The following is a 115,343-nucleotide window of genomic DNA, read 5'->3' on the forward strand; positions in this document are numbered from 1 at the left end:
AGCCGGGATCGGTCGTCGGCAGGCTGGCTCCGGGCGACAACGCCGAGCTGGACGTCGAGCTGATCACCCCGATCGCCATGGAAGAGAAGCTGCGCTTCGCCATCCGTGAAGGCGGCCGCACCGTCGGCGCCGGCGTCGTGGCCAAGATCGTCGAGTAATCCTCGAACGATCTAGCTTCGGCTGAGAAATGCGAAGGCCCCGGAGGAAACTCCGGGGCCTTTTGCTTTTTGAGCCATGCCTTCCGACGGGCTTGGCCGAGTCGCCCGAAGGGCTATGCTGACGACCATGATCAGGGTCGCGCCCGTCTATCTCGACCGCATATTTGACGCCGCCGAATACGATGGCCTGACCTGGCTCTCGTCGATGATCTGCGCGTCGGAGGTGTTTCCGGCCCCAGCACATGACTTACGGTCTTCCGCAACCGTTGTTTCTGCTGGTCGAGGGGCTCCTGTGGTTCGCCCAGAGCGGCCGCTCCGGTGTCCGCACATACTTCGAAGCCACGCCCGTCGACCGACAGCGGGCGATGCTGCAAGCCCTTGAGCACGTGGCCGCGCCGAAAGACGTCTTGGGCAATTACCAGTCGGGGATGGAGGCGTGGCGCGACCCGTTCCGAACGACGAACCTCGATCGCTGGATCGACCGAAGCGACGAGGCGATCACCCGCTATCTGTGGGGTCTGGCGAAGACACATCGACCCGAAATCGAAGCCCTCATCGCCTGAAAGCAGGCGATGGCGTGGTTCGAACAAGGGGCGCGAAGCCGGTTCCGCGCTAGTATTTCGTATCCCAGGCTTCCCTGAGGTTATTGATGACCTCGGTGGTCTCGTTTTGGCGCTTGATATTGTCCTGCAAGGACGTATCCGGATCCCGGCGGGCGCTGGTTCTTGCTTGCGCCCTCGCCGCGTCATCTTGGCGGAACACGGCGTCCAGCTGCGGCGAGGACCACCCTGAGCCCGTGCGGATGAAGTCGTAGGTGCGGCTGGCCCGCGTGACGTTGGTTCCCATGCTTTGCGAGAAGCCCACGGTCAGCAGACCCGCGAACGCCGCCAGGGAGTTGCCTTCGACCGGCAAGGTCTCGACGGTCGAGACATAGCTGCACCGATAGACACCCTTGGCTTTCCTGCGGCAGCTGACGTCGCTGACACCGCGCTGCATACGGAGGGTGTCGCCGAAGAACGGTATGCTGGAGACGATCTCGCCGGGGATGCTGGTCTGCCGCAGCCCGTCGCCCCGCGCCGCGAGCGCCGTCACCGTCCTCAGGATGCCCGCCGCGGTCGGGGCGCCGTTCGCGTCCACCAGAGCCTGGCCGCGGGCCGGCGTTGCTGACGCGGCGCGGGAAGGCGCCGCGGCCGTCGTGGCTCGGGCCGGAAGACTGGCCAGGCGGGCCGTTTCCTTATCCTCGGCGGCCAGGCGAACGAGCTCGGCATCGGCCTTCGCATAGCCGAGATCCTTGGCCTTTTGGAACCAGGTCCTGGCGCCTTCGCGATCGTGTAGCCGGGACTCAAGCAATACGCCGACATTGAACGCCGAGGTCACGTTTCCAGCCTTCGACGCCATCATGAAGTATTTTACCGCCACCCCATCGTTCTGGGTCGCGCCGCTGCTGCCTTGATAGGCCATGAGCGCCGTATCGAAGGCCGCGTCGCGGTGTCCGGCGTCGGCGGCTTCCTGGAGCAGCTGGCGGCCAAGCGCCAGGTCCTCGGATGTGGAGGGCTTGCCCAGTAGCAGCGTTCCGTAGAGGTATTTCCCCTCCCGATTGCCGGCGGCGGCTGATTTCGCCGCCCAGACCATCGCCTCGGCGGGGTCTTTGTCCAGGCCATAGCCATTGATGAGGCAGTTCGTATATTCCGCCATGGCCTTCGCATCGCCTTCGGCGGCCCCGCGTTGGAAGAATTCCGCCGCGCGCGAGGGATCGGCACTGCCGAGGTCGCCCCGCATCAGGATGTAGCCGGCCTTGGTGAAATACGCGGGAAGACCGCGTTCGCCCGCCTTCTCGTACAGCTCGATCGCCAGGTCCGGATCCTTGGCGACGCCCCCCGAGCCGGTCTCCACGAACCAGGCATAGCCGCCAAGTCCGTCCGGCACGTCGGCGTCGGCGGCCTGCTTGTAGAGCGCGGCCGAAGCTTCGTGGAAGCGTGGACCCTTGCCGAAATACAGCAGCCCGAGCGGGACCAGGGCGTAGAGGTTGCCCAGGTCCCGGGAGCGGACCAGCAGCGACTCGGCTTCGGCGGGGTTGGCCGTGACGCCGACGCCTTGGGCGAGGGCGAGGCCATAGTAGCTCAGGCCGCGAGGATTTCCTCCGGCGGCGGCCGTCTTGGCGTAGCCGGCGGCGAGACCCAGGGAGCCCGCATTGCCGAGGTCGAACGCCATCAGCGCGGCGGCGTCCGTGTCGCCGGCGTCGGCGTCGGCTTGCACGGTCCGCCAATGACGCGAGCGCTTGGCCTTCGCGATCAGGTCCTTTGACGGACGCTTAAGCCAGTCGTCCTGGGTCAGACCCCACCGGCTTTCTGACGCGGCGCTCGGGCGCCAGGCCTGGGAGACAAGTTGAGGCGCGACGTCCGCGCCGGTTCTCGCCTGGCCAGCCGTCGCCGTGAGGCTCAGCGCCCCGGCCACGCAGGCCACGAACAGGTATCGCATCGACCGCCCCCGCAGAAGTTGCATCCACTATCAGGCAAGACCCACTGCTACTCAATCCGAAACCCCCTTGAACCTTCGCCGTCCCCACTCTGTTGACCGCCGGCTTGACGGCTTGGGCCGAAAGGCCCAGCACCGACGGAGGGACGGGAGTCAGCGCTTGGATTTGCGACGCAGGATCAGGGGAAATCTCGTCGTCCGCTACGGCCTGGCCGTGGCCCTGGCGGCCGGCGCGGTGCTGCTGCGGTTCGCCCTGACGTCGGTGTTCCCGCCGGGGTTTCCCTATGTGACCTTCTTCCCGGCCATCCTGGTGGCGACCTATTACGGCGGGCTACGGGCCGGCGTGGTCTGCGCGGCGCTGTGTGGCGTGGCGGCCTGGTGGTTCTTCATCCCGCCGGTCCACACCTTCAAGTTCGACCTGTCGATGGCCGTGGCCCTGGCCTTCTACGTGCTCGTGGCCGGTGTGGAGATCTTCTTCATCGACGGCATGCGTACGGCGCTGGACGACCTGGAGGACGAGCGCGAGCGCTATCGTGATCTGGCCGAGAGCCGCGACCTGCTGTACCGCGAGCTGCACCATCGGGTGAGCAACAATCTGCAGGTCGCCGGCGCCCTGTTGCGCCTGCAGGGCCAAGGGGTCGTCGACGCCCGCGCCCGCCAAGCCCTGTCCCAGGCCGGCGAGCGGATCGAGGTCATCGCCCGCATCCAGCGCGAGCTGCACAACCGCACCGGCGAGCCCGTCCCGTTCCGCGCCTTCGCCGAGGCCCTGCTGGCCAGCGCCGCCGCGGCGGCCGGGGCGCGGGTGCGCCTGACCATCGAGGGCGGCGAGCAGCCCCTGCACCCCGACCAGGCCACCCCGGTGACCCTGGTCATGCTGGAGAGCTTCAACAACGCTCTGGAGCATGGCTTTGGCGAGGCCGGGGAGGGCGAGGTGCGGGTGACCCTGGATCAGTCGGGTCTGGCGCATGTGTTGACCGTCGGCAACGACGGCGCCGGCCCGCCGCCGGGCTTCGATCCGGCGACGTCCAAGAGCTTGGGCCTGCGCATCGTTCGCGCCATGGCCCAGCAGTTGGGCGGCAAGTTCGAGATGGCGCGGGAAGACGGCTGGACCGTGTGCCGGCTGAGCTACGCGCCGAAGCGGGATTAGGGGAGGATTTACAGCCTCAGCCGGTAGAACCGCGTGTCCACCGCCATGCGCGGGAACGCCGCCGGCAGGTCGTCGGCCTCGACCCTCGCGAAGCCGTTCTTCTCGTAGAACCGGTGGGCGGCCTGGAAGCGGTCGGTGGTGCCCAGCCACACCGTCTTCACGCCGCGATTTCGGGCATGGGCGAGGGCCGTGTCCAGCAGGGCCTGAGCCGCGCCGACCGGTCCGCGCGCGCTCGGCTTGACGAACATCTTGCGCAGGGCGACCGCCCCGCCGCCGATGTCCTTGAGGGCGATGGTGCCGACCGCCTCGCCCTCCAGCTCGGCCAGCCAGAATTGGCCGGCGCCGGTCTGGTACCAGGCGGGGATCGCCGCCAGGTCCGGCTGGTCGGCGGCGGTGATCGGAAAGCCGAACTCCTCGCGCTGGATCGGCAGGATCACCCCGACGACGGCGTCTTCGTCGCCGGGGTGGAAGGTCCTGACGATCACGGCCTGCGCCTAAAGCCGATCGGCCGGGATCGCCTCGCCCTGGGCCTCGCGCGGCGTGGTCATCCGGGCGAGCTTCGGGGCCAGCCAGCGCTCGATGTCGTCGACGATCTCATAGACCACCGGCACCAGCACCAGCGACAGCACCGTCGAGGTGATCAGGCCGCCGATCACCGCCACGGCCATCGGCTGGCGGAACTCCGAGCCGGTGCCGATGCCCAGCGCCGTGGGCAGCATGCCGGCCATCATCGCCAGGGTGGTCATGACGATCGGCCGGGCCCGTTCGTGGCAGGCGTCGACGATGGCCTCGCGCTGGCCCATGCCCGCGCGCTCCTGCTCGATGGCGTACTCGACCAGCAGGATCGAGTTCTTGGCGGCCAGGCCCATCAGCATCAGGAAGCCGATCAGCGACGGCATCGACAGGGACTGGCCGGTGATCAGCAGGGCGAAGAACGCGCCGCCGATCGCCAGGGGCAGGGCCGACAGGATGGTGATCGGCTTGAAGAAGCTGCGGAACAGCAGGATCAGCACGCCGAACACGAGGCCCACGGCCGACAGCAGGGCCACGGCGAAGCCGGTGAACAGCTCGACGAACGCCTCCTGGTCGCCGGCCGTGGCCGGACCGACGCCGGCGGGCAGCTTCTTCATGGTGGGCAGGTTGCCGACGTCGGTCATCGCCTGGCCCAGCTGGGCCCCGTTGTTGAGATCGGCCTCGATGGTCACCTGCCGCTTGCGGGCGAAGCGGTCGATCTTGGCCGGGCCAGCCTGGAACGACAGGTCGGCCACACTATCCAATCGCGTTGTACCGCCGCTGGCGGTGGGTACGCGCAGGGCGCCCAGGGCCTCGAGGTCTCGGCGGCTGTCGGCCGGCAGGCGCACGCGGATCGGGATCCGCCGCTCACCCTGGGTCATCTTGGCGACGTTGGCGTCGATGTCGCCCACCGTGGCGACGCGGGCGATGGCGGCGATGTCGGCCGAGTTGACGCCCAGCCGGGCGGCCTCGTCGGCCTTGGGCCGGATCAGGATCTCCGGACCGCTGGGCGGCGAGGAAGGGCGCGGGTCGGCGACGGTGTCGAGCTTCTGCATTTCGCGCTCGATCTGGGCGGCCGTGCGCTCCAGCAGCGGGCCGTCCTCGGAGATCAGGATGGTCTGGACCTCGGAGGTGCCCCAGTCGCCCAGCAGGTTGACGCGGGCGTCGGGGATGTCGTGCAGGCCGTTGCGGACCGCCTGCTTGATCTCGGTGACGGTCTGGTCGCGGTCGCCGTTCAGCACGATGGTGATGGTGGCGTCGCGGATGTCGGCTCCGCTCTGGCCGCCCCAGCCGCTGCCGATGTTCGAACCGACCTGGGCGAAGACGTGGGCCACTTCCGGGCGCTTGCGGAACATGGTGGTCACCGACTGGACCGTGCGTTCCATGTCGGCCGTGGTCGCGCCGGGCGGGCCCTGGACCTTCAGATAGTAGTAGTTGTTGTTGGCCGCCGGCTGGAACGCGGTGGGCAGGAAGCCGGCCAGCATGATCGAGCCGACGAAGATCAGGCCGCCGATGATGCAGGCCAGGATCCGGTGGTCCAGCGACCAGTCCAGGACATTGCGGTAGAAGCCCTTGAAGTCCTTGCGCGGATGCGGGTTCTTGGCCGGCTTGAGGAAATAGGCGGCCAGCAGCGGCGTCAGAAGGCGGGCGACCACCAGCGAGAACAGCACCGCCACGGCGACCGTCAGGCCGAATTCCTTGAAGAACTGGCCGGGCGTGCCGGGCATGTAGGACACCGGCACGAACACCGCGACGATGGTGAAGGTGGTGGCCACGACGGCCAGGCCGATGGCGTCGGCCCCCTCGATCGCCGCCTGGAAGGGCCTCTGGCCCCGGGCGACGCGCTTTTCGATGTTCTCGATCTCGACCACGGCGTCGTCGACCAGGATGCCGATGACCAGGGTCAGGGCCAGCAGGGTCACGACGTTCAGCGAGAAGCCCATGATCGCCATGAAGGCGAAGGTGGGCACCAGCGACACCGGCATGGCGATGGCGGTGATCAGGGTGGCGCGCCACTCGCGCAGGAACAGGAACACCACCAGCGAGGCCAGCAGCATGCCTTCCAGCAGGGTGTGCTCGGTGGCCGCGAAGCTGGCGCGGGTCTCGTCGACGGTCGAGAAGATCTTCACGAAGGTGACGCCGCCCTGCTTCTCGGCCAGCTTGTCGACGGCGGCCTTGACGCGGTCTTCGACGGCGACATCGCTGGAATCGCGGGTCTTCATCACCTGGAAGGCGACCACGGGCTTGCCGTCGAGACGGGCGAAGCCGCGCTGCTCCTCGGCGCCCTGGCCGACCTGGGCCACGTCGGTCAGCTTGACGTAGCGGCCGCCGGCCACCGGGATGGTGATCTGGCGCAGCTGCTCGACCGTGGTGGCCGCGCCCAGCACGCGCAGGGTCTGCTCGCGGCCGCCGACATTGGCGCGGCCGCCGGGGGCGTCGACGCTGAAGCTGGCCAGGGCCGTGTTCAGCTGCGGGGCGGTGACGCCGAACGAGGCCATGCGGTCCGGGTCGATGATGACGTTGATCTCGCGATCGACGCCGCCCACGCGCGCCACCTGGGCCACGCCCTTCTCGCCCTGCAGGGCGCGGGTGACGCTGTCGTCGATGAACCACGACAACTCGGTCGAGCTCATGTTCGGGGCCGAGACGGCGTAGGTGATGATCGGCGCGCTGGTGATCTCCAGCCGCTGGACGATCGGCTCGTCCACCTCGCGCGGCAGCAGCGAACGGGTCTGGTCGACCTTGGAGCGGACCTCGTCGGTGACCTTCTGCAGGTCCTCGCCGAGGTTGAACTCGATCGTCGTGGTCGAGGCGCCCTGGACCACCGACGAGCGGATGGTCTTGACGTTGGAGATGCTGGCGACCGCGTCCTCGATCGGGCGGGTGACCTGGGTCTCCATCTCGCCGGGCGCGGCCCCGCTCTGGGTGACCGTCACGGTGACGGCGGGGAACTCGACGTTCGGGAACTGCTTGATCGGCAGGGCCATGTAGCAGCCGATGCCCGCGATCATCAGGGCGATGAACAGCACCGCGACCGGGATCGGGTTGCGGATCGCCCAGGCCGAGACTTTCAGCTCGGCGGTCTTGTGGCCGTCAGGCTTCTGTTCGCTAATCATCAGCGGGCGGCCTGTTGCTGGGCCGGGCGAATGACGTCGCCGTCGGTGATGAACGATGCGCCGCCCAGGACGATGCGCGTCCCGGCGGGCGGGCCCTGGATCAGCTGAGCCCAGCCGCCGCCCTTCTGGCCGATCTTCACGGCGGCCTGGTGGGCGCGATTATTGCTGTCGACCGTCATCACATAAAGGCCATCGGCCTCGTAGCGGATGGCCGATTCCGGGATGGCGGTCACCGGCGCGGTGGACGCGCCGAAATTGGCGCGGCCAAAGCCGCCGGGGCGCAGGTCGGGACGCACGGGCAGGCGCACGCGCACCTTGCCCAGGCGGTTGGCGCTGTCGACGCGCGGGCTGACCAGGCGCACCACGCCGGAGATCGACTGGCCGCCGGGCAGGGACACCTGGGCCGGTTGGCCGGCGCGGATCCCGGCCAGGTCGGCCTCGTTGACCTCGGCGTCCAGCTCGACCAGGCCATCGCGGGCGATGGTGAACCACGGGGTCGTACCGCCGCCGGCGATCTGGCCGGGCTGGACGCCGCGCTGGAGCACCCGGCCGCTGACCGGCGAGGTGATGGTCATCCGCGAGACGCGGGTGCGTAGCTCCTTCAGCGCGGCTTCCTGAGCCTTGGCCTGGTAGCGGCGGGTCTCGATCTGCTCTTGGCTGAGGATGCCCTGGCCGTCGAGGCCGGAGACGCGGGCGGCCTCGGCCTGGGCCTGAGCGGTGACGGCCGCCTGCTGGTCGACCTGGGCGCGCAGCAGGGTGTCGTCCAGCTGGGCCAGAGGCTGGCCGGCGCGCACCCAGTCGCCTTCGTCGGCATAGAGGCGGGCGACGCGATAGCCCGTCAGCTCCGAGCCGACGGCGGCCTCCTCGCGCGAGACCAGAAGGCCCGAGGCCTCGATCCCGCCGCCCAGCGGGCGGGTCTCGACGCTGCCGACGCTGACCGTGCGGGCCTGGGCGGCCGCGCTGGCCGGCTTCTTGGCGGTCTCGTCGGGCTTCTTGCCGCAAGCGGTGAGCCCGATAGCGGAGCAGACCAGGGCGGTGGCGATCATGGAACGGGTCGTCATCGGGGCGGGTCTCATTGGGCGGAAGCCTTGCCAGAAGAGGCTTGGGGGGGGACGGCTTGCGGCGACCAGCCGCCGCCGAGGGCCTTGTAGGTCTGGACGGCGCGTTGCAGCGCCTGGGTCTGGGCCCCGGTCAGGGCGGCGCGGGCCGAGCGCCAGGACTGTTCGGCCTGCAGGGCCGTGGTCAGGTCGGTCAGGCCCATGGCGTAGCCCTTGCGGCTGGCCTCGTAGGCGACGGCGGCGCGGCGCTCGCCGGCGGTCAGCAAGGTGACGCGGCGTTCGTCGGCGTCCTGCTGGACCAGCGCGCCCTCGACCTCGCCGAACGCCGTCTGGACGGTCTTCTCATAAGTGACGGCGGCCTGCTCGACCCGCGCGTTGTCGGCCTTGATGTCGGACATCAGCTTGGGGATGTTCAGCACCGGGATCGACAGGTTCGCCCCCAGGGTCCAGGCCGAGCTGGTCGTCGAGGCCGTGGAGCCGGGGCTGAGGAAGCTGGGGGTGATCGACTTGGAGATCCCGACGCCCGGCGTCAGGGTCAGGGTCGGAAACAGGGCCAGTTCGCTGATGTTCAGGCTGCCCGAGGCCGAGGCCAGGCGGGCGGCGGCCTCGCGGACGTCGGGACGGCGCGCCAGCAGCTCGGCGGGGGCGGCGGCCGGGACCGGCGGGGCCTTGGCCAGGACCGGCTCGACCGGCAGGCTGGCCAGCGGGTCCACGCCCTTGCCGACCAGGATCAGCAGGCTGCGGCGCGAGGCCTGCAGCTGGCCTTCCAGGGCGGCGACCTGCGCCTCGGCCTGGGCGAGGTCGGCGGCGGTGCGGTCGCCCTCGGACGTCGCCGACAGGCCGCGGCGGCCCTTCTCGGCCGAGACATCGTACAGCGACTTGGCGATGCGGGCGTTTTCGCGGGCGTCCTGCAGCTGGACGGCGTAGCCGCGCGCCTCGAAATACGACTGGGCGACATTGGCGGCCAGGGCCGCGCGGGCGCCTTCATAGGCGAAGCGGGCGGCGGCCAGGTCATTGTCGACCACCCGGCGGGCGGCGCCCCGGCGGCCGATCAGATCGAGCTCCCAGGAGACGTCGAAATTGGCCGAATAGGTCTTGCTGACCCCGCCCTGGGTGAAGCCGCCGGTGCCGCTCTGGTCGATGATGTCGGTGTCGGTGCGCTTGGCCGAGCCCACGAGCGGCGTCTGCGGGATGTAGATCTGGCGGATCTGGCCCTGGCGCACCGCGCGGGCCTCCTCCAGCCGGGCGGCCGCCAGGCGGGCGTCGGGGGCCTGGGCCAGGGCGGTCGTGACCAGGTCATTCAGGACCGGATCGTTGAAGGCGGCCCACCATTGGTCCAGGGCCTGGGACGGCAGCGGCGTCCCACGCGGCGCCTCGTAGGCGGCAGGCAGACGCGCATCAACCTGGCGCGCTGGGGTGGTGCAGGCCGACAGGCCCGCGCCGGTCAGCACGGCGGCCGAGACGAGCAGGACGCGGGACGAGCCAACGGGCCGGCCTGGACGCGGGGGAGCGCCGGTCTTGGCGAGACGCATGAAGTTTCTAACCCAGTTATTGTTGGCCCGCTGGCGGGGCTTGGCGACCAATGTTTTCCCACTTAGGCGCGCATAGGCCGAAGGAAAACCCCCCAGCCGACGCTTTAGCGAAGCTTATGTTGCGGCGCCCGAGTCCTCCGGCGTCGCGGGAACCATACCTTTCCATGGTGCGGCGGGATGACGCGGGGCGTGTTGCTCTTTCCTTGCGGCAGTTGACGGCGCTGTAAAACATACCGCATCATCGAAACAGATGTTCGACTTCATTGATCGGCATCCGCTCTGGTTGCGAAACCAGAGGAGTATGCGTGGCTTTTCAAGCATCCGGCCCAAGGGGACCACGGCTTGTCGGCTCTAGACGGCGCATCACCAAGTTTCGAAAACGAACGCTCCTCGCGGCGTGCCGGCTTAGCCGCGCGCGTCCGAGGCCGCGCGCCGTTCGGGAGACCGCCGCCAAGTTGAACGTCCTCTGGCCTCGCGAAGACGAGCGGCCAGTCAAAGAATAATCGAGGGAGGGAAAACCATGACACGAACCAGCTTCCTGCGCGGAGGCTCGCGCCTCGCGCTGGCCATCGCGCTCGGCGGAGGACTAGCGGGCGCGACCGCCGCCCAGGCGCAGCAGAAATCCAACAACGACGCCCCGGTCGAGGTCGAGGAAGTCGTCGTCACCGGCTCGTTCATCAAGGGTACGCCCGAGGACGCCGCCCTGCCGGTCGACGTGATCGGCGCCGAGGAGCTGCAAAAGCGCGGCTCGCCTTCCACCGTCGAACTGCTGAAGGCGCTGTCGGTGTCCAGCGGCGTGCTGGGCGACACCAACCAGTTCGATAGCCGCGCCCAGGGCTCGGAAGGCTCGGGCTCGGTCAACCTGCGCGGCCTGGGTTCGCAGCGCACCCTGGTGCTGCTGAACGGCCGCCGCATGGCGATCAACCCGTTCGGCCAGGCCGGCGCGGGCATCGTCGACACCAACATCATTCCCGCCGCCGCCATCGGCCGGCTTGAGGTGCTGAAGGACGGCGCCGCGGCGACCTATGGCTCGGACGCCATCGCCGGCGTGGTCAACTTCATCACCAAGAAGAACTTCCAGGGCCTGGAGGCGGCCGCCGACTACCGGATCGTCGATGGGTCGAAGGGCGACTACGGCCTCAGCCTCACGGCGGGCAAGGTGTGGGACAACGGCAACGTCCTGGCCAGCATCGGCTGGCAGCATCGCTCCAAGCTGTCGGTCGCCGACCGTGACTGGGCCAACAAGCCCTATCTGAGCAATCCGGAAGCCGGCTGGTCGGCGGCTGGCAACCCCTCGACCTTCATCCCGCTGGCCAGCACCACCAGCGGCATGCGCGATCCGGCTTGCGCGGGCCTGGGCGGCTTCCCCGGCTTCAGCGGTCTGACCCCGGTCTGCTACTGGCACTACACCCCGTTCGACAACCTGGTCGAAAAGTCGAACGCCGTGCAGGCCTATGCCGAGGCCAACGCGGATCTGTCCGCCAAGACCAAGTTCCACGCCGAGCTGCTGTACTCGCACACCGACGTGCCCGACTGGAACACCTCGCCGTCCTACGCCGCCCTGGCGGTGCCGACCGCGGAAGCCTCGCCCATCGCAGGGCGCTACATCGTGCCGTCCACCAACCCCGGCCTGATCGCCTTCATGGCGGCCAATCCGACGGTGCAACTGACCAGCCTGGTCACCGGCGCCACCTCGACCGTACCCAGCTCGATCTTCGCCTTCGGCGCCATCAACGCCGCCAACCGGCCGTTCGCCCTCGGCGGCAATCCGAAGTTCGGCTACGGCCCCTCGATCGGCTCGCGCTCGTTCGACGCCTTCCGCGTCTCGGCTGACCTATCCGGTGAATTCGAGAATGGCATCGGCTGGGACGTCGCCCTGACCTATTCGCAGGAAGTGGGCGTGCGCACCGGCTACGACACCCTGGTCAACCGCTTCGCCCTGGCGCTGCAGGGCCTGGGCGGACCGCTGTGCGACAGCAACCCGACCACCCCTGGTGTCCAGGGCACGCCGGGTGTCGGGCAGTGCATGTATTACAACCCCTTCGCCAGCGCGATCCCCAGCAACGCGATCACTGGCGTGGCCAACCCGGCCTACAACTCGGCCCTGGCCAACAACAAGGACCTGGTCGACTGGTTCTTCAAGAAGCTGTCGACCAAGCAGTCCTCGCGCCTGTTCGTCGGCGAGGCGGTGCTGAACGGCAAGACCAGCATCACCCTGCCGGGCGGCGACGTGGCCTGGGCCGCGGGCGTCCAGTATCGCCGCACCTATTTCAAGGCCGACTACAACGACATCAGCAACGCCGCGATCAATCCGTGCGTGAACACTCCGGACTTCGGCGTGACCACCTGCACCGGCTCGCAACGCAACGGCCCGTTCATGTTCCTGGGAGTCGGCAACGAGGCCGATAACCAGAGCGACGTGATGGCCGGGTTCGGCGAGCTGTCAGTGCCGATCACCGAGGACTTCCAGGCCCAGCTCGCCGCCCGCTACGAGAAGTACGGCGGCGCGGTCGGTTCGACCTTCAACCCCAAGGCCTCGTTGCGCTGGCAAGCGACCAAGTGGATGGCGGTCCGCGCGTCGGCCGGTTCGACCTTCCGCGGGCCGCCTGATCCGCTGACCACAACGACCTCGATCACCTCGCTGCAAGGCATCCTGGGCGTGTTCCGGGCCGTGGACATCTTTGGCAACCCGAACCTGAAGCCGGAAAAGGCCAAGACCTATAATTTCGGCCTGCTGTTCAACGCCGGCGACTTCAAGGCCAGCGTCGACTACTTCGCCTTCGACTTCAAAAACCCAATCGTGGCCGAGCCGGTGGCCGGCATGGTCTCGGCGCTCTATCCGAATGGGGCGGCCGGTTCCAACAACTGCGCCGATCCGGCCTATGCGGGCCTGGTCGCGCGCTTCACCTTCAACGGCGCCTGCGGGACGCCGACGACCAGTATCGCCCGCCTGCGCACCAACTACATCAACGGCGCGCCGGTGAAGAACTCGGGCCTCGACTTCTCGGCCGATTACCGGTTCAGGAACGTGCTGGGCGGCGACGTCGCCATCGGCGGCAACGCCACCTACATCCGCAAATACAGCGTCGGCGCCACCCAGGTGGAAGGGATCACGGTCGAGAAGCCATTCGACGCCGTGGGTCTGCTGAACTACCAGACCACGGTCGTGCCGATCCCCAAGTGGAAGGGCGACGTCTTCGTCGAGTGGAACATGGGGCCGCATAACCTGCGGGTCTCGGTCAACTACATCGGGTCCTACACCGACCAGCGCACCGCCCCGTTCGCGGCCAACGCCTACAAGGACACCACGGGCGCGGGTGTGACGGTCGCCGCCGGCAAGAAGATCGACGCGCAGATCCTGACCAACCTGGCCTATCGCGTCTTCCTGCCCTGGGACACCACCGCGACCCTGGCGATCACCAACGTGTTCGACAAGGACCCGTCCTACGCCCGCCTCGACCTGGGCTACGACCCGTTCACCGGCGATCCGCTGGGCCGCACCTACAAGTTCGGCCTGCGCAAGAAGTTCTAGTTCGTTCCTCGAAACGTGTGGGAACTCACGGCGCGTCCTCCCCCAGGACGCGCCGTCTTCTTGTGTGGTCGCTCAACTCACCAATGCGCGCCCGGCATGTGTCGATACGGCCTTAGCATTGGTTTGAAATCGAACCTGGCGCCTAGTCTTCACTAATAAAACAACTGGCCTGGACCAGATAAAAAGCGGGAGTGAGACTATGGATCGCAGAAGATTTCTGTCGGCCACCGGTCTGGGCGCGGTCGCATTGGGCGCGGGATCGGGCGCGGCGTCGACCGTGGCGGACGCGGCGCCGAAGCCAAAGGCCGCCGGCGCCAGGGGCGGACCCGCCAAGTTCAAGCTGGGCTGCCAGAGCCCGCCGGCCACCGACGAGCACTTCGCCTTCTTCGCCCGCTACGGCGTCCGCAACTGCAGCAGCAGCGCCAAGATCGCCGATCCGAGCCGGATCTATCCGACCGTCGACGAGCTGAAGGCCCTGAAGGACATGGGCGACCGGCACGGCGTCAGCGTCGACATGGTCGATAGCGTGCTGCTGACCTCGTCGCACATCGATCGCGAGAAGAACCCGGCGATCATGCTGGCCCAGGACCCGCAGCGCGACCGCGACATCGAGGCCTTCCAGACCTTGATCCGCAACTGCGCCGCCGCCGGCATCCCGGCCGTGAAGTACAATATGAGCATCCTGGGCGTGCTGCGCAGCGGCAAGGTCAAGGGACGCGGCGACTCCGAATACGCGGCCTGGAACCTGGCCGAGGCCAAGCCCGCCACCCCGCTGACCCGGGCCGGGGTGGTCGACGCCGACCGGTTCTGGGAGCGGATCACCTATTTCCTCGAGCGGGTCGCGCCGGTCGCCCAGGAGTACAAGGTCCGCATCGCCTGCCACCCGCAGGACCCGGGCGTGCCGCCCAGCGGCTACCAGGGGATCGACCGCGTATTGGGCACGGTCGACGGCCTCAAGCGGTTCATCACCATCAAGGAAAACCCGTATCACGGGCTCAACTTCTGCCAGGGCACGGTGTCGGAAGACCTGCGTGATCCCGGCAAGGAGATCTTCGACGTGATCCGCTACTTCGGGAACAGGAAGAAGATCTTCAACGTCCACTTCCGCAACATCAGGGGCCATCGCGACAACTTCGCCGAGGTGTTCCCGGACGAGGGCGACGTCGACTTCGTCGAGGCCATCAAGGTCTACAAGGAAGTCGGTTACGACGGCATGCTGATGCCCGACCACGTGCCGGAAGTTCCCGGCCACCCCGAGGCGCGCGGCGAGAGCTTCGCCTTCGCATACGGCTATATCCGCGGCCTGATCCAGGCCGCCGACCGACTAGCTTGACGCTCTAGCGGCCGCCGGTCGGGCCGCAAGTACCTGAAGTAGCTCCTGTTTAACCGTCCAGGCCGTCTCGGCTCGGAACGGACGAACTCCTGCGGCCGGTCCGCCGGCGCCCTTCGAGGGACATCCCGATGTCACGACTGATCAAACGCGCCTGCGCATCGTCCGCGCTCGCCCTCGGCACGGTGTGGAGCCTCGCGGCCGCCGCCCAAACCGCCCCGGCCGCCCAGCCCGCCGCTGTCCAGGCCGCCGCTCCCGCCAGCGACATCGTCGAGGAGGTGGTGGTCACCGGCTCGCGGGTCGCCCGGGCCGGCTTCACGGCCCCGACGCCGGTCACCGTGCTGGGCGGCGAGCAGCTGACCAACAGCAGCCCGACCACCCTGGGCGAGTCGCTGAAGCAGATCCCGGCCCTCAACAACTCGGTCGGACCGCGCGGGGCGCAGACCTCGTCAGGGCAGGGCGGGGCGTATCTGGACCTGCGCGGACTTGGCCCCAGCCGCACCCTGACCCTGCTGGACGGCCGGCGCTTCGTGCCCGGCGACGGCAGCGGCCTCGTGGACACCAACCTGTTCCCTCAGGCCTTGGTCGATCGGGTGGAGGTGGTGACGGGCGGCGCCTCGGCGGCCTACGGCTCCGACGCCGTCGGCGGGGTGGTCAACTTCATCCTCAACAAGAAGTTCGAGGGCTTCAAGGGCGAGGTCCAGGGCGGGATCTCGAACTACGACGACGACCAGGAGCAGAAGTACAACTTCGCCTATGGCAAGCGCTTCGCCGACGGGCGCGGCCACGTGATCGGCAGCCTGGAATATTTCAAGAGCAACGGCGTCGACCAGCGGCTGGACCGCCCGGTGGCCCAGAAGAGCTGCCAGGTGATCGCCCTGCCGGCCGGCTCGGCCACCTTGCGCGATTTCGCCTGCGGGGTGCGGGTCTCCAACGCCAATTTCGGCGGGCTGATCACCAACACCGCCCTGGCCGGCACGACCTTCACCGCCGACGGCGCCCCGATCCCGTTCAACTACGGAACCCTGCGCACCGGCTCGACCATGGTCGGCGGCGACGGGGTGATCCCGCAGTTCGCGCCGCTGACCTCGGCGATCGACAAGCGCATCGCCTTCCTGCGCGGCAGCTGGGACCTGACGCCGAAGACCAACGTCTATCTGGAGGCCAGCTACGGCAAGGTGGCCCTGGGCTATCAGGTCGGCTCGTACCACAACCAGCTGGGCAACACGGCCCTGACCATCCGCCGCGACAACGCCTTCCTGCCGACCTCGCTGCGTGACCGGATGACGACGCTGAACCTGCAGACCTTCAGCCTGGGCCGCTACGACAACGACATCCCGCAGAGCAAGGTCACCACCGACAACACCACCTACCGGCTGGTCGGCGGCGTCAACGGCGAGATCGGCGGCTGGAAGTGGGACGGCTATTTCGAGCGCGGCGACAACAAGCGGAAACTGCAGATCGGCAACGACCTGCTGCAGGCCCGCTATGTCGAGGCCGCCGACGCGGTGGTCAGTCCGACGACCGGCGCGATCGTCTGCCGCTCCAGCCTGACCATGCCCGGCAACGGTTGCGTGCCGATCAACGTGTTCGGCTATCATCCGCCCAGCGAAAGCGCCTTCCGTTACATCACCGCCACCAACGCCGCGATCCAGAAGTCGTACGAGCACCTGGTGGCCTTCAACCTGTCGGGCGAGCCGATCTCGACCTGGGCTGGGCCGGTGTCGCTGGCCCTGGGCGCCGAGTATCGCGAGCAGGGCTTCGACCAGAAGGTCGACGCGCTGTCCGAGACCTTCAACCCGGTGACCAACAGCCCCGGCCCGTTCCGGGTCGGCAACCCCAAGGCCCAGTCGGGCAGCTACAACATCAAGGAAGGCTACGTCGAAACCGTGGTTCCGCTGGCCAAGGATCTGCCCTGGGCCAAGGAGCTGGAGCTGAACGCGGCGGCCCGCTACACCGACTACAGCACCAGCGGCGGGGTCACGACCTGGAAGATCGGCCTGTCCTACGCGCCGATCGAGGGGGTGCGGTTCCGGGCCACGCGGTCCAAGGATATCCGGGCCCCGAACCTCTACGAGCTCTACCAGAAGGGCCAGTCCAACTACATCGTGTCGATCTTCGACCGGGTGCGCGGCGTGACGGCGACCAACGTCAAGCAGCTGCAGCTGGGCAATCCGAACCTGGTGCCGGAAGTGGCCGAGACTACGACGTTCGGCGTCGTCTATCAGCCCTCGTTCGCGCCGGGCCTGGGGCTGTCGGTCGACTACTATGACATCGACATCAAGGACGCGATCGCCACCCCGACGCCCCAGCAACTGATCGACGACTGCGCGGCCGGCGTGCAGGCGCGCTGCGCGTTCCTGTATCGCGACGCCGCCGGCGGGCTGATCGGGGTGGACTTGGTCAACCTCAACCTGTCGGCCTTCAAGACCCGCGGCGTCGACATCGAGGCCAGCTACGGCTTCGACCTCGCCACGATCCGTGACGGATTGCCAGGGCGACTGAGCACGCGGGTGATCGGCAGCTATGTCGACACCTTCACCAGCATCGTGCCCGGCGCGCCGGTCGTGAATCGGGCGGGGGAGGCGGCCAATCCGAAATGGCGCTGGAACGCCCAGGCGACCTACGACGCCGAGCCGTGGTCGCTGTTCCTGCAGGCGCGCCACACCGGCGAGGTGTCCTACGATCTGAGCACGGCGCCGACCGACCTGCCGCAGCTGAAGATCAAGCCCGAAACGCTGGTCGACACCCGGGTCTCGTACAAACTGCCCACCCGTAGCGGCGACTGGACGGCCTATTTCAGCGTCAACAACGTCTTCAACAACCTGCCGCCGGAATTCGCGCCGACGGCGGGGTCGTATGACCCGATCGGGCGGTTTTACCGGGCGGGGGTGAAGTTCGTGTACTGAGGTCGAAGCCCTCCAACCCGTGTCATCCCGGAAGCCTCGCAGAGGCTATCCGGGACCGCCGGAAGCGCTGAGCTTCCCGCGGTCCCGGCTCTCCGCTCCGCTACGGCCGGGATGACAGAAAGAGAGTTTTGTCATTTCTTATACGACATAAGAATTCACTGATAAAATATCCGCTTGTCAAAGCCACTCCGGAGTGATCACTGGTTCGCGGGCGTCGGCCGGCATTCCAGCAGCTCCGCCCCAACGTGATGTCGGCCGTCCGGGCCGGCGCTGATCAGGGGAGTTCGACATGACCCGCTTGACCCGTCGGCAGGTCGCCGCCGGCGCCGCCGCGAGCGCGGTGGCCGTCTCGACCCGAGTTCAGGCCAAGGGCGGAACCCGTGGCAAGCACGAGCTGTGGTACGCACAGCCCGCCGCCCAATGGGTCGAGGCTCTGCCGATCGGCAACGGCCGGCTGGGGGCCATGGTGTTCGGCGACGTCTCGGCCGAGCGGCTGCAGCTGAACGAACACACCCTGTGGAGCGGCGGCCCCTACGACCCGGTCAATCCGCGCGCCCAGCAAGGCCTCGGGCCGGTCCGCGCCTTGATCGCCGAAGGCCGCTTCGCCGACGCGGAAAAGCTCGCCAACGAGGCCCTGGTCGCCACCCCGCCGCGCGAGATGGCCTATCAGCCGTTCGGCGACCTCGGCATCCGCTTCGTGGGCAAGCAGGGGACCGTCAGCGGCTATCGCCGCTCGCTGGACCTCGACGACGCCATCGCCGAGACCACGTTCGAGATCGACGGCGTCCGCTATCACAGGCGGGTCCTGGCCTCGCCGGTCGATCAGGTGATCGCGCTGGAGATCACCGCCAGTAAGCCCGGAGCGCTGAACTTCGACCTGACCCTGACCCCGGCCCAGACGGTCAACCAGGTCGTCCACGAAGGCCGCGACACGCTGAAGGTCTCGGGCCGCAACAACGACGGCGAGGCCGGCATTCCTGGGGCCCTGACCTTCTGCGGTCGGGCCAAGGTGATGGCCAAGGGCGGCGCGGTCAGCGGCGAAGGCGGCCAGCTGTCGGTGCGCGGCGCCGACCGGGCGACGATCCTGGTCGCCTTGGCCACCAGCTACCGGCGGTTCGACGACGTGAGCGGCGACCCCGACGCGACCACCCGCGGTCAGATCGACCGCGCAGCCCGGAAGTCCTTTGAGCGTCTCGCCCGCGACGCCTCGGCCGCGCACCGCTTGCTGTTCGACCGGGTCAGCCTGGACCTCGGCGGCAGGACCGATCCGGCCGTTCCCACCGACCTGCGCCTGGCCCGCAACGAGACGACCGACGATCCGGCCTTGGCGGAGCTCTATTTCCAATACGCCCGCTACCTGCTGATCGCCTGCTCGCGCCCCGGCGGCCAGACCGCCAACCTGCAGGGCCTGTGGAACGACCAGGTCAAGCCGCCTTGGGGCTCGAACTACACGATCAACATCAACACCCAGATGAACTACTGGCCCGCCGAGGCCGGCGGTCTGGCCGAGTGCGCCGAGCCGCTGTTCGACCTGATCAAGGATATCTCCGAGCGCGGCGCGGTGACCGCCCGCCAGATGTACGGCGCAAGGGGCTGGGTGGCCCACCACAACACCGACCTGTGGCGCGGGACCGCGCCGTTCGACCACGCCAAGGCCGGGTTGTGGCCGACCGGCGGCGCCTGGCTGTGCCTGCACCTGTGGGATCGCTACGATTACGGCCGCGACAAGCGGTTCCTGGCCCGCGCCTATCCGCTGATGCGCGGCGCGTGCCTGTTCTTCCTCGACACGTTGCAGGCCGACGCGGCCACCGGCTGGCTGGTCACCAGCCCCTCGGTGTCGCCGGAAAACCGCCACGGCTTCGGCTCGACCCTGTGCGCGGGTCCGACCATGGATATGCAGATCCTGCGCGACCTGTTCGACCACACTCGCGAAGCGGCGCGGATCCTGGACCTCGATCCCGACCTGCGCGCGGAGCTCGCCAAGACCCGCGAGCGCCTGGCCCCTACCCGGATCGGCGCGCAAGGCCAGATCATGGAGTGGAAGGACGACTGGGACGCCGTCGCGGTCGATCCCAAGCACCGCCACGTCTCGCACCTCTACGGCCTGTTCCCCAGCTGGCAGATGGATCCCGCCGTCCATCCGGACCTGGCGGCGGCGGCGCGGCGCACGCTGGAGACACGCGGCGACAAGACCACCGGCTGGGCCATCGCCTGGCGGATCAACTTGTGGGCCCGGCTGAAGGACGGGAACCACGCCCACGATGTGCTGCGGCTGCTGCTGGCCCGTGAGCGGACCTATCCCAATCTGTTCGACGCCCACCCGCCGTTCCAGATCGACGGCAATTTCGGCGGCGCGGCGGCGATCCTGGAGATGCTGGTCCAGAGCAAGGGCGAGATCGTCGACCTGCTGCCCGCCTTGCCCAGCGCCTGGCCCACCGGGTCGCTGCGCGGCGTCAGGGTTCGCAACGCCGGCGAACTGGACCTGACCTGGCGCGACGGGAAGCTGGAAAGCGTGACGCTGCGCTGCGCCACCTCGGACTATCGGACCCTCAAATGCGGCGAGGTCAGCCGTCGGATCTTCGTGCGCGCCGGCGAGCGCGTCGTTCTGGCGGGACCGTCTCTGCAGGGATCGGCAAGGGCCTCGTGAAGTCTGTTCAGTTTCGTTTGACGTGTGGATTTCACTTTCATATAAGAAATGAAAGATCACGAATAAAACGATCGGGAGGAAGTGACATGCGGAAGCTGACGATGGGGGTGATGGCGCTGGCGCTAGCCTCGAGCGCGCCCGCCTGGGCCCAGGACTCGGTCGGCGCCCCGCCGGAACAGACCCACTTCAAGGTCTCGACCTACAAGCCCGCCGTCCACGACGCCGCGACGGCCAAAGCGCTGAAGCAGTTCAACCACGATCGCTATTCGATGTTCATCCACTGGGGGATCTACGCCCAGGCCGGCGGCGTCATTCGCGGCAAGCGCTATTACGGCGCGTCCGAATGGCTGATGAGCAACAGCAAGACGCCCAGCGCCGAATATCTGAAGCTGGCGGAAGACTTCAATCCGGTCGACTTCGACGCCCGCGCCTGGATGAAGACCATGAAGGCGGCCGGCTTCCGCTACATGGTGATCACCGCCAAGCACCACGACGGCTTCGCGATGTTCAAGTCGGCCGCTTCGCCGCACAATATCGTCGACGGCACCAAGTTCGGCCGCGACCCGCTGAAGGAACTGGCCGAGGCCGCCAAGGCCGAAGGCATCGGCCTGGGCTTCTACTACTCGCAGTACCAGGACTGGACCGAGCCGAACGGCGGCGGCAACACCTGGGAGTTCGACCCCAAGAAGGCCGACTTCGCCGAGTACTTCAACCGCAAGGTCGTGCCGCAGGTCACCGAGCTACTGACCAAGTACGGCCCGGTGCGCGAGATCTGGTTCGACACCCCCGGCCCGATGCCCGCGGAATATTCCAAGCGCCTGCGCGAGCTGGTCAAGAAACTGCAGCCTGAGTGCCTGCTGAACAGCCGCATCGGCAACGACCTGGGCGACTACACCTCGCCGTCGGACTCCGAGATCCCGCCGGCCAGCCTGGTGCAGGGCGGCGACTGGGAGTCGGTGTTCACCCACAACCGCAGCTGGGGCTATTCGGCGTTCGACAACGACTTCAAGTCGACCAACACCCTGATCCGTCTGCTCTCCACCTCGGCCAGCCGGGGCGGCAATTTCATGCTCAACATGGGCCCCGACGGCCGCGGCCGTTTCCCCGAGGGCGCGCAGAAGCGCCTGCTGGCGGTGGGCGCGTGGCTGAAGGTCAATGGCGACAGCATTTACGGCACGACCCGCTCGCCCCTGCCGCAGACCCCGTGGGGCGTGGCGACCCAGAAGGGGACCAAGCTGTACCTGCACGTGCTGGATCGCCCGGCCGACGGCGTGGTCCGCGTGCCTGGCCTGAGCGAGCCGGTCACCAAGGTCAGCCTGCTGGCCGGCGGCGCGGCCCTGCGCTTCAAGCAGGCGGCGCCTGGAACTGAAGGCGGCCTGTCGGTCGACCTGCCGGCCGGCGCACCGCCCACCGACGACCTGGTCGTCGTGGTTGAGACGAAGACGCCGGTGGCCGCGCGCCGCGACCAGGGCATCGTGCTCTCGCCGGCCTATGGCCGCCAGCCGCTGGACGTCGCCGACGCGATCCTGAGCCCCGGCGTCACGCTGGACGCGATCAAGACCCAGCTGTCGGTCGACGACACCCGCAAGTTCTACACCCCGGTCGGGCTGGATCCGTCCAAGTCGATCGCCTGGACGGTGCAGGTCGAGCGGGCCGGCGACTACCACATCGACCTGCAGTACTCGGCGACCAAGGAACAGGCCGGCCGCGAAGGCGTGATCGAACTGGGCGACCAGAAGCGCAGCTTCGGCGTCGTCGAGACCGGGACGATCGAGCGTCGCAAGCCGGCCTTCCTGGCGTTCCAGCCGGTCGGCATCCTGCACTTCGACAAGCCGGGCCGCTACCAGGTGACCCTGCGCCCGCAGACCGCCGGCCAGGAGCTGTTCACCCTGCGCACCCTGTACCTCACCCCCGCCAACTAAGCCTTACCCAAGGGCGGGGTATCTGGCCGGACGGCGCTTTGAGGGCGCCGCCCGGCCTTCTTTTTAGCGGGAGTCCAGCACCCGCCCATCCACCTCTCGCGCCGCCCTGACGCCAGCCAGGGCCAGGGTGGTGCGCATCTCGGCGGTCATCATGTCGAGCAGCCGCCCGACCCCCGGACCGCCGGCGGCGGCCAGGGCGTAGACCCAGGCCCGGCCCAACAGCACGCCCTTGGCGCCCAGGGCCAGCATCCGCACCACGTCCATGCCCGACCGGATCCCGGAATCGGCCAGGACCGTCAGGTCGCCGCCGACGGCCTGGGCGATGCTGGGCAGGGCGCGGGCGGTGGACAGGGCGCCGTCCAACTGGCGGCCGCCGTGGTTCGACACCACCAGGCCGTCGGCCCCCAGGCGCACGGCGTCGCGGGCGTCGTCGGGGTCCAGCACGCCCTTGATGATCAGCGGACCGTCCCAGGCCTCGCGGATCCATTCCAGGTCGCGCCACTGGATCGACGGATCGAAATTGGCGCCCAGCCAGCCCATGAAGTCCTCGAGGCCGCTGGCCTCGCCCAGCACCGGGGCGACATTGCCCAGCAGGTGAGGGCGGCCGCGCACCCCGACGTCCCAGGCCCAGTCCGGCTTGCCGCAGATCTGGGCGTAGCGCCGGAAGGCGGCCAGGGGGCCCGACAGGCCGCTATGGGCGTCGCGCCGCCGGGCGCCGGGCACAGGCATGTCGACGGTGAACACCAGGGCGCCGGCGCCCTCCGCCTTGGCCCGAGCGATCAGGTCGCGCATGAAGCCCCGGTCGCGGATGACATAAAGCTGGAACCAGATCGGGGCCGGGCTGGCGGCCGCCACTTCGTCCAGGGCGCAGACCGAGACGGTCGACAGGCAGAAGGGCAGGCCGCGCTCGGCCGCCGCCCGCGCCGCCTGGACCTCGCCGCGTCGCGCGTACATTCCGCTCAGCCCCACGGGTCCCAGGATGATCGGCGCGGCCAGGGTCTGGCCGAACAGCGCGGTGGTCAGATCGACGCCGCTGACGTCCTTCAGCACCCGTTGGCGCAGGGCCAGCCCGGCCAGGTCGCCGACATTGCCGCGCAAAGTCCGTTCGTCCCCCGCGCCGCCATCGATATAGTCGAACAGGAAGCGCGGCAGCCGCTTGCGGGCGGCGCGCCTGAAGTCCTCGGTCGAGGTGGCGATCATCGGGGTCTCCAGGGATTCGTCGGCTTGTATTTCTTATATGAATGTGTATTTCACATTTGGCGAAAACACTATGCGTAGCCTAAGCGGAGGGGACAAACCCGGCATGATCTCGGAAGCCCAGTCCTCCCTCGCCCAGCGCCCTTTGCCCAAGCGGGCGATCCGTCGCACCGGCCTTTCGCTCAGCGTGCTGGGCCTGGGCGCGGCGTCGGTCGGCAATCTCTATCATCCGGTCAGCGACGACGACGCGCGCGCCACCCTGGCGGCGGCGCTGGACGCGGGCCTGACCTATGTCGACACCGCGCCCCGCTACGGCCACGGGCTCAGCGAGCGCCGGGTCGGCGACGTGGCGCGCGGCCGCGACGACGTGGTGCTGTCGACCAAGGTTGGCCGCCTGCTCACCCCAGACCCGCGCCTGAAGGGTGACGCCGAGCGCTACGGCTTCCGCTCGCCCCTGCCGTTCGAGCAGGTCTACGACTACAGCCACGACGGCATCCTGCGCTCGTACGAGGACAGCCTGCAGCGGCTGGGCCTGGCCCGGATCGACATCCTGTACGTCCACGACATCGGCCCGATGACCCATGGCGACGACGACGCGCGGACCTTCGCCCAGCTGACGGCCGGCGGCGGCTTCCGGGCGCTGGAGCGGCTGCGCGACAGCGGCGCGATCGACAGCTTCGGCCTGGGCGTCAACGAGTGGCAGGTGTGCCTGCGGGCCATGGAGCATGTCGATCTCGACGTGGTCCTGCTGGCCGGGCGCTACACCCTGCTGGAGCAGACGGCGCTGGAAAGCTTCCTGCCGACCGCCCTGGCGCGCCAGCTGTCGGTGGTGATCGGCGGGGCCTACAATTCCGGGATCCTGGCGACGGGGGTCAAGGGCGCGGGGCCGCACTATTACGACTACGGCGAGGCGCCGGCCCAGATCGTCGAGCGGGTCCGCCGCCTGGAGGCGCTGAGCGACCGCCACGGGATCCCGCTGGCCGCCGCCGCCCTGCAATTCTGCCTGGCCCATCCGGCCGTGGTCAGCGTCATTCCGGGCCTCGGCTCGGTCGCGCGGGTGCGCCAGACCCTCGCGCTGTACGGCGCCGCCATCCCCGCCGCGTTCTGGCGCGAACTGCGGGCGGAAAACCTCGTCGATCCGCAAGCGCCGCTGCCCGGCGAAGACCTCTAGGACCCTACCGATGAACGACACACGACAAGCAGCGGCCGGACGGCTGGCCGGCAAGACCGCGCTGATCACGGCGGCGGGACAGGGCATCGGCCGCGCCACGGCCGAGGCCTTCCTGCGCGAAGGGGCGGCGGTCATCGCCACCGACCTCAACATCGACGCCGTGGCGACGATCGACGGCGCGACGCCGCGGGCGCTGGACGTCACCAACCTCGAGGCGGTCCGCGCTATCGCCGCCGAGTTCCCGCAGGTCGACGTGCTCTACAACTGCGCCGGCTTCGTCCACGCCGGCACGATCCTGGACTGCGACGAGGACGCCTGGGCGTTCTCCAACAGCCTGAACGTCACGGCCCAATACCGGATGATCCGCGCCATCCTGCCGGGCATGATCGCCAAGGGCGGCGGCTCGATCATCAACATGTCGTCGATCGCCTCGTCGATCAAAGGTGTGCCCAATCGCTTCGCCTACTGCGCCACCAAGGCCGCGGTCATCGGCCTGACCAAGGCGGTGGCCGCCGACTTCGTCGCCCAGGGCGTTCGCTGCAACGCCATCTGCCCCGGCACGGTCGAGACTCCGTCCTTGCTGCAGCGCCTGCGCGACACCGGCGACTTCGAGGGCGCCTATCGCGACTTCACGGCCCGCCAGGCCATGGGCCGTTTCGGCCGCCCGTCCGAGCTGGCCGCCCTGGCGGTCTATCTGGCGTCGGACGAGTCCGCCTTCACCACCGGCCAGACGCACGTTGTCGACGGCGGCTGGGTGATGTGATCCTCACGACCTTCGGAGACCTTCGATGAAGCTGCTGCGCTTTGGACCCCCCGGCCAGGAACGGCCGGGGCTGCTGGACGCCGCCGGCGTGATCCGCGACCTGGGCGCGGTGATCGGCGACCTGGATCCCTCCACCCTGACCCTTGACGGCCTCGCCGCCCTGCGGGCTTTGGACCCGGCGAGCCTGCCCGCCGCGCCGGCCGACGCGCGCCTGGGGCCCTGCGTGGCCAAGCCAGGCAAGTTCGTCTGCATCGGCCTGAACTACGCCGACCACGCCGCCGAGTCGGGCTTGCCGATCCCCGAAGAGCCGGTCGTGTTCATGAAGGCCACCAGCGCGCTGTCGGGCCCCAACGACCCGATCATCAAGCCGCGCGGCTCGACCCAGCTGGACTGGGAGGTCGAGCTGGCCTTCGTGGTCGGCGCGCACGTCTCGTACGCCTCGGAGGAAGAGGCCGCCCGGGCGATCGCCGGCTATTGCGTCTGCAACGACGTCTCCGAGCGCGCCTTCCAGATGCAGTCGTCGCAATGGGACAAGGGCAAGGGCTGCGACAGCTTCGGCCCGCTCGGCCCCTGGCTGGTGACGCCGGACGAGATCCCGGACGCGCACGACCTGTCGATGTGGCTGGAGGTCAACGGCAAACGGTTCCAGGACGGTTCGACCAAGACCATGATCTTCCGCCCGGCCTTCGTGCTGTCCTACCTCAGCCGCTTCATGAGCCTGCAGCCCGGCGACGTGGTCACCACCGGCACCCCGCCGGGCGTGGGCCTCGGCCAGAAGCCGCAGGTCTGGCTGAACGTCGGCGATCGCGTGGCGCTGGGCATCCAGGGGCTGGGCGAGCAGCGACAGGTGGTGGTGGGGGCTTAAGGCGGCGAGAAGGCGCGCCTAGAACCAACCGGCCGCCTTCAGCGTCGGCGCATGGGTCCGGCTCACCGGCGCGACAAGGCCGCCGGCGAGGCGCATCTCGCCCGCGCCTCGCCGCCAGCGCACGGCCTCCACCGCGTCGGCCGCCACCCACCATGAGCGGTGAACGCGCCAGCCGTGGGCGCGCGCCAGCTCGTCCAGCGCATCGGCGAAGCGCAGGGTGATCAACTCCTCGCCGGCGTCGGTGTGGACTTTCAGGTAGTGGTCGTGCGCCTCGACCGCGATCAGCCGCGCCCCGCGCCGTTTTGCCGAAAGCCTTCGCCGGAAGTTGGCCTCGACCTCGGGCAGCGGCGGGGCGATGACCGTCAGCGTCTCGACCCGCACGGGCGAGCGCCGCCAGGCCAGAGCCCGGACCACCATCACCGCCAGGGAGATGGGCCACACTTGCCAGAGCAGCCGCTGGTAGCCCGTCCAGTCGAACGGGCCGCCCATCAGGAGGTGCTCGGTGGTCAACACCAGCAGCGACACCGGCGGCGTCATCAGCACCGAGACCACGGCCGCCCGCCGCCAGATCGCGGCGATGCGTCGGCGCAGCAGGCCGTCCGTCAGGACGCCGATCAGCCCACCGCCGACCATGCAGATCATCCAGTAGACATAGCGCCCCACGACAGGCGCGCGCTCCGAGGCGAACGGACTCAAGAAGCCCATGAGCAGACCGATGGCGACCAGGATCGCGAGGTCGATCGCCCACCGCCGCGCGATCGCCGCCCCGCCTGGTCCGCTCGCCTCGCCGTCCATGTCGTCCCCGTTCGCGCAACCCTGGCGCCGCTCGCGAAGCAAGGCCTAGCGAGCCGCCGCCCGATCGGCAACGGCGTTCGGTGAAACGACGACGAGGACTTCGCTTGACCGCCTCCATCCCCACGCTCCCGACCAAGGCCACGTCCTGGCCCGTTCGCATCGCCTGGATGCTCGCGGCCTTCCTCTGCCTGGCCATCGCCGGCTATTCGGCGCGTTATCTGCTGCATCCGCCGCGGACGAGCGCGGACGCGCTGTCAAATCCGTTCGGCGTGCCGTGGCTCTTCATCCACGTGGCAGGCGCGGTGACCGCGTTGGTGCTGGGCTCGCTGCAGTTTCTGCCCGCCCTCCGTCGGGGGGCTGGCCCGCCGCACCGCTGGATCGGTCGGACCTATGTCGTGGGGTGCCTGGTCGGCGGGACGGCGGGCCTGATCCTCGCGCCCGGCTCTTCCGCGGGCCCGATCGCCTCGGCGGGCTTCGGCGGCCTGGCCGTGATCTGGATCGCCGTGAACCTCTTGGGCTGGCGCGCGGCCGTGCAAGGCCGTTTCGTCGAGCACCGTCGCTGGATGATCCGCTCGTGGGCGCTGACCCTGGCCGCCGTCACGCTGCGGCTCTACCTGCCGCTGGTCATGGCCTTGGACCTGCCGTTCCTGCCCTGGTACCGCGCCATCTCGTTCCTGGCCTGGGTCCCGAACCTGGTCGCGGCCGAGCTTTGGCTGCGAGCCAGGACGCCCAGCGGCCTCTAGACCCGCACGTCCGACGAGGCCAGTTCCGCCGAGATGCGGCGGGCGGCTTCGCGGACCAGCTGCAGGGCGTGGCCTTGCTCGACCTTCAGCGGGACCTTGCGGACGAACGGCATGGTCAGGGCGGCGGCGGCGATCTCGCCGCGCAGCACCGGGGCGGCCAGGTCGACGATGCCCGGGACGATGTCGCTGGAGTGCTCGTCATAGCCGTTGGCCTGGGCGCGATCGGCGCGGGCGCGGAAGGCGGCCAGCTTGTCGGCCGAGGGGCGGGGTTCGAACGCCTCCTCCCAGCGCAGCCGCGTGGCCGGGGTCTGGAAGGCGTAAAGCACCGTGCCCGAGCCGGTCAGGATCAAGGGCTGGCGATAGCCGATGCGGACCGAGAAGCCGATCAGGCTGGCCGACTCCATCCGCGCGGCCACGACGATGTCGCCGTCGGCGCGCAGGGCCAGGTGGCAGCTCTGTTCGGCGTCCTCGGCCAGCTCGCGCATGACCGGCAGGGCCACTTCCAGGATCGACTTGACCGGCGCCTGCTGCATGCCCAGGGCGAACAGCCGCGCGGTCGGCAGGTAGCCGTTGCCGACCTGCTCGATGAAGCCGCGGTACTCCAGCACCTGGATCATCCGGAACAGCTCGCCGGTCGAGCGGTCCAGCGCCTGGGTGATCATGCCGATCGACATCGGCTCGTTGGCCTTCGAGATCAGCTCCAGGATGTCCAGGCCCTTCTCGAGCGCCGGCGCGCGGTAGCGCTGTTCCTCGCTATCCGTCGCCGTCTTGCTGGATGCGCCCACTGTCCGCCCCTCTAATTTCATAGGCGAAAAGATAGCCGATGATCGAGGGCGGACGGAAGTGGTCTTGATCAGGGCTCCAATCTTAGGTCGAAGACGTGCACCGGCTTGTCGGCGCCCTCCAGGGTCAGCGACAGGTCGGCCAGGTCGCCGGCGGTCAAAGGCAGCAGGCCCAGGTCGACCTCGCGCAGGTCCTTCTCACCGTTGGTAGCGACCAAGGGCGCGGTCAGGGTCGTGGCGCCGTAGCGCACGACGGCGCGGCCCGGCGGGGTCTTGTCAGGCGTGCTGTAGCGCAGGCGGACCCGGACCGGCGCGGCCTGGGTCGCGCGCACCGACCAGACCAGGCGATTGCCCGGCCGCTCCAGCCCATCGACATAGAACCGCGCGGTCTTGCCGTCGCCATAGCTGAAGCCGTCTCCCTCGGCCTTGGCGTCGAAGGCCAGCAGCTGGTTGGAGCCGTAACGCGTTTCGAGCAGGCGTCCGGCCTCCCCGCGAACCGGGCCGTCGGTCTCGACGACGATGACGCTGTCGGCGGCGTCGGGGGCCTGAGCGGGCAGGGTGAGGTCGTAGTCGGCGCCCCCGACATGGCGCACCGCCACAGGCGCCTTGGTGGCCAGCACATAGGCGCGCTTGGGCGGGCTCAGCAGGCCGCCGACACGCAGGCTCCCGTCCTTTGGCCAATCGAACACGTGCAGGTACAGCCGGTCGCCCTTGACCGTGCTGTCGCCCCAGGCCTGGCGGTCCAGCGGCGTGCGGGTCGTGCCGCGGATGCTCTCGCCGTTGACGCTCATCCAGCGGCCGACCCCGGCCAAGATCGTCGCGTCAGGCGCGTCGATGACGCCGTCGCCGCGCGGCCCGACATTCAGCAGGATGTTGCCGCCCTTGGCCGAGGCCTTGGCGATCAGCCGGACGAAGTGCTCGACGCTCTTATGGCTGTGGTCGAGGGCGTTGTAGCCGTAGGACTCGTTGGTGGTCGGGATCGCCTCCCAGTCGCCGGCCGTGGGCCGCAGCTCGGCGGGGCGGTCGGCGGTGTCCAGATAGTCGCCCAGGTTCAGGTCCTTGGACCGCGCGGCGCGGCCGTTGATCACCACGTTCGGATCGGCCTTGCGCACCGCCTCGACGATCCGGGCCTGCTGGAAGAACGGCAGCTTGCCGGGGGTGTCGAACCACAGGATGTCGGGGTGGTAGCGGCTGATCAGCTCGTTCAGCTGCGGGATGACCTTGCGGTCGATATAGCGGTCGGTGTTGGTCAGGAACTGCGGATAGGTGTTCCACCAGTCGGCGCCGCCGTGCAGCTTCTTGTCGCCGGCGGGATTGTCGTAGTCCCAGTCGTTGCCCGGCGCGTCGGGGTCTTCCCAGTCGAACGCGTGCGAATAGTAGAAGCCGACCTTCAGTCCGTCGGCGCGGGCGGCTGTGACGAGCTCGGCCAGCGGGTCGCGCTTGAAGCCGGACACCTGGGCGATGTTGTAGTCGCTGGCCTTCGAAGGCCATAGGGCGAAGCCGTCGTGGTGCTTGGCGGTCAGGATGACATAGCCGGCCCCTGCCTCTTTCATCATCCGGGTCCAGGCGCGGGCGTCGTAGGCGTCGGGCCTGAACTTGGCGGCGACCTCGTCCTTGTAGGTCTGCCGGGGAATGCGGGCCACGCGCATGATGTGCTCGGAATAGCCGGGATTGGGCTGGCCCTTCCACTGGCCGCCCAGCACCGAATAGGCCCCCCAGTGGACGAAGATCCCGAACCGCGCCTGCCGGAACCAGGCCAGGCGCTGGTCACGGGTCGGGCCAGCGTCGCGCCACCAGCCGTTCAGCGCCCGGTCGGCCGCCTCGGCGTCGCGCGCCGCCGGCGCGCCGATGCCGGTCGGCTCGTTGGCCTCGGTCCCGCGACGCTGCTGGGCGGTGGGGCCATCGGCTTGGGCCATGGCCAGGGTCGGGGCGGCCAGCAGGCTGATGGCCAGGATCCGAAGGCTCTTCATCGGGCGAGTCCTGAAAGGGAGGAGGGCGGTCCGGCCCTGGTCGAGCCGAGCGCCACGCCGCTCAAACTGACGGTCATCGTCCCGTCCGCGCAACTAGAATTTTATAAGTGGAGTACAATTTCATCCAAATGGGCTGGAAAGGTAGCGCTACCACCAAGTTTATATAGATTCCCGACAGATGATCGATTGACAACATTTCAAATGTGAACAAAAAAATCAGATACAAAAACGATTACGAAAAAGGGGAGGATCGATCGATGTCGCACAAGAAAGGCCTGCTGGCCGGCGGAGCGTCTCTGCTGGCCTTGGCTCTGATTCCGAGCTTCGGATACGCGCAGGCCGCCGCGCCGGCTCCGGTGACGCCGGCCCAAGACGCCGCCACGGTGGACGAGGTGATTGTCACCGGCTTCCGCCAGAGCCTGGCGCAGGCGGCCACCATCAAGCGCACCGCCTCGGTGATCAGCGACGTCATCTCGGCCGAGGACATCGGCAAATTCCCCGACCAGAACCTGGCCGACTCGCTGCAGCGCATCACTGGCGTGCAGATCACCCGCACCAACGGCGAGGGCTCCAAGATCAGCGTCCGCGGCCTCAGCCCGGACTTCACCCAGACGCTCTATAACGGACGCGTGCTGACCACGCCGAGCGGTGGTCGCAGCTTCGAGTTTTCCACCCTGGCCTCCGACTTCGTCAGCGCCGTCGAGGTCTACAAGACCCCGACCGCCGACCAGCTGAGCGGCGGCCTGGCCGCGACGGTCAATATCAACACCGCCAAGCCGCTGGATCTCGGCCGCGATCGCATCGCGATGAGCGCCGAGGGCCTGTACGAGGTGAAGTCGAAGAAGGTCCGGCCGCAGTTGGCCGTGCTGGTCAACCACCTGTTCTCCGACAAGTTCGGGGTCAATGTCGGCGTCAACTACCAGCGCCGCGAATTCCGGTCCGACACCTTCCGGGGCTTCGGCTTCGAGAACGGCGTCGAGGCGACCCGCACGCCCAAGCTCGACTACAATCGCGACGGCGACTTCAGCGACACCATCCGCTTCAACCACGAGGCGGGCACGCGGATCATCCTGGGCAAGACCAAGCGCGTCACCGCGATCGGCGGCTTCCAGTTCGAGCCGACCGACAACATCGAGATCTACGGCGACGTGCTCTATTCGAAGTACGAGACCAAGCTGACCCAGCCGATCAACACGCTGCGGTTCACCAGCATCATCTGCCCGACCGCCCAGCAGGGCGTGGCGCCGGGCGGCTGCATCCGCGACAGCGCATTCGACGCCGCGGGGCACGCCATCTATCTCGACGCCGACGGCGTGGACTATCGCAACACCAACACCGTCTCCAACACCTACAACACGCTGAAATCGGGCGCGACGGGCTTCAAGCTCGAGTTCGGCCGGCTGAAGGTGAACGGCGAGGGCTCGTACTCGAAGGCCGAGCAGCTGTTCGACAGCTGGGTGCCGACCGTGCTGGGCCGCGCCAGCGCCTCGTACGACTTCCGCCAGGACCCGTCGAACCTGCCGCAGATCAGCTTCAACCGCGGCTACAACCCGCTGGATCCGACCAACTTCAGGGGCATCGGCCTGTCGGGCGACTACCACCGGCCGATCGACGACCGCAACTGGGACACCAAGCTGGACCTGACCTTCGACGCCGGCCAGGGCTTCCTGCGCAGCATCAAGGGCGGGGCGCGCTATTCGGACCGCAAGCAGGTGTTCGGCACCAACCAGATCAAGGTCACCGCCGCGCAGCTGGCGGGCCTGCTGGGCCTGCCGGTCGTCAACTCGGTCGACGGGCCGTCGTTCGACGCGTCCAGCCTGATGCGGCGCTATACGTTCGACCACTTCCTCAACAGCTATGACGGCCCGGTCAAATATCCGAACACCTTCCTGTCGGCCGACGCCGACCTGCTGTTCGCCAAGGCCCCGCTGGACGCCATCCTCAAGGTCGCGCCGCCGGTTCGCGCCTTGGCCAACGAGTATGGCGTTGGTGAAAAGGAAGCCTCGGCCTATCTGCGCGCCGACTTCTCGACCTCCGACGACGCCCTGACCGGCAATGTCGGCCTGCGCTACGTCCATACCGACCAGGAGTCGTCGGGCTACGCGCCGGACCTGACCCAGATCCGCTTCTCGCTGGGCTCGTCGACCACGACCCTGCCCAGCGTCACGCCCGTGCTGATCAAGCGGAAGTATCACGACTGGCTGCCCAGTCTGAACCTGCGCTACCAGCTGAGCGACGACATCGTCGTGCGCGCCGCCGCCGCCCGGGTGATGTCGCGGCCGACCCTGTCGACCCTGTCGCCCTCGACGACGGTCAACGCCAACACCAGCTTCATCACCATCAACAACCCGATGGTCGACCCCTATCGCGCCAAGCAGCTGGACGTGTCGGTCGAGTACTATTTCGGCCACGGCGGCCTGCTCAGCGCCGCGCTGTTCTACAAGGACGTCCAGAACTTCGTCGTCTCGACCAGCCGCAGCGAGAACATCAACGTCATCCTGACCGAGACCGGGGCGACCGTGCCGCGCAGCTTCACCATCTCGCAGCCCGACAACGGCGCGGGCGGCAAGCTGAAGGGCGCCGAGCTGGGCTTGCAGGCGCCGCTGACCTTCCTGCCGGGGCCGTTCGACGACTTCGGGGTGATCGCCAACTTCACCTATATCAGCGCCGACGACGTCGCTACGGTGCAGGGCGGGCCGGCCCTGGCCCTGCCGGGCGTCTCGAAATACAGCTACAATCTGGTCGGCTACTACGAGAACGGCCGTCTGAGCGCGCGCCTGGCCTATAACTTCCGCAGTAAGTTCGTGAACGCCACCGCCTCGACCTTCGGCGACGGCAGCTACGCCCACTCGTACGGGCAGGTGGATTTCTCGGCCGGCTACGACCTGACCAAGAGCATCAGCCTGACGCTGGATGGCCAGAACCTGACCGACAGCGCCCGCATCGACCAGAACGTCTACGGCTATGCCCGCGGCTACGAGAACGTCGGCCGTCGGTTTACGGCCGGGGTGCGCGCCAAGTTCTAGCCTCCTCCGGCTTGGCGCCTGCGCATGGGGCCGGAGGCCTTCCCCTCCGGCCCCACCTTTTGTGCACAAGTGAAATGTAACTTCAAATATGCTTGCCTCGGCGCGAGGTGCGTGCGAGTTAGCGCTACCTTTTTTCGGGGATCACGCCCCCTTGGCCAGCCCCCTTGGAGAGTAAGATCTTGACCTGCGTCCCCTTCCAGAAGCGAGATCCCCGCTGATGACCCGGATCACTGGCTTGCGGACGATCGACGTAAGGTTCCCCACCAGCCGCTCGCTGGACGGATCGGACGCGATGAATCCCGATCCCGACTATTCGGCCGCCTATGTCGTGCTCGAGACCGACACGCCCGGCCTGCAGGGCCACGGCCTGACCTTCACCATCGGGCGCGGCAACGAGCTGTGCGTGGCGGCCATCGAGGTCATGCGCCACCTGGTGGTCGGGCTGGAGCTGGACCGGGTCAAGGAAGACCCCGCCGGCTTCTGGCGGCGGCTGACCGGCGACAGCCAGCTGCGCTGGGTAGGCCCCGACAAGGGCGTCATGCACCTGGCGACCGGCGCGGTGGTCAACGCCGTCTGGGACCTGTGGGCCCGCGCCGAGGGCAAGCCGGTCTGGGCCCTGGTGGCCGACATGTCGCCCGCCGAACTGGTCCGGGCCATCGACTTCCGCTACCTGACCGACTGCATCACCCCGGACGAGGCCCTGGCCCTGCTGGAGGCCCGCGCCGAGGGCAAGGCCCAGCGGCGCGAGACGCTGCTGGCCGAGGGCTATCCTTGCTACACCACCTCGGCCGGCTGGCTGGGCTATGACGACGCCAAGCTGCGCCGCCTGGCCCAGGAGGCCGTCGACGCGGGCTTCCGCCACATCAAGCTGAAGGTCGGCGCCGACCTGGAGGACGACATCCGCCGCGTCCGCGTGGCGCGCGAGGTGCTGGGTCCCGACCGCACCCTGATGATCGACGCCAACCAGGTCTGGGACGTCGACCAGGCGATCGACTGGGTCAACGCCCTGGCCTTCGCCAAGCCCTGGTTCATCGAGGAGCCGACCAGCCCCGACGACGTCTACGGCCACGCCAAGATCCGGGCCGGCATCGGCGAGGTCAAGGTGGCGACGGGCGAGATGTGCCAGAACCGCATCCTGTTCAAGCAGTTCATCATGAACCAGGCGATCGACGTCGTGCAGATCGACGCCTGCCGCCTGGGCGGGGTCAACGAAGTGCTGGCCGTGCTGCTGATGGCCGCCAAGTACGAGCTGCCGGTCTGCCCGCACGCGGGCGGCGTCGGCCTGTGCGAATACGTCCAGCACCTGTCGATGATCGACTATCTGTGCTTCGCCGGCACGCACGAGGGCCGGGTGATCGAATATGTCGATCACCTGCACGAGCACTTCGTCGAGCCCTGCGTGATCCGCGACGCGGCCTATATGCCGCCGCTGGCCCCGGGCTTCTCGATCGAGATGAAGGCCGCCTCGCTGGCCCAGTACGAGCACGCGCCGAAGGCGGCGACCGAACCGGCCCGGCTGGCCTACAGGTAGTCGAGCAGGCTGGGCGGCCCGGCCAGCGAGCCGTCGGCGTTGAACATTTCGGCGAGCTTGTCGCGCGAGGCCTGCAGCGCGACCATCTTGTCATAGACCGCCGGGGTCCAGCCGGCGGCTTCGCGCTCCTCGGCGGTCATGCCGGCATAGCGGGTGATCATCGCCTTGCCGAAGCCGCCCTCGTCGTCGTCGGTCGATTGAAAGCTGGCCTTGATCGCGGTGCTGTCACGAGACCGGATCTCGGCCTTGGCCTGGCTGATCTCGTGGGCCGAAAACTGCTCGTCCTTGTTCAGGGCGATGGCCGACAGCGAACGGTCGTCGAAGCGGCGGAAGTCGATCTCGCCGCTGTCGGGGTCCTTGGCCGCCTCGGGCGCGAAGGCCAGAGAATACTGCTTGTCCAGGGCCGTGCGGACATCGCTCGCCACCTTGCCGAAGTCGCGGGTCTTGGCTCCGGCCACGGCGCTGCCGGTCTCGGTCATGTAGGCCGCGACGGTGTCATCCTCGATACCAGCGGGCGCTAGACCCGGGCGGGCGATGGCCTGCTTGCGGCCTTCGACCAGGGCGTCGTGCTCCTGGCTCCAGGCGGCGGAGGCCTTCTCCTCGGGACCGGCGGCCTCGGACTGGTCGAGAGCGGCCTGGTAGAGGCTGGCATAGTCGCCGGTCAGCCGCGCCTGGGCGGCGGGGCCGGCCAAGGCCGCGTCGTGCTGGCTCTTCAGGGCCAGGGCCGCCACGACCTGCTGGTCCAGCGGGAACTGGCCACCCTTGTTGCTGGCCACCGCGTGGAGGGTCCGGCGGTCGAGGCCGGAGAGGTCGATGGTCGCGTCGCCGTCCTTGAGCGCGCTGGACGCCTTGGCCGCCTTCAGTTGCGCGCCGATCTGGGCGCGGGCCTCGGCGACGACGGTCTCGATCGTGCGGGAGTCGGTCTGGGCCTTCAGCGCCGCCTGCGCGGCGGCCGACAGGGTGACGTTAACCGCCGGGGTGTTGATCGTCGGGCTCTGGTCGCGCGGCTGGCCGTAGCCGGTCGCCTGGTTGGCGCGCTGCGTCGCCGTCTGCCCGGCGGTCAGGCCGGGGGCGTAGGTCGACGAATACGGGTTGATCGTCGTCATGACGCGGGGAACTCAAGCGAATCAGACGCTTGAAGATACCAGCGGTCGGCGGGGCGGGGCCAGCCTATGGTTAATAGGTCGCAACCTTTACCCCAAAACCCCCGTCAGCAGCGGCCGGGCGAACAGCTCGGCCGCCTCGTCGCGCTCGAGCCCCGGCACCCAGGCGCCCAGCGACGCCGCCGCGTTCAGCATCGAGTTGATCATGTGGGCGGCGATGCTGGGGTCGATCGGGCGGATCGAGCCGTCGGCGATCCCGTCCGAGATGATCGAGGCGAAGCGCTGCCAGCCGCGCGCGTAGCCATCGGCCATGTCGTGGCGCAGGGTGTCGGGCAGGGCCCCCATCGACGAGGCCCGCAGCAGCGGCCCGTGCTCGGACAGCTGGTAGCTGGCCAAGCCCGCGGCGGTCGAGGCCAACTGCGTCCAGCTGTCGGCGGCGAGGCCGCGAGCGTCCAGCTGCGAGCGGCGGGTGACGGTGAAGGTGCGCTCGAAGCACTCGGCGACCAAGGCGTCCTTGTCCTCGTGGTGGTGGTAGAACGAGCCCTTGGTCACGTTCAGCGCCGCCGAGATGTCCTCGACCGAGGCCCCGCGATAGCCCCGCTGGTTGATCAGGCGAGTGGCGGCGACCAGGAAGGTCTCGCGCCACTCCAGCCCCTCGGGCGACAGCGGAGTCGGGTCGGGCAGGGGCAGGGGCGACCAGGTCCGGCCGCCGGCGGGCAGGCCGTTCAGCAGGATGTCGCCAAGCCGGTCGCGCACTCGGCCATAGTCCTCGATGTCATAGCGGCGCAGCCAGGTGCCCGACCAGAACACCTGCTCCATCAGCAGATGCGTGCGAGCGTTGCGCTGGCGCTTGTCCAAGTGGGCCAGGGACGGGTCGTCGAAGAAGCTCCGCACCCGGCGGAACAGATCGTTGAAGGCGCCGACGACGGAACCGCGCAGGGGCTCCTTCAGGGCCTTGATCTCGGTGAAGCTGGTCAGCGGCGTGGCCTCGCCCAGGCGGACGCGGCGGTTCAGGTCGAGATAGAGGTCCAGGAACTTCAGGATCCGGGCGGCGGGACCGGCCTCGGCGGCGGCCTCCTCGACCATGGCCTCGAAGCGCTCCAGGCCGCGCATGAAGCAGGCGGCGGCCAAGTCGTCCTTCTTGCGGTAGTAGTAGGTGACGCTGGTGGTGTTCAGCCCGACCTTGGCGGCGACGTCGGCCAGGGTCATGCCGCGCACGCCCTGGCGGTTCAGGATCGCCGTGGCCGCGGCCAGGATCGTTTCCTTCTTGCGGGCGTAGCGCGCCGTCGCCGCCCCCGCGATCCGACCGTCATCCATCGCAATTCCATCCCCAAGTCCCGTCGCCTATCGGCGGTTGCGCCAGTAACTGGACTATCGAGACCAATTTAGGCGCGGGGAGAGCCAATTAAAGGGCGGCTCCCTCCGTCGAGAGACAATATGCGGGCCTGTAGCGACAGGGGATGTCAGGATTGTTTCAGCGCGCCCCGGTTCAAGGCGCGTTCGCGAGCCATCTCGGCCTCGACCAGGTCCAGGAACTTCCGACCGACCGCGCCGCCGGTCTGGCTCTCGACCTGTTCCAACACCACCACGTCGGCGGCCATCAGATCCCGCAGCACGATGTCGGGCGTGGCGGTCAGCGGATAGGCCACGCCGTCACGATATTCCACCGGCGCCAGGGTCAGGTAGCCGTAGTTGCGCGCCCGGCCGACCACCTTGGCCTGGCTCAGGAACAGGGCCAGCGGATCGAAGAAGCTGTCATTGACCGCGGTCATGGTCAGCCTGCCCGGTCCGAGGGGACGGGCAGTCACCGCCGGGGCCTTCCAGCCCTTGGGCGGATGGCGCAGGTTCAGAAGGCTGGAAAGGTCACGATCCAGGCCCGACTCGTCGGACGCCTCGGCGAGGTCCCAGGCCAGCGGTGGCGTCGGAAGACCCTGACGATTCAGCTCGGTGTTGAAGGCCTGGGCGGCCAAGGCCACGCCCAGTTGGTTCCAATGGATGCCGTTGCGGGGGAAGAACTCGTAGCCGAGCTTGCCCCGCTGGGTCTCCAGCGTGGCGCGGCCGTCCACCCAGTGGATCCCCGCCATGGCCAGGGCCTGGCGGGCGACAGGATAGACGCTGTCGCGCCTCGGCGGCGCGCACGGATAGCTGGGCGGTATTTTGTCGAGGAACCAGGTCGTCTTGATCGGGGCCAGGACATAGACGAACCGCTGGCCGCGCGCCTCGAACCAATCCTGAGCGCGGCGCAGGCGTTGAGCGTAGGCGGGCATGGCCGCGAGATCGACCTTCAACCGCAGGCCGCAGTGGGCCTCGACATAGCTCTCCTCGAACAGCGCGCCCTTCCGGCCTCGGATGATCGAGCCCGAGGCCATCGAGGACGTGCCGAAGGTGTCCCATTGCCATTGATTGTAGGCCCGCACGACCTTGGGACGCAGCGGCAGGGCGGCGGCGGCGCGGGCTTCGGCGGCCGTCTGGTATTCGCCGGTCCACAGTGTCTTCAGCGTCAGCGGGGCCTTGTCCGGCGGAAGCTGCATGCCGACGAGGCTGGTGTCGGCCGGGCGCGGGCGCAGGGCCGCGGCGCCGCTCACGCCGAGGCCAGCCAGCACGGCCAGGGCCAGGATCCGAGGTGTCCAGGTGAGAAGGGTCTTCATCGCCGCGCCCTAGAACCGGAAATAAAGGAACGGGTTGAACGTCGTCGTCAGGGCCTTGGCTATGGCCAGGACGCCCAGGGCGACGATGATCAGCGACGCGGCGGCGCGGGCGGAGGGGATCGTCGCCGCCTTTTCGGTCAAGCTCCGGACCTGGGGTGTGGCGGCGATCAGGGCGCCTAGCAGGCCGATGGCCATGGCGGCGGCCTCGTGGCTGCGCACGGCCAGGAACTGACCCTCGAGGCCGGGTCGCGCCATGGCCGACAGCACGTCGCCCAGTTGGGTCAGGCCATGGCTGCGGAAGATCGCCCAGCCGATCGCCACCAGCGCCAGGACGCCGGCGACACGCAGAGGCGAGGGCAGCCTCTCGGTCCACTTCAACCAGCTCTGGCGGTCCAGCACCATGAAGGTCCCGTGCCAGACGCCCCACAGCACGAAGGTCCAGGCCGCGCCGTGCCAGAGGCCCGAGAGCAGGAAGCAGAGCCACAGGTTCAGGTAGGTTCGCGCCGGCCCCCGCCGATTGCCGCCCAGCGGGATGTAGAGATAGCTGCGGATCCAGGTGGTCAGCGAGATGTGCCAGCGCTTCCAGAACTCGGTGAAGCTCACCGCGCCGTACGGATGGGAGAAGTTCTCGCGCAGCCGGAAGCCGAAGATCCGCGCCAGACCCAGCGCCATGTCGGAATAGCCGGCGAAGTCGAAATAGATCTGGACCGTGAAGGCCAGCACCCCGATCCAGGCGCCGGCGAATCCCATCGGGGCGTTGGCCGGATCGAAGGCGCGGTCGGCGACCTGGCCGCAGACGTCGGCGATCAGCACCTTCCGGGCCAGGCCCCACAGGAAGCGCAGGCCGCCCCAGGCGCGGTCGTCCCAGTCGACGCGGCGCTCGCGCAGGGCGTCGTCGATCTCGTGATACTTGATGATCGGCCCGGCCAGGACCTTGGGAAAGAAGAACACGAACAGCAGGTAGTCGCGCAACGACCTCGCCCGCTGGCTCTCGCCCCGTCGCAGATCCACCAGATAGGTGATCTTCTCGAAGACGATGAACGACACCCCCAGCGGCAGGGCCAGCTTGAGGTGCGGCAGCGGCCCTGTCAGCGGCTGGACCGTGTCGAGCGCGAAGTCGGCGTACTTGTAGACAAACAGCAGCAGGATGTTGGCGGCCACCCCCAGGGCCAGCCAGCGTCCGCCCTCGGGGCCAGGTGTGGTCACGCGGGGGGCCACGACGTAGTCCAGCAGCGCCGAGGCCAGCACCACGAAGACCGCGACCGGCTCGCCCCAGGCGTAGAACAACAGGCTGGCGACCAGCAGTGCGGCGTTCTTCAGGCCCTTGGGCGCGGCGAAATACAGCAGCAGCGCCGGCGGCAGGACGAAGAACAGGAACAGCGGTGACGAAAAGAGCATGGTCCCCCTGGGGCGCTGTCGCGGGCGCGCGCCCGAACTCAACCTCGGGCGGAGGGTTAACCGCGCGACCGCGCTTTGAACAGGGGCAGGGCGTTCGTCCTAAGACGCCTTTCGAGTTCCCGGCCGTTCGCTGGTCAGCGCCGTGGCGATGGCCTGGGCCAGGGCCGTGGGAGAGAGCGGCTTGGCGATGGCCCCGTCCATGCCGGCTGCCAGGTAGGCGGCCTGCTGGTGGGCCATGGCGTTGGCGGTCATGGCCAGGATCGGGACGGCGCCGGCCGGACCCTTGAAGGCGCGGATGCGGTGGGTGGCTTCGACCCCGTCCATGCCGGGCATCTGGATGTCCATCAGGATCAGGTCGAAGCCCGCGCGCGCCGCCGCCACGCCCTGGACACCGTCCTCGGCGGTGGTGATGTGCGCGCCCAAGGCTTCCAGCATGCGGCCAGCGATCAGGCGGTTGGTGGCGTTGTCCTCGACCAGCAGCACCCGAAGACCGGCGAACAGCGCGGTGTCGGCCTCATCGGCGTGGGCCTCCGGCTCGACGCAGGCGTCGGCCTCGATCTCGAGCCAGAAGGTCGAGCCCCGGTCCAGCTTGCTCTCGAAGCCGACCTCGCCGCCCATCAGCTCGGCCAGGCGCCGGCAGATGGCCAGGCCCAGGCCCGAGCCGCCGAACCGGCGTGTCGTCGAGCCGTCGCCCTGGCGGAAGCGCTCGAACAGCTGCTTGCCGGCCTCCTCGCCGATGCCGACGCCGGTGTCGTCGATCTCGAACCGCAGCCTGACGCGATCACCGTCGCGCCGGCCAGAGAGCCGCGCGACCACGCCGCCCTCCAGGGTGAACTTGACGGCGTTGCCCAGCAGGTTGAACAGGGCCTGGCGCAGCCGCAGCGGATCGGTGGCGGCCCAACCCAGGTCCGGTGACGCCTCGACGCGCAGGTACAGGCCCTTGGCCTCAGCCTGAGGACGCAGCATGTCGACGACGCCGCGCATCAACTCGACCGGGTCGACCGGCTCGGGCATCAGCTCCAGCTTGCCGGCCTCGATCTTCGAGAAGTCGATGATGTCGTTCAGCAGCTCCGACAGCATCTCGCCGCACCCCAGGGCTTCGTTCAGCAGGCGGCGGCCGTCGTCGGTCAGGTTCTCGTTCTTCAGCAGGTGCAGGACGCCCAGCACCCCGTTCATCGGCGTGCGGATCTCGTGGCTCATATTGGCCAGGAACTGGCTCTTGGCCTCGGCCGCGCCCAAGGCTGCGTCACGGGCCGCGACCAGCTCGGTGACGTCCTGGCTGATGCCGATCACGTCCCAGGCGTCGGGGCTGGAGCCGCGCACGCCGCGCCAGGCCGCGTGCATGTGGCTCCAGGCGTCGGTTGCCGGGTCGAGATAGCGATAATCGATCATCGCGTGCTCGCCGGTGCGCAGGGTGTGGCAGAAGGCCTCCCACACTCGCGCGCGGTCCTCGGCGTGGACCGACATGGTCATCTCGGACATGGTCATGGTCCGCACCCCGCCCTGCGGCGCGCTGGGGGTGGGGATGTCCTGGTCGAAGACGTAGACGCCCTTGCGCGGATTGAACCGCCAGACATAAACCCCGGCCGCGCTGCGCAGCAGCTCGTTGGAGCGTTCGGCCTGCTGGCGAGCGATCTCGCGGGTGCGATCCTCGCTGAAGTCCTGGAAGACGATCAGCAGGCCGTCGTCTCCGTCGGTTCCGGGGAGCACCTTGGTCTGGGAGCGCACCCACAGCCAGCCGCCGCCCTTGCGGGCCAGCCGATGCTGCGAGCGCGCCTGGCCGACGCTGCGCAGCGAATCGGAGATCGCGTGGATCACGTCGGTGTCGTGCAGGTGGAAGAAGTCGCGGATCGGGCGGCCCAGGGTGTCCTCGGGCGTCCAGCCGGTGAGGTCGGTCCAGGCTGGATTGACCCGGATGATCACGTCGTTCCGCAACAGGACGAACATGTCGAGGCTGCTCTGGAAGAACCAGTCGGCGGCGGCGGCTTCGATTCTGGAGGCAGCCTCGGAATCCAAGTGCTTGCCCATCCCGTCTCCCTCGTTTTCAATCGATATGCGCAGGATCGGGTAAAGTTTACGTTGCGGCAAAAAGCCTCGGCGGGGATTTCGATCCCTGGGTATGCAAGCACGGCCGCAAAAGGTCGCAAGGGGAGGTCAGGACTTTGAGCACGCCGGAAGCCGTCGGACTGTCGAGCGATCGACTGAAGCGCATCGAGAGCTTCATCAAGGCCAAGTATATCGACACCGGAAAACTGCCCTGCGCGCTCACCCAAGTCTGGCGGCGCGGCCAGCTGGCCTACACGTCCGTGCTCGGCAGCGCCGATGTCGAGCGGGGCAAGCCGCTGGCGGCCGACAGCCTGTTCCGCATCTATTCGATGACCAAGCCGATCACCAGCGTGGCCTTCATGATGCTGGTCGAGGACGGGCTCGTGGCCCTCGACGATCCGGTCCATCGCTTCGTCCCGGCCTGGCGCGATCTTGGCGTGTTCGCCGGCGGCGTGGCCGGGGCGTTCCAGACCAAGCGCGCGGCCGAGCCGATGCGGGTCCTCGATCTGCTGCGCCACACCTCGGGTCTCACCTACGGCTTCCAGCAGCGCACCAATGTCGACGCCGCCTATCGCAAGCTGAAGCTGGATGGGGTCGACAGCGAGGGCGGGTTGCGAGGCTTCGTCGACAGCCTGGGAACCGTGCCGCTGGAGTTCTCGCCGGGCGAGGCCTGGAACTATTCGGTGTCGACCGACGTGCTGGGCTATCTGGTCGAGCTCATTTCGGGGATGCCGTTCGACGTCTTCCTGAAGACCCGGATCTTCGACCCTCTGAAGATGGTCGACACCGGCTTCTTCGTTCCTGAGGACCAGCGCGAGCGCTTCACCGCCTGCTACGCCCTGACCCCGTCGGGCAAGGTGGTGCTGCAGGACGATCCCGAGAAGAGCCACTTTCTGACGGATCCCTCGGTGAAGTCCGGCGGTGGCGGCCTGGTCTCGACGGCCGACGACTACATGCGCTTCTGCCGGATGCTGCTGAACGGCGGTGAGCTGGACGGCGCGCGGCTGCTCAGCCCCAAGACCATCAAGCTGATGACCATGAACCACCTGCCCGGCGGCAAAGAGCTGGTGCAGTCGTCCCGCTCGCTGTTCAGCGAGGCGGTGTTCGAGGGCCTGGGCTTCGGCCTCGGCTTCGCCATGACCATCGACCAGGCCCGGACCAAGAATCTGGGCTCGCTGGGCGAATACTTCTGGGGCGGCATGGCCTCGACGGCGTTCTGGGTCGATCCGGTCGAGGACCTGGCCGTGGTGTTCCTGACCCAGCTGATGCCATCGAGTTCGTACCCGATCCGGCGCGAGCTGCGGACGCTGGTCTATTCGAGCTTCACGGAGGCGGCGGGGTAGGGAGCCCATACCCTAAGCCAGCATGTACCTCGGCAGCCCCGCCGCCAGCGCATCGATCGCCGCCCGCACCCGCAGCGGCAGGTGTGGGGCGCGGGGCCAGATCAGGTGGGTGTCGAAGACCAGCCCGGGGCGATCCTTCAGGACCCGCTCCAGCCGCCCGGCCGCCACGTGGTCGTTGACCAGCCAGCATGGCAGCCAGGCCAGGCCCAGGCCCGCGACGGCCGCGTCGGTCAGGGCCTCCAGGTCGTCGAAGCGCACGCGACTGGCGGGGAACAGCTCGAGATCCGGCCCGCCGTCCACAGGAAAGCGCCAGCTGCGCCGACGGTCGCTGCGGCCGTAGACGAGGCACGCTTGGCCGGCGATGTCGTCCAGGGTCCCGGGTCGGCCCGCGCGATCCAGATAGGCCGGCGCCGCGCAGACGGTCATCCGCTGACCCGCCACGCGACGGCCCTTCAGGCCGCTGTTGTCCGGCAGGGCGCCGTTGCGGACGGCCAGGTCGAAGCCGTCCTCGATCAGGTCGGCCGGGCGGTCGCTGAAGGCCATCTCCAGCTCCAGGCCCGAATGGGCGCGGACCAGCTCCAGCAGGATCGGCGCGACGCAGCGGCGGCCGAAGATCACTGGCGCGGTAACCCTCAGCTTGCCTGACGGCTCGGCGCGTCCCGATTCCAGCGCCGCCTCGCCGGCCTCAAGCTCGGCCAGGGCGCGGACGCAGCGCTCGTAGAACAGCTGGCCGTCGTTGGTCAGGCTCTGGCTGCGCGTCGAGCGGTGGAACAGGCGAACGCCCAGCCGCGCCTCCAGCCGGGCGATGGTCTTGCCGACGGTCGAGCGCGACTGGCCCAGCCGGGCCGCCGCCGCCGCGAAGCCGCCGGCCTCCACCGCCTCGACGAAAGCGGCCACGCCCGCCAGCCGTTCGCTCATGATCGCCTCCTATTGGCGACACCATGTCTACAATGATCGGAAAACATAGCGCTACTGAAGAAATATCACGCGTCTATGGTCCCGCCAACCGGCCCTGAGCGGCCACGGCAAGGAAGACAGACCATGAGCGAGCGGATGAAGATCTGGACCATCGACCGGCTGGGCGCCGACCGCCTGACCCTCGGCGAGGCCCCGATCCCGACGCCGGGACCGGGCGAGGTGCTGGTCCGGACCCGGGCGATCTCGCTGAACTATCGCGACAAGCTGGTGCTGGAGAACGGCATGGGCATGCAGCTGAAGTTTCCCTTCACGCCCGTCTCCGACCTGGCGGGCGAGGTCGCGGCGACCGGCGAGGGCGTCACGCGCTTTTCCGTCGGCGACCGGGTGATCTCGACCTTCATCCCGCACTGGATCGACGGCCAGCCGTCCGGCAGCGCCGCCGCGCCCGGCTATCCGACCCTGGGCGGCAAGTATCCGGGCGTCGCGGCCGAGTATGTGGTCCTTTCCGAGCAGGCCCTGACCGCCGCTCCGACCACCATGACCGACGCGGAGGCCAGCACCGTGCCGGTGGCCGGCGTCACCGCCTGGTTCGCCCTGGTCGAGGAGGGTCATTTGGCGCCCGGCCAGACGGTGCTGTTGCAAGGCACCGGCGGAGTCTCCCTGTACGGCGTGCAGATCGCCAAGGCGGCGGGGGCGCGCGCCATGATCACCTCGAGCGACCCGGCCAAGCTGGAACGGGCCAAGGCTCTGGGCGCGGACCATGGAATCGACCGGCGGGCCGGCGACTGGGCCCAGGCCGCCATCGACCTGACCGGCGGCCGCGGCGTCGACCACGTGCTGGAGGTGGCCGGCGGGGCCAGCTTCGGCCAGTCCCTGACGGCGGTGGCCGTGCGCGGCCGGATCGCCGTCATCGGCCTGCTGGACTCCGAGACCCTGACCGGATCGGTCTATCCCCTACTGCTCAAGCAGGTCGGCGTGCGCGGCATCGTGGTCGGCCATCGCCGGGCCCAGGAGGACTTCGTCCGCTTCGCCGACGCCCACGCGCTGAAGCCGGTGATCGACCAGGTCTACGACTTCGCGGCGCTGCCGGCGGCCCTGGCGCACCTGGATCGCGGCCCGTTCGGCAAGATCGTGCTGACGGTCTGAGGACAAGAAAGCGGCGCGGGATGCCCTCCCGCGCCGAGTTGCGCTTTACCTAAGTCCGACGCATTGCGAGCAATACGCCACGCCCGCGAAATTCATCGACTTCGAAACGTCAGGACGCGTGCAAGTCGCGTCCAAAGCCCATGACTTCCCGCGAACGCCCTCCCCAGCACGGATCATTCTTTCTGGATTTCAGGCAAATGCGGCCTCCCGCGGTCTGCGGCGCCGCATCCGCCCCCACGGATGATCTCGGCTGAAACTCTGTTTTCGAACTTGTAGTATGCTGCTCGAGCCGTCAACCGCCGGCGCCTTGGAAACAGCGCGCCCCCACGGAGGTCTGGACATATTCGCCGGACCATGCAGGCTGCTTCAAACAATCGTTCAAACCAAGAGCAGGGGTGGAACCGCCATGGCCGCGATCAACGCCGTCACCGATCTTTCCGTCGAAGGCGACATCGGCGTCGTCACGCTGAACTCGCCGCCGGTCAACGCGCTGTCGGCCGCCGTGCGCGAGGGGCTGAAGGGCGCCTTCGAGGCCGCCATCGCCGATCCGGCGGTCCAGGCCATTGTGCTGATCTGCGAGGGCAAGACCTTCATCGCCGGCGCCGACATCACCGAGTTCGGCAGGGCGATGACCGGCCCCACCCTGCAGGACGTCCAGAACGTCATCGAGAACTCGCCCAAACCGGTAGTCGCGGCGATCCACGGCACGGTGCTGGGCGGCGGGCTGGAAGTGGCCCTGGTCGCCCACTACCGCGTCGCCGTGCCGTCGGCCAAGGCGGGCCTGCCGGAAGTGAACATCGGCCTGCTGCCGGGAGCCGGCGGCACCCAGCGCCTGCCGCGCATCGTCGGCGTCGAGAAGGCGCTGGAGATGGTCACCACCGGCCAGCACGTGCCGGCCAAGGCGGCGCTGGCCATGGGCCTGTTCGACTCGATCGTCGAGGAAGGCGCCCTGCGCGACGGGGCCATCGCCTTCGCCCGCGTGGTGCTGGCCGAGGGCCGGCCGCTGAACAAGGTCCGCGAGCTGAACGACAAGGTCGAGGCCGCGCGCGGCAAGCCCGAGATCTTCGCCGACTTCCGCAAGGCCAACGCCAAGAAGTTCCGCGGCTTCCACGCGCCCGAGGCCAACATCAAGTGCATCGAGGCGGCGGTGAACCTGCCCTTCGACGAAGGCCTGAAGGAAGAGCGCCGGCTGTTCATGGAGCTGATGACCGGCAGCCAGTCGGCCGCCCAGCGCTATGTGTTCTTCGCCGAGCGCCAGGCCGCCAAGATCCCGGATGTGCCGGACGACACGCCGGTCATCTCGGTCAAGAAGGTCGGCGTGATCGGGGCCGGCACCATGGGCGGCGGCATCTCGATGAACTTCCTCAACGCCGGCGTGCCGGTGACGATCATCGAGGCCAAACAAGAGAACCTGGAACGCGGCGTCGGCGTCATCCGCAAGAACTACGAGAACACCGCCAAAAAGGGCCGTCTCACCCAGGATGACGTCGAAAAGCGCATGGGTCTGCTGACGCCCTCGATGAACCTCGAGGATCTGGCCGACTGCGACCTGATCATCGAGGCCGTGTTCGAGCTGATGGAGATCAAGCAGGAGGTGTTTGGCAAGCTGGACAAGATCGCCAAGCCCGGCGCGATCCTGGCGTCCAACACCTCGTATCTCGACATCGACGTGATCGCCGCCGCGACCAGCCGGCCGGAAAGCGTGATCGGCCTGCACTTCTTCTCGCCGGCCAACGTCATGCGGCTGCTGGAGATCGTGCGCGGCGAGAAGACCAGCAAAGAGGTGATCGCCACCGCGATGCAGATCGGCAAGAAGATTGGCAAGGTCGCGGTGCTGGTCGGCAACTGCCATGGCTTCGTCGGCAACCGCATGCTGGCCCAGCGCCAGCGCGAGGCCCAGAAGCTGATCCTGGAAGGCGCCATGCCCTGGGACGTCGACCGGGTGCTGTACGACTTCGGCCTGCCGATGGGGCCGTTCGCGATGAGCGACCTGGCCGGCCTCGACATCGGCTGGGACCCGGCCAAGACCAGCTCCTCGACCGTGCGTGAAGTGCTCTGCGAGATGGACCGGCGCGGCCAGAAGAACGGCGCGGGCTTCTACGACTATGACGAGAACCGCAACGCCAAGCCTTCGCCGGTGGTCGAGCAACTGATCCTGGACTTCGCCGAGAAGCGCCAGATCCAGCGCCGGGCGATCAGCGACCAGGAGATCCTGGAGCGCTGCCTATATCCGATGGTCAACGAGGGCGCGAAGATCCTGGAGGAAGGCAAGGCCATCCGGGCGTCGGACATCGATATCGTCTGGATCAACGGTTACGGCTGGCCGGTCTATCGTGGCGGCCCGATGTTCTGGGGCGAGCTGGTCGGCCTCGACAAAATCCTGGCCAAGATGAAGGAATTCCACGCCGCCCACGGCGACGACTTCAAGCCGTCGGCCCTGCTGGAACGATTGGCGGCCGAGGGCAAGGGGTTCAAGGAGGCTTAGCGGCGCCGCCGCCCCCTCCGTCGGCTTCGCCGACACCTCCCCCACAAAGGGGGAGGAGAGCCGCGCCCTTCCTCCCCCTTCATGGGGGAGGTGGCCCGAAGGGTCGGAGGGGGCCGCACGGACGCAATACCGGAGCAAACCATGACCACCATCGCCGCCATGATGTCCGCCGACTATGGAACCCTGGGCGACATCCTGCGGATCCGGGCCCAGGAAGGCCCCAACCATCCGGCCGTGATCATGGAGACCGGCGAGGCGGTCACCTACGCCCAGTTCGACGCCCTGGCCGACCGGGTCGCCGCCGCCCTGCAACGGGACGGGATCGCGCCGGGCGAGGCGGTGGCCGTCTGCGCCCTGTCGTCGATTGGCTATGCGGCGGTGTTCCTGGGGAGCTTGCGGGCCGGCGTCGCCGTGGCCCCGATCGCACCGTCCTCCACGCCCGAGGCCATCGCCGGCATGGTCGCCGACTGCGGGGCGAGGTTGTTCTTCCTCGATGCGGGCGTGGCCGAAGCGCAAACACCGGCGCCGATCCCGGTCCGCCAGATCGCGCTCGACGGCTCCTCGGCGGGCGAGGCGTTCGAGGCCTGGCTGGCCCGCGTCGACGCGCGGCCGACGCCGGTGGCGATCGATCCGGAGCAGCCGTTCAACATCATCTATTCCAGCGGCACGACCGGCACGCCCAAGGGCATCGTCCAGTCGCATGGCATGCGCTGGAAGCACGTGTTCCGAGGCGACGCGGTCGGCTATGGGCCCGAGGCTGTCACCCTGCTGTCGACGCCGCTCTATTCGAACACCACCCTGGTCTGCTTCTTCCCCACGCTGGCCGGCGGCGGGACCGTGGTGCTGATGAGGAAGTTCGACGCCGGCAAGTATCTGGAGCTCGCCCAGAAACATCGCATGACCCACACCATGCTGGTGCCGGTGCAATACCGCCGCCTGATGGAACGGCCCGACTTCGACAGCTACGACCTGTCCTCGACCCACCTGAAGTTCTGCACCAGCGCCCCGTTCGCGGCCGAACTGAAGGGAGAGGTGCTGAAGCGCTGGCCCGGCGGCCTGGTCGAGTATTTCGGCATGACCGAGGGCGGCGGCACCTGCATCCTGATGGCCCACGAGCATCCGGACAAGCTGCACACGGTCGGCCGCCCGGCTCCCGGCCACGACATCCGCCTGATCGACGAGGACGGCGTCCAGGTCGGTCCCGGCGTGGTCGGCGAGATCGTCGGCCGCTCGGCCGGCATGATGAACGGCTATCACGGCCGCCCGGACAAGACCGCCGAGGCGACCTGGATCTCGCCCGAGGGCTGGACCTTCATCCGCACCGGCGACGTCGGCCGCTTCGACGAGGACGGCTTTCTCACCCTGATGGACCGCAAGAAGGACATGATCATCAGCGGCGGCTTCAACATCTATCCGTCCGACTTGGAGGCGGTGCTGGTCCAGCATCCAGCCGTGCTGGAGGCGGCGGTGGTGGGCGTGCCCTCCGACGCCTGGGGCGAGACGCCGGTGGCCTTCGTGGCGCTGAAGCCTGGCGCGCCCGCCGAGCCCGAGACGATCAAGACCTTCGTCAACGGCCAGGTCGGCAAGACCCAGCGGCTGGCGGACGTTCGTGTCGTCGACAGCCTGCCGCGCAGCCACATCGGCAAGGTCCTGAAGCGGGAACTGCGCGACGGGTGGCAAAACTCGCCTAGCACCTAGACTTTTTTGCCGCGACGGCGCGCCGCATTAGGCCAGATGGAATCGATGAATACGGTTGCTTAACCATATGGTGCGGCCCTTGGGTCGCCCGGTTCGTCGAGAAACGCGTCTCAAAGCCATGCTCCCGAAGCCCGCCGCCGCTCCGATCGCCTCCCCTGCAGGGAAGACCCGTCTTCGCGCCCCGGGCGTCCCGATCGATTTCGACGCGGTCGCCAAGGCGCTCGGCGCGGCCGGTCACGCCTCGGATCTCGACCAGCGCCTGGCGGGCCGCTTCGCGCGTCCCGTCGCCGCCCGCGCCTTCGCCGACCGCGTCGAGGCCACCGCCGCGGCGCTGAAGGCCCTGGGCGTGCGGCCCGGCGGCGTCTGCGTCGTCTCGGCCCTGGCCGATCCCGAAACCCTGGCCGGCGTCGCCGCCGCGGGCCTGAAGGCCTGGCTGGTCGACGTCGATCCGTTCAGCGCCATGTTCGACACCGGTCACCTGCGCGCCCGCCTGCCCGAGGCCCCCGGTCCGCTGGAAGCCATCGTGCCCGCCGCCGCCCACGGCCGCGCCCCCGACATGCGCGCCTGGGCCGCCTTCCGCGCCGAGACGGGCTTGCCGATCCTGGTCGACGCCGCCGGGGCCTTCGACGTGGTCATCGAGGCGCCTGTTCCTGTTTTGGTTGGTCTGCCCGCTGGGCAGGGTGTGTTCGTCGCCTGCGAGGACGCCACCCCGATCAACGCCATCGAAGCCGCGCCGTTCGTCGGCGACGACGGCCTGGCCACGTGGCCGGGCCTGCGCCAGCGCCTCTGCGGCACGGCCCAGCAACTGCGCGTCCTGCTGCTGGACAGCGGCGTCGGCTTCCAGCCGGGCTGGGGCATGAGCTGGATCTCGCCGACCTGCGCCCTGAGCCTGCCCACCGACGACGCCGGGGCCGTGGCCTGGAAGCTCCAGGCGGCGGGCGTTCCGGCGAGCTGCGCCGTCCGCGACCATGCGCTGGACACCGACGGCACCCCCGTCGCCGACCACCTGGCGGCCTCGACCGTGGTGCTGACCCTGGATCCGAACCTCGACATCGAGGCGCTGGACCGGCTGTGCGATGCGCTCAGGGATGCGGTGGCTTAAGAGCCCGCTCCCTCTCCCATAGGGAGAGGGCAGGGTGAGGGGTTTCACCGCCAGCCGGCGTGCCGGCGCATCGTCAAATCTCGTAACCTCTCACCCTCCCACCGCTTCGCGGCGGGCCCCTCCCTCTCTCTATGAGAGAGGGTTTTCGTGGGCGTACTTCTCCACCCCCGCCACCCGCTGCGCCTTCTCGGCCTCGCTGAGGAACGAACCCGTGAAGCTGTTCTTGGCCAGGGTCACGACCTCGTCGCGGGTCAGGCCCACCGCGTCGGCGGTCGCCAGGTAGTTCTCCAGCAGGTAACCGCCGAAATAGGCGGGGTCGTCGGAGTTCACCGTCGCCTTCAGGCCCAGGGCCAGCATCTTCTTCAGCGGATGGACGTCCAGGCTGGGCACGCCGCACAGCTTCAGGTTCGACAGCGGGCAGACCGTCAGGGTGGTGCCGTCCTTGACCAGACGGGCGGTCAAAGCCTCGTCCTCCAGCGCCCGGTTGCCGTGGTCGATGCGGTCGACCTTCACCAGGTCGATGGCTTCCCAGACGTATTCGGGTGGGCCTTCCTCGCCGGCATGGGCCACGACCTTGAGGCCGAGGTCGCGGGCCGCCTGCATCACGCGGGCGAACTTGGCCGGCGGGTGGCCGACCTCCGAGCTGTCCAGGCCCACGCCCGCCAGCTTGTTCAGCCACGGCTTGGCCAGCTCCAGGGTCTCGAAGGCGCTGTCTTCCGACAGGTGGCGCAGGAAGCAGAGGATCAGCTTTGACGTGACCCCCAGCGTTTTCTCGGCCTCGTCCATGCCCGCCAGCAGGCCCTCCATCACGACGCCGAAGGCGATGCCGCGATCGGTGTGGGTCTGGGGGTCGAAGAAGATCTCGGCGTGGGTGCCGCCGTCGGCCGCCAGGCGCTTGAAATAGGCCAGGGCCAGGTCCTTGAAATCCTCGGCCGTCTGCAGGACGCCCGCCCCCTGGTAATAGATGTCCAGGAAGTCCTGCAGGTTCGAGAAGGCGTAGGCCGCGCGGATCTCGTCGACGGAGACGTAGGGCAGGGTGATCCCGTTGCGCTGGGCCAGCGCGAACATCAGCTCGGGCTCGAGGCTGCCCTCGATGTGCATGTGCAGCTCGGCCTTGGGCAGGCCGCGGACGAATTGGGCGAAGGCGGTGTCGGTCATGGGGCTGTTATGACCGGGCCTGTCTCCATCTTTCAACCGTCATTGCAACGGCGCGGTGAGATTGGGTCTGGCGCCAAATCCCCTGTCATCCCGGCCGTAGCGAAGCGAAAACCCGGAATCGCCACAGGCTCTGAGCTTCCGGCGGTCCCGGCTCGGCGCGCTATGCGCTTGGCCGGGATGACAGGATTGATTGCCCTTGGCTTGTCGCCGGCCTTCCGCCCCTCACGACATCGGCGGGGCGGGTGGCGGCGGGCCTTCGGGCAGGGGGATGAACTCGTCGTGGTCCAGGTCGGGCAGCTTCATGCGGCCGGCCCGCCAGTCGGCCTTGGCCTGCTCGATGCGGTCCTTGGACGAGGAGACGAAATTCCACTCGATGAAGCGCGGTCCGATCGGCTCGCCGCCCAGCAGCATGACGGTCGAGCGCTCGATCGCCTTGAAGACGATGGTGTCGCCGGGGGCGAACACGGCCATCTGGGCGGTGGTCAGCTCGCGGCCATCGACCTCGACCCGGCCGGCGGCGACATAGGCGGCGCGCTCGGCATACTCGGCCGGCAGGGCCGCGACCGTGCCCGGCTCCAGCTCCCAGTGCACGTAGAACAGCGGCGAATAGACCGGAACATTGGCCTTGGCGCCGAATGCCTCGCCGGCGATCAGCCGCGCCTTCAGGCCGCCGCTCTCATAGTAGGGCAGATCAGCCGGGCCCTCGTGGTGCGTGAAGCTGGGATCGACCTCTTCGAATTCCTTGGGCAGAGCCACCCAGGCCTGCATGCCGTCCATGCGGCCTCCGTGCTCGCGCAGGCCCTCGAAGCGTTCGGAGTGGGTGATGCCACTGCCGGCGGTCATCCAGTTGACCTCGTGCGGCTTGATCACCGCCAGCGAGCCGACGCTGTCGCGGTGGGTGATCTCGCCCGCGAACAGGTAGCTCAGGGTCGACAGGCCGATGTGCGGATGTGGGCGCACGTCGGCGTTCTTGGCGAAGCCGGGCAGGAAGTCGGCCGGGCCCATGTGGTCGAGGAAGGTGAACGGTCCGACCATACGGTGGGCGTGGAACGGCAGGACCCGCCCGACCTCGAAGTTTCCGAGGTCCTTGCGACGGGCTTCGAAGACGAGGTCGATCATGGGAGGCTCCACTAGAGTCGGGCGAGCTTAGCGTCCGCCGCGCGAAAAGTCAGAGCTCGTCCGCCGCCCGTTTCAGGGGCAGCAGGGCCAGCAAACTCACCAGGCCCGCGGCTCCCAGATACAGCCCGACCAAGCTCAGTCCCCCGCGATTGGCCAGGGCTTGGGCGATGACCGGGGCCAGGCCGCCGCCGATGATGCCGCCCAGATTGAAGGCGATCGAGGCGCCGGTGTAGCGCACGCGGGCCGGGAACAGGCTGGGCAGCCAGGCGCCCAACGGGCCGTAGACGAAGCCCATGACCAGCAGGGCCAGCGACAGGAAGCCGCCCACCAGCCACAGCGAACCGCCGCCCAACATCGGGGCCAGCAGGGCGCCGACGCCGATCGTCAGGCCGCAGCCGGCCATCAGCACCAGGCGCGGGCTCTTGGCGTCGGCCCAATAGCCGGCCGCGACGATGCCGACGGCCAGGAACAGGATGGCGACCAGCAGCACGCTCAGGAAGGTCTGGCGATCGTAGCCCAGGGTGGTGACGCCATAGCCCAGCGCGAAGGCGGTCGAGAGATAGAAGAGGGCGAAGCAGGCGACGACGGCGAAGATCCCGCTGACCACCTCGCGCGGATAGTTCCGGACCAGCTCGACCAGCGGCACATGGGCCGGCGGGGCTTCCTGGGCGGCGGCGGCGAAGGCGGGGGTCTCGGTCAGCTTCAGGCGGATCCACAGGCCGACCCCGACCAGCAGGATGCTGCCCACGAACGGCAAACGCCAGCCCCAGGCCTGGAATTGTTCCGGCGTCAGCAGAGCGCCCAGCAGCAGGAACAGGCCGTTGGCGGCGATGAAGCCGACCGGGGCGCCCAGCTGCGGGAACATGCCGAACCGCGCGCGCCAGCCAGGCGGGGCGTTCTCGACCGCCAGCAGCGCCGCGCCGCCCCACTCGCCGCCCAGGCCGAAGCCTTGGCCGAAGCGCAGCAGGCACAGCATGAACGGCGCGATCCAGCCGGCCATGGCGTAGGTCGGCAGGAAGGCGATGGCCAGGGTCGAGCCGCCCATGATCAGCAGCGACGCCACCAGGGTCGACTTGCGGCCGATGCGGTCGCCGAAGTGGCCGAACACGATCGAGCCCAGCGGCCGGGCCACGAAGGCGACGCTGAAGCTGGCATAGGAGGCCAAGAGCTGCACGGCGGGCGAGGTGGCCGGGAAGAACAGCGGCCCGAACACCAGCGAGGCGGCGGTGGCGTAGATGTAGAAATCGTAGAACTCGACCGCCGTGCCGATCAGGCTGGCGGCCAGAACACGTCGCGTCGACGCCCCGGTCGGACCGGAAGCCGATGTGGCCATGACGGCCTCCCCTCGATGTCAGGTGGGTTGGAGCGCGGTCCCCCGACCGCGCTCCTGGGATAGGCTAGCCCAGCGGGCTCACATACGGACTGATCAGGCCCAGCGGCACGGCCGTCGAGTTCTTGACGCCGCGGATCACGATGCGGCTCTCGATATTGCTGACCAGGCCCAGCGACAGCAGCTTGTCGCGCAGGAATTCGTCGAAGGCGCGCATGTCGCGGGTGACGATGCGCATCTCGTAGTCGGCCGCGCCGGTCACGGTGGCGCATTGCACGACCTCGGCCCACTTGCCGACCGCCTGTTCGAACGTGTCCAGGTTTTCCTTGGTCGGAAGGGACAGCTTGACGGTGCAGTAGACTTCGAAGCCCAAACCGAGCTTCTCACGATCCAGGATCGTGACGCGGCGCTGGATGACTCCGGCGTCTTCCAGGCGCTTGATCCGGCGCCAGCAGGGGCTGGACGACAGGCCGACACGCTCGGCGATCTCCGCGACGGACAGTCCGGCGTCGTGTTGGATGAGATCCAGGATCTTGGCATCCACGGCGTCGAGTTGTTCGGACAAGAAATTCCTCCCCCAAGTGGGCGTTGACGCTCCAATTTTGCGCAAAACGGCCACGAGTCGGGCACGCCTTGGGCAAACAATTTCCGGGCTTCTATAAGATATTGCGTAGCGGGCGGGAAGACCCAGGAGGAAAATTTTTGCCATGCGGCACTCGGAAGTCACGCTAGACGACAAATATGTGCTCGAAGATGGCCGCGCCTTCATCACTGGCGTGCAAGCTTTGCTCCGGGTTTTGCTGGATCGAAAGCGCCTGGATCGCCTCGCGGGGCTGAACACCGGCGGCTACCTCTCCGGCTATCGCGGCTCGCCGCTGGGCGGCCTCGACCAGCAGGCCGCGCGCATCAAGAAATTGCTGACCGCGCACGACGTGGTCTTCCAGGAAGGCCTCAACGAGGACCTCGCCGCCACCGCCGTGTGGGGCAGCCAGCAGGCGAATCTTTTCCCCGGCGCGCTTTATGATGGCGTGTTCGGCATGTGGTACGGCAAGGCGCCGGGCGTCGACCGCACCGGCGACGTCTTCAAACACGCCAACTTCGCCGGGACCTTCCCGACCGGCGGCGTGCTGGCGGTGGCCGGCGACGACCACGGCTGCAAGAGCTCGACCCTGCCGTCGCAATCGGAGTTCGCCTTTCAGGACTTCGAGATGCCGGTGCTGTCGCCGGCCGACGTCCAGGAGGTCCTGGACTACGGCATTCTCGGCATCGCCCTGTCGCGGTTCTCGGGACTGTGGACGGGCATGATCGCCCTGGCCGACACCATGGACTCCGGCGTGACGATCGACGTCTCGCTGAACCGCCACAAGGCGGTGATCCCCGACTTCGCCTTTCCGCCCGGCGGCCTTGGCATCCGGCTGAAGGACCAGCCGATGGAGAAGGAACGGCGGATGCGGCTGCACAAGCTGCCCGCCGCCCTGGCCTTCGCCCGCGCCAACCAGATCGACCGCGTGGTGCTGGGCGCCTCGCACGTGCGGGTGGGCAAGGCCCGCCTGGGCATCGTCTGCCAGGGCCAGGCCTATAAGGACGTGCTGGAGGCCTTCACGGCCATGGGCATGACCTTGCAGGAAGCGGCCGACCTGGGGGTTTCGATCTACAAAGTCGGCATGCCCTGGCCGCTGGAGCCGCTAGGCCTGCGCGCCTTCGCCGCCGGCCTCGAGACGCTGATGGTCATCGAGCACAAGCGCGCCTTGATCGAGCCCCAGGCCCGGGCCGCCCTCTATGACCTGCCCGCCCAGGCTCGCCCGCGCGTGATCGGCAAGACCGACGAGAAGGGCGGGCCGCTGCTGTCGGAGCTCGGCTCGCTGTCGGTGGCCGAAATCGCCCTGGCCATCTACGACCGCCTGCCCGACGGGCCGCACATGGAGCGGGCCCGCGCCTATCTGAACCGCGTCTCGGCCGCCGGCGTCGCCGCCGTCAGCCTGGCCGCCGACCAGGCCCGCAAGCCGTTCTTCTGCTCGGGCTGCCCGCACAATACCTCGACCAAGCTGCCCGAAGGCTCGCGCGCCCTGGCCGGCATCGGCTGCCACTACATGGCCGGCTTCAACGACCCGATGACCGACCTCAACACCCACATGGGCGGCGAGGGCCTGACCTGGGTCGGGGCGGCGCCGTTCACCAGCGAGAAGCACGTCTTCCAGAACCTGGGCGACGGCACTTACAACCACTCCGGCTCGCTGGCGATCCGCGGCGCGATCGCGGCCAAGGCCAACATCACCTACAAGCTGCTCTATAACGACGCCGTCGCCATGACCGGCGGCCAGCGCGCCGAGAGCGGCTTCACTCCGGCCCAGATCACCCGCCAGCTGGCGTCCGAGGGCGTGACCAGGACGGTCATCGTCGTCGACGAGCTGGAGCGCTACGAGGGCGTCAAGGATCTGGCCCCCGGGGTCGAGATCTTCCCGCGCTCGGACCTGATGCGCGTGCAGGAGATGCTGCGCGACACGCGCGGCGTGACGGTGCTGCTCTATGACCAGACCTGCGCCACGGAAAAGCGCCGCCGCCGCAAGCGGGGCGCGATGGCCAAGGCGACGAAGCGCGTCTTCATCAACCCGCTGGTCTGCGAGGGCTGCGGCGACTGCTCGGTGAAGTCCAACTGCGTCTCGGTCGAGCCCCTGGCCACCGAGTTCGGCCGCAAGCGCAAGATCAACCAATCCAGCTGCAATCAGGACTACAGCTGCGTCGAGGGCTACTGCCCGTCGTTCATCACCCTGGAAGGGGCCGAGAACGCCCAGTCCAAGACCATGCCGGCGGCCCTGACCGCCGAGTCCACGCCGCTGCCCGAGTTCGAGCCGCTGACTGGCGTGCGCAAGATCCTGTTCACCGGCGTCGGCGGCACCGGCGTCACCACCGTGGCCTCGATCCTGGCCATGGCCGCCCATATCGACGGCCGGGCCGGCAGCGTGGTCGACATGACCGGCCTGGCCCAGAAGGGCGGCTCGGTGTTCAGCCACGTCAAGATCGGCGAGACGGAAGAGACCATCGTCGGCGGCCGGGTGCCCGCCGCCAGCGCCGACGTGCTGATCGCCTGCGACCTGCTGGTCGCCGCTTCGCCGGAGGGCCTGTCGCTCTATGCCAAGGACCGCACCCGCGCGTTCGGCAACAACGACTTCGCGCCTACGGCCGACTTCGTCACCAGCCGCGACGTCAAGTTCGACAGCGGCGCCATGGCCCGCCGGGTCAAGGGCGCGACCAAGACCTTCGACGCCTGCCCGGCCCAGCGCCTGGCCGAGACCCAGTTCGGCGACGCCATCTACGCCAACATGATCATGGTCGGCTTCGCCTGGCAGCGTGGGGTGATCCCGGTCTCCAGCCGCGCCCTCTACCGCGCCATCAAGCTGAACGGCGTCGACGCCGAGGCCAATCTGCAAGCCTTTGAGCTGGGCCGCCGCGTCGCCCACGACCCGGACTCGGTGGAGGTCAAGGAAGACAAGGTCGCCACGCCCGAAATCATGCCGCTGGACGAGCTGATCGCCCACCGGACCCGCGAGCTGACCGCCTATCAGAACGCCGCCTACGCCCAGCGCTATGCCGACAAGGTGGCCAAGGTGCGCGCGGCGGAAATCGCCGTCAGCGGGCCCGACGGCGCCCTGCCGCTGACTCGTGCGGCGGCGGTGAACCTCTACAAGTTGATGGCCTACAAGGACGAGTACGAGGTTGCGCGGCTCTATACCGACGGCCGGTTCGCGGCCGAGCTGGCCGGGACCTTCAAGGGCGGCAAGGCCAAGGTCTGGCTGTCGCCGCCGCTGCTGGCTCCCAAGGGGCCGGACGGCAAGCCCAAGAAGATCGCGTTCGGCGGTTGGATGCTGGACCTGGCCTTCCCGGTCATGGCGAAGATGAAGGGCCTGCGCGGCGGCGCCCTCGACCTCTTCGGCCACACCGAGGAGCGCAAGATGGAGCGCGGCCTGATGACCAGCTACGAGGTCGGTCTCGACCGCCTGGCCGCCGGCCTGTCCCCCGAGAGCCTGCCGCTGGCCGTCAAGATCGCCGAGATCCCGCAGCAGATCCGCGGCTACGGCCACGTGAAGGACGCCTCGGTGGTCACCGCCAAGGCGGCGGAGGCGAAGCTGTGGGATCAGTGGTGCGGGGCGGGGGCTTAGCGCCCCCTTCCGTGTCATCCCGGCCGGAGCGAAGCGGAGAGCCGGGACCGCGGCAAGCTCAGCGCTTCCGGCGGTCCCGGATAGCCTCTGCGAGGCTTCCGGGATGACAACGGATGTTGGTCAGGTCTGAGCGGCGACCGCCTTCACGAACGGCACCTTCACCGTTCCATACGTCGCCGCCCGCCACAGCCATTCCAGCGGGCCGTAGTGGAAGCGCTGGAACCACAGGGTCGCGATCACCGCCTGCACGACCAGGAATCCGGCGGCCAGTCCAAGCGCCGTCCCCTGCGGCAGGGTGGCCCAGGCGCTCAGGCCGAAGCCGTAGAATATCGGGACCCAGACCAGCGACTGGACGACGTAGAAGGTCAGGGTCATGCGGCCCATCGGCGCCAGGCGCTCCAGCAGCTTGCGCGCCGGACCCAGGTAGAGCTCGACGATCACCAGCACGTAGACGCCCATCAGCGAGACGTCGAACCAGTTGCCGATCGCGGCGGCGGCCAGCTTGCGCGCCATCGGGGCGCGGGTCGCGTCGGGCAGCAGGCTAGCCAGCGGCTCGGCCCCGAAGTGAGCGGCGATGGCGACCAGGGCCAAGATCGCCAGGGCGATGCGGCGCGGGGTCTTGAACCGCTCGGGCGTGTCGAAGAACCCGATCCGGCCCAGCATCAGCCCGACCAGGAACAGGCCCAGGATCGAGAAGATCCGGCCGGTCTCGAGGAAGAACAGCCATTTGAAGGTCTGCCCTTCGCCGACGTTCCAGACAAGGGTCTCGGCCAGGCCGGAGGTGCGGTAGAAGGCCGGACCCGTGTCGGCCCAGTGCTGGAACGGCTGGTTGGCCCAGGCCGCCCCGGCGGCGGCGTTCGCGGTCTCGAACCACAGCCACGGCTGGGCCAGCAGGACGGCCGCGACGGTGAGCACGGCCTTGCCGCTGACCCGGTAGAACGGGATCAGCAGCAGGCCCAGCGGGGCCAGAACCATCAGGATGTCGCCGCGATAGACCAGGCTGTGGGCCAGGCCGATCAGGGCCAGCACCGCCATCCGCCAGGCGAACCGGCCCGAAAAGTTGGTCCCGCGCCGGGCCGCCCGGTCCATCAGGATGAAGAAGCTGAGGCCGAAGCACAGGGTCAGCAGGCTGAACGCCTTGCCCATCAGGAAGGTGGTGAAGATGGTGTGGGTCAGGTTCTGGTTCGGCGCGGCCCAATAGATCTCGAACTGCTCGAACATGTGGACCAGGAACACGCCGATCAGGGCGAAGGCTCGCAGGGTGTCGATCAGCGCGTTGCGCGCGGGCGCGGCCAGCGTCGTGTCCGTCATGCGTTTCCCCCGAAACCAAAGCGCGAGCTTGTCAGATATGCTCGTCGCGAGGTCTGACCATGCCAAAACTGTTAGCGCTGTCAATGTGGGGCCGGTGGCATGGCCGGAGGTTCGTGCTAGGCTTTCCGCCATGACCAAGCCGACCAGCCCCGTGACCGTCCGCCTCAATGCCGAGGACGCCGCCGACCTCCAGGCGCGGGTCGAGCGCGGCGAGTTCGCGTCGCTGGACGAGGGCGTCGCGGCCGAGCTGGCCGAGCTGAACTACCGCCGGGCGGCCGAGATCGTCGGCGGCTCCGACAAGCTCGAGGCGCTGCTGGACGATCTCGAGGCGGACGCCGTCGACCTGACCCGGCAGACCGGCGGCGGCGACTTGCTGACGGAGCTGCTGGCCAGGGGCAAGGCGCGTTGAGAGCGACTGGCGCGGTGCGCGACCTTGGCTAAGGCGCCCTCATGAGCGAATTCGATTTCGACGCCGTCGTGGTCGGCGCCGGCGCGGTGGGCCTGGCCTGCGGCTACGCCCTGTCCAGGCGCGGCCTGATCGTCGCCGTGCTGGAGGAGCAGGCCCACATCGGCCAGGGCGTGTCGTCGCGCAATTCCGAGGTGATCCACGGCGGGCTCTACTATCCGACCGGCTCGCTGAAGGCCAAGCTGTGCGTTGAAGGGCGGCGGCTGCTCTATGCGTTCCTCGACGTCCACGGGATCGCCTACAAGCGCTGCGGCAAGCTGGTGGTGGCGACCAGCGAGGACGAGATCCCCCGCCTTGACGCGATCTGGGACCAGGCCTTGGCGAACGATGTCGAAGGCATGGAGCGGCTGACCAGCCAGCAGGCGCGGGCGATGGAGCCGGGCCTCAACGCTCACGCGGCGCTGCTGTCGCCGCAGAGCGGCGTGTTCGCCAGCCACGACTACATGTTGGCCCTGCAGGGTGAGATCGAGGCCGCCGGCGGGGCGGTGGTGTTGTCGACGCCGTTCGAGGGGGCGCAGGCTCTGTCGGGCGGCGGCTTTACGGTGCGGGCGGGCGGGGCCGATCCGACCAGCCTGACCTGCCGCCTGCTGGTCACCGCGCCGGGACTGTCGTCGCAGGAGGTCGCCGGCCGCATCGAAGGCTATCCGGCCGACCACATCCCCAAGGCCCACTACGGCAAGGGCGTCTATTTCCGCCTGATGGGCAAGGCGCCGTTCCAGCGGCTGATCTATCCGCCGCCGATCCACGGGGCGCTGGGCACCCACTACCGCAACGACCTGGGCGGCCAGGCGGTGTTCGGACCGGACCTGGAATATGTGCCGGCGCCCGACTACGCGGTCGATCCGGCTAGGGCCGAGGCGTTCGCCGCCTATATCCGCAAGTTCTGGCCGGGCCTGCCCGACGGCGCCCTGACCCCCGACTATGCTGGCGTGCGCCCCAAGCTGCATGGCCCGGATGAACCCCAGCCCGACTTCCAGCTACGCGGCGCCGAGGACCACGGCTTCGAAGGCCTGATGGCCCTGTTCGGCATCGAGAGCCCGGGCCTGACCAGCTCGCTGGCCATCGGCGAGGCGGTGGCGGGGCGGTTGTTGGAATAGGTCCAGTCCCTTCCGACCTCCCCGGCGAAAGCCGGGGTCCAGATCGAGCCCAGGGTCTTGCCGGTCCAAGCTCGGCCAAGGGCGCGACAACCCCGATCTCTCCGGATGAATCTGGATCCCGGCTTTCGCCGGGAACGTCGGGTGAGGAGAGGGCAAGCATGACAAATGCTTAATCTCCGACCCGACGCATCCCCATGCTAGCAATTCCGAGTTCGGAACATCGGGTTGAGGGGCGTTGATGGGGTTCGGGTTCAAGGCGCTGCTGGGCGCCGTGTCGGCGGTCGCGCTGAGCGCGGCGATGTCTTCCGCCAGCCTGGCGGCCGAGGGGCTGCCGTCGTTCGCCGAGCCGGCGCTGTCGCCGGACGGGAGCGAGATCGCCTTCGCTTCGGGCGGCGACCTGTGGACCGTGCCCGCCGCCGGCGGTCAGGCCCGCCTGCTGGTCACCGACGAGGCCACCGAGTCGCGGCCGCTCTACTCGCCCGACGGCAAGTCGCTGGCCTTCGTCTCGACCCGCTCGGGCGTGGCCAACCTCTACCTGCTGACCCTGGCCACCGGCGAGGTGCGCCGCCTGACCTATGGCGACAGCGCCGAGAGCCTGGACGGTTGGTCACGCGACGGAAAATGGATCTACTTCACCTCGGGCGTGAACGACGTTTCGCGCCTGGGCGACATCTTCCGCGTCGCGGCCACCGGCGGCACGCCGTTGGAAGTCAGCCGAGAGCGCTATCTGAACGAGTTCCAGGCCGCGCCGTCGCCGGACGGCCGGTCGATCGCCCTGATGGCCAAGGGCGGTTCGAACACCCAGTGGTGGCGCAACGGCCATTCGCACCTGGACGAGACCGAGCTGTGGCTGAAGCCGCTCCAAGGCAATGGCGACGGCGCGGGGTATCAGCGGCTGCTTCCAGAGGGCGCCAAGCACGCGTGGCCGATGTGGACTCCCGACGGCAAGGCGCTCTGGTACATGAGCGACGAGGGCGGGACCGAGAACCTGTGGCGGCTGCCGCTCGACGGGAGCGCGCAGCAGGTGACCCGGTTTACCGACGGCCGCGTCCTCTGGCCGACCATCGGCTATGACGGCAGGACGATCGTGTTCGAGCGCGACTTCGCCGTCTGGTCGCTGGACACCGCCAGCGGCCAAGCGACCAAGCTGTCGATCGCTCTGCACGGCGCGCCCGCGGCGGCCGGCGAGGAGCACAAGAACGAGACCAGCTTCGACAGCCTGGCCCTGTCGCCCGACGGCAAGAAGGCGGCGATCGTCGCCCATGGCGAGCTGTTCGCGGTCTCCACCAAGGACGGCGGCGCGGCCCAGCGCGTGACCCGCACGCCGATCCTGGAGCGCGACCCGGTCTGGTCGCCCGACAGCAAGCGGCTGATCTATGTCTCCGAGCGGGACCGGGCGGCCAATCTCTACGCCTACGATTTCGCCACCGGCCAGGAGACGGCCCTGACCACCGGCGCGGCGCGCAACACCGTTCCGGTCTGGTCGCCGGACGGCAAGGCCCTGGCCTATGTGCGGAGCGGGGCCGAGATCCGGGTGATGACCTTCGACGCGGCCGGCAAGGTCGCCAGCGACCGGGTGCTGTTCAGCGGTCCCCTGGGCGGTTTCGACGAGCAGCCCCTGAGCTGGGCGCCCGACAGCCGCTGGCTGGCCTTCACGGTCACCGACCGCAAGGCGTTCGACAACGTCAACGTCGTGTCGCTGGACGGTGGGCCGGCGCGGCCGGTGACCTTCCTGGCCAACGGCCAGGTCGGCAAGGTCGCCTGGTCGCCCGACGGCAAGTTCCTGCTGGTGGCCATGGGCCAGCGCAGCGAGGACGCCAAGATGCTGCGTGTCGATCTGTTGCCCAACGTACCCAAGTACCGCGAGGACGCCTTCCGCGACCTGTTCAAGCCGGCCGACACGCCCGACAAGCCGACGCCGGGGCCGGACTCCAAGGCCGAGCCGGCCAAGACCGACACGCCGGCCAAGCCGGTGTCCGACGCCAAGGCCGCCACGCCGAAGAAGAAGGCCGACCCGGTCCGCATCGTCTTCGAGGGCCTGCGCGAGCGGGCCAGCTTCCTGCCGCTGAACGGGATGGACGTCGGCGAGCCGCTGATCAGCCCCGACGGCAAGACCCTGGTGTTCCGCGCCCGCCAGGCCGGCCAGACCAACTTCTACAGCTACAGCCTGGACGAGCTGGCCCGTGAGCCCGCCGTGCCGGTGCAGCTGACCTCGACCCGCAAGCCCAAGGGTGACATCGCTTTCTCGCCCGACAGCAAGGAGGTCTGGTTCCTGGAAGGCGGGGCGATCGTCTCGACCCCGATCGACCAGCCCAAGCCCAAGCCGTTGGCGGTCAGCGCCGAGCTGGATATCGACTTCGACGTCGAGAAGACGGTGGTGTTCGAGCAGGCCTGGGGCATTCTGGATCGCGGCTTCTACGATCCGAAGTTCCACGGCGCCGACTGGGGCAAGCTGCGCGAGCGCTGGGCGCCCTATATCGCCGGCGCGCGGACCGGCGACGAGCTGCGCCGGAACATCAACCTGATGATCGGCGAGCTGAACGCCTCGCACTCGGGCATCAACAAGCCGACGGATCCGGCCGTCCAGATCGTGCGCGCCGCCAATCTGGGTCTGCGCTTCGAGCGCGACGCCTACGAGGCTGGCCAGGGGCTGGTGATCCGCGAGGTCATCGCCCTGGGTCCGGCGGCGCTGGAAGGCTCGATCAAGCCGGGCGAGACCCTGGCCGCCGTCAATGGCGAGCGGCTCAGCCCCGGCGTCAATCTGGATCGCCTGCTGCGCGGCCTGGCCGGCAAGCGCACGGTGCTGACCGTGAACGACGCGGCGGGCAAGGCGCGCGAGGCGGTGGTGCGGCCGGTCCCGACCACCACGGCGACTGGCCTGCTGTACCGCCAGTGGGTCAATGACCGCCGCGCCTATGTCGACAAGGTCAGCGGTGGCAAGCTGGGCTATGTCCACATCGCCGACATGTCGGATGGCTCGCTGAACCAGCTCTATATCGACCTCGACGCCCAGAACCAGGGCAGGCAGGGCGTGGTCATCGACCTGCGCAACAACAACGGCGGCTACGTGAACGGTCACGTGATCGACGTGTTCGCGCGCCGCAACTACCTGATGATGACCGCCCGCGACCGCTTCCCGGTGCCCTCGCGCCAGAACCTTGGCCAACGGGCCCTGGGCCTGCCGACCGTGCTGGTCACCAACGAGTCGTCGCTGTCGGACGCCGAGGACTTCACCGAGGGCTATCGCGCCCTGGGCCTGGGCAAGGTGGTTGGCAAGCCGACGTCCGGCTGGATCATCTTCACCACCGGCCGCCAGCTGATCGACGGCTCGACCGTGCGCCTGCCGTTCATCCGCATCGACGACCTGCGCGGCCAGAACATGGAGCTGAACCCGCGCCCGGTGGACGTGGATGTGGACCGGCCGCTGGGCGAGACGCTGAGCGGGGGCGACGCGCAGTTGGATGCGGCGGTGAAGGTGCTGCTGGGGAGGTAGCCTCGGCGGGGCTCCCCCACCTGATCGCTTCGCGATCGTCCGCCGCCAAAGGCGAGCGGAAGGTGCGCGATCCTTCTTTCCCCTCCCGGGGGAGGAGCGCCGAAGGCGCAGAGGGGGCAAAGCGGAGCATCTATCCGCCCCGCTCCCGCGTTGACACCACGACCGCGTCCCCCGATGGTCGCCGGCCGCAACGCCTCCCCCGGAGCCCGCCTTGACCAACATCCTGCACGCCATGCTGGGCAAGGGTCTGGGCGGTCTGGAGCAGGTGTTTCTCGACTATCAGCCGATCCTGGAAGCCTGGGCCGCCAAGCGCGGCGGGCGCTGCGTCGGCGTGGTGCGCGCGGGCGGCAAGATGGCGGCGGCGCAAGCCGGCCGGACGCCGCCGCTGGCGACCGTGCCGGCCTTCACCGACTGGGACCCGATCACCGTCGGCGCGGCTCGCGTCCTGGTGCGGACAACCAAGCCCCAGCTGATCCTCAGCCATGGCCAGCGCCCGGCGCGGGTGTTCGCCAAGGCCGCGCCGAAGGATGTGGTCCAGGCCGTCTGCCTGCACAAGCCGTCGTTCGACGTGGCGCCGGGGGTTCACTATCTGTGCGTCGGCCAGCATCTGGCCAAGCTGGCGATCGAGCGCGGCGCGCTCGCCGATCACGTCCACTTCATCCCCAACGCCGTGACGCCGCCCCGGTCCCACGCCGCGCCGTTCACCCACGCCGAAAGCCAGCCGATCAAGATCGTCGCCGCCGGCCGCCTGCATACCAAGAAGGGCTTCGACGTGCTGATCCGCGCGGTCGGCAAGCTGCGCGCCTGGGACTATGATGTCACCTGCGAGATCGCCGGCGAGGGGGACGAGCGCGGCGACCTTGAGGCCCTGATCCAGGAGCTGGACCTGGATCCCTGCGTGAAGCTGGTCGGCTGGACCGACGACGTCGCCGGCTTCCTGGCCACGGGCGACCTGTTCGCCTTTCCCTCGCATCAGGAGGGTTTTCCCCTGACCCTGCTGGAGGCCATGGCCGTGGGCCTGCCGGTGGTGGCGTCCGAGATCGACGGGCCGGTCGAGATCCTGAAAGAGGGCGTCACCGGCCGCCTGGTCCCCGACGACGATCCCGATCGGCTAGGCGAAGCCCTGGGCGAACTGATCAGCGACCGCGACACGGCCCGCCGCCTGGGCGCGGCGGCGCGGGATCTGGTGCTGAGCGAATACGGTCCCGGCGAGCTGGCGCGGCGCTTGGAAGCGGCTTTGGACGGAATGCTATCCAAGACTTGATGCGGGGGCCGCTCGGAGGTATGACCCGCGTCCGTCCTGGCGATGGCTGGGTAGCTCAGATGGTTAGAGCGGTGGATTCATAACCCACAGGTCGGCGGTTCGATCCCGCCCCCCGCCACCAGGACGGACTATTTTTCTCTACATTTCAGAAGCTTGCAGGCTAGGCGCCGACCGCCTTCTTGAGGATTTCGTTCGCCCGGCTCTGCCAGCCGGGACCGGTCGCGCGCAGTCTTTCGAGCACGTCCTGATCGAGCCGCAGGGTGACCTGTTGCTTGGGGCGCTCGGATTTCGGACGGCCTGGCCGTGTCAGCGTGCCGTTGGCGGGCCTGATGATCTTGCCGCCGATGCTGAATTCGGCGCGCTCGAACTGCTCGTCGGTCCACTCCGGAGCGTCATCCGGATCGATCCACTCGGCTTTCGAATTTTCTTTGTTCTCGGTCATTGCACTTCCTCATCGAGATGATGCGTCGTGCTTCTCCGCGCGGCGTCCAAACGACCATGACCAGGCGTTCGCCCAAAAGGCCGATTGTCTGAAACCGTTCTTCTCCATAGTCCTCGCGATCATCGAGGGAGGTGAATGTCGGCCCTTCAAACAGGGATGCTGCATCGGCGAAGTCTAGGCCTCGATGCTCTAGTGTTTGCTGGCGCTTTTCGTCATCGAACTCGATGCCCATTTTCGGAAATGTCCTTCTCGCCGGCGAGGGCCGCTAACGCGGTTAATCGCGAACATGGTTTCGTCTCCGGGTTGAGGCGTTGGCGGACGCCGAGTGCGATTTTTGTAGCTACAGAAACTGTGACGGTCAATATTTTTTGTAGTGCCAGAAATTAGAACGGCAACGGTAGTTCGGCGTCGCCCGTTCTCGCCCCATGGCGCGCCAACCCAAGGTCTTCACGTGGTCGGACGGCTTTCACCGCTACACGGTGGCGGCGACGTCGCGCGTCAAGGCGCTGGAGGCCTGGGAGACCGACCGCGATTTGTTCAAGGAAGGCGTGGCCGTCGAGGCGCCCGACGCGCCCGACGCCAAGGCCGCTCTGGCCGCGCCCGGAGCGGTGATCCGCCGGGCCGAGGGCGGGTTGAAGTCGGCGATCGACAAGCTGCCCAAGCCAAAGGTCAGGACGGTCGACGCCGCCGCCGAGGCGAAGCGGAAGAAGGCGCTGGCCGACGCGGAGGCCGAGCTCGAAGCGGCGGAGGCCGAGCAGCGCGACGCCGAGGCCGACCTGGAACGCCGTCGCCGGACGCTGGACGCCGAGGCCGCCGCGCTCAGCGACTCCTGGACGAGCCGCCGCTCGAAGCTGGAGGCGGCGATCCGGCGTCTGCGACCGCGATAGAGGCCCGGCCGCGCAGGCCCCGGCGCTCCAGATAGTCCAGCAAAACAGCCGGATGGTCGGTCTGGACGATGCTGACGCCCTGGTCGATCAGCCGGCCCCAGGCCTGGTGCGGATCGCGCAGAGCGCGGCGGTCGCCGGACTGGTCCAGCATCCCCCTCAGCCCCTTCTCGGCCAGGGTGTTGGTCCAGACGCGGATGCGGGCGGCGCGGGCGGCGTCGCGGACGGCCACGAACCCCTGGCGCCTCAAGGCGACCATCTCCACGGCCGGGATCTGGTGGTCGCCCGAGGCCTGCAGGGCGGTGATCTGACCCAGGCCTCGCGCGCGGCGGGCCGCCGTGCCCGCCACCATCGGCATGAAGGCCAGGTCGCGATAGAGCGGCTGGTCGGCGATCGGCGGCGCGCCCAGCCCGGCCTTGGCCTTGAACAGCACCCAGTCCGTGGCGTCGACGCGGTGAGCGACCGCGGCGGCCTCGGCGGCGTAGGGACCCTTGAGATCGATATTGACCAGGATGCGCCCACGCGCGGCCCTCAGCAGGGCCTCCAGGGTCGGCGGCGGCTCGTCGCCGTCGTTCAGCCTCAGGGCCTGGATCTGCGTCAAGGTGAGGTCGGAGATCCGCCCCTTGCCGTCCGTGGTTCGGTCGACCTTGGCGTCGTGGATAACGACGAGCACGCCGTCGCGGGTGCGGCGCACGTCGATCTCCACCAGGTCGACGCCCAGCGCCACGCAGCGCTCGAGGGCGGCGAGGGAGTTCTCGGGAACCGCGGTCTCGAAGCCACGCGTCGGCGCGGGCCGGTGGCAGGCGCGATGGGCGACGACCAGGACGCCGTCGGCCGGATCGTACAGGCGGTCGCGCAGCGCGCCGGCGTGGGCCGGCACGGCCATGATCGCGAGAGCCAGAATGATCGGGAACGCGACAAACCGCATGGTCGAAGGCCTCCGGGCCTCCGCGCCACATGACTGATTCACGCGACAAGCATACGGCGGTTTGGTCCTATTCAGATGACGGCGCCGATTAACCTTCACCGTAAGAAGCGGCGAACTACCCCCTCCGGAACCCCCGCAGCACGTTGGCCTCGGTGCTGAGCTGCAGCTTGGCGTAGTCGATGCGCGGCGTGTCCGAGAACAGCAGGTAGTAGTATTTCATCTGCTCGGACCACCAGTAGCCGGGGCAGTTGTCGCCCTGGGTCATCGGCTTGGTCGTGATGTCCTTCAGGGCCGTGTAACCGTAGGCCGCGCGGCTGGTGGCCTTCATCTGGCGATAGTGGATCGCGGCCAGCTGGCGATAGCGTTCGTCGCGGTCCAGCAGCCACAGGTTCAGGCAGGCGTCGGCATATTCCGGGCGCAGGCCGGTCGTCTTGCGGCGCGGTTGGCGGGTGGCGACGTCGATCGACTCCGGGATCACGCCGAACGTCGCCTGCAGCTCGGTGAACGATGCCAGATAGTCGTCGCCCTCTTTCTTATGGCCGACTTGGCCCAGCAGGCCGGCATAGTAGGCGGCCAGCTCGCTCTGGGCGGTGTTCAGCACCGCGCCGGTCTCGAAATCGACCATCGGGAACCACAGGCGGCCGTCGTAGCGTTTGGCCTGGTGGGCTAGTTGGGCGGCCGTGCACTCCTGCGCCCAGCGCTTGCAGTCCTCGTCGCCGAACAGCTCCCAGGCGTCCCACAGATATTCGTAGAAACTGTCGGCATAGACGTCGATGCTGGCCGAGCGGCTGGTGAATTCGCCGGTGCGCGCGTCGATGTTGGCGGCCATCAGGCCGATTTTCGAGCGGCGGTCCAGGGCGTGCTTCATGGCCCGCTTGGCGATCTTGAAGTAGCGGTCGTCGCCGGTCAGCTGGCTCAGCACGCCGAACTCGGTGATGTAGGTGCCGATCTCGGCCAGGTTGGTCTCGGGATCACGGACCGCGCCGGTCTTCAGGTTGACGTAACGCCAGGGCAGGCCGTGCGGCGAAGCGTCGAAGGCCTTCAGCAGCCGGTCGGCCAGGTCCTTGGCCTTGGCCAGCAGCACGGGATCGCCGCAGGCCAGGTGGGCCGAGATCAGGCCGCCGACCAGACGGATATTGGTCTCGAAAACCTGGGCCTCGCCGTTCACGTCGAAAGACAGGTTCTGTTTTACCCAGTCGACCCCGGCCTGGAATTCGGCGTCCAGGCCCATGATCCACAAGGTGTCGAGCGCCTCGACCAGGGACAGGCCTAGGTCGTGGCCCTCAACGAAGAACGACTGCGACGTGCCGCTGACGGGATTGATCTCGTCCTTGCCCCAGGCTTTGGCGACATAGCCCTGCCAAGCCCATTGGAACTCGCTCCGCACGTCGGCGGCCAGGGCCTTCCAGTCCGCTTTCGGCGCGGCGGCGGCCCATTCGGGCGCGAGGCCGGCGGCGGCCAAGGAGACGAGGGTGGAGCGGCGCGTGAGTCGAGCGAACGTCATGCCGTCAGCCTACCGGCGGTCGAGCGTACCGGCGAGAAAAAGGGAGGGCGAGAGGTGAGCAAGAGGCGAGGGCGCCGGAAAGTGGCCGGGCGGGATTCACGACATCCCGCCCGGCGAAGTCGCCCGGCGGGTGGGATACGCCGGGGATCTCTTGCAAGGGATAGGACGCCACAACCTTGACTAAACCGCCATAGGCTAGCCGATCAATTTTCCTGTCAGGCCGGCGGCAAGGCCGAATTGTCCTCGGGAATCTCAGGTAGGCGCGCGCGCAGCAGGCAGTTCAGGCCCTCGGGGCGGTAGTCCATGGCCGCCGATCCCTTCAGCTCGCCGCGCAGGCTGCGCTCGATCAGGCGCGAGCCGAAGCCCTTGCGCGTGGGTTCGGCCACCACGGGACCACCGGTCTCGATCCAGGCGACGTCGAGGGCGCGGGTGTCGGGCGAGTAGGCCCAGGACACAGCCACGCGCCCTTCGGCATTGGCCAGGGCGCCGTATTTCAGGGCGTTGGTGGCCAGTTCGTGGAAGATCAACGCCATGGTCAGGGCGCCGCCGGGCTGCAGTCGCACCGGCGGGCCGTGGACATGGACCCGAACGCCGGCCTCGTCGAACGGACGCAGGGCGCGCTGAGCCACCTCGTGCAGCCCGGCGCCATGCCAGCTCTCGCGGGTCAGGATGTCGTGCACGCCGGACAGGCCCATCAGCCGCGCCTCGAACTTCTCGAAGGCGATGATCGGGTCCGGCTCGTTGCGCAGGGTCTGGGCGGCCATCGACTGGACGGTCGCCAGCGTGTTCTTCACGCGGTGGTTCAGTTCGTTGATCAGCAGGCGCAGCTGGCTCTGATGCTGCTGCTGGGCGTTCTCGGCATGTTTGCGCAGGCCGATGTCGGAGAGGATCACCACCATGTACGGCGGCTCGTCGCCTGGCCGCACCAGCGAGACGGTCACATGCGCCCACAGCACCTCGTCCGGCGTCGCGCCGACGAAGCGGCGGTCGGCCGAATAGGTCTCGATCTCGCCGGCCAGCAGGGCCTGGCCCTGGGACAGCGCCATCTCCAGGTCGTCGGGATGGACCATGACCGTGATCCGCTGGCCCAGCAGCGTATCGCGCTCGCGCCGCAGGATGGCGCAGAAGCTGTCGTTGGCCTCCAGGATCGCCCCGTCCGGCGCCAGCCGCGCCACGCCCATGGCCGCCTGGTTGAAGACGGCGCGATAGCGGGTCTCGGCGGCTTCCAGCTGGCGTCGGGCCTGGACGCTGGCGGTGACCACCTCGGTATAGAGCACCAGTCCGCCGATCTCGCCGCCATCCGTACGCCAGGGCGCCATCGACCAGCGGATCCACTCGGTGCGGCCCTCGCGGTCGATATAGGGGTCGCCCTCGTGGCGCAGCTCGACGCCCTCGGCGATGACGCGGGCGTGCAGATCGCGCCACTTTTCCGGGACCTCGGGAAAGACGTCGTAGTGGCGCCGGCCGATCAACGGCAGGTCGGCGGGCAGGCGCTGATCGGTCAGGTACTGCCGCGAGGCCGCCAGGTAGCGCATCTGGCTGTCGAAAATGGCGATGCCCAGCGGCGCGTGCTTGAGCGCGGTCGTGACGCTTGGGGACGCAGCCATTGGGGCGCTCGATTGGGGTGGCGCTTCGTCGATCATTGTCTCTGTATCGTATCGGCCCAAGGCAAGGCTTCGACTGACTTTCGCGTGAGCTGTTTCCACGGCGCTTTCTGCCACAGATTTCAGTGTTTTGCCGTGCGTCATCCCGCCACTGGAAACACGCGTGTCTGCTTGACCACGCCATAGGCGAAACTGGTGTCAATCGAGGCGATCCCGGGGATGGCGTGCAGCTTGCGCCGCATGAAATCCTCATACGATTCCAGGCTATCGACGATCACCCGCAGCAGGTAGTCGTCGCCGCCCGCCAATAGGAAACAGTCCAGGATCTGATCGATCCGCGCGACCTGCTCCTCGAAGCCCTTGATCAGGTCCTGGCCGTGGCGATCCAGCCGTACGCGGACGAAGACGGTGATCGGCAGGCCGTAGGCCTTCTGGTCCACCAGCGCGGTGTAGCCGGTGATCACGCCCTCGGCTTCAAGGTTGCGGACGCGGCGCAGGCAGGGCGAGGGCGAGAGGTTCACCCGCTCGGCCAGGTCCTGGTTGGTCAGGCGGCCGTCCTTCTGCAGCTCACGGATGATCTGGCGGTCCTTGGCGTCCATGGGCGGCCCTCTGAGCAGAATCTGCTAAAATCAAAGCCCATCCTGGCAGAGTTCGCAATCCATCGCGCCGAACCACACGCCATTCTCGCGCCGATAGGGAGTGAGACATGCGTAACGACAAGACCGGTTTTTCGACGCGGGCGATCCATGCGGGCTACGATCCCGCCGACGAGCACGGGGCGCTGACGCCGCCGGTGCACCTGACCTCGACCTTCGCCTTCGAGAGCGCCGAGGCCGGCGGCGAGATGTTCGCCGGGACCCGGGAAGGGCACTTCTATTCGCGGATCTCCAACCCGACGACCGACCTGCTGGAGCGCCGCCTGGCCAGCCTGGAGGGCGCCGAGGCCGCCGTGGCCACCGCCTCGGGCATGGGCGCGATCACCGCCGTCCTGTGGAGCTTCCTGCGGTCCGGGGACGAGGTGATAACCGACCAGACCCTGTACGGCTGCACCTTCGCTTTCCTGCGCGACGGCCTGACCCGGTTCGGCGTCACGGTGCGCCAAGTGGACATGACCCGGCCCGAGGCGCTGGCGGCGGCGATCTCGGAACGGACCCGGATCGTCTATTTCGAGACCCCGGCCAATCCGAACATGCGGCTGGTGGACATCGCCGCGATCAGCCGCGTCGCCCACGAGGCCGGGGCCAAGGTGGTGGTCGACAACACCTATGCGACGCCCTTGCTGACCCGGCCCCTGACCCTGGGGGCGGATGTCGTCGTCCACTCGGCCACCAAGTACCTGGGCGGCCATGGCGACTTGGTCGGCGGCATCGCGGCCGGCGGCGTCGAGGACATGACCCGCGTGCGCCTGGTCGGGGTCAAGGACATGACCGGGGCGGTGATGTCGCCGTTCACCGCCTTTCTGGTGCTGCGCGGCCTGAAGACCCTGGCCCTGCGCATGGCGCGCCACGGCCAGAGCGCGCAGGCCGTCGCCGGCTGGCTGGAGGCGCATCCGGCCGTGGCGCGCGTGTTCTATCCGGGCCTGCCGAGCTTTCCGCAGCGCGACCTCGCCGCGCGTCAGATGGCCGGCGGCGGCGGCATGATCGCGTTCGAATTGAAGGGCGGCCATGCGGCCGGCGTGGCGACGATGAACCGCCTGACCATGATCCGCCGGGCCGTGTCGCTGGGCGACGCCGAGACCCTGATCCAGCACCCGGCCAGCATGACCCACTCGCCCTACACCTCGGAGGAGCGCGCGGCGGCGGGGATCGGCGAGGGCCTGGTGCGGCTGTCGGTGGGCCTGGAGGATTTGGCCGACATCCTGGGGGATCTCGAGCTGGCGCTGGAGCCGGAAAGGATCGCGGCGTTGGTTTAGGGGCCGTTTGAGTTGCTCTCCTCCCCCTCTGGGGGAGGGGGACCGGCGAACGCCGGTGGAGGGGCCCTGTGAGGTGGTCGGCGCAATACCGCTTCGCGGACCCCCTCCGTCTCGATGCGTATTCGCATCGATCCACCTCCCCCTAATGGGGAGGAGAGCCTCAGCAATCCAGGAACTTCACCTCTTCGGCCGAGTACGTCATGTCGCTGGCGTTGAAGAGGCCCGACAGGCCCAGCAGGGTGCAGCGGCCGACGGTCAGATAGACCGGGATGTCCTTCAGGTAGTCGCTCATCCGGCCCTTGTCGGCGAAGCGTCGGGCGAAGGCGGCGTGGTCCAGCAGGCCGTCGACGCGCTCCATCAGCGGACTGTTGATATAGACCCCGCCGCGAGCGGCGAACATCAGGGCCAGGTCGCCGACGAAGGCGCCCAGCAGGGCGCTGAAGATCGACAGGGCTTCGCGGGCCCGCGCGTCGCCGTCGCGCACCCGCGACAGGATCAGGTCGTCGCCGCCCCCTTCGCTGCCGTCTTGCCCGCCCAAGGCGGCGTGGATGTCGATCAGCCCGGCCTGGGACAGGAAGTGTTCGGCCGAGACCCGGCCGTACTTGGCCTGCAGCGCCGCGAATACCGGGACCTCGCGCGGCTCGCCGGGGGTGAAATCGATATGGCCGCCCTCGCTGACCACGGGGACCCAGCCGTCGTTCCTGTGTGGCGACAGCCCGGCGACGCCGAGGCCAAGATTGGGACCGATCACGGCGATCGGCGCATTCTTGGCCGGCTTGCCCTCGTGGACCACCGTCATGGCGGACGGCGACAGGCGCGGCGCGCCCAGGGCGCAGGCGGCGAAGTCGTTGAGCAGCGCGACGCGCGGCGTCTTCAGCACCGCGCGCAGCCAGGCCTGGGTCAGGGTGAAGTCGCCAGCCGTCATGGCGATCGCCCCGTCGATCTCCGGGCCCGCGCCGCACACCGCCGCGCCGACCAGTTCGCCGTGGCCGGCCATCGCCGCCGCCAGATGCTGCTCCAACTCGCGCAGCGAGGCGCACGAAAGCTCCTGATGAGCGCGCGGCGGATCGCCGGGGCGCACGATCGCCACCGCCAGGTCACGCCCGTTCACATCGGCCAGCAGGACCGATCCCTTCGCCATGTCGTTTCCTCTCGAGCCGGTTTTCCGGCCTCAGACGATTTGTTGTACCGGTAACATCGCCCGGTAAACGCAAGCTTTCTCCGAGAAAGCCCGTCGTGACAAGGTTGTCATGTCGAACGCGCGCAAGGCGGGTCGGTTCGAAATTCCATTAACCTTGCTTACATAAATCCTAAATTTGCACGGGCGATTAACCGCCCCGTGCGTTTATCCGGTCATGGCGAAGTACGCGTCAGGCGTGGACAACGATCGGCGGACAGCGGTCCGCATTCAGACGCAGAGGTCCGGCAAGGTCCTGTGCGGCGCCTTCGCTTGGGATTGCGTGATCCGTGATCTGTCCAGCGCTGGCGCCCGGATCCAGATGCTGTCGAACGCCGCGCCGCCCGGGCGGGCGCAACTGGTCGACCTGGCCGCGGGCTTGGCCCACGACGTCACGGTGGCCTGGCAGCGCGATCGCGAGGTTGGTCTGCGCATCGTCCGCACCTACGACCTGCGCGGCCTGGCGCCGGCCGCCGCCGGCATGGCCAAGCGAATCTGGCTGGCGTCGCAGTCCGACGTCTCGACGGGGTAGGGCCCCTCCGTCCCCCCAGAAACGACAAAGACCCCGGCCCGCCGACCGAGGTCCCGTCTCAATCAAGCCGCGCGTGGCGCGCGGTCGGGGCCGCCTAGGCGGCGTCGCCGCGCGTGGCTTCGTCGGCCATCGCACGGACCAGGTCCAGGACCTGGCGACGGACGCGGCCGCGGCCGATGCGCGGGAAGACTTCCGCCAGTTCCAGGCCTTCCGGGGTGGTCAGGAATTCCTGAACCACGCGCTCGGCGTGCTGGGCGGCGTCATCAACCTCGGCGCCGCTCATCGGATCGGCCAGGCCGTCGAAGAAGAACGACACCGGGACCTGCAAGGTCTTGGCGATCTCGTAGAGCTTCGAGGCGCTGACGCGGTTGGCCCCGCGTTCGTACTTCTGCACCTGCTGAAAGGTCAGGCCCAGGGAGTCCGCCAGCTGTTCCTGGCTGACGCCAAGCAGCTTGCGACGCATCCGAACCCGGCCGCCGACGTGCAGGTCGACAGGGTTGGGGCGTCGGCCTTCGGTTTCTTCGCTCATGTGTTTTCCGCCTCCAACGGTTGTTCGGGGAAAATGACACGACCGTGACGCTGGTGGAAGCAAGGGACCACTGTGCGCGGCGTTACGTCGCGATGGTTTAGCTTCCATCCCCGATTCGAGGAGGCTAGTCGCCCGACGGGCGATTCGCCGCCAACCGAAACGCGATCCGCTTTCGCCAAGCGAGTATCGCGCGTGGTTTTTTTGGGCTCTTTATGCGTGAAGGCGCCGAGCTCGGTCGTCCCAGATGCGCCGAGCCTGGCCGCTGGTGTCGTGCAGGCGAAACAGGGTCTCGGCCGCCAGGGTCTCGTCGCGTTCGGGGCCGGCGACCAACTGGGGCGTCATGGCGCGGCGCACCTGGCGCTGCACGGCGGCCAGGTCGCCGAACGCCATCAAGTCCAGCGCGTCGATCTCGTAGCCGATCGGCCCCTCGCGGCCGAGGGCCTCCAGCACCCGATCCAGGAGGTCCCGCGAGACGGCGATCTCGGACCCGGCCACCACGCCGAACGCATAGGGACGAGGGATGCCGACCAGGCGCGTGTCGATCGGCGAGTTCAGGATGCCGGGATACAGCTGCATGTCGATCATGCCGACGAAGCGGGCCACGCCGTGGCGCAGGGCCAGCTCAAAGGCCGCGGCCCAGCACTCGAACACCCGCTCGCCCCGGCCCGGACCCTTGCGCTTGCGATAGGCTTCGGTGGTGAACAGCCGCGTGGCTTCCCAGACGTCGAGGCCCTTCTTCGGCGTCTCGCCCGGCGCGATCAGGTGGGCGAACTTGTCGGCCAGCATGCAGCGGTCGTCGGTCGGCCTCAGGCGGAGCCCGACCTCGACCTCCATCGTGTCGCTGAACCCCAGCAGATAGATGGCGCGATGGTCGTCATAGTCGTCGACCTCACCGCCATCCAGCACGACGAGGTCGACCCAGCCATTCTTCTCGACGCACTGGCGGCGGCGTTCCTCGTGCATCGCCCACAGCTGCGGACCGTACAAGTGACGATTCTCGGAAGTGATGACGTGGATCATGGCCGCCCCCGGCAGACGATTGGACGGCCGGGATTAAGAGGCGCGATCTCGGGAAACGCCGATAGGCCGAACGGCCTATGGCGGCTTCTATCCGCCCGCGCCATGCTTGCCAGGACGACGGCGGAGGATCAGCATCGGGGCATGAACACCGCCACTGAAGAGCGCTTCCGCAGTTTCGCGGCCTTCTATCCGTTCTACCTGACCGAGCACGTCAATCCGGTCAGCCGGCGGCTGCACGTGGTGGGCACGAGCCTGGTGATCGTCTGCCTGGTCCTGGGCCTGCTGCGTGACTGGCGGTTCTTCGTGGCCGCGCCGCTGGTCGGCTACGGCTTCGCCTGGATTGGCCATTTCGTGTTCGAGAAAAACCGGCCGGCGACGTTCAAATATCCGCTCTACAGCCTGATGGGCGATTTCCGGCTGTGGTTCGAGGTGATCACCGGCAAGCGGAAGTGGCGAAGAAATCCCTCTCCCATAGGGAGAGGGCGGGGCCCATGCGCAGCATGGGAGGGTGAGGGGTTACGAGGCCGGGCGGCGTGCCGGCACAGCCCTCTTGTTCGTGACTTTTCCGGTGAGAATGAAACCTCTCACCCTCCCACGCCTTCGGCGCGGGCCCCTCCCTCTCTCTATGAGAGAGGGTTTCAGGCGCCCTCACAGCTTCCGCAACAGCCCCAACTCCCCGGCTTTCAGCACGGCCTCCTGGCGCTTGACCACGCCCAGCCGCTTCTTGGCCGCTTCGACATGGTGGTGGACGGTGCGCGGCGACAGCTTCAGGATCGCGCCGATCTCCCAGTCGGTCTTGCCCCGGCCGGCCCAGTAGAGGCACTGGGCCTGACGCTCGGAGATCACCCCGTAGTCGGGATGGTCGTCCTGGGTCTCCCAGTGCTTGAGCATGATCGTGCCGAACACGGTGGCCAGGCTCTCGATCACGGCGCGGGCGGTCGGGTCGGTGTCGGGCGCTTCGGTCGCCATGCGGATCAGCACCTCCTGGCCGGCCGGGCCGAACACCCGCACGACATAACCGTCGTTCATGCCGAGGTCCGAGGCCTCGCCCCACATCGCCTGGGCGCGGCCGTCGCCCAGCGGCTTGGCGTCGGTCCAGGCGAATGAGCGCGGCGACTTCAGCAGCAGTTTCACGCACGGGTCATGGACCACGTACCGCTCGCCCCAATAGCGCTGGTCCCAGGCGTCGAAGTCGCGGCGGCTGAGGGTGGGCGGCTCGCGCCCGTAGTGCTCGGCATTGACCAGGGTGGCGCAGAACCGGTCGTAGCCGAAGGCGGCGATGGCCCGCGCGAAGTGGGTTTCCACCTCCTGGGCCGAGCCCAGGTGAGGCGCCTGGCTCAGGAACGCCCAGGCCTCTTGTTCCGCCGTGGTCAGCACGCGCCCAGCCATTCCGCACTCACGCCGAGGCTAAGCTAGGCGTGGATACGGCTCGGCGCCAAGGGTTTGCTATTTCAGGTAGAGCGGGTGGAGAGCGGCCCTAAGCCGCCGCCTCTTCGTCTTCGTCGTTGGCTCCGCCCAGCAGGGCGCTCAGCACGATGGCCAGGCGCTCGGGCTTGATCGGCTTCTCGACCACATCCTGCATGCCGGCGGCGACATAGGTCTGGACGTCGGCCGGGTCGGCGTTGGCGGTCAGGGCCACGATCGGGGCCGAGCCGGCGCGACCGGGCATTTCGCGGATGGCGCGGGTGGCGGCGATGCCGTCCATGCGCGGCATCTTGATGTCCATCAGGATTAGGTCGTAGCGGCCACTCTTGGCCATCTCGACCGCTTCGACGCCGTCGACGGCCTGTTCGGAGGTGCACTCGAACATGTCGCACAGCGCCTCGGCGACCATGCGGTTGGTGGCGTTGTCGTCGACGATCAGGATGTGGGCCGCGCGGCCGGCGGGGGCGCTATCGGCCTCCGGGGCGTGGGCCTGGGTGGAGGCGGGGTCGGCGGAAAGCGAGAAGCCGACGGTCAGGCCGGCGCCGCGATTGGCCTCGGCCGTCAGCGGGCCGCCCATGGCGCGCAGGACGCGGTGGGCCAGGGCCACGCCGACGGCCAGGGCCATTTCGTTGGCGTCCTGCTGTCCGGCGCCGCCCAGCGGGTCGTTGAGGCGGGCCAGGCGCTCTTCGGCGTGGCCCTCGGTGTTGTCGCGGACCAGGCCTTCCAGGCGGACCTGGTCGCCGTCGGCCCGGGCCGTCAGGCGCGCCTCGATCATGCCGCGGCCGGCGGCCAGGGCGTTCTCGATCAGGATGTCGAACACCTGCAGCAGGCGCTCGCCGTCGATCTCGGCGCCGCATTCGGGATCGCCGTCGTAGGAGACCAGCAGGGTCGAGCCGCCCTCGTGGGCGCGGGCCGCCCAGCGGGCCTCGACCGCGTCGGCGAAGTCACGCAGGCGGGTGGGGGCCAGGGCGAAGGTCAGCTGGCCTCGGGCCGAGCGGTGCAGGTCGATGGCCCGGCTCACCGTCGCGCCCATGTCGCGGCTGGTGTCGCCGATGGCGCGGACGAAGGCGGCGGCGTCGGGCGTCAGGCGCTGCTGCTCGAGACGTTCGGTGATGGCCAGCACGCCGTTCAGGTGCGCGCCGATGTCAACGGCCATCCGCTCGACCATGGCCATGGCGTCGCGCGCCTCGCGCTGGCGGCGGCGGTGCGAGGCGAGCAGCGAGCCCAGGCCGCCCACGCCGACATAGCGGCCGGCGGCGTCGACGGCGACGTACGCCGTGCGGAAGACGGGGGTCGGGCTGTCGGCCAGGCTGTTGACGAAGAGGTCGGCGGCGGTCTCGGCCGTGACGAGGCGCGGGGCGGCGTCCATGACCTCGGAAATCGGCTTGTCGGCCAGCGCCGCGCTGGCGACCCGCATCATGCCTTGGAACACGTCTCGATAGACCAGGCCGATGGGCGCGTCGCTCTCGATGACGGCCAGGGCGGGCAGGGCCGGATCGGCGTCGAACATCGCCAGCACCTCGCCGCAGGGCGTGCCGGGCGCGATCGGGGCGCGGTTATCGATCAGACGGGTCAGCGTTTCCATACGGCGCTTCGCTGGGGATTGGATTGGCAGCTTGCCTTGGGCGCCTTGCAGAGTCGTTAAGTTGGTAGCGCTCTCAGCCCGGTAGCGTCGGAAAGTGCTCGCTTTTTCGCTTCGGGGACAGGGAATAACGGAAAAAGGGCGGCGGAGAACCGCCGCCCTTTCCCAGGTTCATTGCTGAACAGGAGCTACCAGGACTTGGTGATGGCCACGCCGTAGAGGCGCGGTTCCTGGGTGATGATGTTGGTGAACAGGCCCGAGCTGTCGTCGGTCGTGTAGGCGTCGACGATCGGGGTCTTGTTGCCGATGTTCTTGACGTAGGCGTCGATCGAAACGCCCCACTCGGGCTTCTCGACCTTGAGGGTGATGTTGCCGTTGTCCCACGATTTCAGTGTGTCGTAGGCGGTGTTGTAGACGCGGGCGAACTGCTTGGTCTGGCGGTAGTAGTCGCCGCGCAGGGTCGCCGCCCAGCCTCCGGACAGCTCGAACCTGTACTGGGCGCCCACCGAGGTGGTCCAGTGCGGCGAGTTCGGCAGCTGGTTGCCCGACAGGTTGGCCGCCGTGCCCTCGATCGAGAAGCCCGCGCCGTAGTTGTAGAGGCCGGTGCTGTTGGCCAGGAACGCCGCCGTCGCCGCCGGCAGGCCGGCGCCGCCCAGGGCGGCGGGGGTCGCCAGGAAGCCTTGATAGGCCGCCGCGCCGGAGCAGGCGAACGGCAGGGTGGCCCCCGCGCCCGCGCCCAGGATCGTGGCCACGCCGGCGGTGGTCAGCACGCAGTTGGCCCCGACCGCCGAGGAATTCGGCCCGACCTTCACGACCGTATAGGCCGGGTTGGACTGGGTGCGGTTCATCGTGTCGATCGAGGTGACGCCGTCGCCGATCTTGGTGTGCAGATAGCCGATGTTGGCGTTGAGCTTCAGGTTCTGGACCGGCGACCAGATCGACTCGATCTCGAAGCCGTAGACCTTGGCGTCGACGTTCTCGTTGACCGAGGTCCGGTTCACGATCTTCGAGATCTGATAGCCTTGGTAGTCGTAGGCGAAGCCGGTGGCGTTGAAGAGCAGGCTGCCGCCCAGCATCGTGTTCTTGGTGCCGACTTCGATGGCGTTGACGAACTCGGGGGCGAAGGTCTGCTTGACGCCGATCGCGCCGGCCGGGACGCCCGGATTGATGCCGCCGCCCTTGTAGCCCTTCGAATAGAAGGCATAGAGCAGAGTGTCGTCGGTGAAGCCCAGATGGGCCTTGTAGTCGAAGCCGAAACGGCCCGTCAGCTCGCTGAAACGGGCGCGCTGGTCGGGGTTGGTCGGGCTCAGGGTCAGGCCGTAGCCGGGGGCCAGAAGCACGGTCGAGTAGTTCTTGACCGCCTTCTTGTCGCGGGTCTGGCGCAGGCCCAGGGTGAACTTCAGGTCGTCGTTGGCCTGCCAGTACAGTTCCCCAAACAGGGCGTCCGACACCAGGTTATAGGGCGTGCGGTTGTCATAGTAGTTGTGGCCGTCGCCGGTCGGATTGGCTGCGGTGTCGATGCCGATGCAGCTGGTGGGCAGGGTCGCCGGGTTGCAGTTCGGATTGCCGGTCTTGGAGAAGTTCAGGGCCAGGGACGACAGGGTCAGCGAGTTGCCGATCACGTAGTAGTCGGTCAGCGTCCGGTAGGTGAAGTGGATGCCGCCGACGTTGAAGTTCAGCGGGCCGTCGAAGTTCGACTGCAGGCGCAGTTCCTGGCTGAACTGCTCGGAGCGGCCCGACGAGATGTCGATCGTCGTGAACTTGTTGGTGTTGCCGACCTGCGGGTCGTTGAAGAAGCCGCCGGGCGTGAACGGCGTGTTGTTGAAGGGGACCGGCGAGACGTTGCGGTTGTAGTCCTGCTTGGTCCAGACGCTGCCCTTGCTGTAGGCGGTCATGGACGTGAGGGTCAGCTCGTCGGTCAGGTCATAGTTCAGAGTGAACTGGTAGACGTTCGATCCCGACTTGTAGACCGGGTCCAGCGCCGTCTCGATCTCACGCAGGTTGGTCGAGGTGGTGTCGCCGGTGTTCACGTCACCCGAGGTGAAGCCGAAGATGTTGCCCAGCAGGCCGGTCAGGGTGCCTGACGAATTGACCGTGCCATAGGCCGAGGTCCCGTACAGCGAGGCGGGCAGGCAGCCCTGGGTCAGGAAGGCCCGGGACGCCCCGGTCGGCACGCCGCCGACGGTGGCGGGACCGTTGTCCTTGGTGCAGAGCTGCTTGCCGGTGCGGGCGCGGTTGTCGTCCTCGTGGAAGCGTTCCCACAGGAAGTTGGTGCGCAGCTTCTCGGTCGGGTTGAACATCACCTGGACGCGGGTCGAATAGAGGTCCCGGTCGTCGACCTTGTGGCTGTTGAAGGTGTTGGTGACGAAGCCGTCGCGCTTCAGCGTCGTGCCGGACAGGCGGACGGCCAGCTTGTCGCCGAAGATCGGCACGTTGAGCATGCCGCGGAATTTCGTCGAGTTATGGTTGCCGTATTCGGCGCGGACATTGGCCTCGAACTGATCGACCGGCTTGGCGGTGATCACGTTGACCACGCCGCCGGTGGCGTTGCGGCCGTAGAGGGTGCCTTGCGGACCGCGCAGCACCTCGACCCGCTCGACGTCGTAGAACTCGGCCTCGAACAGGTTGCCCGACTGCATCGGGGCGTTGTTCATGTGGACGCCGACGCCCTGATCGGCCGAGGCGCCGACGGCCTTGGCCCCGATGCCGCGGATCTGGAAGTTGAAGCTGTTGGTGAAGTTGCTCTTGGCGAAGGTGACGTTCGGGATCGCCTGCTGCAGGTTGGGGCCGCCGTCGATCTTCTGCGCTTCCAGCGAATCCTGGCTGAAGGCCGAAACCGCGATCGGCACGTCCTGAAGCGCTTCTTCCTTCTTCTGGGCGGTGACGACCAGTTCTTCGATGACGGTGTTGTTCTGTTGGGCCGGCTTGGCCTGCTGGGCGAAAGCGGGGACGGCGAGGCCGGAGATCGCGATCGCCGAAGCGCCCATGACCAGCAGGCTCCGCATACGCAGAGTTTGCGACATTGAATTCCCTCCCTGAACCCAGGCGGCGCCTTATGAATGGAGCCTGCGAGGGTCGATGTTTCCTCGGCGCCGTACTGTTTTCACCACGCGGGCGTACGGCGAGCCCTCGCAGCATTCGGAGATTGCATACTTGCGTTTGAAAGCTGTCAACTGGCCTGGACGTAAGTGAACGGCGATAGGTTACAGCTTTTCACTTTCCGAGAGGTGGTGTTCTCCTGGTGCGGGTAAGTTTCGGACCGATTAGAAGGTTGGGTTTGGGGATTACGCAGCGGAATGTCGGTGCGTGGATCGCCAACGGCTCCGACTGCATCGAGCGGAAGCCTTTTCTGGCGGGCCAAAGACTTCGCGTTCGTTCGTCGACGGAGTATCGCGTGAGTCGCGATGCTCGCCGTGGCCGGCGGCCCCCGCTGTTCCGAGGCGGGCTTGCCTCGTGTAGAGGAGGGCCCATGTTCGCCCCCATGCCTATCGAGCGCCCCGCATGAGCCCCCCGGTGACAGGGGCGGCCCTGGTTCTGTTTTCCGGCGGCCAGGACAGCAGCGTCTGCCTGGCCTGGGCGCTGGAGCGCTATGCTCGCGTCGAGACGGTCGGCTTCGACTATGGCCAGCGCCATGTCGTCGAGATGGAGGCGCGCCAGGCGGTGCGCCGCGAGATCGCCGCCCGCTTCCCCCAGTGGGCCGACCGCCTTGGCGAGGACCACGTGCTGGACATCCGCAGCTTCGGCCAGGTCGCCCAGTCGGCCCTGACCGCCGACCGCGCCATCGAGATGACCGAGCGCGGCCTGCCCTCGACCTTCGTGCCCGGCCGCAACCTGGTGTTCCTGATCTATGCCGCGGCCCTGGCCGATCGGCGCGGGATCGACGCCCTGGTCGGCGGCATGTGCGAGACCGACTTCTCCGGCTATCCCGACTGTCGCCGCGACACCCTGGACGCCATGCAGAATGCGCTGAACCTGGGCATGGACCGGAGCTTCCGCGTCGAGACCCCGCTGATGTGGCTGACCAAGGCCCAGACCTGGGCGCTGTCCAAGTCGCTGGGCGGCGAGGACCTCGTCCAGCTGATCGTCGAGGAAAGCCACACCTGCTACCAGGGCGAGCGCGGCCAGATGCACAGCTGGGGCCACGGCTGCGGGGCCTGCCCGGCGTGCGAGCTGCGCGAAAAGGGCTACGCCGAGTGGGACGCGGCGGGGCGCGAGGCGCTGCCCGCATGACGTACTCCGTCAAGGAGATCTTCCTCACCCTGCAGGGCGAGGGCGGCCAGGCGGGCAAGGCGGCGGTGTTCTGCCGCTTCTCCGGCTGCAACCTGTGGACCGGCCGCGAGCAGGACCGCGCCAAGGCGGTCTGCACCTTCTGCGACACCGACTTCGTCGGGACCGACGGCGAGAACGGCGGCAAGTTCGCCACGGCCGACGACCTGGCCGCCGCCGTCGAGGCCCAATGGACCGGCGGGCCGGACGACCGCCTGGTGGTCTGCACCGGCGGCGAGCCGTTCCTGCAGCTCGATGAAGCGGCGATCGCGGCGCTGCACGCCCGTGGCTTCCAGATCGCGGTCGAGAGCAACGGCACGCTCGAGGCGCCCGCCGGGATCGACTGGATCTGCATCAGCCCCAAGGCGGACGCGCCGGTGGTCCAGGCCTCGGGCCAGGAGCTGAAGCTGGTCTTCCCCCAGGCCAAGGCCATGCCGGAACGCTTCGCCGGTCTGGATTTCGAACGGTTCTACCTGCAGCCGATGGACGGTCCGGACCGCGACAGGAACACGCAATTGGCGGTCGCCTATTGCCTTTCGCACCCACAATGGCGTTTAAGCGTCCAAACGCACAAATATCTCGGCCTGCCCTGACGGATAAGGCGCTCGACTTGGTGACAGGGTCGTCGCGCTAGAGCCTCCCAGGCCTAGTCAAAGAAGCTACACATGAAGCCCGTCTTCGAGATCACGAAGGCCGCGCATTTCGACGCGGCTCACTATATCGAGCAAGGTCCCGCCGACCATCGCTACCGCAAGCTGCACGGCCACTCGTTCAAGGTCGAGGCCAGCGTGAAGGGGCAGATGCAGGACGCCGGCTGGGTCGCCGACCTGGACGGGCTGGACGCCGCGCTGAAGGCCGTCGCCATCGAGCTGGATCACGGCCTGCTGAACGATCGCCCCGGTCTGGAGACGCCGACCCTGGAACGTCTCTGCCTCTATTTCGCCGAGCGCTTGAAGGTCCAGTTCCCCGGCCTGTCGCGCGTGGTGCTGTCGCGCCCGACGATCGGCGAGAGCTGCGCGCTGACGCTGTAAGCTGAAATGTCTCTCCTCCCCCTCTGGGGGAGGGGGACCGCCGAATGGCGGTGGAGGGGCCCTGTGAGGTGGCGAGTTCACCACCGCTTCGCGGACCCCCTCCGTCTCGATGCGTATTCGCATCGATCCACCTCCCCCTAATGGGGAGGAGGGGTAGCTACTCTTCCCGGTCTTCGCTGTCCTTGCGGCTATCCCCCGGGATCACCGCCCGGCCCGTGGCGACCACGGCCTTGCCGCCCATCTTGGCGGCGCCGCCGACGACCGCGCCGGTGACGCCGATGGCCGTGCCGGCCACGGTGCCGACCGCGGCGGCGACACAGGCCTGCTGCGAGACGGCGACCATCGCGAGGACGGCGGCGAGGGGAGCGAGGCGGCGGAAGGTCATGGTCAAGCTCGTAAAACGCTGTTCACCACGTTTTAGCCGGCCAAAGGTTTAAAATCTCCGCGTCGGATGGCCGCGCCGGGCGGTCGCCTCCGGCTCGCTGTCCAGATAGGTCGTGCGTCTGTCGTCGTCGCGCCGCCGGGGTCCCGCGTAGCGTGGGTCGTCGCGGCGGCGGCGGTCGGGGCCGAAATAGTCCTCGGTCCGCACGAACGGGCGCGGGTTCTCGATCAGCAGGGTCAGGCGGTGGATCACGCCGCGCGCCGTGACCGGCTTGACCAGGAACTCGTTGACCCCCGCGTCGCGGGCCTCGTGCGCCCGGCGCGCGGTCGAATGGCCGGTGATCATCACGATCGGGCAGAACGGATTGGGGCTGTCGGGCGAGCGGCGCAGCAGGTTGACGAAGTCGATGCCATCCAGCCCCCGCATCGACAGGTCGGTGAACACCACGTCGATCGCCACCTTGCGCAGCAGCGACAGCGCCTCGGCCCCGTCGGTGGCCTCATAGACCTGGCGCACGCCGATGGCCCGCAGGATCTCGGTCAGCAGCAGCCGCATGTGCTGGTTATCGTCCACCAGCAGGATCTTCAGGAGGTCGAACCGCACGCGATGAGCCCCCTCCGCCGCGCGTTGCATTGATCGCAACCTATGCGGGCGGTGCTCGCTCGTCAGGGGATGCGCGTCGCCGAGCCTTATCCTTGCAATCGTATGCAGGTCAATAAAAAACCGAGCTAAATCAGTGGTAAGACCAATTTGACCAAAGTTCTTTGACCTATGTTCGCGCTGTCAGGGGTTCGCGCCTGGCGCGAACACGCCGCCGCCCGTCTGGCCACGATGGCGCAGGAAGGCGTCGGCCAGCACGCAGGCGACCATGGCCTCGACCACCGGCACGCCGCGAATGCCCACGCACGGGTCGTGGCGGCCCTTGGTGCGCAGGTCGATCTCCTCGCCGGCCTCGTTGAGTGTCTGGCGCGGGATCAGGATCGACGAGGTCGGCTTGAACGCCACCCGCGCCACCACCGGCTGGCCGGTCGAGATGCCGCCGAGAACGCCGCCGGCGTGGTTGGACAGGAACACCGGCTGGCCGTCCTCGCCCATCCGCATGGCGTCGGCGTTGTCCTCGCCGGTCAGGGCGGCGCTGGCGAAGCCCTCGCCGATCTCGACGCCCTTGGCGGCGTTGATCGACATCAGGGCGGCGGCCAGTTCGGCGTCCAGCTTGCCGTAAAGCGGCGCGCCCCAGCCGGCGGGCACGCCGACGGCCTCGACCTCGACCACGGCGCCGGTCGACGAACCGGCCTTGCGGATGGTCTCAAGGTGCTCTTCCCAGACCGGGATGATGGCGGCGTCCGGCGACCAGTAGGGGTTCTGCTCGGTCTGGGCCCAGTCCCAGTTCTCGCGATTGATCGCGTGCGGGCCGATCTGGACCAGGGCGGCCCGGATCGTCACGCCGGGGATCACCAGCCGCGCCACCGCGCCCGCCGCCACCCGCGCGGCGGTTTCGCGCGCCGAGCTGCGTCCGCCGCCGCGATAGTCGCGCACGCCATACTTGGCGAAATAGGGATAGTCGGCGTGGCCCGGGCGGAAGGCCTGGGCGATCTCGCCATAGTCCTTGGACCGCTGGTCGGTGTTCTCGATCATCAGGCTGATCGGCGTTCCGGTCGTCCGCTGGCCGTCGGTGCGCGCGTCCTCGAACACGCCCGACAGGATGCGCACCGCGTCCGGCTCCTGGCGCTGGGTCACGAACTTGCCGTTGCCCGGGCGGCGCTTGTCCAGGAACGCCTGGAGCATCTCGGCGGTCAGGGCAATGCCCGGAGGGCAGCCGTCGACGACACAGCCCAGAGCCGGACCATGGCTTTCGCCCCAGGTGGTGACGCGGAACAGGTGACCGAAGGTGTTGTGCGACATGGCGGGGGGTTTAGCGGAAACGGGGCCGCGTCGCAAAAGAGAGGATGGGTTTGCTCACTTGCCCCCTCCGGGCCCGCGGCCCTCCTCCCCCGGAGGGGGAAGAAGGGCGCATCCTTCCGCCCCCACTGGGGGCGGACGACCTGCGAAGCAGGTCAGGTGGGGGCCTGCCGCGTTAGCCGCGCTTCGTAGCCGCGTCGGCCAGATAGAGCTCCAGGTTCGTCCAGCCCGAGCCATCCTTGGCGAGCGCCGCGCCGTCGGCCGCTTTCGGGTTCAGCCCATGCGCCTTCTCCCAGGCGTCGGGCATGCCGTCGCCGTCGGTGTCCTTGGCCGGCTTGTCCGTCGGCAGGACCGGCCAGCCGCCGACGTCGTCCTGGGTGTTGATCACCTTGCCGGTGCGGGTCTTCACGCCGTCGAGGATCCGTCGATCGACCGGGTCGCGCCACACCGAGGCGCCGGCGTCGGCCAGCACCCGCTCGTAGGCCTTGTCGGCCGGCTCGGGCGTCACCGCCCCGACGTCCAGCGGCGCGGCCAGGCGATAGCCGGCGGGTTCGGGGATGGTGAAGGTCACCAGGCTCCAGGGATCGGCCGGGACCACGCCGGCCATGCTGTTGCCGGCGAAGTAGCCCTTCGCCAGGCTGTTACTCTCTTGGAAGATCACGGTCTTGCCGGTGTTCGGGCCCGGCACATAGGCGTTGTCGACGAAGTTGTAGGCCGCTAGCGCCGCCTTGTCGGCGTCGTAGCCGGCATAGCCCTTGCCCCAGTTGTAAAAGACGTTGGAGCGGAAATCGAAGAACGCCCCGACCGGGTCCTTGTCCGGCCCCTCGTAATTGCCGGGGCGCGGCATGCGGGCCATGTGGTTGGCCCACAGATTGTGATGGAAGCTGATCTTGCTGCCGGCGCCGCCCCGGATCAGGCTGCCATAGCCATGGTCGCCCTTGACGTGGATCGAATGGGCCAGGCTCTCGGCGATGATCGACCACTGCACGGTCAGGTCATAAAAGCCCCCCTCTTTCCCATTTGGGTCCGGCCGATCGTAGCGGGCCGAGGCCGACAGCGTCTCGTCCACCGACCAGCTGGCCGAGACGTGGTCCAGGATGATCCGCCGGCCGCCCGAGATCCAGATCGCGTCGCCCTCGACCTTGCTCTCCGCGCCCAGACGCGAGCGGATGAAGCGGATGACCACATCGTCGGCCGACACCACCAGGGTCTGGTCGCGCAGGGTGACGCCGCCGCCCGGCGCGGTCTGGCCGGCGATGGTGATCTGGCCGTTGCTGATCTTCAGCTCGCTCTTCAGCTGGATCGTGCCGCCGACGTCGAACACCACGGTGCGTGGGCCGCTGGCCTGGATCGCCGCCCGCAGGGAGCCGGGGCCGGAGTCGTTCAGGTTGGTGACGTGGAGGACAGCGCCGCCGCGCCCGCCGGCGCTGAACCGACCCGCGCCTTCAGCGCCGGGGAAGGCCAGGACATCAGCGGCGAAGGCGGGAGCGGCCGCCAGCGTCAGGGCGAGCGCGCCGGCGGCGGCGCGAAGGTGGCGGCTGAGCATGGTCCATCCCCGAGAAGGCGGCGGTCTTACGCCGCCGCTAGGGAGGGAAAATGCAGGCCGAAACCGGTTTTGTCCACCGGTGTCATTGACGCCTCGCGGCTTAGGCCGCCGGCTTCATGACGACGTTCAGCGTCACCAGCGACTTGTCGCCCACGGTCCGGCTGACGACCTCGATCTGGTCGATGGCGCCGCGTGGCAGGGCGGTGGGATCGAAGCCGGCCGGCGGGGTCTCGCCATTCAGCAGCACGGTAGTCTCGGGCGGGGTCAGCCGGCCGCGCACCTGCACGTGGCCGTGATAGGTCGAGACCTGGCCGTCCGGGATCTTCAGCCTGCCCTTGACCAGCTCGGCGTTGGACACCCGGACGTAGTCCGAGCGAATGTCGACATACTGGCCGCTCTTGTCGTCGCTGATGATCGTGCGGCTGGAGCTACGGCCCGCGCCGTCGCCCTGTTGGGCCAGGGCGATGGAGCCGACCGTGGCCAGGGCCACGGCCAGTAGGCCGGCCAGGCCCAGCAGCGCGCGGCGGGCGAGGCCGGCGGGATCGCGGGGATCGGTGATGGCTTTCAGGCGCATGAGGGTAGGTCTCCTTCCCTTGCCGGTGAAGGCGGGATGTAGGGCGGGCGCGGCGCGCATGCGCATTACGTCGATCAGGTTCTCGGCATAGCCGCGGCGGATGGCTGGACTGGCGCCGTCGAGGGCCAGGGCGTCGGCCAGTTCCTCGCGGGTGGCGGCGGCGCGGGCCCGCAGCACCGCGAACGGTGGGACCATCCAGAACAGGCCGCCCAGCAGGTGCTCGAACAAGAGCCGCCAGTTGTCGCCGCGCTTCAGGTGCGCCAGCTCGTGGGCGCAGATCGGCACCAGGCGGTCGATGTCCAGGCGCGCGACCAGGTCGGCCGGCAGCAGGATGACCGGTGTCGTCAGGCCCGCCAGCAGCGGTTGGTCGATCTGGTCGCTGACCTTGACCTCGGGCCGGCCGGTGTCGAGCCGGCGGGCGGCGGCGCGGACGGTCAGGGCCAGGTCGTGCGAGACCGGGCGAGCGTCGCCGACCATGCGCTTCAGCCTGGCGTGGCCGATCGCCTGGCGCGCGGCGGCGATCGCCAGACCGCCCAATGCGCCCAGGATGAGGGCCGCGCCCACGATCTCGACGCCGTCGAAGCGCGACAGGGCCTGGACCGAGGCCTGGTTCATCGCCGCGCCGGCGACGGCCACGGCCTTCGAGGTCAAAGCCGCCTGGTAAACCGGCGTGGTGGCCGCCTCGGGCAGGGCCGAGACGCCGACCATCAGGGCCAGGGCCGCCGGCGGCAGGGCCAGCGCCAGGTTCCAGGCCCGCGCCCGGGGCGCGGGATCGCCGGTCAGCCGGTCGGCCGCCTTGCCCAGCAGCCAGCCCAGCCCACTGACGGGCCAGGCGGCGACGAGGCCGAGGGCGGCGGAAGCGAAGAGCGGGTTCATCGGACTCCTCTGCGAGAGCTTGAGCGTTACTGGGGCGCGCCATTCATGACGACATTGACCACGACCTTGCCGTCGATGGTGACACGCTGGTCGGTCACCTCGAGGCGCTGGATCACGCCCTCGCGCAGGTCGCCAGGCTGAAACCAGGCCTCGGCCGGTGCGCCGTTGACCTTCAGGTTGACCTTCACCGGGTTCAGCCGACCGCGCACCGTCACGTCGCCGAGGAAGATCGTCTTGCCCCCGGAGAAGGACCGCTGCGTGTTCGCGAGGACCTCGATCGCGCCAGGAGCGGGTTCGGGACGTGGATCGGGTTCGGGATTTGGACGGGGCTCGGGACGCGGATCAGGGTGCGGCCCTTGGCGGCGCGTGGGCGTCGCCCGCATGGTTTCCGAGGCGATTTCGGCGAGGGGCTCGGCCTCGGCGGCGGGCGCGGCCTCGGCGGCGGCTTGGGCGTGAGCCGCCTCGGCGACTTCGGCGACTCTCGCGGACATGGCGCGCGCGGCCTCGGCCCCGACGGCGTCCGTGGCGGCCTCGGCGGCCGCGACGTCGGCGGCTGTCCGCGCCGTCTCGGCGACGGCCGCATGAGGCGGCGGGGCCAGGCGGCGGGCCTGGTCGGCCAGGGCCAGGGAGCCGGCGCCGGTCGCGGCGGTCAGAACGCCGCCCAGGGCCAAGGCTAGGCCGAGGCGGCCGAGCGAGGCGCTGCCGCGCGGCTGCAGGATGGCCGCCAAGCGCAGGCTGACCAGGTTCCGGTCGCGGCCGGTAAAGGCCGACTCGAAGGCCAACTGAGGAGCGGGCAGGGCGTTCATCCGCAGGGCCTCGACCAGCACGCGGGCGTAGTCCCGGCGCGCCTCGGGTCCGGCGCCGTCCAGGGCGGCCAGGTCGCAGACCGCCTCGCGGGCGGCCAGCATCCGGCCGCGCAGGGCGGTGATCGGCGGGGTCAGCCAGAACAGGCCGGCCAGGGCCTCCTCGGCCGGGATCCGCCAGTTGTCGCCGCGGCGCAGGTGGGCCAGCTCGTGACCGCAGACCAGGGCCAGGCGCTCGGCGCCGGCGGTCTGCGCCAGCGCCTTGGGCAGCAGGATCACCGGACGGCGGGCGCCGGCCAGCAGCGGCTCGGCGATCGCGGCGCTGATCCGCACGCGCGGCGCCTTGACCCCCAGCCGCGCGGCGTGAACGCGGACCGACTCGATCAGGGCGTAGTCCTGGCAGGGCTCGGCGGCGGCGCGCACGGCGGCCAGCCGGCGGCGGCCCCGGTTCCAGCGCCAGCCGCGCGTCAGCAGGCCAGCCGCCGAAAGGCCGACCAGACTCCAGGCCAGGCCCTGCGACAGGGCCGGCGGCGGCGTCCAGGCGGGGCCCGTGGTGAGGGGCATGGTGGGCATGTCGACGGTTGCGACCATGCGCGACGCGGCGGCCAGGGGCGGGCTCTCGGCCGCGGCTTTCGGCGCCGTGGCGGGCGAGAAGGTCAGGGCCACGGTGGCGGCCAGGGTGGCGGCCGGCAGGGCGTAGGCCAGGCTCCAGGCGGCGGCGCGCGGGCGCGGATCGTCGGTCAGGCGCTCGACCAGGCGGCCGAGCCCGAAACCCAGAGCCCCGACGGGCCAGGCGGCGACCAGGCCGAGGGCGGTGGAGGCGAGCAGCGGATGCATCACTTGGTCTCCCCAAGGGCGGTCGACTTGGTGTTGAGCAGGGTCTCCAGCTCTTCGATCTCTGTCTCGGACAGGATCTGGCTGCCGGCGAAGGCCGAGGCGGGCAGGCGGCCGTCGATCTCGAGCAGGCCGCGCAGGCGGTTCAGCACCCCGCCGATCACGTCGACCTTGGCCTTGTGAGCCTCATAGACGGCCAGGCCATGCACCGAGCGGCGGACCAGCAGGCCCTTGGCCACCATGCGCTCCAGCACGGTGCGGGTGGTCGAGGCGCTCCAGCCCAGCTCGGGCTCGATCAGGGCCTGGGCCTCGCGGGCGCTCATCGCGCCGCCGCGCCAGAAGGCCTTCAGCACTTCCAGTTCGAGGTCGGAGGGTTCGGTCATGGCGTCTGGAATCCCGACAGGTCTCGCTGATGTCGTGAGTACGCTACAAATGTAACGAGCCGGCGTCAAGCGTGGTGACCGCTGTTCTTTGATGACAGATGCGGTTTGTTGATTTACATCTGTACATCTACCTGACGTTGGCGAGGCTCACCCATGGCGTCCGAGGACATCCAGATCGTCAAGCTGCCCATCGAGGAGCCGGTTCGCCACCAGATACGGCGGATGGCGCTGATCCTCGGCTTGACCGTGCTGGTCTGCGCGCCCGGCTTCGCGATGATCGTCCATGACCAGCAGTCCAAGCGCGCCGCCCTCGACTCCTTCTGGCGTGTCGAGGGAAAGCCCTGCGCGCCGCTGAATCCCGAGCGCTTCCGCCGCGTGTCGGCGCGCGCTTCGATCACGCCCTATGACGGCGCGCGCTACGAGCGCCACGGCGGGGCGATGACCTGCACCCACCGCACGGACGAGATCGGCGGGGTTCCGGTCCGCTATCCGGTCTGCAAGTTCGACTCGCCGGACTATCTGGCCGTGACGGCGGCCGGGCAGGAGCGGTTCTACGACCTGACCATGGGCCGCTCGGCGGCGGTCGGAGTGGTGAACGGTGAAGTGCGCTGCGTGGTGGCGCCGCGGTTCGAGATGTAGGGGGGAGATGCTGTATCTCTCCTCCCCCTTTGGGGGAGGGGGACCGGCGAACGCCGGTGGAGGGGCCCTGGGTGTTTCAGCCGCACGACCGCTTCGCGGACCCCCTCCGTCTCCGTGCTTATTCGCACGGATCCACCTCCCCCTAATGGGGAGGAGGGCTTGCGCTCCCGCCCATTCCATAGCTAGCTATATAGCGCGCTATGAAACGGGAGATTTCAGCATGGAAGTCGATCTGCTGGCGGGGTTTGGCGTGGGCTTTCTGGGCAGCCGGCTCAAGCGGCTGGCCGAGCGGATGCAGGCCGACGCCGCCGAGGTGGCGCGGTCGCTGGGCCTGCCGGTGCAGCCGGCCCAGATGTCGCTGCTGATGACAATCCGCCTGCACGGCCCGACCACGGTCGGGGAGTTGGCCGAGCGCCTGCGGCTGGCCCAGCCCACCGTCACCCGCGCCCTCGGGGCCCTGGAGCGCGAGGGCCTGGTCGAGGCGCGGCGCATCCCGGGCGACCAGCGCTCGAAACGCCTGGCGCTGACAGACAAGGGCGAGACCTTGATGGATCGTATCCAGACCTATCTGCTGCCCCGGATCGAACCGGCCGCCGCCGAACTGGTCGCGGGCCTGTCGGGCGACTTCATGCAGGGCCTGGCCAAGGTCGAGGCGCGGCTGGACGAAGCCTCGCTGCTGACCCGGATCCAGGCGGTCGGCGCCCCGGCCATGTGGGTGCGCGACTTCTCCGACGACCTGGCCGAGGCGTTCTATCGGATCAACGCCGACTGGATCAGCGACATGTTCTCGCTGGAACAGACCGACATCGACCTGCTGTCGAAGCCGCGCGAACTGATTCTGGACAAGGGCGGCGTGGTGCTGTTCGCCGAGACGCCGGATCTGGGCGTGGTCGGGACGGCGGCGCTGATGGTGTCCAAGGACGGCTGGGTCGAGCTGACCAAGATGGGCGTGACGCCGGAGGCGCGCGGCCGCAAGGTCGGCGAGTTCCTGCTGGCCAAGACCCTGGAGCGCGCCGCCAGCCTGGGCATGGACAAGGTCTATCTGCTGACCAACCGTAAATGCGCGGCGGCCATCCACCTCTACGAAAAGCTGGGCTTCGTGCACGACGCCGAGATCATGCGGCTGTTCGGCTCGCGCTACGAGCGCTGCGACGTGGCGATGGCCTACCAGCCGACGAGGGGCTAGAGGCGCTCGCGCGGAGGCGGAAAATTCTCTCCGCCTAAGCGGAGCCGTCGACGCGGTCGCGCGTTCTGGCCAAGTTGGCACGGGGCTCAACCATGGCGCGACGGAATCTCCACGGACTGGAACTGCACGACCGGGGGCGGACCTTTCTGCTGACCCCGACCTCGTGGATGCGGCCTGGCAGCTGTCGGCCGCTGTCGTGGGCCGACGTCCTGGACCTATGGGAGACCCTGTGGCTGAGCCCGTCCAGCCTGCAGGAGCTGCGGCTGTTCTGGGCCCGGCAGCGTCCGGCCGAGGCCTGCCGGGCCGTCACCCGCATGTCGGACGCCGAGCTCCGGCAGGCGATCCTGAAAATGCTGCGTGGCGGCCACGCGACCTTGGGCGTGCGCGCGGGCGGGGTGACCGCCGAACAGCTGAAGGCAATCATGCCGAACGCCCTGCTGTCCGATATCAACGCGGCGCTGGGGCCGCTGAACACCGCCATGGACAAGCACGGCATCGACAGCGCCCCGAAGCGCGCGGCCTTCCTGGCCCAGCTGACGGTCGAGTCCCAGCAGCTGTCCCACACGGTCGAGAGCCTGCGCTACACCCACGCCGAGCGGCTGAAGGACGTCTTCGGCTCGAAGTATTTCCCGACCGTCGAATCCGCCAAGCCCTATGTGAAGAACGCCGAGAAGCTGGCGAACTACGTCTACGGCTCGAAGAACGGCAACAACCAGCCGGGCGACGGCTGGGCCTATCGCGGGCGCGGCTACATCCAGGTGACCGGCCGGGCGAACTATCGCGACGTGGGCTACGAGGCCAATCCGGACGCGCTGCTGACCCCGGCCGGCGCGGCGGATTCCGCCGCCGCCTACTGGGAGAAGCGCAAGCTGAACGAGGCTTCTGCGACCTGGCTCGAGCGCCCGGCGTTCGACCTGGTGACCAAGAAGGTCAACGCCAAGAAGCTGGAGGCGACCGCGCGGTGGCAGGCGTATCTGCGCGCCAAAAAAGCCTTGTCGCCCAAATAGAAATCCGCCTCCTATCCCCTTGAAGACAAGGAGCCGCCGCATGAGCGTCCGTTCAATCTCCGCGCTTGCTCTGTTGGCCGTGCTGGCCGGCTGCGGCCAACGGCAGGCGGCGGCGGAGTCGAAGGCGCGGGTCGAGACCCGGGCGGTTCGCGCCGATCGCGCCACGGACGCCGGACCGCGCTGCGGGCCGGGCGAGCGGCCGGTCTATCTCTGTCCGTTCAAGCAGAAGACGGTGTCGGTCTGCGCGACCGATCGCACGGTGACCTATCGCTACGGCCCGGCCGGCAAGACCGACCTGACGATCACCGCCGACGGCGCGAATGGGCGCGGCCACCTGGGCACGGTGCGCGGTCCGGGCCGAGGCGGCGCGCAGACCAGCCTGCGGTTCTCGAACGGCGGCTACGAGTACATCGTCTATTCGGCGATCGGCGGCACGGACACCGCCGTCCCGGGACGTCAATGGTCCGGGCTGGTGGTCATGAAGGGCGCGGACGAGGTCTCCAGCGCCGAGTGTCCCGCCCATGGCCCGGCGCAGCGGTTCACGCTGGACACCGCGCCGTCGTTCCTGCCGCGGGAGGACAATCCGGACTACGAGGCCTTCTTCTAGTCCACCTTGGCCAGCACGGCCCGGATCGTCTCGACCATCCGGTCGATGTGCGCCTTCTCCAGGATCAGCGGCGGCGACAGGGCGATGATGTCGCCGGTGACGCGGATCAGCAGGCCCTCGTCGAAACAGGTCTCGAACACCTCCATGGCCCGGGCCGTGGCGGCGGCGGGGCGCGGTTCCAGCTCGATGCCGGCGACCAGCCCCAGGTCGCGGATGTCGATCACGTGGCGGGCGTCGGCCAGGCTGTGCATGGCCTCGCGCCAATAGCCCTCGATCCCCGCGGCGCGGGCGAACAGGTCGTCCTCCTGGTAGGTCTCCAGGGTCGCGATCCCGGCCGCGCAGGCCAGCGGGTGGGCCGAGTAGGTGTAGCCGTGGAACAGCTCGATCGGGGCGTCGGCCCCTTCCAGCAGGTTGTCATAGATCTTGGTCGCGGCCGCCACCGCGCCGCAGGGAACGGTGGCGTTGGTCAGGCCCTTGGCGATGCAGATCATGTCGGGGGTGACGCCGAACCGGTCGGCCGCGAACGGCGCGGCCAGGCGCCCGAATCCGGTGATCACCTCGTCGAAGATCAGCAGGATATCGTGCTTGTCGCAGAGGGCCCGCAGGCGCTCCAGATAGCCCTTGGGCGGGATCAGCACTCCGGTCGAGCCGGCCACCGGCTCGACGATCACGGCGGCGATGTTGGAGGCGTCGTGCAGGGCGACGATCCGCTCCAGGTCGTCGGCCAGATGGGCGCCCTGCTCGGGCTGGCCCTGGGCGAACAGGTTGCCGGGGACGCCGTGGGTGTGGGGCAGGTGGTCGACGCCGGTCAGCAGCGAGCCGAAATACTTGCGGTTGGTTGGGATGCCGCCGACCGAGATGCCGCCGAAGCCGACGCCGTGATAGCCACGCTCGCGGCCGATCAGCCGGGTCTTGGTCCCCTTGCCCCGGGCGCGGTGGTAGGCCAGGACGATCTTCAGGGCGGTGTCGACCGCTTCGGAGCCGCTGTTGGTGAAGAAGATCCGGTCCAGGCCCTTGGGCGTCACCTGGGCCAGGCGCGAGGCGAACTGGAAGGCCAGCGGGTGGCCCATGTTGAAGCAGGGGGCGTAGTCCATTTCGGCCGCCTGCTTCTGGATCGCCTCACGGATCCGGGGGCGATCGTGGCCGGCGTTGACGCACCACAGGCCGGCGGTGGCGTCCAGCACCTCGCGGCCCTCGGGCGTCTTGTACAGCATGCCGCTGGCCGACGAGAGCATGCGCGGCTGGCTCTTGAACCGCCGGTTCGGCGTGAACGGCATCCAGAAGGCGTCGAGATCGTTGGCGCTGGGCATGCGGAGGTCCTTGACGAGACCTTGCATTGTGATCGCAATTTCGTCTCTCTCGTAAAGAGAACTTTTCATCCGATCTCCCCGGCGAAGGCCGGGGCCCAGATGGAAGGCGCTGGGGTGGGCTCCTTGGGCGCTGAGTACGTCCAGTCAGCCCAAGCGCCCCAGGATCTGGATCCCGGCTTTCGCCGGGAAGGTCGGGAGGAGGGGGAGGATGAAGCAAGTCCGGAAACCTCTGGCCGACTCCCCGGCCGTCCACGACCAGGTCTACGATTCCATTCGCCAGGCGCTGATCACCGGTCGGATCGCGCCGGGCAAGGGCGTCAGCCTGCGCACCCTGGCCGCCGAGCTCGGGGTCAGTCCGATGCCGGTGCGCGACGCGGTCCGCCGCCTGGTCGCCGAGCGGGCCCTGGCGATCAATCCGGCCAACAAGCGATTGTCCGTCCCCTCCCTGACCGCCGACCGGCTGGAGCAGCTGTCCCTGGCCCGGCTGTGGGTCGAGCCCGAGCTGGCGGCCCGCGCCGCGACCCGGGTCGACGCCGGGCTGATCCGTCAGCTGCAGGCGATCGACGCCGAGGTCGACGAGGCCCTGCGGCTGGGCGACGTCGACCGCTACATGACCGCCAACCACGCCTTCCACTTCGCCCTCTACGAGCGGGCCGGGGCCGATGTGCTGCTGTCGATGGCCGGCGGGCTGTGGCTGCAGATCGGGCCGTTCATGCGGGTGGTGTTCGGCCGGGTCGGGGCCGACGGCCTGGTCGCCGACCGCCACGCCGAGGCCATCGAGGCGCTGAAGGTCAAGGACGCGGACGGCGCCCGCCGGGCCATCGCCGCTGACCTGTCCGAAGGCATGGACAAGATGCGCGCCGCCGTGGGGACCGACGCATGAGTCGGGTGCTTGACACTTCCGCTCTCGGCGCGAACTGTGATCACAATCGTCCGGATTTCCCCGCGTGACCTTGCCCGCCGACATCACCGAGCGCCTTGCGCGTCTGGCCCTGCCCGGCCGGGCGGTGATCGACGGCGCGCTGGTCGAGGCCGCCTCGGGCGCGACCTTCCACAATGTCTCGCCGCGCGATGGCCAGGTGCTGAACCAGGTCGCCGCTTGCCAGGCCGAGGACGTCGAGCGCGCCATCGCCAGCGCTCGGGCCGCCTTCGAGGACGGCCGCTGGCGCGACCTCGGCCCTCGCCAGAAGAAGAAGATCCTGTTCCGTCTGGCCGAGCTGATGGAGCGCGACGCCGAGGACCTGGCCCTGCTGGAAAGCCTGGACGTCGGCAAGCCGATCTCCGACGCCCGCAACGTCGACATCCCGCTGGCGATCGGCACCTGCCGTTGGTACGCCGAGGCGCTGGACAAGGTCTATGGCGAGGTCGGCGCGTCGCCCCTCGATCGCCTGAGCTACGCGGTCCACGAGCCGCTCGGCGTGATCGGCGCGATCGTGCCCTGGAACTTCCCGCTGCACATGGCGATGTGGAAGGTCGCGCCCGCCCTGGCCATGGGCAATTCAGTCGTGCTGAAGCCCGCGGAGCAGTCGCCGCTGACCGCCTTGAAGCTGGGGGAGCTGGCCCTGGAGGCCGGGCTCCCGGCCGGGGTCCTGAACGTCGTGCCCGGCCTGGGCGGCGTGGCGGGCGAGGCCCTGGCCCTGTCGATGGACGTCGACATGATCGCCTTCACCGGCTCGGGCCCGGTCGGGCGCAAGCTGATGGAATACTCCGCCCGCTCGAACCTGAAGCGGGTCAGCCTGGAGCTGGGCGGCAAGTCGCCCCAGATCGTGTTCGCCGACTGTCCCGACCTCGACGCCGCCGCCCAGGCCGCGGCCTGGGGCGTGTTCTATAACCAGGGCGAGGTCTGCACCGCCGCCTCGCGCCTACTGGTCGAGGCCTCGATCAAGGACGCCCTCCTGGAGCGCGTGGTCGCCGTGGCAAGGGCCATGGTGGTCGGCGATCCGCTGGACCCGGCCACCCAGTTCGGGGCCATGGTCAGCGAGCGGCAGATGAACACCGCCCTCGACTACATCGCCACCGCCGACAGCCAGGGCGCGCGGCGGATGCTGGGCGGCCAGCGGGTCCGCAAGGAAACCGGCGGCTTCTATGTCGAGCCGACCATCTTCGACCGCGTCGAGGCCGATCACACCCTGGCCCGCGAAGAGGTGTTCGGGCCGGTGCTGGGGGTGATGACCTTCGACGGCGAGGACGAGGCCGTGGCCCTGGCCAACGACACCGTCTACGGCCTGGCCGCTGGCCTCTGGACGTCCGACATCAACCGCGCCTTGCGTGGCGCGCGGCGGCTGAAGGCGGGCCTGGTCTGGGTCAATGGCTGGGACGCCTGCGACATCACCATGCCGTTCGGCGGCTTCAAGCAGTCCGGCTTTGGCCGTGACCGCAGCCTTCACGCGTTGCACAAGTACGCCGACCTGAAGTCGGTGTCCGTGACGCTGAGGTAGCCCCCAATGGCCTATTCTTTGACCCTGAACCTTGTCGAAACCGAAGCCTTCATCGACGGCCTCTGGATCGAGGGCGACGCGACCTTCGAGGTGCTGAACCCGGCCGACGGGACGTTGATCGCCCGGGTGGCCGACCTGGGCCCCGGCGAGACGCGGGTGGCGATCGAGGCCGCCCATCGGGCCTTCCCGATCTGGGCGGCCAGGACGGCCAAGGAACGGGGCGTGATCCTGCGCCGGTGGAGCGACCTGATGCTCGCCCACGCCGACGACCTGGCCCGGCTGATGACCGCCGAGCAGGGCAAGCCGCTGGCCGAGTCGCGCGGCGAGGTGGCCTATGGCGCGGCGTTCATCGACTGGTTCGCCGACGAGGCCAAGCGCGCCTACGGCCACACCATCCCGACGCCGATGCCGGGCAAGCGCCTGGCCTCGATCAAGCAGCCGGTGGGGGTTTGCGCGGCCATCGCGCCGTGGAACTTCCCGATCGCCATGATCACTCGCAAGGTCGGCCCGGCCCTGGCCGCCGGCTGCACCGTGGTGGTCAAGCCGGCCGCCGAGACGCCGCTGTGCGCCCTGGCCATCGCGCGGCTGGCGGTCGAGGCGGGCGTGCCGGCCGGCGTGCTGAACGTGGTCACCGGCAAGGACTCCAGCGCCATCGGCAAGGCGCTGTGCGACGATAGCCGGGTGCGCAAGCTGTCGTTCACCGGCTCGACGCCGGTCGGCAAGATCCTCTACGCCCAGTGCGCCGGCACGATGAAGAAGCTCAGCCTGGAGCTGGGTGGCAACGCGCCGTTCATCGTCTTCGACGACGCCGAGCTTGAAGCCGCCGTCGATGGCGCCATCGCCAGCAAGTACCGCAACACCGGCCAGACCTGCGTCTGCGCCAACCGCCTGCTGGTCCAGGCCGGGATCCACGACGCCTTCGTCTCACGCCTGGCCGAGAAGGTCGCGGCGATGAAGGTCGGGCCGGGCACGGGTGAGGGCGTGACGATCGGTCCGCTGATCAACGACAAGGCCATCGCCAAGGTCGAGAGCCTGGTCCGCGAGGCGGTCGAGGCCGGGGCCAAGGTGGTGACCGGCGGCCAGCGCCACGACCTGGGCGGGCTGTTCTACCAGCCCACCGTCCTGACCGAGGCCACGCCCGACATGCGGCTGTTCCAGGAGGAGATCTTCGGTCCCGTCGCGCCGGTCGTTAAGTTCCACACCGAGGACCAGGCGATCGAGCTGGCCAACGCCACGCCGTTTGGCCTGGCGGCCTATTTCTACAGCCGCGACGTCGGTCGTTGCTGGCGCGTGGCCGAGGCGATCGAGGCCGGCATGGTCGGCATCAACGAGGGGCTGATCTCGACCGAGGTGGCGCCGTTCGGCGGGGTGAAGGAGTCGGGGCTGGGCCGCGAGGGGAGCTCCGAGGGTTTGGACGAGTATTTCGAGACCAAGTACCTGTGCTTCGGCGGGGTCGGATGATCGCCGAACTCACCCGAACCCTTCCCGACCTGCTCGCCAGCGAACGCGCCCGCTTCCTGGCCGAGCATCCGCGCTCGGTCGCCATGGCCAAGGCCGCCTCGGCCGTCTGGCGCGGCGGGGCGCCGATGCACTGGATGAACGATTGGGCCAGCCCGTCGCCGATCTTTGCCGCGCAAGGCGTGGGAGCCCAGGTCACGGACGTCGATGGCAGGCTCTATGACGACTTCTGCCTGGGCGACACGCCAGCCATGTTCGGTCACGGCGACGCCTCGGTGGCGGCCGCCATCGCCGACCAGGCCAGGCGCGGGGCTGGGTTCATGCTGCCGACCGCCTCGGCGGTGATCGTCGGCAAGCTCTTGGCCGAGCGCTTCGGCCTGCCGCTGTGGCAAACGGCGACCACGGCCAGCGACGCCAACCGCGCGGCGATCCGCTGGGCGCGGGCGGTGACCGGCCGTCCGGTGATCCTGGTGTTCGACGGCTGCTACCACGGCATGGTCGACGATGCTTTCGTGGCGCTGAAGAACGGCGAAAGCGTCATGAAGCCGGGCCTGCTGGGCCAGGTCCACGATCTCACCGCCACCACTCGCGTCATACCGTTCAACGACCTCGAAGCGCTGGAAGCGGCCTTGGCGCCGGGCGACGTCGCCGCCGTGCTGGCCGAGCCGGTGATGACCAATTGCGGGATGATCCTGCCCGAGCCCGGCTTCCACGACGCCTTGCGCCGCCTGACCCGCGCGGCCGGGACCCTGCTGGTCATCGACGAGACCCACACGATCTCGACCGGCCCCGGCGGCTACACGCGCGCCCACGGCTTGGAGCCCGACGTCTTCGTGCTGGGCAAGGCCGTCGCCGGCGGCGTGCCGGCCGCCGTCTGGGGCGTCACCGCCGAACTGTCGGCGCGGATGGACACAGCCCAGGCGCGGATCGGTCCAGGCCAGTCCGGGATCGGCACCACGCTGTCCGGCAACGCCCTGGCCATGGCCGCCATGCGGGCGATGCTGTCCGAGGTGATGACCGACGCGGCCTACGCGAAGATGCTGGCCGGGGCCGAGCGGCTGGTGGCTGGCCTGGGCGGCGTGATCGCGGCGCGGAAGCTGGCCTGGTCCGTCGTCCATGTCGGGGCTCGCGTCGAGCTGGTCTTCGCCGACCCGCCGCCGAGGACCGCCGCCGCCATGCGGAAAGTGCTGGACCAGAATGCGGTCGAAGCGCTGCATCTGTGGCTGATCAACCGAGGGGTGCTGATCGCGCCCTTCCACAACATGATGCTGGTCTCGCCCGTCACCGACGACGCGGCGATCGACCGGCTGGTCGCGGCCGTCGATGGGTTCGCGATCGCGATGGGGGACGCATGAGCGCCGTAGCCGATATCCAGGAATGCCGCGACTTCCTCGCCGCACATCCGCAGGTGAAGTTCGTCGAGGTGTTCTTCACCAGCATGACCGGCGTGCCGCGCGGCAAGCGGCTGCGGGTCCATGAGCTGGAAGCGATCTACGACTATGGCCGCTTCCTGCCCGGCTCGATCCTGGTGGTCGACACCACCGGGGCGGACTGCGAGGACACCGGCCTGGTCTGGGAGGACGGCGACGCCGACCGCCGGGCGCGGCCCGTGCCCGGCACGCTGACCCTCGCGCCGTGGCTGGGCCCCGATGTCGCCCAGGTGATGCTGTCGCTGTACGAGCTGGACGGAACGCCCAACGACCTCGACCCGCGCCACGTGCTGCAGCGGGTGCTGGACCGCTACGCCGCCGACGGCCTGACCCCCGTGGCGGCGTGCGAACTGGAATACTATCTGGTCGACCAGCAGCGCGGCCCGCGCGGCGAGCTGATGCCGGCGAAATCCGCGCAGACCGGCCAGCATCCGACAGGCATCCAGGTCTACGGCCTGCCGGAGCTGGAGGCCCACGCTCCGTTCCTGCGCGAGCTGTGGGACACCGCCGACGTGCTGGGCGTGCCGCTGGAAGGCGCGATCTCGGAGTTCGCCCCGGGCCAGGTCGAGCTGACCCTGAAGCACAAGCCCGACGCCTTGCGGGCCGCCGACGACGCCGTGCTGTACAAGCGCGCCGCCAAGGGCGTGGCCTTGCGCCACGGCTGCGAGGCGACGTTCATGGCCAAGCCGTGGAGCGACCGGGCCGGCAACGGCTTCCACGTCCATCTCAGCGTCAACGACGCGGCCGGGAACAACCTGTGCGCCGCCGAGGACCTCGAGGGTTCGGCCCTGCTGAAACACGCCATCGGCGGCATGAAGGCGCTGCTGGGCGAGGGCATGGCGATCCTGGCGCCGAACGCCAACAGCTATCGCCGCTTCAAGGCCAACAGCTATGCGCCGGTGGCCCCGACCTGGGGCGTCAACAACCGCACCGTCAGCTTGCGCGTCCCGGCCGGCCCGCCGCCCACCCGCCATGTCGAGCACCGCGTGGCCGGGGCCGACGCCAATCCGTACCTGGTGATGGCCGTGCTGCTGGCCAGCGCCCACCACGGCCTGACCAACAAGCTCGACCCCGGCCCGGCCGTGATCGGCGACGGCTATGCCGCGGCGGCCAAGGAGAACATCCGGCTGCCGGCCAACTGGTTCGCGGCGGTCGACCTGTTCGAGAAGTCGGCCGTGCTGCGCGACTATCTCGGCGACCGCTTCGTGGACATGTTCGTCTCGGTCAAGCGCACCGAACAGGCGCGGTTCTTCGAGGTCGTCACCGAACTGGATTTCGATTGGTATCTCCGCAACGCCTGAGGGCTGAGTGGACGGGAGAGCGTGACCTTCAGCCACGGAACAAGAGGGAGTTTCGGATGAGCGGATACAGGAATGGCGGGGCCTCGCGGCGCTCGCTTCTCACGGCCTTCGGCGCGGCGGCCATCGGCCTGTCGTTCACCGCCTGCGGCCAGAAACCCAAGACGGCGCCGGGGCAGGAAGAGCCCAAGCTGAACTTCTACAACTGGGACACCTATATCGGCGAGACGACGCTCGGCGACTTCAAGAAGGCGTCCGGCGTCGACGTGAACATGAGCCTGTTCGCGACCAACGACGAACTGTTCGCCAAGCTGAAGGCGGGCAATCCGGGCTTCGACGTCATCGTGCCGTCGAACGAGTTCGTCACCCGGATGAGCCAGGCCGGCATGCTCGAGCCGCTGGACCACGCCAAGATCCCGAACATGAAGAACATCGACCCGTCCTTCCTGAATCCGGACTTCGACCCGGGCCGGAAGTACTCGATGCCCTACACTTGGCTGCTGCTGGGCATCGGCTATCGCAAGAGCAAGGTCGACGGCGTGCCCGACAGCTGGAAGTGGCTGTTCGACAGCGACAAGTACAAGGACCGCATCGCCCTGCTGTCGGAAAGCGCCGACCTGGTGCGCCTCTGCGCCAAGTATCTGGGCCACTCGGTCAACGACATCCCGGCCGACATGATCCCCAAGATCGAGCAGATGCTGATCAAGCAGAAGCCGTTCGTGAAGGCGTTCCACGACGACAACGGCCAGGACCTGCTGGTCTCGGGCGAGGTCGATCTGGTGCTGGAGTACAACGGCGACATCGCCCAGGTGATGAAGGACGACCCGGACCTGGACTTCGTGGTGCCCAAGGAAGGGTCCTTGATCAACTCCGACACCCTGTGCATCCCCAAGGGCGCGCCGCGGCCGAACAACGCCCACGCTTTCATCAACTACCTGCTGGACGCCCAGGCGGGGGCCGAGATCACCAAGACGATCCTCTACCCGACCCCCAACGCGGCGGCCAAGGCGCTGATGCCGGAGACCTATCGTGAAAACCCGGTGATCTTCCCGCCCGCCGACGTGATGGCCAAGTGCGAGTACGGCGCCTTCGAGGGCGCCCAGAAGGCCAGCCTGTACGAGGAAGTCATCACACGGGTGCGGGCGGCCTGACGTGATGCTCCCCCGCGATGCGGGGGAGCTGTCGCGGAGCGACTGAGGGGGCGAATGCGGCTTGGGCCGAGCTGGCCCCCTCCGGCCCTCTGGGCCACCTCCCCCGCAACGCGGGGGAGGATCTTGGAAGAACGGGGACCTCGATGGAGCAATCCTGGAAACAGGCCAAAGCCGTCTTCACCGCGGCGCTGGGACCGCCGCTGGTGTGGCTGGCGCTGTTCTTCCTGGCGCCGATGGCGATCGTCTGGGCCTACAGCTTTGGCCACAATGCCGGGCTGACCGAGATCGCCATCAGCGGCACCTTCGCCAACTACGCGCGGGCGATCGAGCCGCTGTACCTGAAGATCTTCCTGAAGTCGGCCTGGGTGGCCGGGCTGACCACGGGCCTGTGCCTGGTGCTGGGCTTCCCGGTGGCCCTGGCCATCACCTTCGCGTCCGACAAGGCCAAGACCTGGCTGCTGCTGCTGATCATGCTGCCGTTCTGGACAAACCTCCTGATCCGCACCTACGCCCTGATCGCGGTGCTGCGAACCGAGGGCTACATCAACCAGAGCCTGGCGTGGCTGTGGAAGGGGGGCAGCGGTTTCGCGGCCTTGGTCGGGCTGCAGCCGCTGGGCGACTTCCAGCCGCTGGCGCTGCTGCACAACAATTTCGCGGTGATCCTGGGCCTGGTCTACGTCCACCTGCCGTTCATGGTGCTGCCGCTGTATTCGGCGCTGGACCGGCTGGACAAGTCGCTGCTGGAGGCCAGCCTCGACCTCGGGGCCGGGCACATGCGCACCCTGTTCAAGGTGGTCGTGCCCCTGGCCCTGCCGGGCATCGCCTCGGGGATCCTGATCACCTTCATCCCGGCCCTGGGCGCCTATCTGACGCCGGACCTGCTGGGCGGTCCCGACAGCCAGATGATCGCCAACATCATCGAGCGCCAGTTCAAGCGCGCCAACGACTGGCCCTTCGGCGCGGCCATGTCGTTCGTGCTGATGTACCTGACCTTCATCGCCATCGCGATCCAGGCGCTGCTGGCCAAGCGGACGCCGGAGGCGAAGGGATGACCCGCAAATCTCCCCCCGGTCCTCTCGAGTATCTCCGCCGCTGGCCGATGCAGGCCTGGCTGGCGATGGTCGGGATCTTCCTCTACGCGCCGCTGATCGCCCTGATGGCGTTCAGCTTCAACGACAGCCGGCGCAACATCGTCTGGAAGGGCTTCACGCTCAAATATTACGACAAGCTGTTCAACGACTCCGCCCTGCTGGAAGCGTTCGGCAACAGCCTGACGATCGCGGCGGCCTCGACGGTGATCAGCCTGGTGCTGGGCGCTTCCGCCGCCCTGGTGCTGTGGCGGTTCCGCTTCCCGGGCAAGACGGCCCTGGACGGAGCGCTGGCCCTGCCGATCGTGGTGCCCGAGATCTGCATGGGCGTGGCCATGCTGGTGTTCTTCGCCAAGGTCATGCCCTGGCCGCAGGGGATGGTCTGGCCGCTGAACCTGGGGGCGATCATCATCGCCCACGTCTCGTTCTCGTTTCCGTTCGTGGCGGTGGTCGTACGGGCCCGCATGGCCAGCTTCAACCGCGAGATGGAGGAGGCCGCCCGCGACCTCGGGGCCGGCGAGTTCCGCACCATCCGTGACGTGATCCTGCCGCACATGGCCCCGTCGCTGGTGGCCGGGGCGCTGCTGGCCTTCACGCTGAGCCTGGACGACTTCGTCATCACCTTCTTCACCGCCGGGCCCGACACCGTGACCTTCCCGGTCAAGGTCTATTCGATGGTCCGCTTCTCGGTGACGCCGGAGGTCAACGCGGCCTCGACGGTGCTGATCGTGCTGACCGTGCTGCTGACCGCGGCGGCGCTGAAACTGCAGGGTGACCCGGCCGCGACGGCCGGTCATGGGGTGGGGGACCCGAAATGACCGATAAACCGATCATCACCTTCGAGAACATCACCAAGCGCTTCGGCAAGATGGTGGCGGTCGACAACGTCTCGCTGACCATCAACGAGGGCGAGTTCTTCTCGCTGCTGGGGCCGTCGGGCTGCGGCAAGACCACCTTGCTGCGGATGCTGGCCGGCTTCGAGACCCCGACCGAAGGCCGGATCCTGATCGACGGCCAGGACATCTCCAACGTGCCGCCGAACAAGCGGCCGGTGAACATGGTGTTCCAGTCTTACGCCGTGTTCCCGCACATGACCGTGGCCGACAACGTCGCCTATGGGCTGGTGGTCGACAAGGTGGCCAAGGTCGAGCGCGACCGGCGGGTCGACGAGGCGCTGGAGCTGGTGCAGCTGGGCGGCCTAGGCCATCGCAAGCCCGACCAGTTGTCCGGCGGCCAGCGCCAGCGGGTCGCCTTGGCGCGGGCGCTGGTCAAGCGTCCCCGCGTCCTGCTGCTGGACGAGCCGCTGTCGGCCCTGGACGCCAAGCTGCGCGAGCAGATGCGCACCGAGCTGTGCACCCTGCAGGAGAAGGTCGGCATCACCTTCATCATGGTCACCCACGACCAGGACGAGGCGCTCGCCTTGGCCAGCCGCTGCGCGGTGATGAACCGCGGCGTGCTACAGCAGGTGGCCACGCCCAGCGACCTCTACGAGTTTCCCAACAGCCGCTTCGTGGCCGACTTCATCGGCAGCGTGAACCTGTTCGAGGGCGTGCTGGCCGTCGACGAGCCCAGCCACGCGGTGATCCGCTCGCCGGACCTGCCGGTCGACATCTTCCTGGACCACGGCGTCACCGGCGCGCGGGGCGGCGCGGTCTGGGCGGCGATCCGGCCCGAGAAAATCGAGCTGCACAAGAAGACCGGCGACGAGCCGCCCAACCTCGGCGACTGCCCGAAAGGCACCAACGCGGTGGCGGGCGTCATCAAGCACGAGGCCTATCTGGGCGGCCAATCGACCTACGAGGTCGAGACTCTGACCCCCACTGGGGGCGGCCGGCGGATCAAGGTCCACCGCTCGAACCTGACCCGCTGGGACCAGGAGGACTTCAAGCTGGGCGAGACGGTGTGGCTGTGCTGGCACGCGTGTTCGCCGGCGGTGCTGTTGTCTTGACCCACTTGCCCCCTCCGCGCTTCGCGCTCCTCCCCCGGAGGGGGAAGAAGGATCCTTCCGCCCGCCTTTGGGGGCGGACGATCGCGAAGCGATCCGGTGGGGGGAGCGACGCGACCATAAGAAAAGACCGAGGAGCCCACCGATGACCGTCCCGATCCGCAACCACGACATCGCCGAACTCCGACGCCTGGATCTGGCCCACCACCTGCCCGCCCAGGCCGACCACAAGGTCATCGCCGAGCTGGGCGGCAGCCGGATCATCACCCGCGCCGACGGCGTCCACATCCATGACGGCGAGGGACATCAGATCCTGGACGGCATGGCCGGCCTGTGGTGCGTCAATGTCGGCTACGGCCGCAAGGAGCTGGCCGACGCCGCCTACGAGCAGATGCTGGAGCTGCCGTACTACAACACCTTCTTCAAGACCGCGACGCCGCCGACCGTGACCCTGGCGGCCAAGATCGCCCAGAAGATGGGCGGCCATCTGAGCCACGTGTTCTTCAACTCGTCGGGGTCCGAGGCCAACGACACGGTCTTCCGCCTGGTCCGCCACTTCTGGAAGCTGAAGGGGGAGCCCAGCCGCAGGGTCTTCATCAGCCGCTGGAACGCCTATCACGGTTCGACCGTGGCCGGGGTGTCGCTGGGCGGCATGAAGCACATGCATGTGCAGGGCGACCTGCCGATCCCGGGCGTCGAGCACGTCATGCAGCCCTATCCGTTCGGCGACGGCTTCGGCGAGGATCCCGCCGCCTTCCGCGACCGCGCGGTCAAGGCGATCGAGGACAAGATCCTCGAGGTCGGTCCGGAGAACGTCGCGGCCTTCATCGGTGAGCCGGTGCAGGGGGCGGGCGGAGTGATCATCCCGCCGGACGGCTATTGGCCGGCGGTGGAAGCGCTCTGCCGCAAGTACGGCATCCTGCTCGTCTGTGACGAGGTGATCTGCGGCTTCGGGCGCCTGGGCCAATGGTTCGGCCACCAGCACTACGGGATCAAGCCCGACCTGATCGCCATGGCCAAGGGCCTGTCGTCCGGCTACCTGCCGATCTCGGCCGTCGGGGTCGCCGACCACATCGTCGCCGAGCTGCGCGAGAAGGGCGGCGATTTCATCCACGGCTTTACGTACTCGGGCCACCCGACCTGCGCGGCCGTGGCGCTGAAGAACATCGAGATCCTGGAGCGCGAAGGCCTGGTCGAGCGCACCCGCGACGACACCGGTCCCTACCTGGCCAAGGCGCTGGCCTCGCTGAACGACCATCCGCTGGTCGGCGAGACCCGCTCGTTGGGCCTGATCGGCGCCGTTGAGATCGTCCGCGAGAAGGGAACCAACCATCGCTTCCTCGACAAGGAGGGCGAGGCCGGGCCGATCGTGCGCGACCTGTGCATCCAGAACGGCCTGATGGTCCGCGCCATCCGCGACAGCATCGTCTGCTGCCCGCCGCTGATCATCACCCACGCCGAGATCGACAAGCTGGTCGCCATCATCCGCCAGTCCCTGGACGCGGCCGAGCCGATGTTGCGGGCGTTGAAGCCGGAGGCGGTGTCATGAGGTTAGATTGGGCGACGGGCGTTGTGCCGGACGCTGCCTATAACAACGACGTCTCCGACAATCCGATAGCGCAGCACGTAGGGTGGAACGGCGACGATCTCACGACGTCCCTGAGTGCTTATGCGGCCGCGTTCGGGATGCTCCGCCAAACTGGCGCCGGTGGCGAACAGCCTTTGGCCCAGGCGCTGGGCGGCTATGGGGCGCGACTGACCAGAGATATGAGCGACGATGGCTTCGACATCAGCCACCGCACGGTTGGTCCAGATTACTTGCGCCACGAATATGGGGTGGGGAGCTGGTCAGGCGTTCCTAGAGATTTCAGCCACTCCGCTACGCGCTCATGCGGAACGGTCCTGCCGGCTTCTAAGTCGGCGTCAGCCTCGGCGTCGGCTGCCAAGATAGCTTCGTCTTCCTCATCGAAGATGTCGGGTTCGGGCTCGGCCATGCCTTACGATACCAGAAACCTTTCGAGAACAAACCGAGAAAAACCGAGCTTTTGGAGCGTCGCATGAAGCCCAAGCACAACAAGGCCAAGCGCGAAACCACGCTCAATCGGGGGGTTTCGTCGCTGGAAGAGGCCCAGGCCTGGTTCGCCCGCCAAAGCATTGAGGAGATCGAGTGCGTGGTGCCCGATCTGGCCGGCGTGGCGCGCGGCAAGATCATGCCGGTGCGCAAGTTTCTGGGCACGCCGTCGATGAACCTGCCCCTGGCGGTATTCTACCAGACCATCACCGGCGACTTCCCCGAGTTCGAGGGCGCGGTCAGCGCGGTGCAGTCGGACACCGACATCTTCCTGACCCCCGACTTCGCCACCCTGGCCGCCGTGCCGTGGGCCCAGGACCCGACGGCCCAGGTGATCCACGACGCCTTCCACCCCGACGGCCGCCCGGTCGAGGAGGCTCCGCGCCAGGTGCTGCGACGGGTGCTGGCGCTATACGCCGAGAAGGGCTGGGTCCCGATCGTGGCCCCGGAGATCGAGTTCTATCTCGTCGACAAGAACACCGACCCCGACTACCCGCTGAAGCCCCCCATCGGCCGCTCGGGCCGGCCCGAGACCGGCCGGCAGGGCTATTCGATCAGCGCGGTCAACGAGTTCGATGCGTTGTTCGAGGACATGTACGAGTACTCCGAGCGCCAGGGCCTGGAGATCGACACCCTGATCCACGAGAGCGGCGTGGCCCAGATGGAGATCAATCTGCGCCACGGCAATCCACTGGAGCTGGCCGACCAGGTGTTCATGTTCAAGCGCACCATCCGCGAGGTGGCGCTGGAGCACGAGATCTACGCCACCTTCATGGCCAAGCCGATGGCCAGCGAGCCCGGCAGCGCCATGCACATCCACCAGTCGATCGTCGACAAGGACGGCAAGAACCTGTTCTCGGACAAGAAGGGCGAGGAGACCGCGCTGTTTCACGGCTTCATCGCGGGGCAGCAGACCTATCTGCCGGCGATCATGGCGATCCTGGCCCCGTACGTGAATAGCTACCGCCGGATCGCCAAGGACTCGGGGGCGCCGGTCAACACCCAGTGGGGCTACGACAACCGCACCTGCGGCCTGCGGGTGCCGCCGTCGGATCCGGCCAACCGTCGGCTGGAGAACCGCATCCCCTCGTCGGACGCCAATCCCTATCTGGCCATCGCCGCGTCGTTGGCGGCTGGGTATCTGGGCATGGTCCAGGATCTCAAGCCCACCGCGCCGGTCGACACCGACGCCAGCGTGCTGGGCGTGCAGCTGCCGCGCAGCCTGTCGGAATCGCTGAAGCTGTTCGAGCAGTGCGAGCCCCTGGTCGAGATCTTGGGACCGATCTTCTGCCAGGCCTACGACCGCGTGAAACAGGCCGAGTACGAGACCTTCATGCGCACGATCAGCCCGTGGGAGCGGGAGTTCCTGCTGTTGAATGTCTAACGGTCACTGGCCCCCTCCGCGCCTTCGGCGCTCCTCCCCCGGAGGGGGAAGAAGGCTGGCGCGCACCTTCCGCCCTCCGGGGGCGGACGACCGCGAAGCGGTCAGGTGGGGGCAAGTGATGGGCGGGAACTGGTACGAAGCCACCGCCCATGACCGCCCCGACCTGCCGCCACTCCAGGGCGACACCCAGGCCGACGTCTGCGTCGTCGGCGCCGGCTTCACCGGCCTCGGCGCGGCGTCGACCCTGGCCCCTGTAGCCAAGGTCGTCGTGCTCGAGGCCGACCGCGTCGGCTCCGCCGCCACCGGCCGCAACGGCGGTCAGGTCCATACCGGCCAGCGCCGCGACCAGGCCTGGCTGGAGAAGGCGGTCGGCCGCGATGACGCGATGGCCCTGTGGCGCCTGGCCGAGGACGCCCGCGCCCACTTCAAGACCCTGACCGACACCATCCCTTGCGACTGGCGGCCGGGCATGATCCACGCCCGCCACAAGCGCGGCGGCGAGGCCGAGGACGCGGCCCATGTCGCGCTGATGGCCGAGCGTTATGGTTATGACCAGCTCGCGCTGGTCGACGCGGCCGACCTCGCCGTCGAGCTGGGGACGGACGCCTATCACGGTGGCCTGGTCGATCGCGGCGGCGGCCATGTCCATCCGCTGAACCTGGCGCTAGGCATGGCCCGCCAGGCGACGGCGGCGGGCGCGGTGATCCACGAGCGGACCCGCGCCGAGGCCTGGCGGCGCGAGGGCGGCAAGATCGTCGTCGAGACCGTGTCGGGCCGTGTCACCTGCGAACAGTTGATCCTGACCGGTGACGGGTCCTTGAACGCCATGGCCGGCGCGGCCCGCGCGCGTGTCATGCCGATCAACAACTTCATCGCCGTCACCGAGCCGCTGGGCGCTCTCGCCGACACGATCATCCGCTCGAACGCGGCGGTGTCGGACAGCCGTTTCGTCGTCAACTATTTCCGCAAGACCGCCGACGGCCGGCTGCTGTTCGGCGGCGGCGAGAACTACCGGCCCGGCTTCCCGCGTGACATCGCCGGGCTGGTGCGGAAGAACCTGCTGAAGGTCTATCCTCAACTGGCCGACGTCGCGATCACCCACGCCTGGGGCGGGACCCTGGGCATCACCATGAGCCGCATGCCGTTCGTCGGCGAGGTCGCGCCGGGCGTGCGGGCAGCCTCGGGCTATTCGGGACAGGGCGTGATGCTGGCGCCCTATGTCGGTCGGTTGTTGGCCGAGGCGGCGCTGGGGAAGACCGCTGGAGTCGAGCTGCTGGCTCGCGTCCCGACGCCGCCGTTCCCGGGCGGACGGCTGCTGCGGTGGCCCCTGACCGTAGCCGGTCTCAGCTGGTACGCGCTGCGGGACAGGCTCTAGGCCAGCTGCTTCGCCGTCAGCAGCGCCATGTGCCGCCGCAGCTGGGCGATGCTGCGGTCGAAGAAACCGATGTCGCGGTGGGTGCGGGCCTGCATGACCGCGCCCTCCATCGTCGTCAGGATGAACTCCGACAGGCCGCGCAGGTCGGTTCCTGGCGGCAAGTCGGCGTCCTTCAGGCAGCCCTCGATGGCGGTGGTCCATCTTCGAAAATTCTCCGCCAGCAACTCGCGCACCGGCGGGTCGGGCTCGTGCAGCTCCAGGGCCAGAGAGCCGATCGGACAGCCGTACAGGCACTCGCTCTCCAGCAGCGCCCGGCGATAGGCGTCGAGCAGGGCGAAGATCCGCTCGACCGGGTCCTCGACCCCGCGCCAGGCCGGGTCCAGCAGCATCTCCCGGATGCCGTCGCGGTACATCTCCAGCACCCCGACCAGCACGTCCTGCTTGCCGGGGAAGAAGTGGTAGAGGCTGCCGCTGTTGGCCTGCGAGCGCGAGAGGATGTCCGACACCGAGGTCGAGCCGTAGCCCTTGGCGGCGAACAGCTCCATCGCCGTCAGCAGGATGCGTCGCCGGGTGTCGAGCGGGTTCGAGGGGGCCATGCCGCCTGCGTACCACGCTTGAATGATCAGTCAACTTTTCGCTTGAACGATCAATCAAGCCGTGTTTGGCTTGAATGGTCATTCAAGGATCCTGGGGAGGGGATGAAAATGTTGAAATCGACTCTGATCGCAGCCGCCGCGCTGCTGGCCTTCGCCGGAACCGTCCAGGCGCAGCAGACGCGCAGCTGGAAGGATTTTCCCGGCGTCGCCAACACCAGCTATGTCGACGCCGCCGGCCAGAAGGCGCTGCAGCTGTCGATGGACATCCCCGCTTCGCCGCACGCGGTGTTCGACGCCTTCGCCACCTCGGACGGCTTCAAAAGCTGGGCGGTGGCGGTGGCCCAGGTCGACCTGCGCACCGGCGGGTCGATCGAGTCGAGCTACGACCCGAAAGCCAAGATCGGCGATGCGAACAACATCAAGAACCAGATCGTCACCTTCATCCCCGACCACCTGCTGGTGATCCGCAACATCCAGGCTCCCGAGGGGTTCGCCGGCAAGGGCGAGTTCCAGAAGACGGTGACGGTGATCGAGTTCACGCCCATCGATGGCGGCCAGACCCGCGTGCGCCTGACCAACACCGGCTATGGCGACAGCCTCGAGGCTAGGACCGTGTTCGGCCACTTCGAGTGGGGCAACGCCTATACGCTGGCCGAGCTGAAGAAGCGGTTCGAGACCGGCGCGATCGACCGGACGAAAGGCGAGGGGGCGAAGAAGAACGAGGCGGCCGACAAAGCGGTGACGGGGAAGTAGTTCGAACTCTCCTCCCCCTCTGGGGGAGGGGGACCGGCGAACGCCGGTGGAGGGGCCCTGGGCATTTCAACCGCTCCACGCTTCGCGACCCCCTCCGTCTCGGCGCGTATTCGCGCCGATCCACCTCCCCCTAATGGGGAGGAGAGACGGACCTCATTGACACCCCTACTTCCCCCCGCTCTCCTCGCCGCATGGACTCCACCACCGCTCCGCCCGCCGTCAGCCTCGCCGCGGCGCTCGAACACGCCGAGCGGCTGCTGGAGACCGATCCGCGCCTGGCCGCCGAGCAGGCGCGCGAGATCCTGAAGCTGGTCCCGCGCCACGCCGACACCACCCGCGTGCTGGCCGCGGCGCTGCGCCTTTCGGGCGATCCGCAAGCCGCGCTAGACACGGTCGCGCCCCTGGCCCAGGCCCTGCCGAACCTACCGCTGGCCCAGCTGGAGCTGGCCCTGTCGCTCGAGCAGCTGGGTCGCACCGCCGAGGCGGTCCAGGCCTTCGACCGGGCCAGCGCTCTTGAGCCCCGCCTGTCGGAAGCCTGGCGCGGCCTGTCCGAAAACCTGGCGCTGCTGGGGGATGAGGCCGGGGCCGAGAAGGCCCTGGCCCGGCAACTGCGCGCCTCGACCCGCGACCCGCTGCTGGTCGAGGCGGCGACCGCGCTGTCCGACAACCGGCTGGGCGAGGCCGAGCGGCTGCTGCGCGAGCGGCTCAAGGCCGACGCCGGCGACGTCGCCGCCATCCGCATGCTGGCCGAGACCGGCGCGCGCTTGGGCCGCTACGCCGACGCGGAGAACCTGCTGACCCGCTGCCTCGAACTGGCCCCCAACTTCGCCGCCGCCCGCCACAACCTGGCGACCATGCTGTATCGCCAGAACAAGAACCTCGAGGCGTTGGCGGAGATCGAAAAACTCACCGCCAAGGACGCGCGGCATCCCGGCTACGCCAATCTCTACGCCGCCATCCTGGCGCGGCTGGGCGAGTACGACCGGGCGATCGCCGTCTACGACCGGGTG

Annotated in this window: 89 protein-coding genes, 1 tRNA gene and 5 pseudogenes (1 of these 95 running past the window's edge); 50 read left to right on the forward strand and 45 right to left on the reverse strand. The window is 68.5% G+C overall.

The annotated features are described in order from the left end of the window. A pseudogene (tuf, locus tag ASC70_RS24425) lies at positions 1 to 158 on the forward strand (elongation factor Tu); the annotation flags it as partial. A gap of 266 nt (positions 159 to 424) precedes the next feature. Further along, the gene (locus tag ASC70_RS07820; RefSeq protein WP_156396157.1) at positions 425 to 721 is read left to right on the forward strand and encodes a hypothetical protein; all 297 of its coding nucleotides are present in this window, start codon (positions 425 to 427) and stop codon (positions 719 to 721) included. Between the two features lie 49 nt (positions 722 to 770). Here the strand turns inward: ASC70_RS07820 and ASC70_RS07825 are convergent, their stop codons facing one another. Further along, the gene (locus ASC70_RS07825; RefSeq protein ID WP_056048536.1) at positions 771 to 2,636 is read right to left on the reverse strand and encodes a tetratricopeptide repeat protein; all 1,866 of its coding nucleotides are present in this window, start codon (positions 2,634 to 2,636) and stop codon (positions 771 to 773) included. Between the two features lie 157 nt (positions 2,637 to 2,793). Here ASC70_RS07825 and ASC70_RS07830 point away from each other — a divergent pair, with 157 nt between their 5' ends. Next, entirely contained in the window at positions 2,794 to 3,780 is a 987-nt protein-coding gene (locus tag ASC70_RS07830) for a sensor histidine kinase (RefSeq protein ID WP_056048539.1), read from the forward strand. A gap of 8 nt (positions 3,781 to 3,788) precedes the next feature. On the opposite strand, the gene ASC70_RS07835 is transcribed toward ASC70_RS07830, so the two are convergent. The 4 genes from ASC70_RS07835 to ASC70_RS07850 are packed head-to-tail and all read right to left on the reverse strand — an operon-like array spanning position 3,789 to position 9,999. Beyond that, the gene (locus ASC70_RS07835) at positions 3,789 to 4,265 is read right to left on the reverse strand and encodes a GNAT family N-acetyltransferase (protein ID WP_056048542.1); all 477 of its coding nucleotides are present in this window, start codon (positions 4,263 to 4,265) and stop codon (positions 3,789 to 3,791) included. Between the two features lie 9 nt (positions 4,266 to 4,274). Then, positions 4,275 to 7,409, reverse strand: a complete 3,135-nt coding sequence (locus tag ASC70_RS07840; protein ID WP_156396158.1) for an efflux RND transporter permease subunit — start codon at positions 7,407 to 7,409, stop codon at positions 4,275 to 4,277. Beyond that, positions 7,409 to 8,485 carry an efflux RND transporter periplasmic adaptor subunit gene (locus ASC70_RS07845; protein WP_056048545.1) on the reverse strand — a complete coding sequence of 359 codons (1,077 nt, stop codon included), beginning with the start codon at positions 8,483 to 8,485 and terminating at the stop codon, positions 7,409 to 7,411. Before ASC70_RS07845 ends, ASC70_RS07840 begins: the two co-directional genes overlap by 1 nt. Then, entirely contained in the window at positions 8,482 to 9,999 is a 1,518-nt protein-coding gene (locus ASC70_RS07850) for a TolC family protein (protein WP_056050519.1), read from the reverse strand. Before ASC70_RS07850 ends, ASC70_RS07845 begins: the two co-directional genes overlap by 4 nt. Before the next feature lie 116 nt (positions 10,000 to 10,115). Here ASC70_RS07850 and ASC70_RS07855 point away from each other — a divergent pair. From ASC70_RS07855 to ASC70_RS07875, 5 genes and pseudogenes are all read left to right on the forward strand, one after another. Continuing rightward, positions 10,116 to 13,531: pseudogene (locus ASC70_RS07855) on the forward strand (TonB-dependent receptor). A 199-nt stretch (positions 13,532 to 13,730) separates the two neighbouring features. Then, the gene (locus ASC70_RS07860) at positions 13,731 to 14,864 is read left to right on the forward strand and encodes a mannonate dehydratase (protein ID WP_156396159.1); all 1,134 of its coding nucleotides are present in this window, start codon (positions 13,731 to 13,733) and stop codon (positions 14,862 to 14,864) included. Between the two features lie 128 nt (positions 14,865 to 14,992). After that, positions 14,993 to 17,770 carry a TonB-dependent receptor gene (locus ASC70_RS07865; protein ID WP_056048550.1) on the forward strand — a complete coding sequence of 926 codons (2,778 nt, stop codon included), beginning with the start codon at positions 14,993 to 14,995 and terminating at the stop codon, positions 17,768 to 17,770. Positions 17,771 to 18,059: 289 nt separating this feature from the next. Further along, positions 18,060 to 20,417: a glycoside hydrolase N-terminal domain-containing protein gene (locus ASC70_RS07870; RefSeq protein WP_056048553.1), complete on the forward strand. Its 2,358-nt coding sequence runs from the start codon at positions 18,060 to 18,062 to the stop codon at positions 20,415 to 20,417. An 86-nt stretch (positions 20,418 to 20,503) separates the two neighbouring features. Beyond that, positions 20,504 to 22,339 carry an alpha-L-fucosidase gene (locus ASC70_RS07875; RefSeq protein WP_056048557.1) on the forward strand — a complete coding sequence of 612 codons (1,836 nt, stop codon included), beginning with the start codon at positions 20,504 to 20,506 and terminating at the stop codon, positions 22,337 to 22,339. A gap of 63 nt (positions 22,340 to 22,402) precedes the next feature. On the opposite strand, the gene lldD is transcribed toward ASC70_RS07875, so the two are convergent. Then, complete coding sequence (gene lldD / locus ASC70_RS07880; RefSeq protein WP_056048560.1) at positions 22,403 to 23,539, reverse strand: FMN-dependent L-lactate dehydrogenase LldD; 1,137 nt, start codon at positions 23,537 to 23,539, stop codon at positions 22,403 to 22,405. Between the two features lie 103 nt (positions 23,540 to 23,642). Between lldD and ASC70_RS07885 the strand changes: the two genes are divergently transcribed. From ASC70_RS07885 to ASC70_RS07895, 3 genes are read left to right on the forward strand one after another with little or no spacing between them, the layout of a single operon-like run. Continuing rightward, positions 23,643 to 24,707, forward strand: a complete 1,065-nt coding sequence (locus tag ASC70_RS07885; protein WP_056048563.1) for an aldo/keto reductase — start codon at positions 23,643 to 23,645, stop codon at positions 24,705 to 24,707. Positions 24,708 to 24,717: 10 nt separating this feature from the next. Next, positions 24,718 to 25,470 carry an SDR family oxidoreductase gene (locus ASC70_RS07890; RefSeq protein WP_056048566.1) on the forward strand — a complete coding sequence of 251 codons (753 nt, stop codon included), beginning with the start codon at positions 24,718 to 24,720 and terminating at the stop codon, positions 25,468 to 25,470. 25 nt (positions 25,471 to 25,495) lie between these two features. Further along, positions 25,496 to 26,335 (forward strand): fumarylacetoacetate hydrolase family protein, encoded by an 840-nt coding sequence (locus ASC70_RS07895; protein ID WP_056048569.1) that lies wholly within the window; start codon positions 25,496 to 25,498, stop codon positions 26,333 to 26,335. 18 nt (positions 26,336 to 26,353) lie between these two features. Here ASC70_RS07895 and ASC70_RS07900 read toward each other — a convergent pair whose 3' ends face one another. After that, positions 26,354 to 27,130 (reverse strand): LytTR family DNA-binding domain-containing protein, encoded by a 777-nt coding sequence (locus ASC70_RS07900; protein WP_056048573.1) that lies wholly within the window; start codon positions 27,128 to 27,130, stop codon positions 26,354 to 26,356. A gap of 104 nt (positions 27,131 to 27,234) precedes the next feature. Between ASC70_RS07900 and ASC70_RS07905 the strand changes: the two genes are divergently transcribed. Continuing rightward, positions 27,235 to 27,873: a DUF2306 domain-containing protein gene (locus ASC70_RS07905; RefSeq protein ID WP_235519302.1), complete on the forward strand. Its 639-nt coding sequence runs from the start codon at positions 27,235 to 27,237 to the stop codon at positions 27,871 to 27,873. Here ASC70_RS07905 and ASC70_RS07910 read toward each other — a convergent pair. Continuing rightward, positions 27,870 to 28,658 (reverse strand): IclR family transcriptional regulator, encoded by a 789-nt coding sequence (locus ASC70_RS07910; protein WP_235519303.1) that lies wholly within the window; start codon positions 28,656 to 28,658, stop codon positions 27,870 to 27,872. The two genes, ASC70_RS07905 and ASC70_RS07910, sit on opposite strands and share 4 nt — an antisense overlap. 68 nt (positions 28,659 to 28,726) lie before the next feature. Next, positions 28,727 to 30,625 (reverse strand): alpha-L-fucosidase, encoded by a 1,899-nt coding sequence (locus ASC70_RS07915; protein WP_056048579.1) that lies wholly within the window; start codon positions 30,623 to 30,625, stop codon positions 28,727 to 28,729. 257 nt (positions 30,626 to 30,882) lie between these two features. On the opposite strand from ASC70_RS07915, the gene ASC70_RS07920 reads away from it, so the two are divergent. Continuing rightward, on the forward strand, positions 30,883 to 33,651 hold the full coding sequence (locus ASC70_RS07920; RefSeq protein WP_056048582.1) for a TonB-dependent receptor: 2,769 nt from the start codon (positions 30,883 to 30,885) through the stop codon (positions 33,649 to 33,651). A gap of 217 nt (positions 33,652 to 33,868) precedes the next feature. Beyond that, positions 33,869 to 35,182, forward strand: a complete 1,314-nt coding sequence (locus ASC70_RS07925; protein WP_056048587.1) for an L-fuconate dehydratase — start codon at positions 33,869 to 33,871, stop codon at positions 35,180 to 35,182. Here ASC70_RS07925 and ASC70_RS07930 read toward each other — a convergent pair. The 5 genes from ASC70_RS07930 to ASC70_RS07950 all read right to left on the reverse strand — a co-directional run bounded on the left by ASC70_RS07930 (position 35,173) and on the right by ASC70_RS07950 (position 42,359). Then, on the reverse strand, positions 35,173 to 36,288 hold the full coding sequence (locus tag ASC70_RS07930; RefSeq protein ID WP_056048590.1) for a hypothetical protein: 1,116 nt from the start codon (positions 36,286 to 36,288) through the stop codon (positions 35,173 to 35,175). The genes ASC70_RS07925 and ASC70_RS07930 overlap by 10 nt on opposite strands. A gap of 87 nt (positions 36,289 to 36,375) precedes the next feature. Next, complete coding sequence (locus ASC70_RS07935; protein ID WP_047409935.1) at positions 36,376 to 37,602, reverse strand: TetR/AcrR family transcriptional regulator; 1,227 nt, start codon at positions 37,600 to 37,602, stop codon at positions 36,376 to 36,378. 146 nt (positions 37,603 to 37,748) lie between these two features. After that, positions 37,749 to 38,933, reverse strand: coding sequence for a hypothetical protein (locus ASC70_RS07940; protein WP_056048593.1), 1,185 nt, complete (start codon positions 38,931 to 38,933; stop codon positions 37,749 to 37,751). Positions 38,934 to 38,942: 9 nt separating this feature from the next. Then, the gene (locus ASC70_RS07945; RefSeq protein WP_056048597.1) at positions 38,943 to 40,331 is read right to left on the reverse strand and encodes an MBOAT family protein; all 1,389 of its coding nucleotides are present in this window, start codon (positions 40,329 to 40,331) and stop codon (positions 38,943 to 38,945) included. Positions 40,332 to 40,430: 99 nt separating this feature from the next. Beyond that, a complete protein-coding gene (locus ASC70_RS07950) occupies positions 40,431 to 42,359 on the reverse strand; it encodes an ATP-binding protein (protein ID WP_056048600.1) in 1,929 nt (642 codons plus the stop codon). A 134-nt stretch (positions 42,360 to 42,493) separates the two neighbouring features. Here ASC70_RS07950 and ASC70_RS07955 point away from each other — a divergent pair, with 134 nt between their 5' ends. After that, on the forward strand, positions 42,494 to 43,720 hold the full coding sequence (locus ASC70_RS07955; protein WP_056048602.1) for a serine hydrolase: 1,227 nt from the start codon (positions 42,494 to 42,496) through the stop codon (positions 43,718 to 43,720). 12 nt (positions 43,721 to 43,732) lie between these two features. On the opposite strand, the gene ASC70_RS07960 is transcribed toward ASC70_RS07955, so the two are convergent. After that, positions 43,733 to 44,638 (reverse strand): LysR substrate-binding domain-containing protein, encoded by a 906-nt coding sequence (locus ASC70_RS07960; protein WP_056048606.1) that lies wholly within the window; start codon positions 44,636 to 44,638, stop codon positions 43,733 to 43,735. 123 nt (positions 44,639 to 44,761) lie between these two features. Between ASC70_RS07960 and ASC70_RS07965 the strand changes: the two genes are divergently transcribed. The 4 genes from ASC70_RS07965 (at position 44,762) to ASC70_RS07980 (ending at position 51,069) form a co-directional block, all read left to right on the forward strand. After that, the gene (locus ASC70_RS07965) at positions 44,762 to 45,784 is read left to right on the forward strand and encodes an NAD(P)-dependent alcohol dehydrogenase (RefSeq protein WP_056048609.1); all 1,023 of its coding nucleotides are present in this window, start codon (positions 44,762 to 44,764) and stop codon (positions 45,782 to 45,784) included. A 406-nt stretch (positions 45,785 to 46,190) separates the two neighbouring features. Then, positions 46,191 to 48,269 carry a 3-hydroxyacyl-CoA dehydrogenase NAD-binding domain-containing protein gene (locus ASC70_RS07970; RefSeq protein ID WP_056048612.1) on the forward strand — a complete coding sequence of 693 codons (2,079 nt, stop codon included), beginning with the start codon at positions 46,191 to 46,193 and terminating at the stop codon, positions 48,267 to 48,269. 141 nt (positions 48,270 to 48,410) lie between these two features. Next, positions 48,411 to 49,967, forward strand: coding sequence for a class I adenylate-forming enzyme family protein (locus ASC70_RS07975; protein WP_056048615.1), 1,557 nt, complete (start codon positions 48,411 to 48,413; stop codon positions 49,965 to 49,967). Between the two features lie 118 nt (positions 49,968 to 50,085). Then, positions 50,086 to 51,069: a DegT/DnrJ/EryC1/StrS family aminotransferase gene (locus ASC70_RS07980; protein WP_056048619.1), complete on the forward strand. Its 984-nt coding sequence runs from the start codon at positions 50,086 to 50,088 to the stop codon at positions 51,067 to 51,069. A gap of 129 nt (positions 51,070 to 51,198) precedes the next feature. Here ASC70_RS07980 and ASC70_RS07985 read toward each other — a convergent pair whose 3' ends face one another. The 4 genes from ASC70_RS07985 to ASC70_RS08000 form a co-directional block, all read right to left on the reverse strand. Continuing rightward, complete coding sequence (locus ASC70_RS07985; protein ID WP_056048622.1) at positions 51,199 to 52,227, reverse strand: adenosine deaminase; 1,029 nt, start codon at positions 52,225 to 52,227, stop codon at positions 51,199 to 51,201. Between the two features lie 222 nt (positions 52,228 to 52,449). Then, positions 52,450 to 53,346: a pirin family protein gene (locus tag ASC70_RS07990; protein ID WP_056048625.1), complete on the reverse strand. Its 897-nt coding sequence runs from the start codon at positions 53,344 to 53,346 to the stop codon at positions 52,450 to 52,452. A 49-nt stretch (positions 53,347 to 53,395) separates the two neighbouring features. Next, positions 53,396 to 54,679, reverse strand: a complete 1,284-nt coding sequence (locus ASC70_RS07995) for an MFS transporter (protein ID WP_056048628.1) — start codon at positions 54,677 to 54,679, stop codon at positions 53,396 to 53,398. A 64-nt stretch (positions 54,680 to 54,743) separates the two neighbouring features. Further along, a complete protein-coding gene (locus ASC70_RS08000) occupies positions 54,744 to 55,241 on the reverse strand; it encodes an Lrp/AsnC family transcriptional regulator (protein ID WP_047409974.1) in 498 nt (165 codons plus the stop codon). Positions 55,242 to 55,383: 142 nt separating this feature from the next. Between ASC70_RS08000 and ASC70_RS08005 the strand changes: the two genes are divergently transcribed. Continuing rightward, entirely contained in the window at positions 55,384 to 58,833 is a 3,450-nt protein-coding gene (locus tag ASC70_RS08005; protein ID WP_056048632.1) for an indolepyruvate ferredoxin oxidoreductase family protein, read from the forward strand. Positions 58,834 to 58,953: 120 nt separating this feature from the next. Here the strand turns inward: ASC70_RS08005 and ASC70_RS08010 are convergent, their stop codons facing one another. Beyond that, positions 58,954 to 60,144, reverse strand: a complete 1,191-nt coding sequence (locus tag ASC70_RS08010; RefSeq protein ID WP_056048635.1) for a DUF418 domain-containing protein — start codon at positions 60,142 to 60,144, stop codon at positions 58,954 to 58,956. A gap of 130 nt (positions 60,145 to 60,274) precedes the next feature. On the opposite strand from ASC70_RS08010, the gene ASC70_RS08015 reads away from it, so the two are divergent. From ASC70_RS08015 to ASC70_RS08035, 5 genes are all read left to right on the forward strand, one after another. Continuing rightward, positions 60,275 to 60,553, forward strand: coding sequence for a hypothetical protein (locus ASC70_RS08015; protein WP_056048638.1), 279 nt, complete (start codon positions 60,275 to 60,277; stop codon positions 60,551 to 60,553). A 41-nt stretch (positions 60,554 to 60,594) separates the two neighbouring features. Continuing rightward, entirely contained in the window at positions 60,595 to 61,707 is a 1,113-nt protein-coding gene (locus ASC70_RS08020) for an NAD(P)/FAD-dependent oxidoreductase (protein ID WP_056048641.1), read from the forward strand. A 238-nt stretch (positions 61,708 to 61,945) separates the two neighbouring features. Then, positions 61,946 to 65,200, forward strand: a complete 3,255-nt coding sequence (locus ASC70_RS08025; protein WP_056048644.1) for a S41 family peptidase — start codon at positions 61,946 to 61,948, stop codon at positions 65,198 to 65,200. A 211-nt stretch (positions 65,201 to 65,411) separates the two neighbouring features. After that, positions 65,412 to 66,464, forward strand: a complete 1,053-nt coding sequence (locus tag ASC70_RS08030) for a glycosyltransferase (RefSeq protein ID WP_056048647.1) — start codon at positions 65,412 to 65,414, stop codon at positions 66,462 to 66,464. A 44-nt stretch (positions 66,465 to 66,508) separates the two neighbouring features. Further along, positions 66,509 to 66,585, forward strand: a tRNA-Met gene (locus tag ASC70_RS08035). 39 nt (positions 66,586 to 66,624) lie between these two features. Here the strand turns inward: ASC70_RS08035 and ASC70_RS08040 are convergent. Continuing rightward, positions 66,625 to 66,906: a BrnA antitoxin family protein gene (locus ASC70_RS08040; RefSeq protein ID WP_056048650.1), complete on the reverse strand. Its 282-nt coding sequence runs from the start codon at positions 66,904 to 66,906 to the stop codon at positions 66,625 to 66,627. After that, entirely contained in the window at positions 66,857 to 67,138 is a 282-nt protein-coding gene (locus tag ASC70_RS24430) for a BrnT family toxin (protein ID WP_082539934.1), read from the reverse strand. Before ASC70_RS24430 ends, ASC70_RS08040 begins: the two co-directional genes overlap by 50 nt. A 193-nt stretch (positions 67,139 to 67,331) precedes the next feature. Between ASC70_RS24430 and ASC70_RS08045 the strand changes: the two genes are divergently transcribed. Then, complete coding sequence (locus ASC70_RS08045; protein ID WP_056048653.1) at positions 67,332 to 67,793, forward strand: hypothetical protein; 462 nt, start codon at positions 67,332 to 67,334, stop codon at positions 67,791 to 67,793. On the opposite strand, the gene ASC70_RS08050 is transcribed toward ASC70_RS08045, so the two are convergent. From ASC70_RS08050 to ASC70_RS08065, 4 genes are all read right to left on the reverse strand, one after another. Then, positions 67,726 to 68,718 carry a glycerophosphodiester phosphodiesterase family protein gene (locus ASC70_RS08050; protein ID WP_056048656.1) on the reverse strand — a complete coding sequence of 331 codons (993 nt, stop codon included), beginning with the start codon at positions 68,716 to 68,718 and terminating at the stop codon, positions 67,726 to 67,728. The genes ASC70_RS08045 and ASC70_RS08050 overlap by 68 nt on opposite strands. Before the next feature lie 115 nt (positions 68,719 to 68,833). Then, positions 68,834 to 70,222, reverse strand: a complete 1,389-nt coding sequence (locus ASC70_RS08055) for a glycoside hydrolase family 47 protein (RefSeq protein ID WP_056048659.1) — start codon at positions 70,220 to 70,222, stop codon at positions 68,834 to 68,836. Between the two features lie 215 nt (positions 70,223 to 70,437). Next, positions 70,438 to 71,865, reverse strand: coding sequence for a sensor histidine kinase (locus ASC70_RS08060; protein ID WP_056048660.1), 1,428 nt, complete (start codon positions 71,863 to 71,865; stop codon positions 70,438 to 70,440). Positions 71,866 to 71,966: 101 nt separating this feature from the next. Beyond that, a complete protein-coding gene (locus ASC70_RS08065; protein WP_056048663.1) occupies positions 71,967 to 72,425 on the reverse strand; it encodes an Lrp/AsnC family transcriptional regulator in 459 nt (152 codons plus the stop codon). A 107-nt stretch (positions 72,426 to 72,532) separates the two neighbouring features. Between ASC70_RS08065 and ASC70_RS08070 the strand changes: the two genes are divergently transcribed. Then, entirely contained in the window at positions 72,533 to 73,738 is a 1,206-nt protein-coding gene (locus ASC70_RS08070) for a methionine gamma-lyase (RefSeq protein WP_056048666.1), read from the forward strand. Positions 73,739 to 73,898: 160 nt separating this feature from the next. Here ASC70_RS08070 and ASC70_RS08075 read toward each other — a convergent pair whose 3' ends face one another. Next, a complete protein-coding gene (locus ASC70_RS08075; RefSeq protein WP_056048669.1) occupies positions 73,899 to 74,879 on the reverse strand; it encodes a glucokinase in 981 nt (326 codons plus the stop codon). Positions 74,880 to 75,093: 214 nt separating this feature from the next. On the opposite strand from ASC70_RS08075, the gene ASC70_RS08080 reads away from it, so the two are divergent. Then, positions 75,094 to 75,447: a PilZ domain-containing protein gene (locus ASC70_RS08080; protein ID WP_056048671.1), complete on the forward strand. Its 354-nt coding sequence runs from the start codon at positions 75,094 to 75,096 to the stop codon at positions 75,445 to 75,447. 94 nt (positions 75,448 to 75,541) lie between these two features. On the opposite strand, the gene ASC70_RS08085 is transcribed toward ASC70_RS08080, so the two are convergent. Continuing rightward, positions 75,542 to 75,976, reverse strand: a complete 435-nt coding sequence (locus ASC70_RS08085; protein WP_047410011.1) for a helix-turn-helix domain-containing protein — start codon at positions 75,974 to 75,976, stop codon at positions 75,542 to 75,544. Between the two features lie 210 nt (positions 75,977 to 76,186). Then, a complete protein-coding gene (locus ASC70_RS08090) occupies positions 76,187 to 76,996 on the reverse strand; it encodes an acyl-homoserine-lactone synthase (protein WP_056048674.1) in 810 nt (269 codons plus the stop codon). 141 nt (positions 76,997 to 77,137) lie between these two features. On the opposite strand from ASC70_RS08090, the pseudogene ASC70_RS24435 reads away from it, so the two are divergent. Further along, positions 77,138 to 77,449, forward strand: a pseudogene (locus ASC70_RS24435) (Mpo1-like protein); the annotation flags it as partial. Positions 77,450 to 77,644: 195 nt separating this feature from the next. Here ASC70_RS24435 and ASC70_RS08095 read toward each other — a convergent pair. From ASC70_RS08095 to ASC70_RS08105, 3 genes are all read right to left on the reverse strand, one after another. Continuing rightward, positions 77,645 to 78,385: a LuxR family transcriptional regulator gene (locus tag ASC70_RS08095; RefSeq protein ID WP_056048677.1), complete on the reverse strand. Its 741-nt coding sequence runs from the start codon at positions 78,383 to 78,385 to the stop codon at positions 77,645 to 77,647. Between the two features lie 88 nt (positions 78,386 to 78,473). Further along, positions 78,474 to 80,006, reverse strand: a complete 1,533-nt coding sequence (locus ASC70_RS08100) for a response regulator (RefSeq protein WP_056048679.1) — start codon at positions 80,004 to 80,006, stop codon at positions 78,474 to 78,476. A gap of 185 nt (positions 80,007 to 80,191) precedes the next feature. Further along, positions 80,192 to 83,026: a TonB-dependent receptor gene (locus ASC70_RS08105; RefSeq protein WP_056048682.1), complete on the reverse strand. Its 2,835-nt coding sequence runs from the start codon at positions 83,024 to 83,026 to the stop codon at positions 80,192 to 80,194. Between the two features lie 478 nt (positions 83,027 to 83,504). On the opposite strand from ASC70_RS08105, the gene queC reads away from it, so the two are divergent. The 3 genes from queC (at position 83,505) to ASC70_RS08120 (ending at position 85,300) form a co-directional block, all read left to right on the forward strand. After that, a complete protein-coding gene (gene queC, locus ASC70_RS08110) occupies positions 83,505 to 84,233 on the forward strand; it encodes a 7-cyano-7-deazaguanine synthase QueC (RefSeq protein WP_056048685.1) in 729 nt (242 codons plus the stop codon). Beyond that, entirely contained in the window at positions 84,230 to 84,862 is a 633-nt protein-coding gene (gene queE / locus ASC70_RS08115; protein ID WP_056048687.1) for a 7-carboxy-7-deazaguanine synthase, read from the forward strand. Before queC ends, queE begins: the two co-directional genes overlap by 4 nt. Before the next feature lie 72 nt (positions 84,863 to 84,934). Further along, positions 84,935 to 85,300 (forward strand): 6-carboxytetrahydropterin synthase, encoded by a 366-nt coding sequence (locus ASC70_RS08120; protein ID WP_056048690.1) that lies wholly within the window; start codon positions 84,935 to 84,937, stop codon positions 85,298 to 85,300. Positions 85,301 to 85,457: 157 nt separating this feature from the next. On the opposite strand, the gene ASC70_RS08125 is transcribed toward ASC70_RS08120, so the two are convergent. The 7 genes from ASC70_RS08125 to ASC70_RS08155 all read right to left on the reverse strand — a co-directional run bounded on the left by ASC70_RS08125 (position 85,458) and on the right by ASC70_RS08155 (position 92,597). Then, the gene (locus ASC70_RS08125) at positions 85,458 to 85,685 is read right to left on the reverse strand and encodes a hypothetical protein (RefSeq protein WP_056048694.1); all 228 of its coding nucleotides are present in this window, start codon (positions 85,683 to 85,685) and stop codon (positions 85,458 to 85,460) included. 48 nt (positions 85,686 to 85,733) lie between these two features. Next, positions 85,734 to 86,285 carry a response regulator gene (locus tag ASC70_RS08130; RefSeq protein ID WP_056050525.1) on the reverse strand — a complete coding sequence of 184 codons (552 nt, stop codon included), beginning with the start codon at positions 86,283 to 86,285 and terminating at the stop codon, positions 85,734 to 85,736. A gap of 180 nt (positions 86,286 to 86,465) precedes the next feature. Next, entirely contained in the window at positions 86,466 to 87,584 is a 1,119-nt protein-coding gene (gene aroC, locus ASC70_RS08135; RefSeq protein WP_056048697.1) for a chorismate synthase, read from the reverse strand. 172 nt (positions 87,585 to 87,756) lie between these two features. Then, a complete protein-coding gene (locus tag ASC70_RS08140; RefSeq protein ID WP_056048700.1) occupies positions 87,757 to 89,127 on the reverse strand; it encodes a hypothetical protein in 1,371 nt (456 codons plus the stop codon). A gap of 100 nt (positions 89,128 to 89,227) precedes the next feature. Next, entirely contained in the window at positions 89,228 to 90,577 is a 1,350-nt protein-coding gene (locus ASC70_RS08145; RefSeq protein ID WP_056048702.1) for a M56 family metallopeptidase, read from the reverse strand. 26 nt (positions 90,578 to 90,603) lie between these two features. Beyond that, a complete protein-coding gene (locus tag ASC70_RS08150; RefSeq protein WP_056048705.1) occupies positions 90,604 to 92,217 on the reverse strand; it encodes a M56 family metallopeptidase in 1,614 nt (537 codons plus the stop codon). Then, a complete protein-coding gene (locus ASC70_RS08155; RefSeq protein ID WP_056048709.1) occupies positions 92,217 to 92,597 on the reverse strand; it encodes a BlaI/MecI/CopY family transcriptional regulator in 381 nt (126 codons plus the stop codon). The genes ASC70_RS08150 and ASC70_RS08155 overlap by 1 nt, the downstream gene beginning before the upstream one ends. Before the next feature lie 153 nt (positions 92,598 to 92,750). Between ASC70_RS08155 and ASC70_RS08160 the strand changes: the two genes are divergently transcribed. Next, positions 92,751 to 93,236: a hypothetical protein gene (locus ASC70_RS08160; protein WP_056048713.1), complete on the forward strand. Its 486-nt coding sequence runs from the start codon at positions 92,751 to 92,753 to the stop codon at positions 93,234 to 93,236. 17 nt (positions 93,237 to 93,253) lie between these two features. Here the strand turns inward: ASC70_RS08160 and ASC70_RS25940 are convergent. Next, positions 93,254 to 93,316, reverse strand: a pseudogene (locus tag ASC70_RS25940) (hypothetical protein); the annotation flags it as partial. A 140-nt stretch (positions 93,317 to 93,456) separates the two neighbouring features. Between ASC70_RS25940 and ASC70_RS08165 the strand changes: the two are divergent. The 3 genes from ASC70_RS08165 to ASC70_RS08175 all read left to right on the forward strand — a co-directional run bounded on the left by ASC70_RS08165 (position 93,457) and on the right by ASC70_RS08175 (position 96,036). Then, positions 93,457 to 94,422: a GNAT family N-acetyltransferase gene (locus ASC70_RS08165; RefSeq protein WP_056048717.1), complete on the forward strand. Its 966-nt coding sequence runs from the start codon at positions 93,457 to 93,459 to the stop codon at positions 94,420 to 94,422. 92 nt (positions 94,423 to 94,514) lie between these two features. Then, a complete protein-coding gene (locus tag ASC70_RS08170; protein ID WP_056048720.1) occupies positions 94,515 to 95,429 on the forward strand; it encodes a hypothetical protein in 915 nt (304 codons plus the stop codon). Between the two features lie 40 nt (positions 95,430 to 95,469). Continuing rightward, positions 95,470 to 96,036, forward strand: a complete 567-nt coding sequence (locus tag ASC70_RS08175; protein ID WP_056048724.1) for a hypothetical protein — start codon at positions 95,470 to 95,472, stop codon at positions 96,034 to 96,036. Here ASC70_RS08175 and ASC70_RS08180 read toward each other — a convergent pair. Further along, positions 96,033 to 97,373: an aspartate aminotransferase family protein gene (locus ASC70_RS08180; RefSeq protein ID WP_369815115.1), complete on the reverse strand. Its 1,341-nt coding sequence runs from the start codon at positions 97,371 to 97,373 to the stop codon at positions 96,033 to 96,035. The two genes, ASC70_RS08175 and ASC70_RS08180, sit on opposite strands and share 4 nt — an antisense overlap. A gap of 181 nt (positions 97,374 to 97,554) precedes the next feature. Between ASC70_RS08180 and ASC70_RS08185 the strand changes: the two genes are divergently transcribed. The 10 genes from ASC70_RS08185 to ASC70_RS08230 all read left to right on the forward strand — a co-directional run bounded on the left by ASC70_RS08185 (position 97,555) and on the right by ASC70_RS08230 (position 109,703). Next, on the forward strand, positions 97,555 to 98,229 hold the full coding sequence (locus tag ASC70_RS08185; RefSeq protein WP_056048727.1) for a GntR family transcriptional regulator: 675 nt from the start codon (positions 97,555 to 97,557) through the stop codon (positions 98,227 to 98,229). 64 nt (positions 98,230 to 98,293) lie between these two features. Further along, positions 98,294 to 99,784 (forward strand): aldehyde dehydrogenase, encoded by a 1,491-nt coding sequence (locus tag ASC70_RS08190; protein ID WP_056048731.1) that lies wholly within the window; start codon positions 98,294 to 98,296, stop codon positions 99,782 to 99,784. A 6-nt stretch (positions 99,785 to 99,790) separates the two neighbouring features. Next, positions 99,791 to 101,245 (forward strand): NAD-dependent succinate-semialdehyde dehydrogenase, encoded by a 1,455-nt coding sequence (locus ASC70_RS08195; protein ID WP_056048736.1) that lies wholly within the window; start codon positions 99,791 to 99,793, stop codon positions 101,243 to 101,245. Further along, the gene (locus ASC70_RS08200; RefSeq protein ID WP_056048739.1) at positions 101,242 to 102,597 is read left to right on the forward strand and encodes an aspartate aminotransferase family protein; all 1,356 of its coding nucleotides are present in this window, start codon (positions 101,242 to 101,244) and stop codon (positions 102,595 to 102,597) included. The genes ASC70_RS08195 and ASC70_RS08200 overlap by 4 nt, the downstream gene beginning before the upstream one ends. Next, positions 102,594 to 103,973, forward strand: coding sequence for a glutamine synthetase family protein (locus ASC70_RS08205; RefSeq protein WP_056048741.1), 1,380 nt, complete (start codon positions 102,594 to 102,596; stop codon positions 103,971 to 103,973). The genes ASC70_RS08200 and ASC70_RS08205 overlap by 4 nt, the downstream gene beginning before the upstream one ends. A gap of 56 nt (positions 103,974 to 104,029) precedes the next feature. Continuing rightward, a complete protein-coding gene (locus ASC70_RS08210; RefSeq protein ID WP_056048743.1) occupies positions 104,030 to 105,121 on the forward strand; it encodes a PotD/PotF family extracellular solute-binding protein in 1,092 nt (363 codons plus the stop codon). 143 nt (positions 105,122 to 105,264) lie between these two features. Further along, positions 105,265 to 106,173 (forward strand): ABC transporter permease, encoded by a 909-nt coding sequence (locus ASC70_RS08215; protein ID WP_056048746.1) that lies wholly within the window; start codon positions 105,265 to 105,267, stop codon positions 106,171 to 106,173. Further along, the gene (locus ASC70_RS08220; RefSeq protein ID WP_056048749.1) at positions 106,170 to 107,027 is read left to right on the forward strand and encodes an ABC transporter permease; all 858 of its coding nucleotides are present in this window, start codon (positions 106,170 to 106,172) and stop codon (positions 107,025 to 107,027) included. The genes ASC70_RS08215 and ASC70_RS08220 overlap by 4 nt, the downstream gene beginning before the upstream one ends. Further along, positions 107,024 to 108,157: an ABC transporter ATP-binding protein gene (locus tag ASC70_RS08225; protein WP_056048751.1), complete on the forward strand. Its 1,134-nt coding sequence runs from the start codon at positions 107,024 to 107,026 to the stop codon at positions 108,155 to 108,157. Before ASC70_RS08220 ends, ASC70_RS08225 begins: the two co-directional genes overlap by 4 nt. A gap of 142 nt (positions 108,158 to 108,299) precedes the next feature. Next, positions 108,300 to 109,703 (forward strand): aspartate aminotransferase family protein, encoded by a 1,404-nt coding sequence (locus tag ASC70_RS08230; RefSeq protein WP_056048754.1) that lies wholly within the window; start codon positions 108,300 to 108,302, stop codon positions 109,701 to 109,703. Between the two features lie 2 nt (positions 109,704 to 109,705). On the opposite strand, the gene ASC70_RS24445 is transcribed toward ASC70_RS08230, so the two are convergent. Continuing rightward, entirely contained in the window at positions 109,706 to 109,981 is a 276-nt protein-coding gene (locus tag ASC70_RS24445; RefSeq protein ID WP_082539933.1) for a type II toxin-antitoxin system RelE/ParE family toxin, read from the reverse strand. Next, a complete protein-coding gene (locus ASC70_RS08235) occupies positions 109,969 to 110,148 on the reverse strand; it encodes a hypothetical protein (protein WP_047410075.1) in 180 nt (59 codons plus the stop codon). The genes ASC70_RS24445 and ASC70_RS08235 overlap by 13 nt, the downstream gene beginning before the upstream one ends. 63 nt (positions 110,149 to 110,211) lie before the next feature. On the opposite strand from ASC70_RS08235, the gene ASC70_RS08240 reads away from it, so the two are divergent. Next, positions 110,212 to 111,609 (forward strand): glutamine synthetase family protein, encoded by a 1,398-nt coding sequence (locus ASC70_RS08240; protein WP_047410078.1) that lies wholly within the window; start codon positions 110,212 to 110,214, stop codon positions 111,607 to 111,609. Positions 111,610 to 111,727: 118 nt separating this feature from the next. Next, positions 111,728 to 112,984, forward strand: a complete 1,257-nt coding sequence (locus ASC70_RS08245; protein WP_056048757.1) for an FAD-binding oxidoreductase — start codon at positions 111,728 to 111,730, stop codon at positions 112,982 to 112,984. Here the strand turns inward: ASC70_RS08245 and ASC70_RS08250 are convergent. Then, complete coding sequence (locus tag ASC70_RS08250) at positions 112,981 to 113,580, reverse strand: TetR/AcrR family transcriptional regulator (RefSeq protein WP_056048758.1); 600 nt, start codon at positions 113,578 to 113,580, stop codon at positions 112,981 to 112,983. The two genes, ASC70_RS08245 and ASC70_RS08250, sit on opposite strands and share 4 nt — an antisense overlap. A 108-nt stretch (positions 113,581 to 113,688) precedes the next feature. Here ASC70_RS08250 and ASC70_RS08255 point away from each other — a divergent pair, with 108 nt between their 5' ends. Beyond that, entirely contained in the window at positions 113,689 to 114,333 is a 645-nt protein-coding gene (locus ASC70_RS08255) for an SRPBCC domain-containing protein (RefSeq protein ID WP_056048761.1), read from the forward strand. A 7-nt stretch (positions 114,334 to 114,340) separates the two neighbouring features. Here ASC70_RS08255 and ASC70_RS25945 read toward each other — a convergent pair. Then, positions 114,341 to 114,403: pseudogene (locus ASC70_RS25945) on the reverse strand (hypothetical protein); the annotation flags it as partial. A 121-nt stretch (positions 114,404 to 114,524) separates the two neighbouring features. Here ASC70_RS25945 and ASC70_RS08260 point away from each other — a divergent pair. After that, positions 114,525 to 115,343, forward strand: the 5' end (the start) of a protein-coding gene (locus tag ASC70_RS08260) for a tetratricopeptide repeat-containing sulfotransferase family protein (RefSeq protein ID WP_056048764.1). It continues 1,203 nt past the right edge of the window; 819 of the gene's 2,022 nt are visible here — the first part of the coding sequence; the start codon lies at positions 114,525 to 114,527; its stop codon lies beyond the right edge, outside the window.

Origin of the sequence: Caulobacter sp. Root343, from assembly GCF_001425745.1 — a bacterium.
Taxonomy (GTDB): domain Bacteria; phylum Pseudomonadota; class Alphaproteobacteria; order Caulobacterales; family Caulobacteraceae; genus Caulobacter.

Excerpts from the sequence above, each read along its gene's own strand:
- ASC70_RS07885 (WP_056048563.1), top strand. The coding sequence starts at position 23,643 with ATGATCTCGGAAGCCCAGTCCTCCCTCGCCCAGCGCCCTTTGCCCAAG.
- ASC70_RS08075 (WP_056048669.1), bottom strand. The coding sequence starts at position 74,879 with ATGGCGAAGGGATCGGTCCTGCTGGCCGATGTGAACGGGCGTGACCTG.
- aroC (WP_056048697.1), bottom strand. The coding sequence starts at position 87,584 with ATGTCGCACAACACCTTCGGTCACCTGTTCCGCGTCACCACCTGGGGC.
- ASC70_RS07920 (WP_056048582.1), top strand. The coding sequence starts at position 30,883 with ATGTCGCACAAGAAAGGCCTGCTGGCCGGCGGAGCGTCTCTGCTGGCC.
- ASC70_RS08240 (WP_047410078.1), top strand. The coding sequence starts at position 110,212 with ATGAAGCCCAAGCACAACAAGGCCAAGCGCGAAACCACGCTCAATCGG.
- ASC70_RS07990 (WP_056048625.1), bottom strand. The coding sequence starts at position 53,346 with ATGATCGACCTCGTCTTCGAAGCCCGTCGCAAGGACCTCGGAAACTTC.
- ASC70_RS07995 (WP_056048628.1), bottom strand. The coding sequence starts at position 54,679 with ATGGCCACATCGGCTTCCGGTCCGACCGGGGCGTCGACGCGACGTGTT.
- ASC70_RS08250 (WP_056048758.1), bottom strand. The coding sequence starts at position 113,580 with ATGGCCCCCTCGAACCCGCTCGACACCCGGCGACGCATCCTGCTGACG.
- ASC70_RS08010 (WP_056048635.1), bottom strand. The coding sequence starts at position 60,144 with ATGACGGACACGACGCTGGCCGCGCCCGCGCGCAACGCGCTGATCGAC.
- ASC70_RS07930 (WP_056048590.1), bottom strand. The coding sequence starts at position 36,288 with ATGACGACGATCAACCCGTATTCGTCGACCTACGCCCCCGGCCTGACC.
- ASC70_RS08170 (WP_056048720.1), top strand. The coding sequence starts at position 94,515 with ATGGCGCGACGGAATCTCCACGGACTGGAACTGCACGACCGGGGGCGG.
- ASC70_RS08225 (WP_056048751.1), top strand. The coding sequence starts at position 107,024 with ATGACCGATAAACCGATCATCACCTTCGAGAACATCACCAAGCGCTTC.
- ASC70_RS07960 (WP_056048606.1), bottom strand. The coding sequence starts at position 44,638 with ATGAGCGAACGGCTGGCGGGCGTGGCCGCTTTCGTCGAGGCGGTGGAG.
- ASC70_RS08100 (WP_056048679.1), bottom strand. The coding sequence starts at position 80,006 with ATGGAAACGCTGACCCGTCTGATCGATAACCGCGCCCCGATCGCGCCC.
- ASC70_RS08005 (WP_056048632.1), top strand. The coding sequence starts at position 55,384 with ATGCGGCACTCGGAAGTCACGCTAGACGACAAATATGTGCTCGAAGAT.
- ASC70_RS08215 (WP_056048746.1), top strand. The coding sequence starts at position 105,265 with ATGGAGCAATCCTGGAAACAGGCCAAAGCCGTCTTCACCGCGGCGCTG.
- ASC70_RS24430 (WP_082539934.1), bottom strand. The coding sequence starts at position 67,138 with ATGGGCATCGAGTTCGATGACGAAAAGCGCCAGCAAACACTAGAGCAT.
- ASC70_RS08195 (WP_056048736.1), top strand. The coding sequence starts at position 99,791 with ATGGCCTATTCTTTGACCCTGAACCTTGTCGAAACCGAAGCCTTCATC.
- ASC70_RS08210 (WP_056048743.1), top strand. The coding sequence starts at position 104,030 with ATGAGCGGATACAGGAATGGCGGGGCCTCGCGGCGCTCGCTTCTCACG.
- ASC70_RS07975 (WP_056048615.1), top strand. The coding sequence starts at position 48,411 with ATGACCACCATCGCCGCCATGATGTCCGCCGACTATGGAACCCTGGGC.
- ASC70_RS08095 (WP_056048677.1), bottom strand. The coding sequence starts at position 78,385 with ATGGCTGGGCGCGTGCTGACCACGGCGGAACAAGAGGCCTGGGCGTTC.
- ASC70_RS08060 (WP_056048660.1), bottom strand. The coding sequence starts at position 71,865 with ATGATCGACGAAGCGCCACCCCAATCGAGCGCCCCAATGGCTGCGTCC.
- ASC70_RS07890 (WP_056048566.1), top strand. The coding sequence starts at position 24,718 with ATGAACGACACACGACAAGCAGCGGCCGGACGGCTGGCCGGCAAGACC.
- ASC70_RS08045 (WP_056048653.1), top strand. The coding sequence starts at position 67,332 with ATGGCGCGCCAACCCAAGGTCTTCACGTGGTCGGACGGCTTTCACCGC.
- ASC70_RS08065 (WP_056048663.1), bottom strand. The coding sequence starts at position 72,425 with ATGGACGCCAAGGACCGCCAGATCATCCGTGAGCTGCAGAAGGACGGC.
- ASC70_RS08245 (WP_056048757.1), top strand. The coding sequence starts at position 111,728 with ATGGGCGGGAACTGGTACGAAGCCACCGCCCATGACCGCCCCGACCTG.
- ASC70_RS08050 (WP_056048656.1), bottom strand. The coding sequence starts at position 68,718 with ATGCGGTTTGTCGCGTTCCCGATCATTCTGGCTCTCGCGATCATGGCC.
- ASC70_RS07985 (WP_056048622.1), bottom strand. The coding sequence starts at position 52,227 with ATGACCGACACCGCCTTCGCCCAATTCGTCCGCGGCCTGCCCAAGGCC.
- ASC70_RS07850 (WP_056050519.1), bottom strand. The coding sequence starts at position 9,999 with ATGCGTCTCGCCAAGACCGGCGCTCCCCCGCGTCCAGGCCGGCCCGTT.
- ASC70_RS08175 (WP_056048724.1), top strand. The coding sequence starts at position 95,470 with ATGAGCGTCCGTTCAATCTCCGCGCTTGCTCTGTTGGCCGTGCTGGCC.
- ASC70_RS08025 (WP_056048644.1), top strand. The coding sequence starts at position 61,946 with ATGGGGTTCGGGTTCAAGGCGCTGCTGGGCGCCGTGTCGGCGGTCGCG.
- queE (WP_056048687.1), top strand. The coding sequence starts at position 84,230 with ATGACGTACTCCGTCAAGGAGATCTTCCTCACCCTGCAGGGCGAGGGC.
- ASC70_RS07980 (WP_056048619.1), top strand. The coding sequence starts at position 50,086 with ATGCTCCCGAAGCCCGCCGCCGCTCCGATCGCCTCCCCTGCAGGGAAG.
- ASC70_RS08220 (WP_056048749.1), top strand. The coding sequence starts at position 106,170 with ATGACCCGCAAATCTCCCCCCGGTCCTCTCGAGTATCTCCGCCGCTGG.
- ASC70_RS07925 (WP_056048587.1), top strand. The coding sequence starts at position 33,869 with ATGACCCGGATCACTGGCTTGCGGACGATCGACGTAAGGTTCCCCACC.
- ASC70_RS07875 (WP_056048557.1), top strand. The coding sequence starts at position 20,504 with ATGCGGAAGCTGACGATGGGGGTGATGGCGCTGGCGCTAGCCTCGAGC.
- ASC70_RS07950 (WP_056048600.1), bottom strand. The coding sequence starts at position 42,359 with ATGGGCAAGCACTTGGATTCCGAGGCTGCCTCCAGAATCGAAGCCGCC.
- ASC70_RS08235 (WP_047410075.1), bottom strand. The coding sequence starts at position 110,148 with ATGGCCGAGCCCGAACCCGACATCTTCGATGAGGAAGACGAAGCTATC.
- ASC70_RS07970 (WP_056048612.1), top strand. The coding sequence starts at position 46,191 with ATGGCCGCGATCAACGCCGTCACCGATCTTTCCGTCGAAGGCGACATC.
- ASC70_RS07870 (WP_056048553.1), top strand. The coding sequence starts at position 18,060 with ATGACCCGCTTGACCCGTCGGCAGGTCGCCGCCGGCGCCGCCGCGAGC.
- ASC70_RS08160 (WP_056048713.1), top strand. The coding sequence starts at position 92,751 with ATGGCGTCCGAGGACATCCAGATCGTCAAGCTGCCCATCGAGGAGCCG.
- queC (WP_056048685.1), top strand. The coding sequence starts at position 83,505 with ATGAGCCCCCCGGTGACAGGGGCGGCCCTGGTTCTGTTTTCCGGCGGC.
- ASC70_RS08145 (WP_056048702.1), bottom strand. The coding sequence starts at position 90,577 with ATGAACCCGCTCTTCGCTTCCGCCGCCCTCGGCCTCGTCGCCGCCTGG.
- ASC70_RS08125 (WP_056048694.1), bottom strand. The coding sequence starts at position 85,685 with ATGACCTTCCGCCGCCTCGCTCCCCTCGCCGCCGTCCTCGCGATGGTC.
- ASC70_RS08015 (WP_056048638.1), top strand. The coding sequence starts at position 60,275 with ATGACCAAGCCGACCAGCCCCGTGACCGTCCGCCTCAATGCCGAGGAC.
- ASC70_RS07940 (WP_056048593.1), bottom strand. The coding sequence starts at position 38,933 with ATGAAGACCCTTCTCACCTGGACACCTCGGATCCTGGCCCTGGCCGTG.
- ASC70_RS08080 (WP_056048671.1), top strand. The coding sequence starts at position 75,094 with ATGGCGAAGTACGCGTCAGGCGTGGACAACGATCGGCGGACAGCGGTC.
- ASC70_RS08180 (WP_369815115.1), bottom strand. The coding sequence starts at position 97,373 with ATGCAAGGTCTCGTCAAGGACCTCCGCATGCCCAGCGCCAACGATCTC.
- ASC70_RS08205 (WP_056048741.1), top strand. The coding sequence starts at position 102,594 with ATGAGCGCCGTAGCCGATATCCAGGAATGCCGCGACTTCCTCGCCGCA.
- ASC70_RS07935 (WP_047409935.1), bottom strand. The coding sequence starts at position 37,602 with ATGGATGACGGTCGGATCGCGGGGGCGGCGACGGCGCGCTACGCCCGC.
- ASC70_RS07840 (WP_156396158.1), bottom strand. The coding sequence starts at position 7,409 with ATGATTAGCGAACAGAAGCCTGACGGCCACAAGACCGCCGAGCTGAAA.
- ASC70_RS07865 (WP_056048550.1), top strand. The coding sequence starts at position 14,993 with ATGTCACGACTGATCAAACGCGCCTGCGCATCGTCCGCGCTCGCCCTC.
- ASC70_RS07945 (WP_056048597.1), bottom strand. The coding sequence starts at position 40,331 with ATGCTCTTTTCGTCACCGCTGTTCCTGTTCTTCGTCCTGCCGCCGGCG.
- ASC70_RS07845 (WP_056048545.1), bottom strand. The coding sequence starts at position 8,485 with ATGAGACCCGCCCCGATGACGACCCGTTCCATGATCGCCACCGCCCTG.
- ASC70_RS08020 (WP_056048641.1), top strand. The coding sequence starts at position 60,595 with ATGAGCGAATTCGATTTCGACGCCGTCGTGGTCGGCGCCGGCGCGGTG.
- ASC70_RS07825 (WP_056048536.1), bottom strand. The coding sequence starts at position 2,636 with ATGCGATACCTGTTCGTGGCCTGCGTGGCCGGGGCGCTGAGCCTCACG.
- ASC70_RS08200 (WP_056048739.1), top strand. The coding sequence starts at position 101,242 with ATGATCGCCGAACTCACCCGAACCCTTCCCGACCTGCTCGCCAGCGAA.
- ASC70_RS07895 (WP_056048569.1), top strand. The coding sequence starts at position 25,496 with ATGAAGCTGCTGCGCTTTGGACCCCCCGGCCAGGAACGGCCGGGGCTG.
- ASC70_RS08040 (WP_056048650.1), bottom strand. The coding sequence starts at position 66,906 with ATGACCGAGAACAAAGAAAATTCGAAAGCCGAGTGGATCGATCCGGAT.
- ASC70_RS08120 (WP_056048690.1), top strand. The coding sequence starts at position 84,935 with ATGAAGCCCGTCTTCGAGATCACGAAGGCCGCGCATTTCGACGCGGCT.
- ASC70_RS08085 (WP_047410011.1), bottom strand. The coding sequence starts at position 75,976 with ATGAGCGAAGAAACCGAAGGCCGACGCCCCAACCCTGTCGACCTGCAC.
- ASC70_RS07860 (WP_156396159.1), top strand. The coding sequence starts at position 13,731 with ATGGATCGCAGAAGATTTCTGTCGGCCACCGGTCTGGGCGCGGTCGCA.
- ASC70_RS08155 (WP_056048709.1), bottom strand. The coding sequence starts at position 92,597 with ATGACCGAACCCTCCGACCTCGAACTGGAAGTGCTGAAGGCCTTCTGG.
- ASC70_RS08090 (WP_056048674.1), bottom strand. The coding sequence starts at position 76,996 with ATGATCCACGTCATCACTTCCGAGAATCGTCACTTGTACGGTCCGCAG.
- ASC70_RS08105 (WP_056048682.1), bottom strand. The coding sequence starts at position 83,026 with ATGTCGCAAACTCTGCGTATGCGGAGCCTGCTGGTCATGGGCGCTTCG.
- ASC70_RS08140 (WP_056048700.1), bottom strand. The coding sequence starts at position 89,127 with ATGCTCAGCCGCCACCTTCGCGCCGCCGCCGGCGCGCTCGCCCTGACG.
- ASC70_RS08165 (WP_056048717.1), top strand. The coding sequence starts at position 93,457 with ATGGAAGTCGATCTGCTGGCGGGGTTTGGCGTGGGCTTTCTGGGCAGC.
- ASC70_RS08255 (WP_056048761.1), top strand. The coding sequence starts at position 113,689 with ATGTTGAAATCGACTCTGATCGCAGCCGCCGCGCTGCTGGCCTTCGCC.
- ASC70_RS08230 (WP_056048754.1), top strand. The coding sequence starts at position 108,300 with ATGACCGTCCCGATCCGCAACCACGACATCGCCGAACTCCGACGCCTG.
- ASC70_RS08070 (WP_056048666.1), top strand. The coding sequence starts at position 72,533 with ATGCGTAACGACAAGACCGGTTTTTCGACGCGGGCGATCCATGCGGGC.
- ASC70_RS08185 (WP_056048727.1), top strand. The coding sequence starts at position 97,555 with ATGAAGCAAGTCCGGAAACCTCTGGCCGACTCCCCGGCCGTCCACGAC.
- ASC70_RS07900 (WP_056048573.1), bottom strand. The coding sequence starts at position 27,130 with ATGGACGGCGAGGCGAGCGGACCAGGCGGGGCGGCGATCGCGCGGCGG.
- ASC70_RS08150 (WP_056048705.1), bottom strand. The coding sequence starts at position 92,217 with ATGCATCCGCTGCTCGCCTCCACCGCCCTCGGCCTGGTCGCCGCCTGG.
- ASC70_RS07915 (WP_056048579.1), bottom strand. The coding sequence starts at position 30,625 with ATGAAGAGCCTTCGGATCCTGGCCATCAGCCTGCTGGCCGCCCCGACC.
- lldD (WP_056048560.1), bottom strand. The coding sequence starts at position 23,539 with ATGATCGCCACCTCGACCGAGGACTTCAGGCGCGCCGCCCGCAAGCGG.
- ASC70_RS08055 (WP_056048659.1), bottom strand. The coding sequence starts at position 70,222 with ATGACGTTCGCTCGACTCACGCGCCGCTCCACCCTCGTCTCCTTGGCC.
- ASC70_RS07965 (WP_056048609.1), top strand. The coding sequence starts at position 44,762 with ATGAGCGAGCGGATGAAGATCTGGACCATCGACCGGCTGGGCGCCGAC.